The sequence below is a fragment of the Pseudoalteromonas lipolytica genome (assembly GCF_001306915.1).
GTDB classification, from domain to species: domain Bacteria; phylum Pseudomonadota; class Gammaproteobacteria; order Enterobacterales; family Alteromonadaceae; genus Pseudoalteromonas; species Pseudoalteromonas simplex.
This window is the reverse complement of the sequence record NZ_LJTC01000006.1, coordinates 1-115,343: the sequence shown is the minus strand read 5'-3', so window position 1 is coordinate 115,343 and position 115,343 is coordinate 1. Positions and strand designations below refer to the sequence as shown.

Annotated in this window: 110 protein-coding genes and 1 pseudogene (1 of these 111 running past the window's edge); 43 read left to right on the top strand and 68 right to left on the bottom strand. The window is 41.3% G+C overall.

Going from position 1 to position 115,343, the window contains the following annotated elements:
- Positions 1-1,103, top strand: partial view of a tyrosine--tRNA ligase gene (gene tyrS / locus AOG27_RS10550; protein ID WP_054552988.1) — the 3' portion only. 148 nt of this gene lie to the left of the window's left edge; the window shows 1,103 of its 1,251 coding nt (coding positions 149-1,251); the start codon falls outside the window, past its left edge; the stop codon is at positions 1,101-1,103.
- Positions 1,104-1,340: 237 nt separating this feature from the next.
- Here tyrS and AOG27_RS10545 read toward each other — a convergent pair whose 3' ends face one another.
- The 18 genes and pseudogenes from AOG27_RS10545 to lrp form a co-directional block, all read right to left on the bottom strand.
- On the bottom strand, positions 1,341-3,764 hold the full coding sequence (locus tag AOG27_RS10545; protein WP_054552987.1) for a PAS domain S-box protein: 2,424 nt from the start codon (positions 3,762-3,764) through the stop codon (positions 1,341-1,343).
- A gap of 395 nt (positions 3,765-4,159) precedes the next feature.
- Positions 4,160-4,573, bottom strand: coding sequence for a LexA family protein (locus tag AOG27_RS10540; protein ID WP_054552986.1), 414 nt, complete (start codon positions 4,571-4,573; stop codon positions 4,160-4,162).
- 388 nt (positions 4,574-4,961) lie between these two features.
- The gene (locus AOG27_RS10535) at positions 4,962-5,495 is read right to left on the bottom strand and encodes a hypothetical protein (protein WP_054552985.1); all 534 of its coding nucleotides are present in this window, start codon (positions 5,493-5,495) and stop codon (positions 4,962-4,964) included.
- A gap of 107 nt (positions 5,496-5,602) precedes the next feature.
- The gene (locus tag AOG27_RS10530) at positions 5,603-6,061 is read right to left on the bottom strand and encodes a hypothetical protein (RefSeq protein ID WP_054552984.1); all 459 of its coding nucleotides are present in this window, start codon (positions 6,059-6,061) and stop codon (positions 5,603-5,605) included.
- Between the two features lie 113 nt (positions 6,062-6,174).
- Positions 6,175-6,747, bottom strand: a complete 573-nt coding sequence (locus tag AOG27_RS10525; protein WP_054552983.1) for a hypothetical protein — start codon at positions 6,745-6,747, stop codon at positions 6,175-6,177.
- Positions 6,748-6,858: 111 nt separating this feature from the next.
- On the bottom strand, positions 6,859-7,431 hold the full coding sequence (locus tag AOG27_RS10520) for a hypothetical protein (RefSeq protein WP_054552982.1): 573 nt from the start codon (positions 7,429-7,431) through the stop codon (positions 6,859-6,861).
- A 66-nt stretch (positions 7,432-7,497) separates the two neighbouring features.
- Positions 7,498-8,187: a hypothetical protein gene (locus AOG27_RS10515; protein ID WP_054552981.1), complete on the bottom strand. Its 690-nt coding sequence runs from the start codon at positions 8,185-8,187 to the stop codon at positions 7,498-7,500.
- Positions 8,177-8,653, bottom strand: coding sequence for a hypothetical protein (locus AOG27_RS10510; RefSeq protein WP_054552980.1), 477 nt, complete (start codon positions 8,651-8,653; stop codon positions 8,177-8,179). The genes AOG27_RS10515 and AOG27_RS10510 overlap by 11 nt, the downstream gene beginning before the upstream one ends.
- A 493-nt stretch (positions 8,654-9,146) precedes the next feature.
- Positions 9,147-9,416, bottom strand: coding sequence for a hypothetical protein (locus tag AOG27_RS10500; RefSeq protein ID WP_054552978.1), 270 nt, complete (start codon positions 9,414-9,416; stop codon positions 9,147-9,149).
- A gap of 114 nt (positions 9,417-9,530) precedes the next feature.
- A complete protein-coding gene (locus AOG27_RS10495) occupies positions 9,531-9,971 on the bottom strand; it encodes a hypothetical protein (RefSeq protein ID WP_054552977.1) in 441 nt (146 codons plus the stop codon).
- 210 nt (positions 9,972-10,181) lie between these two features.
- A pseudogene (locus AOG27_RS10490) lies at positions 10,182-11,503 on the bottom strand (ABC1 kinase family protein).
- Positions 11,504-11,681: 178 nt separating this feature from the next.
- Complete coding sequence (locus AOG27_RS10485) at positions 11,682-13,226, bottom strand: arylsulfatase (protein WP_054552976.1); 1,545 nt, start codon at positions 13,224-13,226, stop codon at positions 11,682-11,684.
- Positions 13,227-13,401: 175 nt separating this feature from the next.
- Positions 13,402-14,706: a serine--tRNA ligase gene (serS, locus tag AOG27_RS10480; protein WP_054552975.1), complete on the bottom strand. Its 1,305-nt coding sequence runs from the start codon at positions 14,704-14,706 to the stop codon at positions 13,402-13,404.
- Between the two features lie 9 nt (positions 14,707-14,715).
- Positions 14,716-15,102 (bottom strand): fluoride efflux transporter CrcB, encoded by a 387-nt coding sequence (gene crcB, locus AOG27_RS10475; RefSeq protein ID WP_082389253.1) that lies wholly within the window; start codon positions 15,100-15,102, stop codon positions 14,716-14,718.
- Entirely contained in the window at positions 15,095-16,432 is a 1,338-nt protein-coding gene (locus AOG27_RS10470; RefSeq protein WP_054552974.1) for a replication-associated recombination protein A, read from the bottom strand. Before AOG27_RS10470 ends, crcB begins: the two co-directional genes overlap by 8 nt.
- 3 nt (positions 16,433-16,435) lie before the next feature.
- Positions 16,436-17,062 (bottom strand): outer membrane lipoprotein chaperone LolA, encoded by a 627-nt coding sequence (gene lolA / locus AOG27_RS10465; protein ID WP_054552973.1) that lies wholly within the window; start codon positions 17,060-17,062, stop codon positions 16,436-16,438.
- Entirely contained in the window at positions 17,062-19,554 is a 2,493-nt protein-coding gene (locus AOG27_RS10460; protein WP_054552972.1) for a DNA translocase FtsK, read from the bottom strand. Before AOG27_RS10460 ends, lolA begins: the two co-directional genes overlap by 1 nt.
- A gap of 141 nt (positions 19,555-19,695) precedes the next feature.
- On the bottom strand, positions 19,696-20,175 hold the full coding sequence (gene lrp / locus AOG27_RS10455; RefSeq protein ID WP_054552971.1) for a leucine-responsive transcriptional regulator Lrp: 480 nt from the start codon (positions 20,173-20,175) through the stop codon (positions 19,696-19,698).
- Positions 20,176-20,317: 142 nt separating this feature from the next.
- On the opposite strand from lrp, the gene ald reads away from it, so the two are divergent.
- Complete coding sequence (ald, locus tag AOG27_RS10450) at positions 20,318-21,439, top strand: alanine dehydrogenase (RefSeq protein ID WP_054552970.1); 1,122 nt, start codon at positions 20,318-20,320, stop codon at positions 21,437-21,439.
- Between the two features lie 101 nt (positions 21,440-21,540).
- Here ald and rluB read toward each other — a convergent pair whose 3' ends face one another.
- The 4 genes from rluB to AOG27_RS10430 all read right to left on the bottom strand — a co-directional run bounded on the left by rluB (position 21,541) and on the right by AOG27_RS10430 (position 24,290).
- Complete coding sequence (gene rluB / locus AOG27_RS10445) at positions 21,541-22,413, bottom strand: 23S rRNA pseudouridine(2605) synthase RluB (protein ID WP_054552969.1); 873 nt, start codon at positions 22,411-22,413, stop codon at positions 21,541-21,543.
- On the bottom strand, positions 22,410-23,000 hold the full coding sequence (scpB, locus tag AOG27_RS10440; protein ID WP_054552968.1) for an SMC-Scp complex subunit ScpB: 591 nt from the start codon (positions 22,998-23,000) through the stop codon (positions 22,410-22,412). The genes rluB and scpB overlap by 4 nt, the downstream gene beginning before the upstream one ends.
- A 130-nt stretch (positions 23,001-23,130) precedes the next feature.
- On the bottom strand, positions 23,131-23,652 hold the full coding sequence (locus tag AOG27_RS10435) for an EF-hand domain-containing protein (RefSeq protein WP_054552967.1): 522 nt from the start codon (positions 23,650-23,652) through the stop codon (positions 23,131-23,133).
- A 206-nt stretch (positions 23,653-23,858) separates the two neighbouring features.
- A complete protein-coding gene (locus AOG27_RS10430; protein ID WP_054552966.1) occupies positions 23,859-24,290 on the bottom strand; it encodes a hypothetical protein in 432 nt (143 codons plus the stop codon).
- A gap of 243 nt (positions 24,291-24,533) precedes the next feature.
- On the opposite strand from AOG27_RS10430, the gene xthA reads away from it, so the two are divergent.
- Genes xthA through AOG27_RS10415 form a run of 3 tightly spaced genes read left to right on the top strand, consistent with a single transcriptional unit; the run spans position 24,534 to position 26,784 of the window.
- Positions 24,534-25,343: an exodeoxyribonuclease III gene (gene xthA / locus AOG27_RS10425; RefSeq protein ID WP_054552965.1), complete on the top strand. Its 810-nt coding sequence runs from the start codon at positions 24,534-24,536 to the stop codon at positions 25,341-25,343.
- Positions 25,340-25,990 carry an energy-coupling factor ABC transporter permease gene (locus tag AOG27_RS10420; protein WP_152967138.1) on the top strand — a complete coding sequence of 217 codons (651 nt, stop codon included), beginning with the start codon at positions 25,340-25,342 and terminating at the stop codon, positions 25,988-25,990. The genes xthA and AOG27_RS10420 overlap by 4 nt, the downstream gene beginning before the upstream one ends.
- A complete protein-coding gene (locus AOG27_RS10415) occupies positions 25,987-26,784 on the top strand; it encodes a putative RNA methyltransferase (protein ID WP_054552964.1) in 798 nt (265 codons plus the stop codon). Before AOG27_RS10420 ends, AOG27_RS10415 begins: the two co-directional genes overlap by 4 nt.
- On the opposite strand, the gene yfbV is transcribed toward AOG27_RS10415, so the two are convergent.
- Positions 26,781-27,227, bottom strand: coding sequence for a terminus macrodomain insulation protein YfbV (yfbV, locus tag AOG27_RS10410; RefSeq protein WP_054552963.1), 447 nt, complete (start codon positions 27,225-27,227; stop codon positions 26,781-26,783). The genes AOG27_RS10415 and yfbV overlap by 4 nt on opposite strands.
- 290 nt (positions 27,228-27,517) lie before the next feature.
- Here yfbV and AOG27_RS10405 point away from each other — a divergent pair, with 290 nt between their 5' ends.
- The 7 genes from AOG27_RS10405 to AOG27_RS10375 all read left to right on the top strand — a co-directional run bounded on the left by AOG27_RS10405 (position 27,518) and on the right by AOG27_RS10375 (position 34,174).
- A complete protein-coding gene (locus tag AOG27_RS10405) occupies positions 27,518-28,732 on the top strand; it encodes an acetate kinase (RefSeq protein ID WP_054552962.1) in 1,215 nt (404 codons plus the stop codon).
- 4 nt (positions 28,733-28,736) lie between these two features.
- Positions 28,737-30,893 (top strand): phosphate acetyltransferase, encoded by a 2,157-nt coding sequence (gene pta / locus AOG27_RS10400; protein WP_054552961.1) that lies wholly within the window; start codon positions 28,737-28,739, stop codon positions 30,891-30,893.
- A gap of 209 nt (positions 30,894-31,102) precedes the next feature.
- On the top strand, positions 31,103-31,495 hold the full coding sequence (locus tag AOG27_RS10395) for an ACT domain-containing protein (RefSeq protein ID WP_054552960.1): 393 nt from the start codon (positions 31,103-31,105) through the stop codon (positions 31,493-31,495).
- A gap of 3 nt (positions 31,496-31,498) precedes the next feature.
- Positions 31,499-31,996, top strand: coding sequence for a PTS glucose transporter subunit IIA (locus AOG27_RS10390; protein WP_054552959.1), 498 nt, complete (start codon positions 31,499-31,501; stop codon positions 31,994-31,996).
- Positions 31,997-32,001: 5 nt separating this feature from the next.
- Positions 32,002-32,346, top strand: a complete 345-nt coding sequence (locus AOG27_RS10385) for an ArsC family reductase (RefSeq protein WP_054552958.1) — start codon at positions 32,002-32,004, stop codon at positions 32,344-32,346.
- On the top strand, positions 32,346-33,476 hold the full coding sequence (dapE, locus tag AOG27_RS10380; protein WP_054552957.1) for a succinyl-diaminopimelate desuccinylase: 1,131 nt from the start codon (positions 32,346-32,348) through the stop codon (positions 33,474-33,476). Before AOG27_RS10385 ends, dapE begins: the two co-directional genes overlap by 1 nt.
- The gene (locus AOG27_RS10375) at positions 33,473-34,174 is read left to right on the top strand and encodes a M15 family metallopeptidase (protein ID WP_054552956.1); all 702 of its coding nucleotides are present in this window, start codon (positions 33,473-33,475) and stop codon (positions 34,172-34,174) included. The genes dapE and AOG27_RS10375 overlap by 4 nt, the downstream gene beginning before the upstream one ends.
- On the opposite strand, the gene AOG27_RS10370 is transcribed toward AOG27_RS10375, so the two are convergent.
- The gene (locus AOG27_RS10370) at positions 34,155-35,027 is read right to left on the bottom strand and encodes a DMT family transporter (RefSeq protein ID WP_235523690.1); all 873 of its coding nucleotides are present in this window, start codon (positions 35,025-35,027) and stop codon (positions 34,155-34,157) included. The genes AOG27_RS10375 and AOG27_RS10370 overlap by 20 nt on opposite strands.
- A gap of 134 nt (positions 35,028-35,161) precedes the next feature.
- Here AOG27_RS10370 and AOG27_RS10365 point away from each other — a divergent pair, with 134 nt between their 5' ends.
- From AOG27_RS10365 to AOG27_RS10350, 4 genes are read left to right on the top strand one after another with little or no spacing between them, the layout of a single operon-like run.
- The gene (locus tag AOG27_RS10365; RefSeq protein WP_054552955.1) at positions 35,162-36,526 is read left to right on the top strand and encodes a COG3014 family protein; all 1,365 of its coding nucleotides are present in this window, start codon (positions 35,162-35,164) and stop codon (positions 36,524-36,526) included.
- Positions 36,527-36,534: 8 nt separating this feature from the next.
- Positions 36,535-36,960 (top strand): YcfL family protein, encoded by a 426-nt coding sequence (locus tag AOG27_RS10360; RefSeq protein WP_054552954.1) that lies wholly within the window; start codon positions 36,535-36,537, stop codon positions 36,958-36,960.
- A 10-nt stretch (positions 36,961-36,970) separates the two neighbouring features.
- Complete coding sequence (lpoB, locus tag AOG27_RS10355; protein ID WP_054552953.1) at positions 36,971-37,582, top strand: penicillin-binding protein activator LpoB; 612 nt, start codon at positions 36,971-36,973, stop codon at positions 37,580-37,582.
- Positions 37,583-37,594: 12 nt separating this feature from the next.
- On the top strand, positions 37,595-38,062 hold the full coding sequence (locus AOG27_RS10350; protein WP_054552952.1) for a glycine zipper 2TM domain-containing protein: 468 nt from the start codon (positions 37,595-37,597) through the stop codon (positions 38,060-38,062).
- 25 nt (positions 38,063-38,087) lie between these two features.
- On the opposite strand, the gene AOG27_RS10345 is transcribed toward AOG27_RS10350, so the two are convergent.
- Both AOG27_RS10345 and AOG27_RS10340 read right to left on the bottom strand, forming a co-directional pair.
- Positions 38,088-39,305, bottom strand: a complete 1,218-nt coding sequence (locus tag AOG27_RS10345) for a pyridoxal phosphate-dependent aminotransferase (RefSeq protein ID WP_054552951.1) — start codon at positions 39,303-39,305, stop codon at positions 38,088-38,090.
- Between the two features lie 93 nt (positions 39,306-39,398).
- Positions 39,399-39,743: an Hpt domain-containing protein gene (locus tag AOG27_RS10340; RefSeq protein ID WP_054552950.1), complete on the bottom strand. Its 345-nt coding sequence runs from the start codon at positions 39,741-39,743 to the stop codon at positions 39,399-39,401.
- 121 nt (positions 39,744-39,864) lie between these two features.
- Here AOG27_RS10340 and AOG27_RS10335 point away from each other — a divergent pair, with 121 nt between their 5' ends.
- Both AOG27_RS10335 and AOG27_RS10330 read left to right on the top strand, forming a co-directional pair.
- Positions 39,865-40,464, top strand: coding sequence for a tRNA-uridine aminocarboxypropyltransferase (locus AOG27_RS10335; RefSeq protein ID WP_054552949.1), 600 nt, complete (start codon positions 39,865-39,867; stop codon positions 40,462-40,464).
- Entirely contained in the window at positions 40,464-41,240 is a 777-nt protein-coding gene (locus AOG27_RS10330; RefSeq protein WP_054552948.1) for a CLCA_X family protein, read from the top strand. The genes AOG27_RS10335 and AOG27_RS10330 overlap by 1 nt, the downstream gene beginning before the upstream one ends.
- On the opposite strand, the gene AOG27_RS10325 is transcribed toward AOG27_RS10330, so the two are convergent.
- The 5 genes from AOG27_RS10325 to apbC all read right to left on the bottom strand — a co-directional run bounded on the left by AOG27_RS10325 (position 41,206) and on the right by apbC (position 51,224).
- Entirely contained in the window at positions 41,206-43,701 is a 2,496-nt protein-coding gene (locus AOG27_RS10325; protein ID WP_054552947.1) for an EAL domain-containing protein, read from the bottom strand. The two genes, AOG27_RS10330 and AOG27_RS10325, sit on opposite strands and share 35 nt — an antisense overlap.
- A gap of 132 nt (positions 43,702-43,833) precedes the next feature.
- Positions 43,834-44,421, bottom strand: coding sequence for a dCTP deaminase (dcd, locus tag AOG27_RS10320; protein WP_054552946.1), 588 nt, complete (start codon positions 44,419-44,421; stop codon positions 43,834-43,836).
- 228 nt (positions 44,422-44,649) lie between these two features.
- Entirely contained in the window at positions 44,650-47,601 is a 2,952-nt protein-coding gene (locus AOG27_RS10315) for a TonB-dependent receptor (protein WP_054552945.1), read from the bottom strand.
- 78 nt (positions 47,602-47,679) lie between these two features.
- On the bottom strand, positions 47,680-49,824 hold the full coding sequence (locus AOG27_RS10310) for a glycoside hydrolase family 16 protein (RefSeq protein ID WP_054552944.1): 2,145 nt from the start codon (positions 49,822-49,824) through the stop codon (positions 47,680-47,682).
- 320 nt (positions 49,825-50,144) lie between these two features.
- Positions 50,145-51,224, bottom strand: coding sequence for an iron-sulfur cluster carrier protein ApbC (apbC, locus tag AOG27_RS10305; RefSeq protein ID WP_054552943.1), 1,080 nt, complete (start codon positions 51,222-51,224; stop codon positions 50,145-50,147).
- 178 nt (positions 51,225-51,402) lie between these two features.
- Here apbC and metG point away from each other — a divergent pair, with 178 nt between their 5' ends.
- A complete protein-coding gene (gene metG, locus AOG27_RS10300; protein WP_054552942.1) occupies positions 51,403-53,427 on the top strand; it encodes a methionine--tRNA ligase in 2,025 nt (674 codons plus the stop codon).
- A 93-nt stretch (positions 53,428-53,520) separates the two neighbouring features.
- Here metG and AOG27_RS10295 read toward each other — a convergent pair whose 3' ends face one another.
- On the bottom strand, positions 53,521-54,336 hold the full coding sequence (locus AOG27_RS10295; RefSeq protein WP_054552941.1) for a hypothetical protein: 816 nt from the start codon (positions 54,334-54,336) through the stop codon (positions 53,521-53,523).
- 83 nt (positions 54,337-54,419) lie between these two features.
- Positions 54,420-55,079, bottom strand: coding sequence for a signal peptidase I (gene lepB, locus AOG27_RS10290; RefSeq protein WP_054552940.1), 660 nt, complete (start codon positions 55,077-55,079; stop codon positions 54,420-54,422).
- 186 nt (positions 55,080-55,265) lie between these two features.
- Between lepB and AOG27_RS10285 the strand changes: the two genes are divergently transcribed.
- Positions 55,266-55,724 carry a hypothetical protein gene (locus AOG27_RS10285; RefSeq protein ID WP_054552939.1) on the top strand — a complete coding sequence of 153 codons (459 nt, stop codon included), beginning with the start codon at positions 55,266-55,268 and terminating at the stop codon, positions 55,722-55,724.
- A complete protein-coding gene (locus AOG27_RS10280) occupies positions 55,725-55,931 on the top strand; it encodes a helix-turn-helix transcriptional regulator (RefSeq protein ID WP_054552938.1) in 207 nt (68 codons plus the stop codon).
- A 58-nt stretch (positions 55,932-55,989) separates the two neighbouring features.
- Here the strand turns inward: AOG27_RS10280 and AOG27_RS10275 are convergent, their stop codons facing one another.
- Genes AOG27_RS10275 through aceK form a run of 4 tightly spaced genes read right to left on the bottom strand, consistent with a single transcriptional unit; the run spans position 55,990 to position 59,547 of the window.
- On the bottom strand, positions 55,990-56,250 hold the full coding sequence (locus tag AOG27_RS10275; RefSeq protein WP_054552937.1) for a DUF2999 family protein: 261 nt from the start codon (positions 56,248-56,250) through the stop codon (positions 55,990-55,992).
- Positions 56,251-56,303: 53 nt separating this feature from the next.
- Positions 56,304-57,266 (bottom strand): zinc-binding dehydrogenase, encoded by a 963-nt coding sequence (locus AOG27_RS10270; RefSeq protein WP_054552936.1) that lies wholly within the window; start codon positions 57,264-57,266, stop codon positions 56,304-56,306.
- Positions 57,267-57,274: 8 nt separating this feature from the next.
- Positions 57,275-57,667, bottom strand: a complete 393-nt coding sequence (locus AOG27_RS10265) for a hypothetical protein (RefSeq protein WP_054552935.1) — start codon at positions 57,665-57,667, stop codon at positions 57,275-57,277.
- A gap of 50 nt (positions 57,668-57,717) precedes the next feature.
- Complete coding sequence (aceK, locus tag AOG27_RS10260; RefSeq protein WP_054552934.1) at positions 57,718-59,547, bottom strand: bifunctional isocitrate dehydrogenase kinase/phosphatase; 1,830 nt, start codon at positions 59,545-59,547, stop codon at positions 57,718-57,720.
- 105 nt (positions 59,548-59,652) lie between these two features.
- Between aceK and AOG27_RS10255 the strand changes: the two genes are divergently transcribed.
- Both AOG27_RS10255 and AOG27_RS10250 read left to right on the top strand, forming a co-directional pair.
- The gene (locus tag AOG27_RS10255; protein ID WP_054552933.1) at positions 59,653-60,600 is read left to right on the top strand and encodes a LysR family transcriptional regulator; all 948 of its coding nucleotides are present in this window, start codon (positions 59,653-59,655) and stop codon (positions 60,598-60,600) included.
- Positions 60,601-60,711: 111 nt separating this feature from the next.
- The gene (locus tag AOG27_RS10250) at positions 60,712-61,155 is read left to right on the top strand and encodes a hypothetical protein (RefSeq protein ID WP_054552932.1); all 444 of its coding nucleotides are present in this window, start codon (positions 60,712-60,714) and stop codon (positions 61,153-61,155) included.
- Here the strand turns inward: AOG27_RS10250 and icd are convergent.
- The 7 genes from icd to AOG27_RS21585 form a co-directional block, all read right to left on the bottom strand.
- Positions 61,152-62,426 carry an NADP-dependent isocitrate dehydrogenase gene (gene icd / locus AOG27_RS10245; protein ID WP_054552931.1) on the bottom strand — a complete coding sequence of 425 codons (1,275 nt, stop codon included), beginning with the start codon at positions 62,424-62,426 and terminating at the stop codon, positions 61,152-61,154. The two genes, AOG27_RS10250 and icd, sit on opposite strands and share 4 nt — an antisense overlap.
- 92 nt (positions 62,427-62,518) lie before the next feature.
- Positions 62,519-65,200: a 7TM diverse intracellular signaling domain-containing protein gene (locus tag AOG27_RS10240; protein WP_054552930.1), complete on the bottom strand. Its 2,682-nt coding sequence runs from the start codon at positions 65,198-65,200 to the stop codon at positions 62,519-62,521.
- 37 nt (positions 65,201-65,237) lie between these two features.
- Positions 65,238-67,502 (bottom strand): TonB-dependent receptor, encoded by a 2,265-nt coding sequence (locus AOG27_RS10235; protein WP_152967137.1) that lies wholly within the window; start codon positions 67,500-67,502, stop codon positions 65,238-65,240.
- Positions 67,503-67,644: 142 nt separating this feature from the next.
- Positions 67,645-69,876 (bottom strand): NAD(P)-binding protein, encoded by a 2,232-nt coding sequence (locus tag AOG27_RS10230; protein WP_054552929.1) that lies wholly within the window; start codon positions 69,874-69,876, stop codon positions 67,645-67,647.
- 2 nt (positions 69,877-69,878) lie between these two features.
- Positions 69,879-70,826: an acetoacetate decarboxylase gene (locus AOG27_RS10225; RefSeq protein WP_082389252.1), complete on the bottom strand. Its 948-nt coding sequence runs from the start codon at positions 70,824-70,826 to the stop codon at positions 69,879-69,881.
- Between the two features lie 45 nt (positions 70,827-70,871).
- Positions 70,872-71,483 carry a hypothetical protein gene (locus AOG27_RS10220; RefSeq protein ID WP_152967136.1) on the bottom strand — a complete coding sequence of 204 codons (612 nt, stop codon included), beginning with the start codon at positions 71,481-71,483 and terminating at the stop codon, positions 70,872-70,874.
- Positions 71,484-71,892: 409 nt separating this feature from the next.
- On the bottom strand, positions 71,893-72,039 hold the full coding sequence (locus tag AOG27_RS21585) for a hypothetical protein (RefSeq protein ID WP_200909093.1): 147 nt from the start codon (positions 72,037-72,039) through the stop codon (positions 71,893-71,895).
- Positions 72,040-72,092: 53 nt separating this feature from the next.
- On the opposite strand from AOG27_RS21585, the gene AOG27_RS10215 reads away from it, so the two are divergent.
- Positions 72,093-72,956, top strand: coding sequence for a TIGR02285 family protein (locus AOG27_RS10215; protein ID WP_054552926.1), 864 nt, complete (start codon positions 72,093-72,095; stop codon positions 72,954-72,956).
- Positions 72,957-73,017: 61 nt separating this feature from the next.
- On the opposite strand, the gene AOG27_RS10210 is transcribed toward AOG27_RS10215, so the two are convergent.
- From AOG27_RS10210 to rnm, 6 genes are all read right to left on the bottom strand, one after another.
- Entirely contained in the window at positions 73,018-73,596 is a 579-nt protein-coding gene (locus AOG27_RS10210; RefSeq protein WP_054552925.1) for a YceI family protein, read from the bottom strand.
- Position 73,597: 1 nt separating this feature from the next.
- Positions 73,598-74,152: a cytochrome b gene (locus tag AOG27_RS10205; protein ID WP_054552924.1), complete on the bottom strand. Its 555-nt coding sequence runs from the start codon at positions 74,150-74,152 to the stop codon at positions 73,598-73,600.
- A gap of 326 nt (positions 74,153-74,478) precedes the next feature.
- On the bottom strand, positions 74,479-75,330 hold the full coding sequence (locus AOG27_RS10200) for a GNAT family N-acetyltransferase (protein ID WP_054552923.1): 852 nt from the start codon (positions 75,328-75,330) through the stop codon (positions 74,479-74,481).
- 74 nt (positions 75,331-75,404) lie between these two features.
- Complete coding sequence (locus tag AOG27_RS10195; protein WP_054552922.1) at positions 75,405-76,241, bottom strand: segregation and condensation protein A; 837 nt, start codon at positions 76,239-76,241, stop codon at positions 75,405-75,407.
- An 8-nt stretch (positions 76,242-76,249) separates the two neighbouring features.
- Positions 76,250-76,870, bottom strand: a complete 621-nt coding sequence (locus AOG27_RS10190; RefSeq protein ID WP_054552921.1) for an L-threonylcarbamoyladenylate synthase — start codon at positions 76,868-76,870, stop codon at positions 76,250-76,252.
- Between the two features lie 9 nt (positions 76,871-76,879).
- On the bottom strand, positions 76,880-77,719 hold the full coding sequence (gene rnm, locus AOG27_RS10185) for an RNase RNM (protein WP_054552920.1): 840 nt from the start codon (positions 77,717-77,719) through the stop codon (positions 76,880-76,882).
- Positions 77,720-78,243: 524 nt separating this feature from the next.
- Between rnm and AOG27_RS10180 the strand changes: the two genes are divergently transcribed.
- The 6 genes from AOG27_RS10180 to trpA are packed head-to-tail and all read left to right on the top strand — an operon-like array spanning position 78,244 to position 84,804.
- Entirely contained in the window at positions 78,244-79,812 is a 1,569-nt protein-coding gene (locus AOG27_RS10180) for an anthranilate synthase component 1 (RefSeq protein ID WP_054552919.1), read from the top strand.
- Positions 79,812-80,417 carry an aminodeoxychorismate/anthranilate synthase component II gene (locus tag AOG27_RS10175; RefSeq protein WP_054552918.1) on the top strand — a complete coding sequence of 202 codons (606 nt, stop codon included), beginning with the start codon at positions 79,812-79,814 and terminating at the stop codon, positions 80,415-80,417. Before AOG27_RS10180 ends, AOG27_RS10175 begins: the two co-directional genes overlap by 1 nt.
- A gap of 9 nt (positions 80,418-80,426) precedes the next feature.
- Positions 80,427-81,446 carry an anthranilate phosphoribosyltransferase gene (gene trpD, locus AOG27_RS10170; RefSeq protein ID WP_054552917.1) on the top strand — a complete coding sequence of 340 codons (1,020 nt, stop codon included), beginning with the start codon at positions 80,427-80,429 and terminating at the stop codon, positions 81,444-81,446.
- Complete coding sequence (trpCF, locus tag AOG27_RS10165; protein WP_054552916.1) at positions 81,439-82,803, top strand: bifunctional indole-3-glycerol-phosphate synthase TrpC/phosphoribosylanthranilate isomerase TrpF; 1,365 nt, start codon at positions 81,439-81,441, stop codon at positions 82,801-82,803. Before trpD ends, trpCF begins: the two co-directional genes overlap by 8 nt.
- Before the next feature lie 7 nt (positions 82,804-82,810).
- Complete coding sequence (gene trpB / locus AOG27_RS10160; RefSeq protein ID WP_054553084.1) at positions 82,811-83,995, top strand: tryptophan synthase subunit beta; 1,185 nt, start codon at positions 82,811-82,813, stop codon at positions 83,993-83,995.
- A complete protein-coding gene (gene trpA, locus AOG27_RS10155) occupies positions 83,992-84,804 on the top strand; it encodes a tryptophan synthase subunit alpha (RefSeq protein ID WP_054552915.1) in 813 nt (270 codons plus the stop codon). Before trpB ends, trpA begins: the two co-directional genes overlap by 4 nt.
- A 60-nt stretch (positions 84,805-84,864) precedes the next feature.
- Here trpA and AOG27_RS10150 read toward each other — a convergent pair whose 3' ends face one another.
- A complete protein-coding gene (locus AOG27_RS10150) occupies positions 84,865-85,437 on the bottom strand; it encodes a type 1 glutamine amidotransferase domain-containing protein (protein WP_054552914.1) in 573 nt (190 codons plus the stop codon).
- A 137-nt stretch (positions 85,438-85,574) separates the two neighbouring features.
- A complete protein-coding gene (locus AOG27_RS10145) occupies positions 85,575-85,844 on the bottom strand; it encodes an HU family DNA-binding protein (protein WP_054552913.1) in 270 nt (89 codons plus the stop codon).
- A 194-nt stretch (positions 85,845-86,038) separates the two neighbouring features.
- On the opposite strand from AOG27_RS10145, the gene AOG27_RS10140 reads away from it, so the two are divergent.
- Both AOG27_RS10140 and AOG27_RS10135 read left to right on the top strand, forming a co-directional pair.
- Positions 86,039-86,626 carry an inner membrane-spanning protein YciB gene (locus tag AOG27_RS10140; protein WP_054552912.1) on the top strand — a complete coding sequence of 196 codons (588 nt, stop codon included), beginning with the start codon at positions 86,039-86,041 and terminating at the stop codon, positions 86,624-86,626.
- 58 nt (positions 86,627-86,684) lie between these two features.
- Positions 86,685-87,323: a type II CAAX prenyl endopeptidase Rce1 family protein gene (locus tag AOG27_RS10135; protein ID WP_054552911.1), complete on the top strand. Its 639-nt coding sequence runs from the start codon at positions 86,685-86,687 to the stop codon at positions 87,321-87,323.
- Positions 87,324-87,378: 55 nt separating this feature from the next.
- Here the strand turns inward: AOG27_RS10135 and AOG27_RS10130 are convergent, their stop codons facing one another.
- Positions 87,379-88,803 (bottom strand): sodium-dependent transporter, encoded by a 1,425-nt coding sequence (locus AOG27_RS10130; protein ID WP_054552910.1) that lies wholly within the window; start codon positions 88,801-88,803, stop codon positions 87,379-87,381.
- A gap of 176 nt (positions 88,804-88,979) precedes the next feature.
- Between AOG27_RS10130 and AOG27_RS10125 the strand changes: the two genes are divergently transcribed.
- From AOG27_RS10125 to AOG27_RS10105, 5 genes are all read left to right on the top strand, one after another.
- A complete protein-coding gene (locus tag AOG27_RS10125; protein WP_054552909.1) occupies positions 88,980-89,279 on the top strand; it encodes a YciI family protein in 300 nt (99 codons plus the stop codon).
- A gap of 151 nt (positions 89,280-89,430) precedes the next feature.
- Entirely contained in the window at positions 89,431-89,682 is a 252-nt protein-coding gene (locus AOG27_RS10120) for a PepSY domain-containing protein (RefSeq protein WP_054552908.1), read from the top strand.
- 2 nt (positions 89,683-89,684) lie between these two features.
- Positions 89,685-90,359: a response regulator transcription factor gene (locus AOG27_RS10115; protein WP_054552907.1), complete on the top strand. Its 675-nt coding sequence runs from the start codon at positions 89,685-89,687 to the stop codon at positions 90,357-90,359.
- Positions 90,353-91,690 (top strand): ATP-binding protein, encoded by a 1,338-nt coding sequence (locus AOG27_RS10110; RefSeq protein WP_054552906.1) that lies wholly within the window; start codon positions 90,353-90,355, stop codon positions 91,688-91,690. The genes AOG27_RS10115 and AOG27_RS10110 overlap by 7 nt, the downstream gene beginning before the upstream one ends.
- Positions 91,677-92,093: a hypothetical protein gene (locus tag AOG27_RS10105; protein ID WP_054552905.1), complete on the top strand. Its 417-nt coding sequence runs from the start codon at positions 91,677-91,679 to the stop codon at positions 92,091-92,093. The genes AOG27_RS10110 and AOG27_RS10105 overlap by 14 nt, the downstream gene beginning before the upstream one ends.
- A 210-nt stretch (positions 92,094-92,303) precedes the next feature.
- Here AOG27_RS10105 and AOG27_RS10100 read toward each other — a convergent pair whose 3' ends face one another.
- Positions 92,304-93,341, bottom strand: coding sequence for an AI-2E family transporter (locus tag AOG27_RS10100; RefSeq protein ID WP_054553083.1), 1,038 nt, complete (start codon positions 93,339-93,341; stop codon positions 92,304-92,306).
- A gap of 152 nt (positions 93,342-93,493) precedes the next feature.
- On the opposite strand from AOG27_RS10100, the gene AOG27_RS10095 reads away from it, so the two are divergent.
- From AOG27_RS10095 to AOG27_RS10085, 3 genes are all read left to right on the top strand, one after another.
- Positions 93,494-94,084, top strand: coding sequence for a hypothetical protein (locus AOG27_RS10095; RefSeq protein WP_054552904.1), 591 nt, complete (start codon positions 93,494-93,496; stop codon positions 94,082-94,084).
- A gap of 63 nt (positions 94,085-94,147) precedes the next feature.
- Positions 94,148-95,053, top strand: coding sequence for a M14 family metallopeptidase (locus AOG27_RS10090; RefSeq protein ID WP_054553082.1), 906 nt, complete (start codon positions 94,148-94,150; stop codon positions 95,051-95,053).
- A gap of 184 nt (positions 95,054-95,237) precedes the next feature.
- Positions 95,238-95,654 carry a hypothetical protein gene (locus AOG27_RS10085; RefSeq protein ID WP_054552903.1) on the top strand — a complete coding sequence of 139 codons (417 nt, stop codon included), beginning with the start codon at positions 95,238-95,240 and terminating at the stop codon, positions 95,652-95,654.
- A gap of 37 nt (positions 95,655-95,691) precedes the next feature.
- On the opposite strand, the gene ccoG is transcribed toward AOG27_RS10085, so the two are convergent.
- From ccoG to AOG27_RS10040, 9 genes are all read right to left on the bottom strand, one after another.
- Positions 95,692-97,074, bottom strand: a complete 1,383-nt coding sequence (gene ccoG, locus AOG27_RS10080; protein WP_054552902.1) for a cytochrome c oxidase accessory protein CcoG — start codon at positions 97,072-97,074, stop codon at positions 95,692-95,694.
- A 151-nt stretch (positions 97,075-97,225) separates the two neighbouring features.
- Entirely contained in the window at positions 97,226-98,632 is a 1,407-nt protein-coding gene (locus AOG27_RS10075; protein WP_054553081.1) for a sigma-54 interaction domain-containing protein, read from the bottom strand.
- 111 nt (positions 98,633-98,743) lie between these two features.
- Complete coding sequence (locus AOG27_RS10070) at positions 98,744-99,301, bottom strand: DUF1439 domain-containing protein (RefSeq protein WP_054552901.1); 558 nt, start codon at positions 99,299-99,301, stop codon at positions 98,744-98,746.
- Positions 99,302-99,355: 54 nt separating this feature from the next.
- Positions 99,356-102,037 carry a DUF349 domain-containing protein gene (locus tag AOG27_RS10065; protein WP_054552900.1) on the bottom strand — a complete coding sequence of 894 codons (2,682 nt, stop codon included), beginning with the start codon at positions 102,035-102,037 and terminating at the stop codon, positions 99,356-99,358.
- Positions 102,027-102,308, bottom strand: a complete 282-nt coding sequence (locus tag AOG27_RS10060; RefSeq protein WP_054552899.1) for a YeaC family protein — start codon at positions 102,306-102,308, stop codon at positions 102,027-102,029. Before AOG27_RS10060 ends, AOG27_RS10065 begins: the two co-directional genes overlap by 11 nt.
- A 1-nt stretch (position 102,309) precedes the next feature.
- Positions 102,310-102,636, bottom strand: a complete 327-nt coding sequence (locus AOG27_RS10055; RefSeq protein ID WP_054553080.1) for a hypothetical protein — start codon at positions 102,634-102,636, stop codon at positions 102,310-102,312.
- Between the two features lie 151 nt (positions 102,637-102,787).
- The gene (locus tag AOG27_RS10050) at positions 102,788-104,290 is read right to left on the bottom strand and encodes an alanine/glycine:cation symporter family protein (RefSeq protein WP_054552898.1); all 1,503 of its coding nucleotides are present in this window, start codon (positions 104,288-104,290) and stop codon (positions 102,788-102,790) included.
- A gap of 327 nt (positions 104,291-104,617) precedes the next feature.
- Entirely contained in the window at positions 104,618-105,745 is a 1,128-nt protein-coding gene (locus tag AOG27_RS10045) for a M14 family metallopeptidase (RefSeq protein WP_054552897.1), read from the bottom strand.
- Between the two features lie 202 nt (positions 105,746-105,947).
- Complete coding sequence (locus tag AOG27_RS10040) at positions 105,948-107,390, bottom strand: glyceraldehyde-3-phosphate dehydrogenase (RefSeq protein WP_054552896.1); 1,443 nt, start codon at positions 107,388-107,390, stop codon at positions 105,948-105,950.
- Between the two features lie 174 nt (positions 107,391-107,564).
- Here AOG27_RS10040 and AOG27_RS10035 point away from each other — a divergent pair, with 174 nt between their 5' ends.
- Entirely contained in the window at positions 107,565-108,371 is an 807-nt protein-coding gene (locus tag AOG27_RS10035; RefSeq protein ID WP_054552895.1) for a DUF2989 domain-containing protein, read from the top strand.
- Between the two features lie 64 nt (positions 108,372-108,435).
- Here AOG27_RS10035 and ihfA read toward each other — a convergent pair whose 3' ends face one another.
- The 5 genes from ihfA to AOG27_RS10010 all read right to left on the bottom strand — a co-directional run bounded on the left by ihfA (position 108,436) and on the right by AOG27_RS10010 (position 113,964).
- Complete coding sequence (gene ihfA, locus AOG27_RS10030; protein ID WP_002960690.1) at positions 108,436-108,735, bottom strand: integration host factor subunit alpha; 300 nt, start codon at positions 108,733-108,735, stop codon at positions 108,436-108,438.
- A 2-nt stretch (positions 108,736-108,737) separates the two neighbouring features.
- A complete protein-coding gene (gene pheT, locus AOG27_RS10025; protein ID WP_054552894.1) occupies positions 108,738-111,125 on the bottom strand; it encodes a phenylalanine--tRNA ligase subunit beta in 2,388 nt (795 codons plus the stop codon).
- Positions 111,126-111,140: 15 nt separating this feature from the next.
- On the bottom strand, positions 111,141-112,121 hold the full coding sequence (pheS, locus tag AOG27_RS10020; protein WP_054552893.1) for a phenylalanine--tRNA ligase subunit alpha: 981 nt from the start codon (positions 112,119-112,121) through the stop codon (positions 111,141-111,143).
- Between the two features lie 77 nt (positions 112,122-112,198).
- On the bottom strand, positions 112,199-112,909 hold the full coding sequence (gene hda, locus AOG27_RS10015) for a DnaA regulatory inactivator Hda (RefSeq protein WP_171038282.1): 711 nt from the start codon (positions 112,907-112,909) through the stop codon (positions 112,199-112,201).
- Entirely contained in the window at positions 112,909-113,964 is a 1,056-nt protein-coding gene (locus AOG27_RS10010; protein ID WP_054552892.1) for a DUF2066 domain-containing protein, read from the bottom strand. Before AOG27_RS10010 ends, hda begins: the two co-directional genes overlap by 1 nt.
- A gap of 595 nt (positions 113,965-114,559) precedes the next feature.
- Here AOG27_RS10010 and AOG27_RS21730 point away from each other — a divergent pair.
- Positions 114,560-115,006, top strand: coding sequence for an IS630 family transposase (locus tag AOG27_RS21730; RefSeq protein WP_082389249.1), 447 nt, complete (start codon positions 114,560-114,562; stop codon positions 115,004-115,006).
- A partial coding sequence (locus tag AOG27_RS21455; RefSeq protein WP_235523691.1) for a transposase occupies positions 114,966-115,343 on the top strand: 378 nt, incomplete at its 3' end. The genes AOG27_RS21730 and AOG27_RS21455, both read left to right, overlap by 41 nt.

Here is a 115,343-nt window from a genome sequence, read left to right as displayed (position 1 = left end):
CTCTAATTATGCTCAAGCGTTTTCAAGATGCTGGACATCAAGCATTAGCGCTTATTGGTGGCGCAACGGGTATGATTGGCGACCCTAGCTTCAAAGCTTTAGAGCGCAGTTTAAATACTGAAGAAACGGTAGCCATTTGGGTCAAAGATCTTACTACTCAAATTGAGCGGTTATTAGCACCTCATTTAAGCAAGCCAATGACCATAGTCAATAACGCAGACTGGATAAAAGACATTAATGTCATCGATTTTTTCCGTGATGTCGGTAAACATTTTTCTGTCAACAATATGATCAACCGTGAGTCAGTAAAACAACGGTTGCAAAGACCCGATCAGGGTATTTCATTTACAGAGTTTAGTTACTGCTTACTCCAATCCTTTGATTTTGCGGAACTTAATAGAAGTTATGGTTGTAATTTACAAATTGGTGGTAATGACCAATGGGGAAATATCGTCAGCGGTATTGATTTAACACGTCGCCAGAATGGTGAACAAGTGTTTGGTTTGACGTTACCTTTGATAACTAAATCTGACGGTACTAAATTTGGCAAAACAGAAGGAGGAGCCGTTTGGCTTGATCCACAAAAAACATCGCCATATATGTTTTACCAGTTCTGGTTGTCAACTGAGGATACAGATGTCTACAACCTTCTTCGGTACTACACATTCTTAACCTGTGAAGAAATTGATCAGATAGAGTTGCAGGACAAGTCAAATAACGGCAAACCTGAGGCACAAAAGATTCTGGCGCAAAATATGACTCGTTTTGTTCACGGAGAATCAGGGTTACGTAGTGCCGAGCGTATAACACAGGCATTATTCACAGGTGGCGTCGAGAAGCTGAGTTATAGTGAACTCCAACAATTAGAGCTAGATGGTCTTCCAAGCATTGAAAGCATTCTGCAAGACGTTATCGAATTGTTGCTCGAGTCAGGGTTAGCTAAATCAAAACGTATCGCCAGAGAGCTGATCGAAGGCAATGCGATTAGTGTAAATGGCGAAAAAATAACACCTGACAACTCCCAACTCGGATTTCCACTGTTTGATAAATACTGGTTAATTCAGCGCGGAAAGAAGCACTTTTGCTTAATCAAACGCAAATAAAGTAGAAAATGTAATGCGACTCAACTCATTCAAGTGAGGGTTGAACGCATTACTTTAAGTATTGCAGTGTTTCACTTAGCAAAAATTTATTAGACGGATCCTGAAAAGGAATGGGGCAAAGGCGAGTTATATTTATAACTCGTCGATGGACAAAGATGAGTTAATAATCCCCCTATCAACTAGAACTAACTCCCTTCTAAGTTACTAGCCATTGGGTATTTAATTAGTTGAACAAATTTATTTATCGATAAAATGCTTTAAGCTTCCATATAGTTGATTAATGTCGATAGGTTTGGCTATATGGGCAACAAAACCCTGTTGGATGTAGTTTTCAACATCATCTTTCATCACATTTGCGGTTAGGGCTATCACGGGTAATTTAGGAAATAGCTGCTTTAGCTGTTTTTGCGCTTCCACGCCATCCATTTCGGGCATGTGGATGTCCATCAGTACGATGTCATAACTTCCTTTTTTAACCTCATCTATCGCTAGTTGCCCATTTTCAACAATCGTTACTTTTGCTTTGGTAGACTTCAACATTGATTGTATCAACACCTGATTAATTGCATTATCTTCTGCAACCAGTATTTGTTTACTTGATAAATCAGGAGCGGATAAGGATTTTTTAGCCTTTTCTTTAGACACCATGTCTACTTCTTGAAGAGGGAGGATAACTGAGACTGTCGTCCCTTTATCTAGCTGACTTTGAACGTCTATTTCACCTCCCATCATTTTGATGAGATTAGTTGTAATTGACATACCAAGCCCCGTCCCACCGTACTTTCTTGTGGTTGAGGTATCAGCCTGAGCAAATCGCTCAAAAATCCTCTGAGCAGCCTCTTCAGTCATTCCTATACCCGAATCAATGACCTGAATATAAATTGCATCTTTGCCACTGTAAGGGCGGCTATCAATATTAACCTTTACACTTCCTTTTTCTGTGAACTTAACGGCATTTGAAGCGAGGTTCAGGATTATTTGCTTAACTCGAACTAAATCACCAAGCCAATAATCTTTATAACGCTCACCTTTATTGACAATAAACTGTATCTGCTTATTGCTAACTTGCCCATCCAAGTCATACTTCACTGATTCAAGCACTTCTGTGAGTGAAAACTGAATTTGCTCTAGTTGAAGGTTGTTCGATTCAATTTTTGAATAATCCAAAATATCATTAATGATAGTGAGCAGGCTTTGTGCAGAGAAAGATGCGTTACTCAGAACGGTTTTCAACTCCCTAGATAATTTTGCGTCTTGTAAAAGCTGCAAACCACCAAGGATAGCATTCATCGGAGTTCGAATTTCATGACTCATATTCGCCAGAAAGTCACTTTTGGCTTTCACAGCATTTTCAGCGGCAAGTTTCGCTTCATAAAGCACCTGAATAGCGTTAACTTTTTCTGTGACGTCGTAATTGACTCCGATAACTTTAACGGCTTTCCCATCAGTATCTCTTATTACTTCAGCGCTGGCCTTTATCACTTTAATATCACCATTTGGGTGTACAACTCGAAATTCAGGGTCATAAACTCCTTCACCACGAACAGCTGTTTCTAATGCACTCTTTGCAGAATCAATGTCGTCGGGATGAACACTATTTACCCATGCTTCATACGCACCTGAAAACTCAGATTCATTGATGCCATACAATTTGTACATCCACTCATCCCAATTGAGCTCACCCGTTCGTAAATTCCACTCCCATATGCCTATTTCCGCAGAGTCATTGGCAAGTTGCATTCGAAGCGCCAATGCATCTGCTTTTTCTTTCGCTTCTTGAATTTTTTGCTCGTTCTCTTTTTGTAGGGTCATATCTTGTACGACAGACCAAATCACCGTTTCATCATTTCTGTCGGTAATTTTTATACCAGACAGTAATACAGGGACGTTAGTGCCATTTTTGTGTATATATTCTTTAAGGTATGGGCCATAGTGACCATGCTCAGCTAAAGATTCGAGTTGAGCTTGCTCCTGCTTTTCATATGAGATTGGTGTGAGCTGCCAATAATCCATCTGGTTAAGCTCTTCAATACTGTACCCAGTGATTTTACTGAACTCTTGATTTACAAACTCAAAGCTTCCATCTGAAATGTTATTAATTGCAATCCCTACTGTGGCTAAGTCGACAAACTTTTCAAATTTCTCTTTTTCTTCGCTGTAAGCTCGCTTTAATCGACTGGCATCAGATTCTGCTATATCTAATTCATTTTGGGTATGGACAAGCTCGCTGATATCTCTACCTATAGCTAGTATAAGATTTTGTTCATCCAAGGCGATATAGGTTAATGAAACCAAACAGGGAAATGTAGTGCCGTCTAAACGAGTATGCGTCCATTGAAAAACCTGACTACCCTCAGTTATGGTATTGCCTATGTACTCACCTGCCATTTCGTCAGAGCGTCTGCCACATGGTTGGAATTCAGGTGACAAATCAGAAGGTGTTAGATTCAGGAAGTTACTACTGCTTTCTACTCCATGCATATCAATCGCGGATTGATTGCACTCAATAAACCTGCCTGTGCCTAGGTCTATTATTGACAATGCATCAGCCGAAATATCAAATAACTTTTTGTACTTATCCCGCTCAAGCTTAGCTTTATTTAGCTGCTCTCGGAGTTGTTTAACTTCCAATTCAAGCTCTTTTTCCCGAACAATAGTCATATTTTCCTTTATGCTCTTTTTAAATAGCGACAGCAGTAAGTATAGGAGTCTCTCCCTATATGTTAGAAACAATTTTCAATTCAAACCAGCCAATTAATGGTAGGGGTAATTATCGCCTGATTATTTGCTTCTATAATTCGCTCAAAACTCACCGATAGAATAATTACCTTAAAACATTTTAGTGCAAAAAAAGCGTTAGCGGAACGTCCGCTTTGTAGAATTACAACCTTAGCTTCGAAACATCATGACCGTCTCAAATTCGCTCAAAGCCGACCTTTAGAGTATTTATGTTAAACCATTTTGGGGCAAAAACGAGTTTTCTAGCCGTCTACTTTTTGCTCATAGCAAACCTTTTAGCATTTACTCATTTTAGGATATAAGTAATTAATAAAGATCTACATTTCTCTCATTTGAAATTCTGCACAAGGCTTATGAAGTCTGATACTTCTAGTAACAACCCCCTCTAAACAAAAATCATCCTCTGGTGCTACATACACTGGTTTAAATTCATCTGAAGCTGATAACAACAATCGATTGTCCTTATCGATGATCTTGCAAACAAAACACCCATTGTAACTTGCAACCACAATATCACCGTTGCTCACATCTACCGCCCTATCGACTAAAAGTAGATCTCCGTCATATATACCTACTCCTTGCATTGACTGCCCTGATGCCATGCCGATAAAGGTAGCATCAGGGTGTTTAATTAAAAGTTGATCCAGCGAAAGGCCAAGCTCTTTGTGCTGAGCAGCAGGCGATTCAAAACCTGTAATACCAGCTTCGATATAGATTGGAATAACGAACATAAGAAATAAAAAACACTGTGCATATAAACAGTATAGTGAAAATCTGAAGGATCCTAAATTGAAATATGAAATGATTTAGCTATAGGTTTTTGCACTTAGTTTCTCTAATGAATTGTCTTAATGACTTTAAAAGGTTTTACGGAAAAAAGCATTTGTAATAGGCTCTATAACTATCTGTTTTATAAGGTTATAAAATTCGCGAAAGTACTGAATTTCACCCTACAAAAACCCGTGCACCAGCTTTATTTTCTTTAAATATCATACTGTTATATAGGTATTGCGGAATATCATGGGGTGTCAGGGGTCGCAGGTTCAAATCCTGCTATGCCGACCATCTTTTCCTTATCCCTATCAAAAACTTACATACTATTCTTAGTTTCTACAAAATCTAAAACGTCAATAACGTTGAAAAGCTATACACTACTTTACCATCAACAGCCTCATGATCTTTAGCTACAAATTGTGCCGTCCAACCTTTGTTATCACTTGATGCTAAACCTGAAGAATGCAACTGACAAAAGAGTTGCTCTAAAAATAATGATTGGTAACTAATTAAGAGATCTTCCAACTCTGATTTACTTTTTGAAACAGGAATATTTATTTTTGCGTTGTAGATAGCGTTAATGGGTTTTGGTTTATAAGCATTGAATTTAGTATATAAATCAGGATTCTGATTGATAAATGAATCGAGTTCATCTCGCTCTGCTTGTTGCAAATGATAAACAAATGCTGAATCACAGCATTCTGTTGCAAAGGATCGCTTATAAGCGTCGTTTACAAAGCGTGAAGAGAAAACAACAGTTCTAGGTTTGTTAGTTTGACTTTGAATATCAAAATCATTGAGTTCTAGAATTCGATGAACTCTCCATATCCCTGAACCATAGCTTCTGACCCAATCTCCGACCTTAATATTATCGTCCATACTTTCCTTGATGCCTAACGCCGTGATAAACGGAACAAAGTAGCAGGCGGCAATTTAGAGCGTACACTGCCTGATGTTTTGTGTTCGATTTAATTACCTTGTTAAGGTTATAAAGCACCTTTTTTGATTGAGTGTGCTTCAAGTTCTTTTGCTATTAAATCTCGATCTATATCTTTAGGTAATAAAAATGTAATTTCACTATCATCTGTAAACTTAAAAACTATGCCGTCAACAATAAAAGTATACGAAGATATCAGCTCCCAAGGTATCGAAGTTATATTATCTGCTTTGATTCTAATAAGACCTTTGGGGCCCGAATCAATTTTCACTGGTGACAGCCACCTGATCGTATACATGCCCCAAGCTAAAATGAAACCTCCTACAGGCGCAATCCAAATAGTTTTAACCAGATGATTGATAAAGTCATCTTTAGTCAACAGACTTACAACTGCCAAAAAAACGAAAGCCAACGTCCAAATAAGGCAGCTGATTAACACCCCTTTTGAAATGAGGCTATATCTTTCTTGATTTTGGATTGATTTAACCCAAGGTTCAGTCCACTTCATTGTCTGATTGTAACCCTAACGCCGTATTGAGGGCGGATAAAGCTTGGCTAAAATTAGAAACGAAGGAGCGCAAGCCAAGCGTTTTGCGTTCTTTTGAGTAACTTGTTATATGACTATTTGCTGTCAAGCCAACATTTAGAAAATACTATGTTATTAGAGCTTGAAACAACAAGTTTATGGATATAATCCAAGCCATGGACAGGTTCTGGGTCTTTACCAATCATATAAACCGTATTAGATGAGGTAATCAATTTTTCATTAATACTTATCGATGCTTCATTGTTTAATAATAAGCCTTCGAATAGACCTTGGTAACCTGCCATTACATGAATTGCTTTATTTAATTCTTGCCCTTGCAATCCTTCAGTTGGTATCCAAAGACTTGAATGATCAACAAGTTTGTTTTTGGGTAATTCAGACAAGCTACGAATTATGAATGCTTTTGCATTTTTTAAATAAGGTTTATGAGTTGCCATATTTTTCTCAACAAAGTTTATTGCTTTTGAAACAGAGACAATAATTTTTGAGTTGTTAGTTTTATAGAAAATAGCAGGTAACTCGAATGATTCAGGATGGCTTAAATTGGATTTCAATTTAACTGAGTATTGGTTTGACTCACAAGGATCGGTTTCTGCTCTTACAATGCAGGAAACTAAAAACACTAATAAAACTAAAATTTTCTGCATACTTCCCTTGCCATATAAGCCCCAAGTAGGGGTTGATAAATGCTTGGCTAAACTTGTGTAACAAAGTGGAACTTAGCCAAGCTTTAGCAGTCCCACACTTACAACAGCTTGTTAAGTTTTACACTTCTTTCGAATTACATTTACGCCTTTATTTTCCAACTGTAAATTTGTAGCTTTGTCTAAAACTTGTAAACCGTTAATAGGTAAAACTTGATTATCGTTTGAGATAACTCCTACCTTAGTTGGACACTCAGACCAACTAACAGAATTAACCATTGAATACGTTTTACCTCTCTCAGGTGTAAATATATATTTTGATGTACATTCATAGCCATTAACGGGGTGTATTAAACCAAAAGCTACAAAAATAGGTTTTCCAGATGCTACTTTTACAGTTGCAGGGTTTCCTAACTTTAACTCTGTAGATACCTTAATATCTCCAGCGTAACCAAAGGTGCTATTTTCACCTTCGCGTGAACACAGCTCGTAAATAATTGCAGTATGGGGATAAGGAGCAAGCCCAAAACCATCTGTTTTTTCTTCAGTTTCCAGCTGTAAATAGGCAATATCAGAACCTATTGGTTCAATATATTCAAACGAGGCTCCTGAAAAACTAGCACCTTGTTCAGTGCTTGCACATCCTACAGTAATAATACAAAAAGTGGAGAGAATAAATTTTTTCATGTTGGGTCCTTTCTTTCCGTAAAACCTAACGCCCAATGAGCGCCAGCGTACTACTTCAGTTGCTTGTTAGGTGCACTTAGCATTTTTACATTGCATTAAATACTCTTGCTTCAACTGTGGTAACGCTTGCACACCATAACCTTGTAGCCAACTAGGGAAAGCTAACGCGCTATTTGTTGGCAATTCTACTTCTATCAGATTGCCTTCGGTGTTAATCAATTCTGCTCTAATAGCCCAATAATAACCGTTAGTACCCCAAGGGTACTGAACTAATTTAGTAATTTTAATAACAGTACCTTTTGATAAGGCCGAAATTATTGAGCGCTGTTTCTCAAAAGCTAACTTAGTAAATAGCTTGGTATCCCACTCTTCTTGAGCTGATTTATATGCCTGATAGTTGGTAGGTGTTTTAGAGTATTCGTTGCCCGAATCAAAAGCTTGTATTCCAGTACACCATTCTGTTGATTGGATAGACGCATTGATGTCCGCGCACCTTGCTTCGTATAAAAAGCCATCTTTAACTGTTTGGTAATAACTTCCTATCAAGGAAAGCGCTATTGGATCATTAGTTTTATCGTGTACAACGACGCTACAGCCAGAAAGTATTGATAGCAAAAAAAGAGCTAGAAATTTCAAATTCACCTCCTTTGTACCTAACGCCGCATAGAGGGCGGATAAAGCTTGGCTAAAATTATCGACGAAGGAGCGCAAGCCAAGCTTTTTGCGCCCACCCTTAATGCGATTGTTATATTGCATTGTAAACCATTGGCTCACAAGGCTTTGGTTTATATTCACAATACCGATATTCAATGGTTACAATTTCAGCGATAGCTTGCTCTTTATATACTTGAGTAAATAAACCATTCTTTAATACATAAAATAGCTCATTTTTATTAGCTGCTACTTTAAGTTGATTCCATTGACCAGCATCAACCAAGTTTGAATTGTGATTGAAGCGATATTGTATAGTTGCATCTTCGGCTAATGTAATTGAACTGTAGGCTCCAAAATATAGTTTACTATTAATGCCGTTAACTTTTACTTGTTGGTACGCACTCGGATCTTGGTAGGCAACAGGAGATATTAGATACACGATTGTACTTTCGGTACTAGGCAGAATAGGAAATTGATACTCAGCTGATTTGGATTTTAAAATTTCAGCAGGAATTCCAACGCAAGATATTAGTGCCGAAGCGACTAAAATAATGATTAGATTACGCATAGCTCCACTTGCAATATAACGCTTGCCGTTAACGGCACATAATAGCAGGCTAAAATTTACGACGAAGGAGCACAAGCCTGCTGTTTTGTGCTACGGTTTAACGGCCTTGCTAGGTGTATATTACACTCTGTTTTTAAATACTACGGGTGTGATCAACATAGCTATTAAGACTATAAAACCAGCTACAAACCCAATATTTTGAAGATAACTAACACCAGAAAAGAATAATATTATTGCTATAGCGAAAATGGCTATTTGAGAGAAACCTATAGCACGCCTCTTTCTAGCATTACCTTGCCCATGAAAAAGCCAAATCAAGGTGACAGGTATAGATACTAATATCAAAATAAGTAGTAGGTATAATGCCCCACCTCCTCCGTGTGTCACCTCAACCTCCTGTAAACATAACGTTTGATTAGCAGGCTAAAATTAGCGACGAAGGAGCGCAGCCTGCTGTTTTGCGTCCTTTGGTTTGGGCACTTGTTATGTGTTTTTATTCAGGTTTTAAACCTGACAACTTAACGCTTTCACCTTTTGAAATTGACTTTGCTTGGTCTAAAGTAAACTGAAACCAAAATTCAGTGCGATTCTCATCGAAATAACTAAAGCAAAACTCCACTTCATCAGCGTCAAAGCCACCAACAAACGATGGAGATTGAAACATATCGCTCGACTCTATTTCAAGCCATTGATGAGTTGAGTAGTCTTGGTTAACTATCTCAATACAAATAGATTTTAATTCATCTTCAATTGGTATATCCATCACTGACCTGTTAGAGCACAGAACGCCGACATAATGGGCGGATTAAGCTTGGGCTAAAATTAGCAAGGAACAGGCGCCAGTCGAGCTTTAGACGTCCCACACATAATTTACATGTTATATACCAATATGTACCAGAGCCGCATCTCGGAATTCTTGATAGTTGTCAGCATACTCCCAAATAGAAAATAAGTGCTCTCCATTTGAGTCGACTAAACAATACATTTGGCAATTAGCATATTCTTTCGAGTTTTTTAAATCACTCCAAGCATAGAATGATGATTGCCCGTTTTTACATAGAACAATTCCTTTAGAATCGAAGGTAAAACTAAACTTTAAACTCCGAAGGAAACGAACCAATAGAAAGAAATATTTGCCACAAAAATAAACCAAAGCGCTACATAAGAAAAATAAAAAAATTAAAGTTTGCCAATCACCATCCGCAATTCTATTGCTTGATAAGTAAATCATAGATAGAGGACCTAGCGCATAAACAGGCAAAAGTATGACTCCACAAATATAAGCCATTATTTGAACAGAGTTAGAATGTTGAACCATATTTCCCTTGGTATATAACAATTTTATAGTGCGCTCGTCCCGCATCTTTCTGCCGATGTTACGCGCATGTATTAATAAATCTATTTTTAACAAATAACGTAATGCATTGCCAATTCTAATTTTTTATTGATACTAAAGATATTCAGAAAAAGAAAATGCTCTCGTCGCTCATCTTGGGGCAGAAATGAGTTACCCAAAACTCCCTTTCAATTATTTATCACTCTGTACTTCAAACTCTTTAAAAATACTGTTCACATTCACTTTTGCGCCTAGCTTTGCAGCATTAAAAAGAGGCCTGCTAGTTTTCTGTGAACGAACAAGGCATCTACGGGTGGTGCGTGCCAATGCTCTGAGGCGGTGCTCATTTTTAGGCCGAGCTCTTTAATTCGTTTTGGTAAGTCGCTATTCGCAAAATCATACTCACCTTGGTGGCGCAGTGGCTCGCAGGCGAGTAGAAATATATCGACGACATTATCTATATATTCTTGAGCAAGCCCTTGTTGAAAATAGCCAATTTGCTGTGCAGCTGTTGCAACACCGGCTCTGTCGTTACTAATCGCTCCAGATAATAACTGTAAGTAACCATCACTAATATGCTGAGGTAGTTCGCGGGTGGCGCCAAAATCTAAAAGTATTAAGCGTTGATTGTCGATTTGATACTGATAATTGGCAAAGTTTGGATCAGTTTGAACTAGTTTAAAGCTAAATAATTCGCGTAAAAATAAGCTGAGTAGCTGTTCAACCGCTTTATTACGTAAAGCTTGCTCTTTACTTGCCAGTTCATCTAGCTCTTGCCCTTCAACAAAACTCATGACTAAAACTTGAGAAGAACTAAGCGAATCAACCACATTTGGAATAAGGTAATTGTCATCACCCTTTAAACACTCGCTGTAGCGTTTTAAAAAACTCGCTTCTAATTCGTAGTCAGCTTCGTTTATAAGCTGCTGTTTTGCTTCCTCGATAAGAGGCTGTATTTCTACCTCTTTAGGTAATAAGCCACTGAGCTTCAGAAGGTAAGCTAAGTTATCAACATCACTGGCAATGCCTTTTGCAATACCTGGGTATTGCACTTTAACTGCTAACTTTTCGCCCGATTCTCGGTAAGCAATATGCACTTGCCCAATTGATGCCGCAGCAAATGGTCTGAGCTCAAAATGCGATAATTGTTCTAGCCACGCATCGCCCCAATGCTCACGCATTACTTTAACTAGCTGCTTTTGTGGCATGGGTGTCGCTTCTGAACGTAGCCTTGCTAAAATTGCTGACAGCTCAGGAGTAAGTAATTCGCCACTATCCATGGATAACAGCTGCCCCAATTTCATTGCTGCTCCACGCAGATTTGCAAGCTGCTCTGCAAAGCGCTGAATATTTTTTGGCTTTAACAATAACTCTTGTCGTGATGTTTGCTTGCCAGTCGCCCATGCTTTTGTGCCTTCAAACAGCATATTACTCGCAACTTTACCTGCTAAAGAACCAAGCCGAGCCGCTCGTGCTAAGCGCGATGTTGGAACAGACTTTTGTTTATCACTCATATTACTTCACACTATTAACTTAATGCTTTGAATACGTTGGTTGTTCGAGTTTAGATCGACTTTAGCTTTACTATCACTTGTCTTCTAGCCAAAAGCAAAAAGCCGCATGGTTAGCTTATTTGCTTCCCGATGCGGCTATTTATTTAATTAACAAGCCAATAAATTGTTTTATTGAGAGTTACTGCTTTCCAGACATCAACTGTTCCATTAGCTGGCTAAAGTCGAAGCTTGCTGCTTTTTGCAGTGGTGGATACTCTGATAGCGATTTTATGTGTTCGCCAAGTAGATGTTGCACAGGCTCATTCAGCCATTGCTTAGCTTGCACTATGTCTGAGCGGTCGGTTAAACCATCAAAGCTTTCAAACGGATCCATACGTATGTTATAGAAAATTGGGAACTTTTGCTTTTCATAAGGAGCATAATAATTTTCGCTCGTTTCAAAGTGCAGCTTCCATTGCTTGTAGCGAATCGCTTTTATACTTGATTCGTAATAGTAGAAAAAGTGATCACGGGCGCTTTGGTCAGTTTTGCCAAGCCAGTAATTCAGGTTATTTACGCCGTCAATCGGTTGCTTATGCTCTTTCAGTGCTTTTTTCGCGATATTTGGTTCACCTGCTGCTGCAGCTAGCGTTGTGTAAATATCCATGTGCGATTGAATACCGTTTAATACTGTATTTGCAGGTACTTTACCTGGCCAGCGAACAATCATAGGCACACGTACACCACCTTCATAGGTCGTCATTTTCTCACCACGGAAAGGCGTTGTACCACCATGTAATCGAGCACTGTGCTCCGGGCCATTATCTGTAGAATAAACAACAATAGTGTTATCAAGCACACCCATATCATCTAGTGCAGCCATTAACTCGCCCACTTGTTGATCATGTTCAATCAGACCACTGCCGTATAAATCATGCTCTGTGGTGTATTCTTCTGCTAAATAACGGCTCTCATCACTTAAACGCGTGTACATATGCATTCGGCTTGGGTTAAACCAAACGAAGAAAGGTTTATCTGCTTTTTTCGCTCGTTTAATAAAGTCTATGCTTGCGTCCATAAACTCTTTATCAACGGTTTTCATACGCTCACGAGAGAGTTGGCCGGTATCTTCAATTTTTTGTTTACCCACTTTGCCAAAACGTGGATCAACAGTTTTGTCATCTACATTTGTGGCGTAAGTATGTAAAACGCCTCGCGTACCATATTTTTTGAAGAATTCAGGATCTTTCGGGTAATCACGTTGCTCAAACTCTTCTTGGGTATTTAAGTGATATAAATTCCCGAAAAACTCATCAAAGCCATGCACGGTTGGTAAGTGCTCGTTGCGATCACCTAAGTGATTTTTACCAAACTGCCCCGTTGCATAACCTTGCTCTTTTAAAACCTCAGCAAGGGTATAAGAACCCGCTTTTAAACCAAGCTCAGCGCCTGGTCGGCCCACCGTTGTCATGCCACTACGAATTGGATATTGACCTGTAATAAGTGCAGCGCGCCCTGCAGTACACGATGGTTGCGCGTAATGATCGGTAAACATTGCGCCTTCGTGGGCAAGTTTATCGATGTTTGGCGTTTTATAACCCATGGTACCAAGTCCATAAGCACTTACATTTTGCCAGCCAACATCATCGGGGAATATAATTAGAATATTGGGTTTGTCTTTAGCAAAAGCGACAGAGCTTGCTAAATATAAAGCAGCGGATGCTACGGCGAGTAGTCTTTTCATAACAGCAGTCCTTCGTGTATTTTAATAAAATACTATGTAGTTTAGTTTTTAAACTTGTAGTACTTTTTTTAGTCTACTAAAAATACTGTGTACCGCAATTATTATTAATGCTAGGCATAAAAAAACCGTATTTTCTGATCAAAATACGGTTTTTAAAACGTTATTAACTTAAACGTTATTTAATAACTTCTAAGCCACCCATGTAAGGGCGCAATACTTCTGGTACAACAATCGAGCCGTCAGCTTGTTGATAGTTCTCTAAGATTGCTACCAGTGTACGACCAACTGCTAAGCCTGAACCATTTAATGTATGAAGTAGCTCTGGCTTTTTCTCACCTTGACGACGGAAACGCGCTTGCATACGACGCGCTTGGAAATCAACCATGTTTGAACATGATGAGATTTCACGATAAGTGTTTTGTGCAGGTAACCATACTTCTAAATCATAAGTTTTTGCTGCACCAAAGCCCATATCACCCGTACATAAAATCACTTTACGGTATGGAAGTTCTAATGCTTGTAAGATTTGCTCAGCGTGACCTGTTAGCTCTTCTAGCGCTTGCATTGAATCTTCTGGTTTTACTAGTTGTACTAATTCAACTTTGTCGAATTGGTGCTGACGAATAAGACCACGTGTATCACGGCCATAGCTACCTGCTTCACTACGGAAACAAGGCGTATGCGCTGTTAAACGAATTGGTAAGTCGCTTTCGTCGTAAATTTCGTCACGAGCACTGTTCGTAAGCGGTACTTCAGCTGTAGGAATTAAGCTAAAACCTGGTTGTTGCTGACCGTCGTCATCCACTAAACCTAATGTGTGGAATAAGTCACCAGCAAACTTAGGTAATTGGCTAGTGCCGTATAAGCTTGCGCTATTAACTAGGTAAGGCACATACATTTCTGTATAGCCGTTTTGCTCTGTGTGCGTATCAAGCATGAACTGCGTTAGAGCACGGTGCATACGTGCAACTTGACCACGCATAACAGTGAAACGCGCGCCACTGATTTTAACGCCCATTTCAAAGTCTAGGCCGTTTACGTCTTGACCAACATCAACGTGATCTTTTACTTCAAAGTCGTATGACTTAGGCGTACCCCAGGTTGAAATTTCAACGTTTTGATCTTCGTCTTCACCTACAGGAACAGACTCATCAGGTAAGTTTGGAATAGCAAGTGCAATTTGCTTAAGCTCTTCAAGTACTGCGTCTTGCTCTGCTTTTACGCTGTCTAGTTGATCGCCAAGGTTACTTACTGAATCAAGCAGCTGTTGTGCTTTTTCGTGCTCGCCTTTCGCTTTTGCTTGGCCGATAGCTTTGGAACTTGCATTACGCTCGCTTTGAAGTTCTTGCGTTTTTACTTGTAATGTTTTGCGTTTTTCTTCAAGTGCAGTTACCGCTGCAGTATCAAGTTCGTAACCGCGTGATGCTAAACGTGCAGCCGCTTGTTCGATATCTTGACGTAAATATTTAGAATCTAACATGTTCGATTTTTAACCTTTTTGCATTACCAGCTGAAGGCCCAGCCAAGCCATAAATATACACACCACCACGTTTAAGGTGATATTGAGGGCCATTTTAAAAAAGTGACCTTGTTGCAAGAGCAACAACGAATCCATTGAGAATGTTGAAAAGGTGGTCAATGCACCTAAAAAGCCAATACCAATTAAGGTTTTAGCGGGGCTAACAGCGATTATTTCTTTTTCAATCAAGCCGTATAAAATGCCCATTAACAATGAACCAAGAATATTAACTGTCAACGTGCCAAAAGGGAATCCCCTACCGAGCAGTTTTAGCATGGTTTCGCTAAGAAAATAACGTAAACATGCCCCTGAAGCGCCACCCATTGCAATCATCATGTAAAGTTTCAAACTATTCATAACGTTTAATATCACTTTGCTCGTTGCGCTGGGTTAAATAGTCCAGCTTTTGTTTTATTTTTTGTTCAAGCCCGCGGTCGGTTGGGAAGTAATACTGGCGATCATTAATTGCCTCAGGGAAATACTTTTCGCCTGCTGCAAACGCACCTTCCTCATTGTGTGCATACCGATATTCAGCGCCATAACCTAAGTCTTTCATTAAGCTGGTTGGTGCATTACGTAGATGCTCTGGCACCGGATGGCTCGGCTCATTTTTAGCATCTTGCATTGCTTGATTAAACGCCATATACACAGCGTTACTTTTCGGGGCACTGGCTAAATAAATGGTGGCTTGTGCAATAGCGCGCTCACCTTCACTTGGGCCAACGCGTTGAAAAATATCCCACGCATTGAGTGCGACTTCCATTGCTCGCGGGTCGGCATTACCGATATCTTCTGTAGCAATCGCTAATAAACGCCGAGCTACATAAAGTGGGTCACCGCCGCCAGCTAAAATACGGCAATACCAATATAAAGCGCCATCAGGTGAACTACCTCGCACTGACTTATGAAACGCTGAAATCAAGTCGTAGAACTCATCGCCGCCTTTGTCGTACTTGGCTAAGTGAGTTGGTAAAACTTGGCTTAACACATGTTGATCAACAAGGTATTTGCCCTGCTGCTCAGTGGTTAAGTCAACCGCTTGTTCTAACAGGTTAAGCACTTTACGCGCATCGCCATCACTTGCTTGGCAAAGCGCTTGCTTAGCGTTATCGGCAATATCTATATTTTTTTGGCTGAGCTCTACGTCTTCACGTAAGGCGCGCTCAATTACGTTAAATAAATCAGTTTGCTCAAGTCCTTTTAAAACATATACACGAGCACGAGACAGTATCGCGTTATTAAGTGCAAATGATGGGTTTTCGGTGGTCGCGCCAACAAAAATAAAAGTACCGTCTTCAATATGCGGTAAAAATGCATCTTGCTGAGATTTATTAAAGCGATGCACTTCGTCTACGAATAATAAGGTGCGCTGCCCTCGCCCAGCAAGGTTTGCTTTTGCTTCGCTTACGGCCTCACGAATGTCTTTGACACCTGCTGTGACTGCCGACATTTGAATAAGGCTGGCATCGGCATGGTTTGCAATAATCTGCGCTAATGTGGTTTTACCAACGCCTGGCGGCCCCCACAAAATGAGGCTGTGGCATCTGCCTGCAAGAATGGCTTGGTAAAGAGGTTTATCGGGGCTTAAAAGGTGCTGCTGACCTATGTAGTCATTGAGTGTTTCGGGTCGCATGCGCGCCGCAAGTGGGCGCACATCAGGACCAAAATTAAATCCGAGATTACTCAAGCCTTAATCACCTTGGCTTTGGTCGTCAACTTCAACGCCTTCAGGAATGGTAAATTCAAAGGTTTGAGTTGCAAGTTCTTCGTTTACTTTAGCCTCTTTAAAGGTAAATAAAGACTGCTGACCTGAGGTGTCTAATACCGTTAGTGATGCGAGGCCTTGCTCTTTAGCATTAAAGCGAATGTCTAGCTTTTCAACTTGGCTCTCAACGCCTTTGTTTGGCGTGACACTAAAGCCAGCATCGGTTGCCACAACTTGGTATTTAGCCCACTGCTCTGGATCTTTTGAGGTCAGCAATACAAACGGTGTTGAATCAATCAGGCTGTGGGTATTCATAATCGTTACTTGCTCAGCAAAGCTGTCGAAGTAATACGTTTTATCGCCATTTGATACAAACAAGGTATCGTCTGGGCTTTGCTGTTGCCAACGGATCATCATAGGCTGCTGAAGGGCAATATTCCCCTCACCTTGCATGATAGCTTCGCCTTGCGAATCGGTAACCTGCTGTGAAAACTCTGCTTTAAAACTTTTAATCGCAGCCAGTTGCTGTTGCAACGCTTCGCTGTCGTCTGCAAAACTTTGACCGCTTAATAAACAACCCATAATTAGGGCTAGGTATTTAATTTTTTTCATTAATTTGCTCCACCATTTGGCACTAAGACTTCGCGGGCACCGTTATGTCCTGGTGCGCTAACAATGCCTGATGTTTCCATTTGTTCAACTAAGCGCGCTGCGCGGTTATAACCTACACGAAGCTTACGCTGTACACTCGATACCGACACTTTGCCGGTTTCAATTACAAATGATACTGCTTCATCGTAAAGCGGATCTGACTCTTCATCACCGTCTTCACTGGTTTCTCCTGGTAGTAAAATTTCTTCTGTGGCATCGCCACTTAAAATTTCATCAATATAATTTGGTTTGCCACGTTTTTTCCAATCGTCTACAACCGCATGTACTTCGTGGTCGTCAACAAACGCACCATGCACACGCACTGGCACACTGGTACCCGGCGGTAAGTAAAGCATGTCACCCATACCAAGTAAGTTTTCAGCACCTTGCTGATCTAAAATGGTACGCGAGTCAATTTTACTTGAAACTTGGAACGCCATACGGGTTGGAATATTCGCTTTAATCAAACCGGTAATTACGTCAACCGATGGGCGCTGTGTTGCTAGCACTAAGTGAATACCTGCAGCACGGGCTTTTTGCGCGATACGTGCAATCAGCTCTTCCACTTTTTTACCCACGATCATCATCATGTCGGCAAATTCGTCAATAACCACCACAATACTTGGCAGTTTATCTAGCTCTTCAGGGCCATCGGCCATGCCGTCGGTGTCTTTAAACAGTGGATCTAGAATCGGTTGACCCGCTTCTTTGGCATCCAACACTTTTTGGTTGTAACCTTTTAAGTTACGCACCCCAAGTGCCGACATCAGCTTATAACGACGTTCCATTTCGCCTACACACCAACGCAATGCATTGGCTGCTTCTTTCATGTCGGTCACAACTTCACATAATAAATGTGGGATGCCTTCGTACACAGAAAGTTCAAGCATTTTCGGGTCGATCATGATCATACGAACATCATCAGGGCCCGATTTGTACAGTAAGCTTAATATCATTACATTAACGCCCACTGACTTACCTGAACCTGTGGTACCCGCAACAAGTAAATGTGGCATTTTGCCAAGATCAGCACATACTGGCTCGCCAGCAATGTCTTTACCTAACACCATAGTCAGTGGTGATGGGTTTGATTCGAACTTAGGCGCGTTAATAACTTCACTTAAGCGCACAATTTCACGGTGTTTGTTAGGCAGCTCTAAACCAACATAAGTTTTACCCGGAATAACTTCTACCACACGTACGCTTACAGCAGACAGTGAACGTGCTAAATCTTTCGCTAGGCCAGTGATTTTAGCTACTTTAATACCCGGCGCTAAATCAAGCTCAAAGCGCGTTACAACCGGACCTGGGTACACACCCACAACCGCAGCTTGAATGTTAAAATCAAGTAATTTGGTTTCAACTAAACGCGAGATTCCATCAAGCTCTTCTTGAGATAATGGGTTTTTCGCTTTATCTGGGCGGTCTAATAAATCAAGAGACGGTAACGGGTTTGCAGGCGGCTGCTCTTCAAGCAGTGCTTCAAATTTTTCTTTTGCCGTTGGTGGTGGCTCATATGCAGGTTTTGGTTTAGGCATAGGGCGCGCAGGCGAAACAACCGTTGTAACAGGTTTTTCTGGCTCAACGACTGGGCTCTGATCAAGCGCATTCAGTGCCGATACGGTATCGAATGATTCATCATCAAGGGCACTGAAACCAATTTCTTGGTCAAGAATATCGTCTAGTTCATCAAAGCCTTTAAAGTCATCATCGGCTTTTTCAGCAGGCTTTTGCTTAGGCTTAGTAGGCTTTGGTTCTTCTTCATCTGCATCATTAAAGCTAATTGCTGGCTCGTTTTCTGGCTCTACAAAGTTAGCGTCTGGCTCTGTCGTGGCAATATCTTTAACAGCTTCTTTTTCACGATGTAACCAAGCAGAAAATTGCTCACGTAAAAAGTAAAATGCTTTCATTACCCACTTGCCGACAAAATCGACAAATTGCACCCACGAAATACCGGTTAATAGGGTTAAACCGGCAAAGAAAAAACACAGTAGTAAAATTGAGGTGCCAGTAAAATTAAAGGTTGGCATCATTGCTGTCGCAATAACATCCCCCACTACCCCACCAGATGAGAAGTTATAAATATCATCAAAATTAATACTGCTGATGGCAGTTGCTGAAGTAATAAACAGCGCAAAACCAATGACACGTAAGGCAAGCGTGGTGTAATCAAGCTGGAAAATACGGTGTGGTTGTTTAAATAATAAATAACCGAACAATTGAATAGCAACAGGCACTAAATAAGCAAGCCAGCCAAAAGTGAGTAATAGGATATCTGCAACCCAAGCTCCCGCTGTGCCGGTAATATTCTTAACATTAACAAATTCACCGGTTTGCGACCATGAAGGGTCCGCAGGATCAAAACTGATTAATGCACATAAAATAAATACTGCAGCAAAGGTGCTGATGATTAGCCCCGTTTCTAACAGTCTTTGAACACCATTTAGGCGCATAGCTCCCTATTCCTTATTATTCTTTACTGATCGATTAGCAGTGAAATACCTTAGCAGGAAATGCCGTTTGATGCACTTTATCTTAGCCTTGATGGACTGATAATGAACAAGTTTTTGTTACTCAATGTATATTTTAACAGTTTAGGCAATATATGGGCGAATAATGACCCCTTCTTCACCTTTTACTTCTTCCATTACCACATAAGTTCGGCTTTCACTGACATTTGGTAGTTTTAGTAGAATATCACCCAGTACATTTCGATATTCCGACATATCATTTACCCGCGTTTTTAATAAAAAGTCGAAATTACCCGACACGAGATGGCACTCAATTATTTCGTCGTGCTTTTTAACCGCAGCGTTAAATTCTTCAAAAACATCTGGTGAGGTTTTGGTGATAGTGACTTCTACATAAACCGACAAACCTTGGCCAAGCTTAGCAGGATCCACTACTGCTTTATATCCGAGTATATAGCCCTCTCTTTCGAGCTTTTTTACCCGTTCCAAACAAGGGGTGGCACTTAATCCTACACGCCTTGCCAGCTCTACGTTAGAGATCCGACCATCGAGCTGTAATTCCATTAAAATTTTACGGTCTATTCTGTCGAGTAATTGATGCATAAGCCAAACCAGAGTTTTGCACTGTTTAAAATATATTTTTAGATTATATCACTAGAATAACACTTAAAAAAGGTGAGACACACTGGCTGGTCATGAATATAATAGTCAAAAATTTTATCCCGTTCTATTAAGGCGAAAAACTATGATTATTGGTGTACCTAAAGAAATCAAAAACCATGAATACCGTGTAGGTATGGTTCCTGCGAGTGTTCGTGAACTAGTAAACCATGGCCACCAAGTGTTTGTTGAAACTGATGCTGGTATGGGCATTGGCTTCACTAACGAAGATTATGTTGCAGCTGGTGCTGAAATTTTACCTACAGCAGCAGACGTTTTTGCTAAAGCTGAAATGATCGTTAAAGTAAAAGAGCCACAAGCTGTTGAGCGTGCAATGTTACGCGAAGACCAAATTCTATTTACTTACCTTCACTTAGCACCGGATCTTCCACAAACTGAAGACCTAGTTAAAAGTGGCGCAGTGTGTATCGCTTACGAAACAGTAACTGATTCACGTGGCGGTTTACCTCTTCTTGCTCCTATGAGTGAAGTTGCTGGTCGTATGTCTATTCAAGCTGGTGCACAAGCGCTTGAAAAATCAAACCACGGCCGTGGTATGTTACTTGGTGGTGTACCAGGTGTTGAGCCAGCTAAAGTTGTTGTTATCGGCGGCGGCATGGTTGGTCGTAGCGCAGCGCAAATGGCTGTTGGCCTAGGTGCTGACGTTGTTGTTCTTGACCGTAACATCGACGTACTACGTGCATTAGACGCGCAGTTCGGTAATAAAGTTAAAGCTATCTACTCTACTGCTGACGCACTAGAAAAACACGTACTAGAAGCTGACCTTGTGATCGGTGGCGTACTAATCCCAGGTGCAGCAGCGCCTAAACTAGTAACAGCTGAGCACATCAAAGCAATGAAGCCTGGTTCTGCAATCGTTGACGTTGCAATCGACCAAGGTGGTTGTATCGCAACTTCTAAGGCGACAACTCACGCTGATCCTACTTACATTGTTGATGACGTTGTTCACTACTGTGTTGCTAACATGCCAGGTGCTGTTCCACGTACTTCTACGTTCGCACTTAATAATGCAACATTACCGTTCATCATCAACCTTGCTAACAAAGGTTATAAGAAAGCGCTTCTTGACGATGCAAACTTCTTAAAAGGCTTAAACGTGATCAAAGGCCAAGTTACTTATAAAGAAGTAGCTGAAGCTTTCAACATGGAATATGTTGACCCACGTACAGCAGTTGAAAATGCTTAATAAGAATTAGCATTGTGAAACAAAAAAAGCAGCGATATCGCTGCTTTTTTTATGCCTGTTTGCAAATAAATTAGTTTATCTGCAAACAATTATATTTCTGATTAACGACGCTTAGTTTGTTTAGCGCGTTGATTGTGCTTTTTAACCGCCTTACGGATTTGGTTAATTTTGGCACGTTTGTCTTTACGCTTTTCAGGAATAACCGACAGCTTAGTTTGCGTTTCGCGGCCTAGTTGTACTGTTTTGCGTAAATAGTTAACCGTGTCTAAATCAAGTTCAGCCCAACCACCTTGTGGCAAGCGCTTATCAAGCTCTAACTTACCGTAACGAATACGGATAAGACGCGATACTTCAACATCTTGTGATTGCCATAAACGACGTACTTCGCGATTACGACCTTCTGTTAAAGTGACATTGAACCAACGGTTGATACCTTCACCACCCATAGGTTTGATGTTTAAGAATTTTGCAGGACCATCTTCAAGCTCAACACCTTTTGTTAAAGTGCGTAGCGTTTCGTTAGTCACTTCACCAAACACACGAGCTGAGTACTCACGCTCTACTTCGTAGCTTGGGTGCATTAAACGGTTAGCAAGTTCACCATCGTTAGTAAACAGCATTAAACCTGCGGTATTAATATCTAATCGGCCAACTGCAATCCAGCGTTCGCCATCAACACGTGGTAAACGGTCAAATACCGTACGACGACCTTCTGGGTCTTTACGCGTACATAACTCACCTTCTGGTTTGTTATACATAAGCACACGACAAATACGGTCGGCTTTGTCTTCAATTTTTACTACGTGACCGTCAACACGAATTACATCGGCTGCTTCTACGCGGTCGCCTAAACGAGCCACTTTACCATTCACGCTCACGCGGTTGGCATCGATGTATTTTTCCATTTCACGACGTGAACCCACGCCAGCACGGGCTAATACTTTTTGTAACTTTTCAGTTTCTACATTACTCATTCAGATAGTTCTCTCACAGAAGGATCGCTCAATAGCTGGTTGATTTTACTCTCCTGAAGTTCAGGTAACGGCGGTAATTCATCTAAACCAGCTAATGAAAAATAATCTAAGAAAGCGGATGTTGTGGCATACAACGCTGGGCGCCCGGGCACCTCTTTATGGCCAACAACCCTAACCCACTCTCTTTCTAATAAGGTTTTAATTATTCCTGAGCCAACAGCAACCCCCCGTACTTGTTCAATTTCACCACGGGTAATAGGTTGTCTATAGGCAATCAAGGATAACGTTTCTAGTAGTGCTCGTGAGTATTTAGGTGCGCGCTCTTGCCATAAGTTTGCTAGCCAAGGCGCTAAACTAGCGCAGGCTTGAAACCTGTAACCGCTGCCTACTGCAACAAGCTTAATGCCTCGGGTTTGATAATGCGTTTGAATTTGTTCAATTGCATTATTAATGCGCGGCATAGATACGCTTAAATCAGCTAATACTGTCTCTTTTAAATGACGTTTAGACACAGGTTTTCCAGCAACAAAAATCGCGGCTTCTATGATTTCGACTAACTGTTCATCACTGATACGTTTTGTGGCCATCGCTACTAAAGGTCATTTTAAATCACTAACGCTCTATTATGACAGAAGTCGGCCAAGGTTGGAAAAATTATTGTAAAAAAGCCAGTGTAAAACACTGGCTTTGGGGGATATTTAAGAATGAATATTGAAATTAGCTATTTTTAACCATTTCAAGGGCATCATCTTCGGCAACGTCGCTGCCATATTTGCTAATGTAATTAACAAACTCAGTACGGCTTACACGCTTATCTTTGTTGCTATCCATATAGCCAAAGTGATTTGCGATATCGTCGTCATCGGCTTCTTCAATTGAAACATAACCATTTTTGTCGTTATCTAACGATTTAAAGTCATTTTCGATTGGGTCAAATTTAGCGATTTCAGCTTTAAATGCTGATTCAGATACCTCACTATCAGCTGCCACCTTGCCTGTATTTAATTGCATGTATGCATTAAATTCAGTACGGCTGATTTGCTCGTCCATATTGGTATCGATGTTTGAAAAATGCTCCCAAATTGCATCATCGTCAGCTTCTACCTTAGAGATATAGCCGTCATTGTCATTATCTAGACTGCCAAAATCGCTGTCGATTTTTGCTAAAGAGTTACTTGCAGAACATGCTGAAAGACTTAGTGCTGCTAAAATTGTAGATGCTAAAGTTAACTTTTTCATAAGACATTTCCTTGTAGTCGATTAGATTCAATTAGACTATTTCAAGTTGAATGCCAAAATGCCTTATTGACTAAAATCAAGCACTTACAATCTAGTTAAGTCACTGTTAAGCCTATGATTTAGCAAGCTTTTCATAGGTTGCTGTAATTTTTTCATAAAAAAAGCGCTCCGAAGAGCGCTTTTTACAAATAACTATACTGTCGCTATTAGATAGCTGCGTTTTGGTAACGCTTAACGAAGTCTGTTACTGCTTCGCCATTACATTTTAACGTGTTTAAGTTGCCAATTTTTTCACGCACAGGTGTTAAACCTTTTTTAAGTGCAGTGATGCAAAGTTGAGTTTCTTTTTGCTCATTTTTAGCAAACACTTCAATCGCTGCTTTTGCTACTTCTTGTGATTGTGCTTTTTTTGCAATTTCACGAATGTCAGTACCGTTACATAAAATGCTTTTTGAAAAACGTGACATTGAAATGCCATGCTTTGCTGCTTCTTTACGTGCAGCGGTAAACCCTTCGTTTGCACTTAAGCTACATAACTTCGATTCAATACTGTTATCAGCTGAAAAGTAGTGCGGGTTGCTTGCTAATGAGCCAAATGAGATACATGCAAGAGAAAGCATCACTAATTGTTTTTTCATGGTTTACCTTTAAATAGTACATAATATGAACGGGTGGTTTGCGCGCATTATATAAACAAAAATAAGCAGATCAACTGAATTATTTATTTAATTTAATAATTAATAGTGAGTTAACAATGTTTTTAAATTAAGCAGCAATTGATCAACATTTACCCAATTTGATTTTCGTAATTAGCTCATGAATAAGCCCTAGTTTGATGATAGAATTGCGCTAAACACTGAAACAAAAATAATAGGTGCACCATGAAGGTAATCTCATTTAACATTAACGGCCTGCGCGCTCGTTTACACCAATTGCAAGCCGTAATTGATAAACATCAACCAGATATTATTGGCTTACAAGAAATCAAAGTACATGATGAAGCCTTCCCTCTCGAAGACGTACAAAAAATGGGTTATCACGTTTATTTTCACGGTCAAAAAGCACATTACGGCGTGGCAATGTTATGTAAACAAGAGCCAAAATCAGTTGTTAAAGGCTTTGCAACCGATACCGACGAATCACAGCGTCGTATGATCAGTGTTACCGTGACACAAGAAAATGGTCGTGACCTAACGGTGATGAATGGCTACTTCCCACAAGGCGATAATATTGCCCACGAAACCAAATTCCCTTATAAGCGTCAGTTCTATAAAGATTTAATGACTCACTTAGAAGATAACCACACGCCAGAGCAAGATGTTATTGTGATGGGCGACATTAATATTTCACCGACCGATCTCGACATTGGTATTGGTGAACCAAACCGTAAGCGCTGGTTAAAAACAGGTAAGTGTTCTTTCCAACCTGAAGAGCGTGAATGGTTAAGCACTTTATTAAACTGGGGCTTTAAAGATACCTTCCGTGAACTTTACCCAGAAAAAACTGAGCAATACTCGTGGTTTGATTACCGCTCAAAAGGTTTTGATGACAACCGTGGTCTACGTATTGATGTGATCTTAGCAACTCCAGCTCTTGCTGAGCGTTGTGTTGAGTCTGGTATCGATTACGAATTGCGAGGTATCGAAAAACCATCTGATCATGCGCCAATTTGGTCAACATTTAACGCATGATAGACACATTGCAATGGCAGCTCCCTTTGTGGAGCTGTGTGGCTATAATACTCTGGCTCAGCTTTGATAAGCAAAGCGCATCACAATTATTGGCAACGCCAATAAGACAAGTTGGTGTGCTCGCATGTGCTTTAGTACTTGCGGTACTGTGGCGCATTAAAGCGGGGATATTGCCAGGCCTCGAATTGCATATTTTAGGGGTTACTGCAGTGACCCTAATTTTAGGTTGGCGACTGGCTATTTTTGCAAGTACCTTGGCGAGTTTGTTGTTAGTGCTGGTTGCACAATTGCCAATCAGTTTATTGCCTGTGCATTTGTTATTTACAGCGTTCATTCCAATTACGTTGAGCTATCTGTGCTTTGTAATTTGCTATACCTATTTACCAAGACACTTTTTTATTTATATCTTTTTATGCGCGTTTTTAACCGCTGCTGTTATCGCCTGTATTAAAATACTTACCAGCGGTGTGTTTTATTACTTGCTTGGTGATTACAGTTTTATTGAGATTTCAGAAAACTATCTGATTCTGTGTGCCATAATTTGGTTTCCTGAAGCAATGCTCAATGGCATGGCCATTACCTTGATGATCACCTATCGCCCTCATTGGGTTAAAACCTTTTATGATAAGGACTATTTAGACTCATGAGTCTTCACTATCACTGCCCGCTTTGCAAACTTGAACTTACTCTAACCGACAAAACTTACCGTTGTGACAACAACCACAGTTTTGATATCGCCAAAGAGGGTTATGTCAATTTACTTCCCGTGCAAAATAAAAAGTCGAAACAACCAGGCGATAACCTTGAAATGGTGCAGGCTCGCCGCGCTTTTTTAAGTGCCGGACACTATTTGTTTTTACAGCAGGCTTTAGCTGAGTTAGTGGCATCTCTCGAACCAAGTTCAGTGATTGATTTAGGCTGTGGTGAAGGTTTTTATACTCAAGCTATAGCTGCACAGTCGAGTGCCGATGTATATGGTGTTGATATATCTAAGCCCGCGGTCAAATACGCCGCTAAGCGTTACGAAAATGCGCATTTTAGTGTCGCGTCGATTAGCCAAGCCCCTTTTGCAGATGCGCAGGCTGATGTGCTTGTTAGTGTGTTTGCCCCTTTATTTGCACAAGAGCTTGCCCGCCTTGCCAAGCCGCAAGCTAGTTTAATTGTTGCAAGTCCTGGCCCTTGGCACCTTAAAGAGTTAAAAGCGTTTATTTATGCTGATGTAAAACCGCATACAGAGATAGAACCACCAGCAGGCTTCAGCAAAGCGTCGATAAACTTGTTAGAGCAACAGGTGCTGTTGTCTGTCGGTGAGATAAAACATTTAATTATGATGACGCCGTTTGCGTGGAAGTTTCGTCCAGAGCATTGGCAACAGATAGAGCAACAAGGCCCACAAAAAGTAACGTTATCGTTTTATGTGAGCCAGTTTATTCGCGATTAGAAGTGTTCTTTAGTGAAGGCTTTATCCATTTTTTCGAACATATCTTTTAATAATTGAGCTAAATCAGTATAGCGTGGTTTTTCAGTCGTTAATTGTGACTGATAACCATGCGCCTTCATTTTACTGTGCAGCTCGGTGTACCAACTTAGCATTGCTGGCTCTAAACGGGTTTCTGCACGGCGGCCTAGCCACAACAAACCTTGCAGCGGAAGTGATAAAAAGAAAAGCGCAATAGTGATAGCTTGTGGAAAATAATCACTACCTAAGTAATTCACTTGCATAAATACGGTCAGCATTGCCAATATTGGCATCACTGTAATTGCCAGATCAGTGGCCTTGATCACTCTAAATTCGGCAAACAATGGAGCGAGCTCTTGTCGCATCGGCCATTTTTTAGCGTACTGACGACCTGTTTGCACTTGTGACATGACACCTTTTTGCATCATCACTCCTAGGGTTTTCAACTTGTTTCACAACCGAGTGTAACACACTCCCGGATACAATCCCTGCAAAACCTGTCCTAGTTTTAATACCAAATTAATGGTTAGGAGACTAACGTTTAAAGTCTAAATGAGATAAAATGTTATCGGCTTAAGTCAACCAGACTTTAGTATAATTACAGCCTAGCTTTGTTAAGTGTAGCAACAAAATACTTATTTACTATACTGGCAAAGAATTCTAATTATCAAGCCTTAATATACACTGACTGATATCGTACTTTTAGGACCTAGCTATGTCGACGCCCCTTTGCTCACCACAACATGTTTTAGTACTGAACTGTGGTAGTTCAAGTTTAAAATTTGCCATTTTAGATGCCGCCACTTCTGACGAAGTTATTTCTGGTTTAGCTGAGCGCCTTGGCTCAGACACGCCTTCAATCAAATATAAATATAATGGTGAAAAACAACTTATTGAGCTTGCAAAGGGCCAAGCCCACGATGCAGCAATTGCTGAGCTTGTGAAGCTAGTTAATGAGCTAGGCCTTGCAGATAATTTAATTGCTGTGGGTCATCGTGTTGTGCACGGTGGTGAGCATTTCACTGAATCTGTACTTATTGACGATGATGTACTTGCAGCTATCGAAAAAACAGCCGCACTTGCTCCACTTCATAACCCAGCCAACTTATTAGGCATTCGTACTGCACAGCAAGCGTTCTCAGCGCTGCCACAAATTGCGGTGTTTGATACAGCATTTCATCAAACGATGCCAAGTATTGCGTACTTATACGCCCTGCCTTACTCGCTTTATAAAGAGCACGGCGTAAGACGTTATGGCTTCCATGGTACAAGCCATTATTATGTTGCAGGTGAAGCAGCAAAAATGCTCGGCAAAGAGCGCGACCAAACCAATGTGATCAGTGCGCATTTAGGTAATGGTTGTTCAGTGTGTGCGATTAAAGATGGTAAGAGCGTTGATACCAGTATGGGTTTAACACCGCTTGAAGGCTTAGTGATGGGCACGCGCAGTGGTAGCATCGACCCGGGTTTATTCACGTTTTTAACTCAGCAACTAAATTATTCAGTGCAAGAAATTGATGACTTACTTAATAAGCAAAGTGGCTTATTAGGTATTAGTGAACTATCAAATGACTGTCGCACTATTGAAGAAGCCGCTGTTGAAGGCCACCCGCAAGCGAACCTTGCACTCGATATTTTTTGCTACCGTTTAGCAAAACAAATCGCCGCATTCTTAGTACCTGTGCAGCGCCTTGATGCGCTTATTTTCACCGGTGGTATTGGTGAAAACTCAGATATCATTCGCGACAAAGTGATCACCCAATTGGGCTTTTTAGGCCTTGAGTGTGACGAAGCTGCAAACTTAGCGGCACGTTTTGGTAAAGAAGGCTTAATTTCAAAAGGCCAAACGCATGCTAAAGCGTTTGTGATCCCGACTAACGAAGAATGGGTTATTGCTAACGATGCAGCCCGCATTGCAAAGGAGGGTTAAGTAAATGGCACGTAGAATTATGTTGATCCCTATTTCGACTGGGGTTGGTTTAACATCTGTTTCTGTTGGTTTAGTGCGTGCACTTGAGCAAAAAGCGCTCAAAGTGAACTTTTTCAAGCCAATTGCACAGCCACGCTCTGGCGATACAGGCCCTGAAAAGTCCACGCAAATTGTCACCCATGGCTCGCCTATTAATCCACCAACACCATTTGAGCTTAGCTATGCAGAACAAATGATTGGTGATGGTAAAGGCGACGATTTACTAGAAGAAATCGTAGAGCGCTTTGAAAGCACTATTAAAGAAGACGAAATTGCTATTATCGAAGGTATGGTGCCGACACGCCGTCAGCCTTATGCAGGCCGTGTAAACCGTGAAATCGCGCAAACACTGGGTGCTGATATTGTTTTTGTTTTAACGCCTAGTAACGATAGCAACGACCAAATTGAAGACCGTTTAGAAATTGCCTCAGGCAACTATGGCGGTGTTAACCACCCTCGCGTGTTAGGTTGTATTTTCAATAAAGTTAATGCCCCTTTAGATGACGAAGGTCGTGCCCGTGCTGACCTTGTTGAGGCCCATGAGCCTGAGCAACTTGAAAACGAATTAAACCGTTTAGCATCACTGCCTATTTTCAGAAAACACCCATTTAAGTTATTAGGTTCAATCCCGTGGGATTTCGACCTAGTGGCGCCGCGTGTGCGTGATTTATGTGAATACCTAAAGGCTGAAGTTATTAACGAAGGCGACATGGCTCACCGTCGTTTACGTCGCGTTACTTTCTGTGCTCGCACTGTATCGAATATTTTAAGCCACTTTACCCCAGGTGCATTACTGGTCACTCCGGGCGATCGCTCTGATGTATTAGTTGCCGCTTGTTTATCGGCTATGAATGGCACCAAGCTTGGGGCTATTTTATTAACCGGTGGCTTTAAGCCGGAAGATCGCATCATGAAATTATGCGAACAAGCGATGGATACCGGCCTGCCAATTCTTGCTACAGAAGAAGATACGTGGCGCACGTCTTTATTACTGCACAACTTCAATATGGAAGTACCGTGTGATGATGATCAGCGTATTGATAAAGTAAAAGATCACAACGCCAGCCACATTGACTCTGACTGGTTAGACAGCTTGGCGCAAAGTGTTGGTCGTACTCGTAAAATGTCTCCGCCAGCGTTTCGTTTCTTACTAACAGACAAAGCCCGTCAAGCGAATAAAACCGTTGTTTTACCAGAAGGTAATGAGCCACGCACAATTAAAGCTGCGGCAATTTGTGGCCAACGTGGCATTGCAAAAACAATCTTACTTGGTGACAAAGAAGAGATTTTACGTATTGCTGAGCAACAAGGTGTTGAGCTTAACGATAACGTAACTATTGTTGAGCCAGCGGATGTGATCAACGATTACGTTGCGCCTATGGTTGAAATTCGTAAAAACAAAGGCCTAACAGAAGTGGTTGCCCAAGAGCAATTACTTGATAACGTGGTGCTCGGCACTATGATGCTTGAACAAGGTAAAGTAGATGGTCTAGTGTCGGGTGCGGTTAACACCACAGCGAATACGATTCGCCCACCGCTACAGTTAATTAAAACTGCACCGGGTTCATCGTTGGTATCGTCAGTGTTCTTTATGTTGTTACCTGATCAAGTTCTGGTTTATGGTGACTGTGCAATCAACCCAGACCCAACAGCAGAGCAACTGGCCGATATCGCGATTCAATCAGCTGATTCAGCGGCTGCGTTTGGTATTGAACCGCGTGTTGCAATGATAAGCTACAGTACGGGTACCTCGGGTTCAGGTGCTGATGTAGAAAAAGTGCGTGAAGCCACTAAACTTGCCCAGCAAAAGCGTCCTGATTTAGTGATTGATGGCCCGCTTCAGTACGACGCTGCAATTATGGAAAACGTAGCACTTAAGAAAGCACCAGACAGCCCGGTTGCAGGTAAAGCAACAGTGTTTGTATTCCCCGATTTAAATACCGGTAATACAACTTATAAAGCCGTACAACGTAGTGCTGATTTAATTAGTATTGGCCCTATGCTGCAAGGTATGCGTAAGCCGGTAAATGACTTGAGCCGAGGTGCATTAGTAGACGATATTGTTTACACCATTGCCCTTACAGCGATTCAAGCTAAGCAAGTTGAAAGCTTAGAAAATTAACCCTTCAAAATTTAGGCTAATTTATAAACCCTTTATAAATTAGCCTATTACCTTCTTTATACTGACCTATTCCCATATTTATCCACAGAATCTGTGGACAACCTCAACAGCGATATTGGGCAAAACCTCAGCAATCAAAATTATTGCGCTTTATCTTAACTTTGTTTACCTATACTATAAATTCAAAGGCTTCAAAGATAGGATCGCAGATGTCAAAACAAACGTTACAACTTCATAGTGAAGAACTTACCATTCATAGTTTAGATGTCGATGCGACGATTGATCCTGCCTTACTACAACAAGCTATTTTCTTTATTGCAAAAACGGCTGATGAGCTGTCTATTGTCTGCCCTAGTAGTTTCCAGCTCGACAGTCTGGACCAAGAAACCGACTGGCAAGCACTGGAAGTCATTGGCCCACTTGGTTTTTCATTAACAGGTATTATGGCGAATATTTCTGGCGTGTTAGCAAAAGCGTCGATTTCGATTTTTGCTTTATCAACTTACGATACCGATTATGTATTGGTGAAAAAGCAAAGTATGGCAAAAGCCATTACAGCTCTGAAAAAAGACGGTTACCATGTGCTAGGTGATGTTAAATAAGCCATGACTAACGAAGTTCAATACTTACCCGAACGCAGCCTCAGAAAAGCACGCTGCATGGCCATTAAAAGCCCATTTACTGGGCGTGTAAAAAGCATTAACGAGCATCCTGAGCCATTTTTTCGTTTTGCCACCCTTGGCCCAGGGATTAGTGTTGAACTAACTAGCCACAACATCATCGCGCCATTCGATGGAACCCTATTACAAGTTAAAAATGCCGGTAAAGAATACATTTTACAGGCAAAAAACGGTTTAAAAGTTTTATTAAACTTATCGTTTTCATCGGTTGAAGAACATATCAACCACACCAATATTGCTAAATTAAACGGCAGTAAAATTAGCCAAGGTGAACGATTAGCCTATTTTGATTTACGCGAGCTGAGCAGCCCTATGCTTGGCACACTGTGCGTTCTCAATAGCCAACACCTTGGACCCCTATATTATTCACTATCTCAGGTCACTGCTGGGGTAGACACATTACTCACTGTAACGAAAAAGTAGAATTTATGACTATCATGTACGGTATCAGCAATTGCGATACAATCAAAAAAGCCAAGAAATATTTAACTGATAACAATCAAGAATTTACTTTCCATGATTACCGTAAAGACGGCATTAGTGCTGAGCTAGTTAATGAGTTTGCAGCGCACATTGATTGGCAAGATTTAGTTAATAAACGCGGCACAACTTACCGTCAATTATCTGATGAGCAAAAGCAAAACCTAGATAAAGAAACTGCATTAGCATTACTGGTTGAGCAACCTGCGATGATCAAGCGCCCGGTACTTGTGCATAACGGCCAATACCACTTAGGTTTTAAAGCCGCTCAATACGATGAGATTTTTGCCTAATGACTCACCCTGTTATTGAACTTGCTCAAGCGCTTATTCAGCGTGAATCAGTAACGCCTGAAGATGCTGGTTGCCAAGCGTTAATGAACGAACGCCTTGAAAAACTTGGCTTTAATATTGAATCACTGTTTTTCACTGATACGCTAAATACTTGGGCTCGTAAGGGCGATGCGTCACCGCATTTTTGTTTTGCTGGTCACACAGATGTTGTACCAACAGGTCCTGAAAAAAATTGGCAGCACCCTCCTTTTTCTGCACAGGTAAAAGACGGTATGTTACATGGCCGCGGTGCAGCCGATATGAAAGGCTCTTTAGCTGCCATGGTGGTTGCCACCGAGCGTTTTGTCGCTAAACACCCTGATCATAAAGGGTCAATTTCGTTTTTAATTACGTCTGATGAAGAAGGCCCGTTTATCAACGGCACAACCCGTGTTATCGATACCCTTGAAGCACGAGGTGAGAAGATTGATTTATGCCTAGTTGGCGAACCATCTTCACGAGATGTACTAGGCGATGTGGTAAAAAATGGTCGTCGTGGTTCATTAACTGGCTTTTTAACTGTGAAAGGTGTGCAAGGCCATGTTGCTTACCCGCATTTAGCACAAAACCCAATTCATTTAGCTGCTCCTGCGTTAACTGAGCTAAGTCAAACCGAGTGGGATCAAGGTAACGAATTTTTCCCTGCAACCAGCTTTCAAGTTTCGAATATTAACGGTGGCACTGGTGCCGGTAATGTGATCCCAGGTGAGCTTGAAATTCAATTTAACTTTCGCTTTAGCACCGAAGTAACTCACCAACAGCTACAGCAACGAGTGGTTGATATTGTTGAGAAACACAACCTCAATTACGAGCTAAATTGGATTGTTAATGGACTACCGTTTTTAACCGACCATGGCCCGTTAGTTGATGCCACCGTGCACGCTATTAAGCAGGTAACTGGACGCGACACCGCACTTGAAACTACCGGCGGTACTTCTGATGGTCGCTTTATCGCACAAACGGGTGCCAAAGTCATTGAGCTTGGTCCGCGTAATGAAACCATTCATAAAGTAGATGAATGTGTTAGCACCGATGATTTAATTCAACTTGCTGATATTTACGAAGTGATTTTAGAGCAGCTGCTTACATGAACCAAACAGAGCTTAAGCAATGCGCCACTGGGTTGAGTAGCTCACATTTAGTTGAGCTACAAAATCATCGCTTGCATCGTAATATTGTCGATGATTTTTTAGCTCTGCAGCAAGGGGCAAAACAAGCAGGAATTGATCTGACAATTGCCTCAAGCTTTCGTGATTTTTATCGTCAAAGTGCAATTTGGAATGCTAAATTTCAGGGCCTTCGACCAGTTTACACCCTTGAGCAACAAACGGTAGATTTAAAAAGCCTAAGTGATACTGAAAAGTGCCACGCTATTATGCTTTACTCGGCACTCCCTGGGGCAAGTAGGCACCACTTTGGTACCGACCTCGACATTTACGATACCCGCCCTATTGACGATGATTACCAGCTGCAATTAACCCCTGATGAGTATTCGCCCACAGGGCCCTTTGCCAAGCTTGCTGCATGGCTTGACGATAACCTAGAAAAGTATGGTTTTTATCGCCCTTACCAAGAATACAAAGGTGGGGTTGCCCCTGAGCCTTGGCATATCAGCCACATTGGTGCAGCTGCTAAGATGATGCAGTATTTGTCAGTTGCAACATTACAACAATGTATTGATCAAAGTGAGCTTAGCGGCAAACAAGCGATACTAGCCGAACTAAACACCCTGTATGAACGCTACGTATTAAATGTTAATAAGCCCAAATCTAGACACTGCGCTTTTTAGCCATTAAAAACACCAGTACAGCGCCAAGAATTAAGGCACTGGCTACAACTAAACGCGCTGTTAATTGCTCATCTAAGACCACCACCCCAGCTAATGTGGCAAGCACGGGCACGGTTAGCTGTACCACACCTGCTTGGCTACTTTTAAGCCTAGGTAGTGCAATGTACCAAATGCTATAACCAAGCCCAGATGCAAGCGCTCCTGAAGCTATCGCCAAATAAACGCCAGTTGCTGTGATACCCTGCCAATCAACCACGGCTAGAAAGACTAAAATTGGCACAAGTATTAAACTTCTTAGAAAGTTAAAGCTGGTTGCTTGCAAAGGTGAGCTGCATGATTTTCCGCGAATACTGTAAACACCCCACGCCACACCACTTAACGCCATGAGCATTGCCGGCATGAAAGAAGGCACCGTGGCTGAGGGTAGCATTAAGTATATAAACCCCGCAAAAGCGACAAACAAAGCCCCCCACTGCACTTTACTGAGTGGTTCTTTATTTAAAACACTATGGCCTATCATGGTTAACTGTACTGCTGAAAATAAGATAAGTGCGCCTGTGCCAGTGTTTAAATCAACATAGGCAACTGAAAAGCACAGCGCGTAAAAAAATAAACTAAGCGCACTGATATTGCTACCTTTGTCGGTTAAAGGTTGTGCTGATTGTGATTTTGATCTCAATAGAGTTGTTTGCCATAAAAGTATACCAAGCAACATAAACGCCCCACTCGCTAAGCGAATGACGGTAAAACTTAACGGATCAATATCACCACTTTGCAATGCCATTCGGCACAGCAAAGAGTTAGCTGCAAACGCACAAAGTGCAATAAAGGTATACAGTACAGTGCTTAACAAATGCGGTGTTCCTTTAACATAAAAAATAAAAAGACCAGAAAGTTGTCTATTAACTTACGATTTTTTACATAATTTATCATATAAGGTTAAGCCGCGTATGCTAATCTGAGTACATTGTTTAAAAGGAGTGTTCAGTGCATCGACGTTTATTTATTGGAGCTGCTTTACTGTTATCTGGTTGCAGTACCATAGGTATTACTGATCTATTCCAAGATTATGCGACGCAGCTAAGACCTGTGCGCCAAGCTGTTTCTCAAAATAACATAGCAAGTGCTCAGCAGCTTTTGCCAAGTAACAGCCGAGGCCATAGTAACTATTTGTTAAATCAGCTTGAAACGGCCCGTCTTGAGTTTTTGGCTAAACAAAATTCTCAGGCCAATGAGACCTTTGAAGCTGTTTATCAAAATATGGAAAAAAAGCGTCAAGCAGCCAAAGTACAGCTAAGTGCAGGCCTTGAGCAAACAAATTCATTATTAACCAATGACTCAGTGATTGGTTATGAGCCAGCAGCCTATGAAATGACCATGCTGCATAGCTACAAAGCACTGAGTTATGTATTTGATAAACAACTTGAATCTGCATTAGTTGAAGTTAGACGCGCTAATAAAGTGCAAGAAGATGCACTAAAAGATAATCAAGCCGCACTTGATGAACAAGCGGAAAACTCCGCTGAAGGCTACCCTGATATGGCCGAGTTAATTGGTAATGTCAAAAATGGCTTTCAAAATGCTTTTACGTTTTATTTATCGGCCCTACTTTATGAGGCAGATAAACAATTTGATGATGCCTATATCGACTATAAGAAAGCGCTCGAAATAAACAGTGAGAATAGCTACTTACAGCAAGCAGTGTTACGCCTTGCCAAAAAACAAGGTTTTGATCAGGACTTTGAAGAATTTAGCAAACGCTTTGGCAAATTAAAGCAAGCTCAAGCAAACACAGGCCAAGTAATTGTAATTGCAGAGCAAGGTTTAATACCAGCAAGGCAAGAGTTTAATTTACGGTTACCTATTTATACTTCGCGTGGCGATGCACGCTTTTATAGTGTTGCCATGCCAGTTTATCGCGCTGCGCCCTATGCGGCCAGTGATAAAACAGTGACTCTCGATGGCGAAAATTTGCCACTGACGCCCATTGTTAGGCTCGAAGCGCTAGCGGCGAAGACATTAAAGGATCAAAGTGCTGGCAGAATAACCCGACAAGTAATGCGTCTGGTAGCAAAAGAAAAGGTACGTGCAGAGTTAGCAAGAAGTGGCGGCGATGTTGGTAACATTTTAGCCAACATTTATAACGTTGCATCTGAGCAAGCTGATACACGAAGCTGGTTGACTTTACCAAGCCAACTTAGCATTGCTCAGCACCCAATGCCCACAGGTCAGCACACTTTAACTGTGCCAGGGCATGGCGAAATAACTTTTACGGTTGGTAAGCAAGGGTTAACCTTGATTTTTCTAACTTCCATAAATAACTACTACGACACACACGTTGTACAACTCTAGGAGCAATGATGAAATACTTAGTGCCACTATTAACCATTTTACTTGTTGCGGCTTGCTCCTCACGCCCTACCACTTCTGGCATTGGGGTTGAGCAGGCATCACAACAGTATAACCAACAACTGATTGTTAATAACCCTGAACTTGGCAAGAAATTAGCCATTACAGATGTAAAAACACGCCAAACGAACGGCTTAACTGATGTGGTTGTGACACTGGCAAGCCAGTATAAAAAATCTCAATATTTACAATACCAATTTACTTGGTATGACGCTGATGGCTTTGTTATTCGCGGCAACCACTCACCTTGGCAACCCATTACTTTATTTGGATTTGCTAAAACTCAATTACCGGGCCTAGCCCCGACAGCAAATGCTGTCACCTTCTCGCTTGCAGTGCGTGAAGTGTCAACAGAAGCACAAGAATTTGAAGATTAAGGATACTACAATGAAATTACTTTCTGTTAAGTCGGCTGCGGCCGTTGCAATGACAAGCGCTTTGTTACTATCTGGCTGTGCTAATAAGGCCGTTGTTAGCTATGGTGATGCGCAAGCTGTTGAAACCACAGACATAAATTTTGGTTCAACAGATCTACAAAAAGTAGCCAGCCAAATGACAGACTCGTTACTTGCTTCACCTGTGGTTGGCACCATGACAGCAAATACTCGCCCTATCGTGTTTGTTGAGCGTATTAAAAACAAAACGAGCGAGCATATTGATACTGAATCAATCACCGATTCAATCTCAACACAGTTATTACGCAGTGGTAAGTTCCGCTTTGTTGATATGACCCGTGTTGAAGCTGTGCGCGAACAACTTAATTTCCAAAACGTCGATCCACTAGTTGATCCAAATACCGCTATTGCCTTTGGCCAGCAAGTTGGTGCGCAATATATGTTATACGGCAACTTATCGAGCATTGTTAAATCAAATGCTGACAAGGCTGATGTGTATTACAAATTCACTATGCGTTTAATGGATTTAAAAAGCGGCTTAGTTGAGTGGGCTGATGAAACTGAAATCCGTAAAACACGTGAGAAATCAACTTTTGGCTGGTAGCCAGGAGGGTTTATGAAATACCTAGTAGCAATCTTAGCAAGCTGTTTATTACTGAGCTCGCCTAGTTATGCTGAATACCAGCGTAACAAAGCAGTACCAGTACAACAGGTGTTGTTTGGCTCAGTACAGTCAGTACGAACCATTACTGAACAAGAACTGGTCAAAGATAAAACCAACGGTTGGGAAACCTTTGGCGGTGCACTTATTGGCGGTGTAATCGGTAATCAGTTTGGTGGCGGTAGTGGCCGTACTGTAGCAACCATTTTAGGTTCGATGATTGGTGGCTCTGTTGCTCACAACCGTCAACAAAACAGTCGCGTTATACAATATCAGCTCGTTGAATTGATGATCAAAGTAGAAAGCGGCGAACAGTTTATGGTTGTGCAAGACAAAGATAACCAAATGCTGTTTAACCAAGGTGATAAAGTACGTTTGGTGTACCTCACCGATAACACGGTGCGTGTTGATAAAGCGTATTAAAAAAGCGAGCCTCGGCTCGCTTTCTTTAGCTTTGTCGATAATCAGCGAAAAATCGCTGCATCTTACTCATGGCTTCTGTTAAATCATCTTTGTTTGGTAAAAACACCAATCTAAAATGATCAGGATCAGGCCAGTTAAAAGCGCGACCATGCACTAATAAGATTTTCTCCGCTTTGAGTAAATCTAAAATCATGCGCTCATCATCTTTAATATTAAAGTGCGCCGTATCCACTTTCGCAAATGCGTAAAGCGCCCCTTTAGGCTTTTTACAGCTAATACCATCAATTGCATTTAAACCACGCCATGCAATATCACGCTGAACGTAAAGCCGACCACCTGGGTTTATCAGGTTATCGATTGACTGCACACCACCTAAAGCTTGTTGAATAGCATATTGTGCTGGTACATTGGCACATAAGCGCATTGATGCCAGCATATCTAGGCCACGGCTTAAGTCGTCCATCATGCTAGTGCGACCGCTTAGCACCATCCAGCCCATTCGCAATCCCGCAGCGCGGTACGTTTTTGCTAGGCCATTAAAGGTGATAATTGGTACATCATCACACAGTGCGCCAATTGAGCTGTGGCTGACACCGTCGTACAAGATTTTCTCGTAAATTTCATCGCTCAGTAACAACAACTTGTGCTCGCGAGCAATATTGATAAGTTCCATCAACAGATCATCGCTATACACCGCACCGGTTGGGTTATTCGGATTTATAAGCACCAACGCTTTAGTCTTTGACGTGATCTTCGATTTAATATCAGCAATATCAGGGAACCAATCTTGTTCTTCATCACATAGATAATGCACAGGGTTACCCCCTGCTAATTTAACCGATGCAGTCCATAGCGGATAATCCGGTGCAGGAATAAGCACTTCGTCGTCATTATCAAGTAATGCTTGTGTGGTCATTTGAATTAATTCGCTGACCCCATTGCCAATATAAATATTATCGACATCAAGATTAAATAAACCGCGTTGCTGATAGTGTTGATAGACAGCCACACGGGCTGAGTAGAGGCCTTTAGAGTCACAGTAGCCTTGGGCTGAATATAAGTTACGAATGATATCTTTGTGCATATCTTCAGGCATATCAAAGCCAAAGGCAGCTGGATTACCAATGTTTAGCTTTAATACTTTTTGCCCTTCGTCTTCCATTTTTCGAGCTTGTGCAAGCACAGGCCCACGTATGTCATAACAGACACCGTCTAGTTTGTGACTCTTTTTGATTTGTGACATGGTTACCTCTACTAATTAGCCTTAAGACTACCCCAGTAAAGGGGTACCATGCCAGAGGATTTTTGCGGTTATAACTGAAATAAATTCAAGTTTTTAGCGAGTAGCGAACCAAGCTTGTAATTTTTCTACAGAGCCAGAAACTTGCTGATCGATACTTGCACTGTTTTGCTGTGCTATATCAGCATTCCCTTCATTGAGTGCATGCTCAATTGATTGAGCGAGCTCAGATAGACTTTGGGCTCCAAATTGGGCAGCATTTGATTTTAAGCTATGAGCATGACGCGCTGCAGCTTCGTTGTCTGAACCAAGATTAGCGTGCACTTCAGAGCCTAACCTTTGAAACTCGCTACAACAAAAAGAAAGCGTGTCAGCAAATTGATCACCCAGTAGCGACTCCATTCCTTCAAGCGCACTTTCATCGATAGTGATAGTCGTCATCTTTATCCCTTAATAAAACCAAATATTTAAATCGCAATTTTAGCTGTCTGCTTTAAAAATGCAAAATTACAGCTCTAGCTCATGTATACTTAAGAGACTTCAAATGTATACAAGAGTATCTATGGCTAGAGAATTATGCTCACATTGTGGCTTTTCAATTAAAACCTGTTTATGTGATTCAATAAGCATAATCAATAATAAACTAAAAATCATTATATTACGCCACCCAAGTGAGGAAAAAGTCACTAAAAATACGGCCAATTTACTGAATTTAGGTTTAGAAAATTGCCAGATCATCGCTGGTGAGTCTGAGCAAGACTTTTTACAGCTTGCAACATTGCCAAAAGCAACAACAGCGGTTCTTTACCCTACTGAGGATGCCTTAAGTCTAGATGAGCACACTGCCACTACAGATGCTTTCAAACAGTCTTTAAATCATTTAATCGTAGTTGATGGTACATGGAAAAAAGCCTACAAAATGCTGCAATTAACCCCTAGCCTCCGTGCATTTCAAACGGTGAGTTTTAAGCACATACCACAAAACAAATACGTCATCCGTAAAGCACCTCGAGCAGATAGTTTATCAACTTTAGAAGCTGTAGCTCATAGCCTTAAATTAATTGAAGGCATTGATGTAACACCACTATACAGATTATTAGCAGCACTGGTCGATAAGCAAACCCAGCATATGCCGGATGATGTTAAGGCACGCTATCTCTAATGCGTGTATCAAAACGACTAAGCGCAGGTTTTCATCGCCAAGGACCCGATTATCGCTTTGATGATCAGATCGATTTTGACGATATTCGCGACACCTTTGGTTTTCGCACTATGGTGGTTGGTAATTGGGTTAATAAGCAAGAACGGCTATTAGCGGCGAATTTAATTTACGATGCTTTAGCCGATCTTGCGCAAATACTGACTTTACCGCCAACGGCAATTGGCCTTAGAGGGAAACTCAATTTTGCTTTTGGTCATGGTGGACAAAAAGGTGTGCAGGCTCATTATAATGCTCACAGCCAAACCCTTGCGCTGGCTAAAAATGCAGGTGGTGGCGCACTCGCCCATGAATGGTTTCATGCTTTTGACCATCATATTTGTCAGCACTTATTTAGCGGCAGAAAGAGCATGCAATTCTGTTCGGCGCTGTGGCTCGAACAGTCACCAGACTTGAGTCATCCACTTAATCAACGCTTAAATGAGTTTTATCATCAGGTATTTTTAGATAACTCTGGTAAAAATCCAAATGAATTCGTAAAACAATCTATCGCTTTTGATAAGCAAGTAAAGCAACTTTATATGAGTATGCCTGAGGAACTAGCTGCCCGCTGTTTTGAAAAGTGTATTAGCGTCCACCCTAACATCAAAAATAGCTTTTTAGTGAGTGGCTTATCGAAAAGTGGCTTAATCTACCCGGATGAGCAGCATACGATGAATTGTTTTGAAGCCTTGCTTAAATATTTTAATCAGCTAGGTTCGCTGTTGCATCAAGATTAAGGTCAAGTTTTTGTACCTCGCTTATCCAGTCTAAATAATCATCTGCAGCAAGGGGTTTTGAAAAATAATATCCCTGTCCAAACTGGCAACCATAGCTTTGTAACATAGCGAGGCTTTGCTCATCTTCAATACCCTCAGCAACAACATGTGCACCTAAAGTAGTGGCGATATCACAGGTTGCCTTACAGATACTTTGATCATTAACCGAAAACGGCAGATTTAACACAAATTGTTTATCTATTTTGACTTCATCAAAACCAAGTTGGCTTAAATAGGCAAGTGATGAGTAGCCTGTACCGAAATCATCAATAGCGAGTTTTAGACCTATTAAACGGTAATCATCAAGCGTGGCTTTAATTTTTTTACTTTCTTCTAAGGTCGCTGATTCAGTGAGCTCTAACATCACTGATTCAGCCGCCACATTTTGCTCATTTAAAATGGTAATTAGCAGCACAGGTAAATTTTTATTTAATAAATCCTTTGCAGAAATATTGATGGAAATAACATGATCGGGTATCAGTTTGCAAAACTTCGCTTGCCATTCAACTCCCTTTTCAACGACCCACTCTGTTAGCTGATTGATCACCCCTGCTGACTCTGCAATTGGAATAAATATCTCAGGACTAACAATACCAAAAATTGGATGTGTCCAGCGCAGTAATGCTTCACAGCCAACTACTTTGCCCGTTTTCAAACATATCTGCGGTTGAAAGTGCAAACTTAGCTGATTTTCATCAATCGCAATTTTAAGCGCTGCCGCAATGGATAACCTTTGTTCAGAAAGCCGCGCACTTTCTGAGTCGAACATACGCCAACGTTCACCTTGTAGGCGCTTTTCAGTCATTGCTTGTATTGCACATTGCAATATTTGTTTCGCGGTATTGCCATGCATCGGGTAATAAGCAACACCAATATCAACACGGTCGACTAAGTTAATTTCTTCATGAGTAAGGCCCTCTTCAAACACACCATGGATCATGCAGGCAAATTGCTCAATATGACTTAATTCTAGTTCGCCCAAGATCAAACACCCAAATGTACTATCGTCAATATGAGCAAGCCATGTGCTTCTGGTGGCTTGAACTTCCAACTTTAATGTATTCATGGTCTGCATCTGAATGTTTAATATACTTAGATTTTCATTGATACAAATATTAGCTTGCTCAAACCCAAAGGTAGAACGTGCATTTGAGAGTACATGAGGTTTAAATAATAAAACTGAAAAATGTTGCTTTTGCGACACTTTTTTCATCATTTGCGCGAGTAAAAATTGTTTATTTGGTAGCTTCGTATCCGCATCGTGCAGCATCGAATAACTAAATGCTGAAATTTGCTGACGGTCTTTTAATAACAGTACGGAGCAGATCGCCAATGATGTGAGCAATAAAATGGTGTTATGAATTCCATGGTAGCCAATACCAAATCCATTCCATAAAAACAGACTTAACACCTGAATAACAATAATTAGAAGCATAAAAATACGCAGATGAGTACGATTACCCTTACGCTTAATCAAACTATAAAATATTACACAGGCAAAGCACAAAAAGCCCAAACAGCTGACTATAAATAACCACTGACGATTAAAATGAGGCAATAGTGATGACAATAAAGCTGCACTGAATAAACACAGCATCATTGCTTGCCAGGCCTTTTTAAACTTTGCTGTATAGGTATGGATCGCTAAAAAATGATATAAAAAATAGCTCACAAAACATAATGCGAACTCATTAACAGGCCATTTAGATTCCCAATTAAAACCACCAATTAGATAATTTATTAATCCGTTATCGATTAAAAACCCAATGGTGACCAATATAAAATAGGCATTTAGGACTAAGTATTTTGTTCGCTGGGATACAAAAAAGTAAACACCACAAACAAACATACACAAAATCAGCCCCCCTAAAATCGCACCGTAACTCAAAATAGTTTGATGTAAGTCAACTTCAAAACTTTTTGCTGTTTCGACACCTAGTTCTAATGTTAGCGATCTTTTGTGCACAAAGTTAACTAGCGCCCAGCGAGCTCCTTGGCTGTGCTCTATTAACCAATGAGGTCGCACATTCGATAAACTTTCTAGAGAAGCAAGCCGCTGATCATTGGTGGACTGATAATTTTCATCTAACAGATAAAACTTTGCCCACGTTAAGTTAGGCTCACTAAGATAAACAACATAGTTTTTATTTTCAGGCAATTGCTGTAAATCGATAATTAACCAATAGGAGGTTTGTGCTGCGAGGCGAACCGTATTGTTTTCTAAAGCATTTAAAGGCTCAGCATTTTGCAGTGATACTTCGAGGGTCTGACTAAGTTTGGCTAAAGGCTGTTCTGAATCAAGTACCCATACCGGTAAGTTATTGCTTGCAGCATTAATACTGGCACTATGAAGCAATACGCAGCCCAGTAAAACGAGCAAAATTTTTATAACCTGATGGATCAGCTTGCCAATAAAGTGCATTTTAGCTCCGTGCTTTAAACACCAGCTAAAAGTATGGGATGAATACGCTTAAATTGCCAATTTATGAGAATGCAAATAAGTAAAAAGTTGAACAAATAATGATATGTGGCCCAAAGACCACATGTTGAAGGATTATTTATTATCGTCACTAATGCGGCTTGCTACTGCCGTATTTTGATCTTTATATTTAGCATCTTTACGTGTGTTATAAGGGCTCTGTGCTGGGCTTGTCATGGTTTCAAAACTCATGGCACCAATTTTCATCATTGGACGAAGCGCAAGTGGCAGCTTGCCTGAGTTATAAAACTCTAAAACGATATTACCCGACCAACCTGGATCAATACGATGCGCTGTTACATGTACCATCAAACCAAGGCGTGCTAACGACGAGCGACCATCTAACCAACCAACAATATCTGCTGGTAAAGTAACTTTTTCATGAGTAATAGCCAATGCTAATTCACCTGGATGAAGGAAAAAAGCTTCTTCTTCATCAAGCACAATTTCATCACTCATGATTGATTCCATTGCCTTATTAAGCTGATCTTTAGGGCCACTTAAATCAACATACGCAGCAGTATGATCTTGGAAAACACGAAACTTATTGCCCAAACGCAGGTCAACCGTGACACCCGAGATCATTTCATTACTTGGTGCTGGCTCTATAACAATGCGGCCTTCGTCAATATATTGCTGAATATGGGTATCTGATAATCTCATTTATTATTCTACCTAAACAACTTAAACATTTGATTTAAAGTTGGAAAAAACGATAACTTTAACAAAAAACACAAACCTTTTGCGTCTACGAAAAGCTAATTATAGTGGACTTAGTGAGGCATATATTACACAAATCAACTGTGCGTTGCTTCAATAATTATTAATTAATTAAAATAGATAATAAAAAGCCGCTCAACGAGCGGCTTTTGTTCCTTTTGAGATCACATATTAAAAGCTATAACGGGCACCGATTGTGTAACGTGGTCCATATTGACGAGCAAATAAGAACTGCTCTTCGTAACGGCCATAGCCACGCTCAGTTTCGTTGTTAAGGTTTATACCTTCAAAGAAAACAGTCGTGTTTTCGTTAATGTCGTAGTTAACACTCAAGTCCCACTGACCATATGTATCGCCAAATTGTGGCGGCGCATCAGATGAGCCTTGTGCTTGACCAACACCAATTAAGTAAGAGTCACGCCATGCGTAAGTCACTTTCACAGATAAACCATCTTTATCGTAAAAAGCTTGGAAGTTAGCTGAGTCACTTAAGCCAGATAAAGGAGCTTGTTGAGTCAAACTTGCTACATCAAATTCAACATCACCATCAACAAACGTAGCATTAACCCCTAAACCAAAGCCGCTTTCACCAAATAAGTGTTGAACAGCTAGTTCAAAGCCATCAACCGATTTACTATCCGTGTTTTGTGGTTGAGAAATATTCCATACCATCAGTGGATCAGAACTCGTTGGTTCAATAGCACCATCCACATTACCATAACCTAATGCCAGCATTTCATTGAACACAGCGTCACTTGTAGCTTGCTCACCACGAGCTTCTACAGATGCCACAGCTTCAATGTAACGAGGACCATTTAAGATATCGTATAAACCATCAATGGTTGTTTCAGTTATTTGCGTTTGAATAAAGTTATCTACGTCTTTTTTGAAGTAACCAACCGACGCGTAGCTACCTTCGCCGTAGTAATATTCAAGTGATAAATCGAGGTTAGTTGATTCAAATGGCAACAGATCAGTATTACCTTGGCTACCTGTACGCGAACCTGGTTTCGGGCTACCCGTTAAGCTACGGCCACCAGCCAAATTACCCAGCGGCGCACGTGCCATGGTTTTACCCCATGAAACACGACCAACAAGCTCGTCTGTAATTTCAACTTTTACGTCGATGTTCGGCAACCAGATATCATAGTTACCTTCTTCTTGATAAAAGTTATCTGTACCGCCAGTTTCGTACTGCATGATCCACTCAGATGCACTCACCCAGTTAACTTGGCTTTCAACACGTTGACGAACCGTACTGGTCACATCCGTTTCTTCATAACGAAGACCTGCGTTAATCTGTACGAAGTAATCAGATAATTCAAACTCCCATAAGCTGTTCACATAGAAGCTTTGCGTTTTCTCTTCTACGTAGCTTTCACTGTCGATACCATCAAAGAATGGATCAATTGAGTATTGATTATCGCCCAATAAGTCTTCATTCAAATAAGCAAGTTGACGCGCTAACGCTTCTTCAAAGCTATAGGTGTAATAGTAATTTGGTTCAAGGGCACTACCACCACCAGAGAATTGATCTAGCATGTCGCCTGTATCATTATAAGTGAACATGCCATCAGGGAAGATTTCGGTGAATGATGGGTTAAAACCAGGGCCGCCACGTAAGCCACTCCATGCAGTAAAACCGCCCATAGTTTGCTTAGTATTGGCAGCACCGAATTTCACTTTAACAAGTGGAATTTCAAAGCTTTCATTAAACCAGGTTGCATGAAGCTGAGCTTGCTCAACATTAGACTCACCAGGCGAGTAAATAAACTGACTGAAGTTTGAATCAATCTCACTTGGATCAAGCACCGTTGTGCCATTGTTCCAGTTAACGTAGGCATGCGGAACTTCACCAGTGCGATAATCATATACTTTGCTCTGTAACTGATCTGAGCCAAGAATGATTTGACCATCAGAACCTAAGCCATCATCTGCGCCGTTATCTGTTTCGTTTTTCGAATCGTGATAATCGAACTCAACTTCCCACTGGTCGTTAATTTGCCACTCTAGGTTTAAACCAATTGAACGTGCTTTAACTTCAGTAGTGCCACGGCTTGCTGTAAATGAACCATCATTACCACTGATATCGGCATAAATCGCTGTACCATTTTCATCAAGCTCATAGCTGTTAATGTTACTGCCAAACTCATTCCAAATACCCCAACCCACGGTATTCACACCGGTGATTGCACGACTCGCCGTGTAATCAACCGTTGCAGTGAAGCTTTCAATTGGCGAGTACTGTAAAGTTACTTGGCCATTAGTGCGCTCACGTTCAACATCAGCAATGCTGTAGTTCATGTCTTTCGGAAAGAAATGATTACCGACACGGTTGCCTTCACTATCGACTGCACGAGGGTCAATGTAGTCAGCTTCATCAAGGGTCGGTAAATCAACATTGGCTTGCCAACCTTGAATATTGGCGTTTTGCTGTTGAAAATCACGTTCTTGATGTGAGAATGATGCCGCAAAACCAAATGTATCATCAACATAAGTATTGCTGTACATTGCAGAAAACTCTGGGGTTACATCATCACCGGCCTCATTAGATGAATCGTGAATAGCCTTAATAGACGAGCTAAATTTCTCGCCAGGGCTATTTAATGGGCGCGTAGTAATAATATTTACCGTAGCACCTAGACCACCACTTGGTACATCTGCTTGCCCTGATTTCGCTACTTCAAGTGCACTGACACCGTCAGCGGCAATATTCTCAAGGGCGTAAGAACGGGTGTAACCCGTGCCTGGCATTTGACGGCCATTCAGCATTACGAGGTTAAACTCAGGACCAAAACCACGTACCGTAATTTCGCTACCTTCGCCGTTAGAACGACTCACTGATACACCGGTAATACGTTGTAATGATTCAGCTAAGTTAGTATCTGGGAATTTACCCATCTCTTCTGCTGAAATCGCATCTACAACACCTGTTGCATCACGTTTCATATCCATGGCGCGGATCATACTGCCACGAATACCTTTAATTTCGATAACTTCAATATCGTTATCAGCTTTCTCTTGTTCATCTTGTGCATAAGCAGACATAGTGCCCAGCCCTGCAGTTAAGATCATCGCAACTGACGCTGCAAGAGGTGTTTTAATAAATTTTGTGCTTTTCATGATTTACCTGCTTTTGCAATATGTTGTCATGGATACTGGGTGCCATATTCAGCACCCATCACTTGTTGCCAATGTTAATTACGGGTTTGAAATAACTGCATTATCAATACGGAACACAGCTCCCTCACCTTGACTCCACGCAGGAAATACCATGATGACATCAATTGAACTTATGTCTAAACCGGCTTGTAACAATGAATTGACCGTAAAAGTATAGGTTTGCCACTCACCTGCAACAGGGTCAACACCTTCTATGCTGGTATTAAGGTTAACTTCAACTGCAGTACCACCATTATCAGGGCCACCACTAGATTCTACTTTAACAAACCAAGCTGCATCCGGTGTTGATGATAAAGAGGTGATCTTCATCTCAAATTGCAATACACCCTCATCAATTAAAGATGATGCATCAAATTGACTGCCACTGCCGCCTGATGTAGTACGGTTGTTAAAGCCAACAACGGTTGGTTTTGGTCCAATCGAAAATTCAGCAGTCAAACCATGTTGCTCATCATCGACGGCCTCAATAGGTGCTAAATCACCACAACAGTTCCAAAGTGGCCAATCAAGATTCATCTCGTCAGCAAAAAGAGTTAATGTTGCAGGAGGTGCATCATTTGTGATCTCTACATTATCCACACGATAAACAGCACCATCACCTTGACCCCACGCAGGGAAAATCATGATCACATCAATCAGCGATACATTTAAACCCGCATCAGCTAATGTTTGCAGTGGGAAGGTATAAGTTTGCCATTCACCAGCAACTGGGCTAACACCTTCAGTGCTAGCACTTAGGTTTAGTTCAACGGCTGTCTTGCCTTCATCACTTTCAATTTTGAAAAGCCAAGGTGCATCTGGAGTAGAAGGTAATGAAGTCACTTGCATATCAAAACGCACAAAACCATCTTCTAACATAGCGCTGGCGTCATAAGGAGACGCTTCACCATTTTCATCGGTAATAAAGAGATCACGGCTAATAAAGCCATTTACTGTAGGTTTTGCACCTACAACAAACTCAACTACATTACCACGCTCTGCATCTTCAACAAGCGCAGGTGTTGATTCACCGCAACAATCCCATGCAGGCCAGTTAGGGTTAAAACTGCTATCAAAAATAGTAAGCGGCGTTACCGTGCCATCACTTGGTGGTGTTGGAGCAGGTGCTTTGCCTTGCACAAGTGCATCGTCTAAGTTGTCGTAACCCGGGCGCACGGTTTCACAACCTTTACCTGTATCAGGGTCTTGCGCACACTCATAAACACGAACATAGTCTACTTCAAAAGTTTGACCATTTTCGAATACAGTTGCATCAATACCGGTTGCATTAACGTTTTCAGGCCAATCACCACCCACTGCGAAGTTCAGGATTAAATAAAATTCTTGATCGTAAGGAGATGCATCCCAGAAAGTTGTTAACTCTCCGGTTGTTTGATCAAAGTACTCTGAATACCAGCCTCTGTGCTTAAGTGCAATCTCATTGCCCTTCGCATCATAAAGCACTTCTGATTGGCGCTGTGTAGCATATAAATAATCATCTACGTACCAACGAATTTCCCCCTCTTGCCACTCGATAGCATAAGTATGAAAGTCATCTGCCGGATTAGAATCTTGCGCGAAGGTATACGCTTTACCACTGCTATCATTATTTGGCCACTCTTGGCCGTAATGTAACGTGCCGTAGATATTTGACTCTACACCGTCATCGGTTGGTACTTTTAAATTAACCGACTCAACAATGTCGATTTCTCCTGAACGAGGCCATCCACCATAAACTTCATCGGTAGGCATCATCCAAAACGCAGGCCAAGAACCTTGCCCACTAGGCAGCTTTGCTCGTACTTCAAAGCGACCATATTTAAAATCAGCTTTGTAACGAGTATTAATACGCGCAGAGGTATAAGGCTTATCAGCCCCTTCTTCCGCAAGCAATGCAACGATATTAAGAATACCGTCTGCAATAAAGGCGTTTTCTTCACTGTCGGTATAACATTGTTTTTCGTTATTACCGCCACCCGCACAGTTTATTTCGAAACTCCATTTTTTGTCATCGATAGCATCGCCATCAAAATTATCTTCCCAAACCATCACCCAGTCTGAAACAGGCTCAGTTGGGTTGACAGTATCAATTTTCGTATCTGTGGCAGAGCCGCCGCAGCCAGCTAATGTCGCTACTGAAAGCGCCATTGTAAGTTGTGTTAAGTGTGTTTTGAATCTGTTCATTGCATTGAACCCTAACATTATGTGTTTGTTAGTACTCAACTGATTTATATGAATATTATTCTAACCAGTCAATTGTAAGCGCTTACATTTAAAGACAAATAAAAAGCCCCGTAAATGTAAGCGCTTTCATTAGACTATGATAAGGTTATTAAAACGTCAATAAAATATTAACATTTGTGGCGATTTTGTTTTTTGGACATGTTTAACGAAAATGTAGGCTACATAAGGCTAAAAGAGGGGTTTAAGAGCAAAGTTAATGATAAAGAACCACCCAAGATTTTGTTAATAAGAAAAACCCATTAACAAAATCTTTGCAACAATCAATCTTCAGTAATGACTATTTCAACTGCGCTTGTGTGCGCCTGTTGATAATACAAGCTACTGGCAAGTACACGGGCAGCGGTTTTGTAGGTTTCGCTTATTTGAGCCGCGTTGTCTTTGGCAATTAAATCGCCCTGCTCCGAGCTTTCACGAATTTCAATGGCCAGTGGAATATTTGCCAGCACAGGCACACCATGACGATGTGCTAATTTTACGGCACCATCTTTACCAAATACATGATTAGGCTCACCACAATGACCACATAAGAAGTAGCTCATGTTTTCAATTAAGCCAAGCACAGGCACGTTCACTTTATTGAACATGGCAATGCCCTTTTGTGCATCGGCTAGGGCTAAATCTTGAGGCGTGGTGATGATCACCGCACCACTGGCTGGCACTTTTTGGCTCATGGTTAATTGAATATCACCCGTGCCTGGAGGCATATCAACGATGAGATAATCAAGCTCTCCCCAAGCGGTCTCGTTCATTAATTGATTAAGTGCACCTGATGCCATTGGTCCGCGCCAAACGGTTGCATCATCGCTTGGTACTAAAAAGCCAATCGATTGCGCTTTGAGGTTATGCGCCTCAAAAGGAAGTAAGTTTTTATTATCGGCTGTTTTAGGCTCAGCCCCTTGTAGGCCCAGAAGCAGTGGAATAGACGGGCCATAAATATCGGCATCGAGAATACCCACTTTGGCACCTTCTTGCTCTAAAGCTGAGGCAAGATTCACCGCTGTGGTTGACTTTCCAACGCCCCCCTTTCCTGAAGCAACGAGCACAATATGTTTGATTTGCTTAAAACTAAATGTGCTTGGTAATTTCACTTTAGCGCTAATTGACACAGGCACTGATAGTTTATCGGCGACAAATTTTTCAATGTCGTTGATTTCGCCCAAGCCTGCAAAAGGGAGGTTTAATTTGACTTGCCAGCTTTTATCGCTGTTTTGATTAAGCTCTTCGAGCCAATCTTGCTCAATACCAATGGCAAATGCGCTACTACGATAAGCGGCTAAGGCAGCAATGATAGGTGCTTTTTCAGCCGATTTACTTGAGAATAGTTTTGACAGTCCAAACATAGCAATAAATTAGCGTTTCTTTGATGAAAAGTGCTGCGGAATTATGTAACATTCAAGGCATTAAAACCAGACAATTAGATAATATCATTGCTTTAGGTTGCATATAAGCAACTCACAATGAATTAAATAATGATATTCGAGCATATTTGCATCGAACTAATCTCAACTCGGAATGATTATGGCACAGCGAAAGATCCTGATTACTAGCGCATTACCTTATGCCAATGGCCCGACTCACTTAGGTCATTTACTAGAATATATCCAAACTGATATTTGGGCGCGTTTCCAAAAACAACAAGGTCATGAAACCTATTACGTTTGCGCGGATGATGCTCACGGCACACCAATTATGCTTAATGCGCAAAAGCAAGGGATCTCGCCAGAAGAGATGGTTAAAAACGTGAGTGTTGAACGTCAACGTGACTTTGCTGATTTCAACATTGAGTTTGATAACTATCACAGCACGCACAGTGAAGAAAACCGTCATTTCAGCGAGTTAATCTACAACCGTTTAAATGAAGCAGGTCACATTAAAAAGCATACTATTTCTCAACTTTTCGACCCAGAGAAAGGTATCTTCTTACCTGATCGCTTTGTAACAGGTACTTGCCCAACGTGTAAGTCAGAAGATCAAAACGGTGACAGCTGTGATTCTTGTGGTGCAACTTACAGCCCAACTGAGCTTATTAACCCACGCTCTGTAATGTCGGGTGCTGAGCCAATTTTAAAAGATTCTGAGCATTACTTCTTCGACCTACCTGCTTTTGAAGACATGCTTAAAGAGTGGTTACACTCAGGCACGATTCAACAAGAAATGGCGAACAAGCTTGATGAATGGTTTGCAGATGGCCTACAGCAGTGGGATATCAGCCGTGACGCACCTTACTTTGGTTTTGAAATCCCAGGTGCACCGGGTAAATATTTCTACGTGTGGCTCGATGCACCAATCGGCTACATGGCAAGCTTTAAAAACCTGTGTGATAAAAAAGGGATTGATTTTGATGCATTCTGGCGCGAAGACTCAGATGCAGAGCTTTACCACTTCATTGGTAAAGATATCATCTATTTCCACAGCTTATTCTGGCCTGCAATGTTAGATGGCGCAAAATTCAGAAAGCCAACAAATGTATTTGCCCATGGTTTTGTAACTGTGAATGGCGCGAAGATGTCTAAATCAAAAGGCACTTTTGTTAAGGCGCGCACTTACCTTGATAACCTAGATCCTGAGTATCTTCGTTATTACTACGCAGCAAAACTAAACAACGGCATTACTGACCTTGATTTAAACCTTGAAGACTTTGCACTACGTGTAAACTCAGACTTAGTAGGTAAAGTGGTTAATATTGCAAGTCGTTGTGCAAGCTTCATCACCAAGAAGTTTGACGGCAAGCTTAGCGACACCGTAATGGACGAAGCGCTATTAGGTGAGTTCCAAGCGGCTTCTGCAAGCATTGCAAATCACTACGAAAACCGTGATTACAGCCGTGCAATTCGTGAAATCATGGCCCTTGCTGATAAAGCAAACCAATTCATCGACGCTAAAGCGCCATGGGTGTTAATTAAAGACGAAACAAAACAACAAGAAGCACACGATGTATGCTCACTTGGTTTAAATATGTTCCGTGTACTTATCACCTACTTAAAACCTGTTCTACCTGGTATGGCTGCAAACGTTGAAGCCTTCTTAAACGACGGTTTAACATGGCAAGGCGCGCAAACAGCGCTGGTTGGTCACGCAATTAATAAGTTCAAACCGTTAATGCAACGTGTTGAAATGGATAAAGTAAACAAAATGATTGAAGAGTCAAAAGAAAGTCTAGTTGCTGAAAAAGACAAGATTGATCCAAACAGCCCACTAGCAAAAGAACCTATCAGCCCAGAAATCGAATTTGATGATTTTGCTAAAGTTGATTTACGCGTAGCAAAAATTGCTAAAGCAGAACACGTTGAAGGCGCAGATAAGCTATTAAAACTAACCTTAGATTTAGGTGGCGAAACGCGCCAAGTATTCGCAGGCATTAAATCTGCGTATGCACCAGAAGACATCGAAGGCAAGCTAACTGTAATGGTAGCAAACCTTAAGCCTCGTAAGATGCGTTTTGGTATGTCTGAGGGCATGGTATTAGCTGCAGGCCCTGGCGGTAAAGAAATTTATATTCTTAACCCTGATGAAGGCTCAGAGCCTGGCATGCGTGTAATGTAATTACACAATTGCTAGTTAATATAAAGAACCGTTGTGTTTCAGACACAACGGTTTTTTTGTATTTAATGAATGCTTTAGATTAATGTTGTTAGCTTAAGAGCTGGGGCATGCAGGATATTCAGTCAGTACTTGAGTAATTATTTGCCCAAACTGCTGGTGTTGCTGTTCGGTAATCGCAAAAGCAGCATTGTAAGCTAGGGTATCTGCAAGCTCACCTGTTATAACTTCATAAAAAGTCATCGCGGTCAGTAAGTGCCCTGCATCTGAAGCATGATTTCCATCTGCACTGTAAAAATTAAGCCCAGGTAATGCGGCGATTGCTTTGTCCCAAACTAAGCCGATTGGTGCAACACAGCTTGCCTCTTTTTCGCTAATCGACAAATGCAATTGATAAACAAGCTCCCCTTCTTTGCTATCACCTCTTTGCGGATGCTCAGGAAACAAAATAGGTGTAATTTCCAGCTCTTTTGCACTGGCAATTAATCGCTCAGCCTCATTTGTAGAATAATTAACAGAGCCAGACTGAGAATACTTTTGACCTTGAAAAATAGCATGGCTCCAATTGGCTTGCTGTAGCTTTTCAACATTGCCCGATGTGTTCACTATTTCATCTAAAAAGCGACCACTGACGGTAAGCGTTGAAACTTGAGCGTTGGTTAACTCACTGGAAATAAGCTGTTCAAGCAAATCCCCTAATCTAGCACTATGGCTATTGCCATAAATAATAATTTTATAGTCAGCACTACCACTGTTATCGACAAGCTCAACACCTGTATCCGGGGTTGAGCTGTTAGTGTCATCAACTTTTGTAGATTCGTTTTTTGAGCTCGAACCACATGCAACCAGACTGATCGAAAAGACGAGTAATAAATAGCATCTAATTAATTTCGCACACTTATCATTTATCATACTTTACCTTTTGGCTTATTATTTTTATGTCGTTAATATTGAAACATAAAATTCTAAATTGCCAATTTTTGTACGATTTTTATCTAGGGTGCTAAGTATAAATCATGTAAAAGCCGTTCTTTTCGAGGTAAGTAATAGTCATCATAATCGAGTGACACTATAACTCTTTTAGCTTTACCTAATAACTCACTGCGAGGCACTAGCCCAATCACTCGCGAGTCTGCACTGTGGTCTCGGTTATCACCCATCGCTAGATACATATCCTTTGGAATAACGACAGGGGCAAAATGCTGCATCACCGAGGGCGTTTTTGATACCTGAATAGCGTGCTGAACACCGGCAAGATTTTCAATGAGTGTTTGCTGCTGTTGCTTGTCATCAGCTAATAAATAATCAAGCGCTTTACCGTTAATGATCAATTTATTATCGACTAAAGTCACTGTATCTCCCGGCACGCCAATAACACGCTTTATCAAACGGTTATTTGCAGCCTTAGAATCAAATACAATAATATCGCCGGCTTTTGGCTCATCAGTACGCATTAGCGAAATATGACTAAATGGTACACGCAGATCATAAGCCATTTTATCCGTTAAAATACGGTCCCCTTCAACGATGGTCGGATTCATAGAACCTGTTGGCACTTCATACCAATCAGCCACTGCACTTCTAAACACACTCATCAAGCAGATAAATAAAATCAATGAGCGGTTATTTTTCCATACCTTTAAAAGCCAGTTCATATTCGTTCCTTATTTATTGTTTGTGTCATTAGGAGTCTGAGCGGTACAAATTAGTTCTTAACTAAATGTAACGAAATGCGTCAATGATAAAAATACCATACATGATGTTAAAAATATTTGACACAGCAAGCAATGAGTAGTTTACTTAACACCAAGTCAAATATTTTTTACATAGGGTGGAAGAAAATGAGCTACAAAGAAATGACAATTTGGGGCACCTTGGTGGTAACCATAGGCCTGTTAAGCTATTACCTGTTAGGTATTAATTCACTACAAGCCGCGGGTGCTCTAAGCCAAGAGACCATGGTGTCTTATTTGTATAGGGTTGCCGTAGTTGCGGTGATCCTAGAGATAATTATGCAATCTGTACTTGCTGGTATTAAACACAAAGAAGCAGACTTAGGGGATGATGAGCGTGATAAGCTCATTGACCTAAAAAGCACCAAGCTTGGTCACTGGTTTTGCTCTGCAACTATCTTAATATGTGTATTTTTAGCGACGCAAATTGAGCGCGTATCTGGACGCATGCTGTTACCTGAGGTCTCAGATCTATATAATATTATGCACTTTCTTATTATTGGTTTTTTAGTCAGTGAAATTATTACTATAGCCAGCAAAGCGTATTTATATCGAAGAGACAGCTAGATGACAAAACAGCTCAGTAATACCATTCGGGAACTTCGATTTCATCACAATGAAATGACTCAGCAAGCATTGGCAGAGGCTGTTGGAGTTTCAAGGCAAACCATAGTAGCGATTGAAAAAGGTAAATACTCACCGTCGCTCGAGGTGGCTTTTAAGATTGCTCAATTGTTTGATAAAAAACTGGACGATGTGTTTTCGTATCAATAGGACCAACAAAAAAGGTTAGCCAAATAGCTAACCTTTTTTAAATTCGTATCATTTAATTTTATGACTGCTGATTTTTGAACTGCGCTTTGGCTTGCTCAACTTCATCATCACTGATACCCACTGATTTAGCCGCTTCTTTAATAAGGTGTGGCTGTGTCATCACTAATGCCATCAATTGTTGAAGCTTTTCTGGTGGGATACCTAACTGTTGGACCAGACCCATTGCCATCATTGGGTTTTCCATAAACGCTTGAAACAGCTCACGCACTTTCTCGTCACTTACATTGTGCTCTTTGAGCATTGCAATAATAGGGTTCATATTAACCTTTACTTTTAACTACTAATAAAACCAATAATATGGGCAAATTGATGTTATTCAACTAACATCACCACTTTTCCCGAGTTTTCGTTGTTATCTAAAATACGGTGAGCCTCATTCGCTTCTTGCCAATTTAAGGTTTTATAGATATTGCAATCGAACAGCCCGTTGGCCAAGTCATCATAAAAACGCGAAATAAACTGCTCTTTTAAATCACGTTTAAATTCAATTGAACGGTTACGCAAGGTTGATGCATGAAAGGAAATACGTTTGCTAAGCAGCCTTGCAAAGTCAACCTCAGCAAAGCGCGCATCTAAAAAGGCTAACATCACAATTTGGCAATCTATTGCTGCAACGGCAGCATTTTTATTTAAATAGCGTCCTGAGACAGGATCAACAATGGTATTGGCCTGTAAATTATTGGCTTTGAAGTACTCTACAAAATCAGTGGTTTTATAATTAATGGTGTGGTCTGCGCCAAGCTGTTTGGCATGTTCGCACTTTTCATCGCTACCTGCAGTTATCACTACTTGAGCACCCGCGCGTTTTGCCATTTGAATTGCCGCCCCACCGACACCACTGGCTCCCGCATGGATCAGTGCCGTTTGCCCCGCTTTGAGCTGACCAAATTGAAATAAGGCAGAAAAAGCCGTTAAATAAACTTCGCTGATAGCAGCGCCCTCTGCCATTGTCATTTCATCTGGTAACGGCATTACTTGCGCAGCATCAACGGCAACATACTCGCTGTAAGCACCGCCCGCGCATAAAGTAAAAACACGTTTATTCAGCCAGTCACCGGATACTGCACTACCTTGCTCAACAATGGTACCGGCGCATTCTAGCCCTAAAATTTCACTGTCACCTTTGGGCGCAGGATATTTACCTTGTCGCTGTAAACAATCTGCCCGATTAACGCCAATTGCTGCAACAGCAATAAGAACTTCGTTATCTTTTAGTACTGGTTTTTCTGTTTGCGCAAAATGTAACTGTGAATCTTCGTGCTTAATATAACGCATATCACCTTCTATTTAATTCGTTGCCAGATCTCAGCTTCGACTAACTTACCATTTTCATACAAGGTGTGATGCCACAAGTCACCTTCTAGTTTGTAATCAAATGCCATGGTCTTACCAAGTAGTGAAGGTACATTACCATAGGAAAAAGTTTCGATAAATTGCTGGTCTTGCAAAACATATTTGCCGCCACCAGCATAATGAAAGTTGCCTTGCTTTTGAGTGATATAGCTAAAATGACTAGGTGTAATCAGTTTAACTGAGGATATTTCTGGCGCTTTTGCCGTCACATAGCCGTCATTGGTTGCATATTTGCCTTCAACAAATTGCCAGCTACCTAATAACGGATTGGCGCTTACCATAGACGAAATAAATAAACTCGATAATAACAGTGTGTTTTTCATAGTGCGTTCCTTAGCTTTTTTGAACAGCATACGCTAATACTATGTTCCTATTAAACAGTTATAGATTGAGATTTTTTCATTTGAGCTCTCATCGACGAAAAGCGCCAAGACTGCTTATAAGGATAAACATCAAGCAATTGCCCATCGTTTATCGCAGTTTGTAATTGCTGCCACATCGTGGCGGTGAAAATATCTTGATGCGCAGCATTGAAATGATCAAACGCCCGCTTATTGGCGCTAAAAAATACTTTAAACTGGCTCGGAAATACGTCGTTTTCGGCAATATCAAAGTAGCTTTCGCTGCTTAGCTCATCTAATGAATCCTCGGTTTTTGGCAGCTCTCTAAATTGACACTCTGTCATCGGGCAAATTTCATCGTAGTCGTAGAACACTACTCTTCCCCAACGGGTTACACCAAAGTTTTTCATCAGCATATCACCGGGAAAGATATTGGCCCCCGCAAGCTCTTTTATTGCTTTACCGTAATCAACCATTACTTGCTGCAGTTTTCGCTCATCACAGTCGTTGATATACAAATTAAGCGGTGTCATTTTGCGCTCTACATACACATGGCGCAAAATAAGTGCATTACCCGAAATCACAAGGCTGTCACCAATTTGCTGCTGCATTATTTGTATAAGCTCATCACTAAATCGGCTTAAATCAAACGCTAAATAACGAAATTCATGGGTATCGACTAGCCGGCCTACTCGGTCGGCTTGTTTCACAAAGTCGTACTTGGCCATTACTTGTTGTTTGGTGGCCGTTTTTGGCGCACTAAATTTATCCTTTATTACCTTGTAGACATAATCTGAGCCTGGGGTGGTAAATACCAGCATCACCATGCCCGGCGTCCCCGGCGCAAGTGTGTATTTATCGTCAACGGGGCTATTACGGGTGGTATCAACTTTGTAACGATAAAACTCGGTTTTCGCGTGTTTGATAAAGCCTATGGCATTAAACAGCTCAAAACGTTGCTTATGAGGCATTAAAACACTGAGGTAATCAACATATCGGGCGGGTTGGTCAGTGTCGACCATAAAATAAGTACGCGCAAAGCCAAACAACAAGCTGAGTTGATCAGCTCCCATCATCACAGCATCAATGTGCAACCCTTTTTCACTGTTTAATAGCGCAATAGCAAATGGCATGTTATCGCCATTTTTAGCAATACAACGACCTATGATGTAGCAGGCTTTATTTCTGAAAAACAATGAATTGGCGTATTCAATATAGCCATCGTTGAGAGCAAGCAGCTCATAAACTTGTGGGCATTGTTGTTTCGCTCCAGCAATCAAGGTGCGCTGTAACATGGCTACATCATCAGCAAAGTTAGCGTATTGTGAGCGAAACACATGGCGCTTTACCAAGCTACTAATCGCACTTTCAAAGCCATTTTGCAGAGAAATGCGGCTAACCAGTGAATCAAAGGGCCTTGGCCCCAGTTGATAGCGCGCTTTTAGCACAAACAAGTGCACATTGCGGATTTTTCGTGAGTCCCAAATTGCACCGAAGGTTGAATTAAAAAAGGTATGAGCAATGGGCTGGTTTTCGTGATTTTGCACCATTTCTGCGTATATTTGTTTGGCTAGTAACCAAAGCGCTGGGTCGTCTACTTCGCTATAAGCAATAATTTTTACCGCTTGGCTTACCTTTTTTACTTGCCCTTCGTAAACCTGCAGTCGCGATTTCATAGCTCCTTGAACTTGATGCCACTGGCGCTGTTCAAAACGACTTTGAGCGCCGAGAGTTATATTTAAAAACTCTGCAAACATAGCCTCAAAGCCAGCATACACCGCACGGGCAAGCTTAGTCGCTACGACCTGATTTAACTGTTCGCTGTGTGATTTAACAGCCAAATGTGAACTCTGCTGTGGCATTATTTTTATCGCTTATGCTGATTATTTTAGTCGCCTTGTTTACACACAATAGCAAGCGCGCTTTAATTTAGGTAATTAATAAAGATAATAAATAAGATTGATCAAATGAATATTAGGCACGTCGACCTCAACCTATTAGTGTATTTAAATGTTCTCATTGACGAACAAAGTGTGTCTAAAGCCGCCAATAAGCTAGCTTTGACTCAACCTGCAATGAGTAATGCCCTTAAACGTTTGCGTGATTTATTTGATGATCCATTGTTAGTGAGAGCCGCTGGCACAATGACGCCAACAGCAAAAGCGCTCAGCCTTAAGCCAGAGATAGAATCACTGTTAAAAATGGCCGAAGAAATTACTCAGCCAAGTGAAGTATTCGACCCGAGTACCGCGAATATAACGTTTCGGATCATGGCAAACGACTATCTTGAATCAACGCTTATTGCGCCGTTTATCACCCAGCAGCTTGCAAAAAATCCGGGGCTTAATTTTGATATTTTGAGCCCAAGTGATGTTAACCTTCAAGATATGGAAAAAGGCACCATTGACCTTGCCATTAATCGCTTTAACGGCCTGCCCCGCTCATTCCACCAAGCCAGTGTATGGCGAGACAATTACTGCTGCTTAACACACCCAGACAACGCTTACTTACAACAACAAAACCTTGAAGGCTACCTTGCACAAGAACACATTTGGGTAAATCGGGCTGGTTGGGGCGTAGAAGCCGCAGTAACAAATAAATCAGGCAGCCAAAAACTCGGCTGGGTCGATGAGGCATTATGGCAATTAGAACAAACCCGCAATATTCGCGTATTCACCCGCCATTACATGGTTGCGAGCCTCCTTTGCCAATCACCTCAACTCATAGCCACATTGCCCCGCCGCCAAGCCATGTTGCTTGCAAAACACACTGATTTGGTAATAAGTCCAGTGCCATTTCAAATCGTGCCTATTGAAGTAAAAATGTTATGGAGCCCTTTGCTACATCACGCAAACCCGCATCAGTGGCTGCGTAGAGAGCTACTTGCCTTTGCCAGTACTGTGGCTGATCGCTAAAAACAGCATAATATTGATAAAATCAATATCAGTTATTGAAAACAACAATTTCATTAATAATGAGTGAAGGGCTAGAGTGAAGTTAAGCACATAAACAAAGAGAAAATGATTATGAAAACTTCAGCGCAATTCACTCAACAGGACGGCCTTTACATCAATGGTCAATTACACTCATTCATCGAGCAACAGCTTTGTAAAAAAAGCGATTTAGCTTGCGAAGAAATTTACCAAACACTGGCAACCATGGTTGATGAGTTTGGTTGCCAATGTCGTAAAACCAAACATCAAGATGATGATGTTCTGCAAGCAGATACACTGTTAAAAGCATATAGCACAGTACGTACTCACCCGCATTGCCATGTTGATGCACAAACAACAACTGCAGTGCTCGATGAATACTGTTGCCAAGTACCAGCTATTTTAGTGGTTGCGTTAATGGATACATTAACAGGCATGACAAGCAATGAGCCAGGTGCAGAGCACATTTATCAACGTGCAGCACAGTTAACAGGTAAACCATGTGTCTACGCAGTTAAAAGCGCCAATGCTGCTTAATATGGTTCATTATTTGAGTTACTTATTCGCGCGATGATGCTTTTTGCAAAATCACTGCAACTAAGCATCGTCGCATCGGCTACTAAGTTGGCCAAATCAAACGTCATTTCATTTGCTGTAAGCGTCTCTTCTAGGGCTTTCTCTATTTTATTCGCCGCTTCGTGCCAACCCATAAAGCGTAGCATCATGACCGCACTTAAAATACTGCTTGTTGGATTTGCACTGTCTTCCCCGGCGATGCGATTAAATGTACCATGAGTCGGTTCAAAGAAGGCCACTTCATTATTTGAGTTTGCCGCAGGCATAATACCTACCCCACCAACTTGTGCGGTTAGCATATCAGCTAAGTAATCGCCGTTTTGATTGGTTGTTACCACCACATCAAATTGCTCTGGGGTGAGTAGCGCTTGTTGAAGCATATTATCAGCAATCACTTCTTTAATGATTAAATCATCTTGATTGTCTCGTTTGATCACCAACCAACGACCATTTTCATGTGCTGCAGCGTTAAACTCTTGCTCTGCAAGGGCAAATGCCCAGCGTTTAAAGGCGCCATCGGTAAATTTAAGTACATTGCCTTTGTGCACCACCGTCAGTGATTCACTGTGCTCTTTAAGGGCAAAGTTGAGTGCGTAACGCATTAGTCGCTCTGCCGCCTCTTTCGAGCTATTTTTTATGCCAATGCCACATTGGTTATCAAAACGAAGTCGGGTGACCCCCATTTCTTGGCACAGAAAATCAAGCATACGTTCGTTGTCAATACTGCCAGCCTGCCACTCAATGCCCGAGTAAACGTCTTCTGAGCTGTCACGTATTACTGTGATTTGGGTTTTTTCAGGCTCTTTTAAGGGCGATGGTAAATGCGGATAACTGCGAATAGGCCGCATGTTAACGAATAAATCCATCTCATGACGAAGAGCCACATTTAAAGAGCGAAAACCACCGCCAAGGGGGGTTGTTAGCGGCCCTTTTATGGCAATTTTATACTGTCTAACGGCATGTAGGGTTTCTTGCGGGAACCAGTCGCCGTCGTATAATGCTGCCGCTTTTTCGCCATTGAACACTTCCATCCAATGTATTTGTTTATCACCTTGATAAGCATGACTCACCGCAGCATCGACAATATCTCGCATCACCGGGCTAATATCTTGACCCACACCATCGCCTTCAATGTAAGCAATAACCGGGTTATCAGGAATATGCCATTGGCCCTTACTATCAATCGTAATTTGCGCGCCGCTCGAGGGGACTGAAATATGTTGATACTGCATTATGCCTTCCCAGCAAAGAGTTTTAACAATATTAATATCAAGAAATGGCTAATTTGTCTGTGCTTACAAATAAATAGCCGCTATTCAAACAATCAATGGGTTACCTTGGTAAATTCATTTTCCATCGCATTAAATAATGAGCCAATTAACTGGGTATCCAAGGTTACAGTATCCTCTTTTAAGGCCGTATCGACAGCCACTGCTTTTACATACAGCATTTCACACTCAAACATATTAGCTGCACCTTTGAGCATATGCACATTTTTGCTGAACCCTTCTAAATCCATTTTTTTATATTGTTCTAGCATTTCTTTGTACTGTGTCTCTAACCCTTTTATATAATCATTTTTTAATGCCTGAAACTCTTTTTCAGGCAACTTTATATCTGCTAACTCATCGCATTCTAAATAACTGGCAATTTTATGACTAAAGGCATTTCTATCGATTGGTTTTGCAATCAAATCATTAAAGCCCTGCTTCATATAACGCGTCACTTCATGCTTCATAGTATTCGCTGTTAGCGCAATGATAGGCACGCTTACTCCGGTTGCTTGCATCATTTTTAAAGCTTCTTGGCCGTCCATAATCGGCATTTGAATATCGAGCAAAATAAGGTCAAAGCTGTCTTCGAGGGTTGCTTGTACTGCGTCTTTACCATTTTCAACGGTGGTCACTGTCAGCCCCATACGCTCTAATATTCGCGCAATTAAACGTCGGTTGTCTGGGTGGTCTTCGGCAAGTAATACCCTGCCCTTTAGGTTCTCTGGCGCATCAAGCTTACTAAACGGTGAGGTTTCAACAAGTTTCACTTCGCTCATATCATTGAGCCAACGAGTGTTGTCTGTGGTGTACACCGACATAGTGAAAATAAACTCACTGCCAGAGCCGACATTACTTTTAACGCTGATATCCCCATCCAATTTCTGCGCAAGGCTCTTTGAAATATTAAGACCAAGCCCAGTACCACCATATTGCCTAGAAATACTCGAATCAGCTTGATAAAAAGCACTAAATAACAACTGCTGCTCTTTTTCAGTCATACCAATGCCAGTATCTTTTACACTAATTGACAACTTATCGTTGTGACAGCTCACAGTTAAGGTTATACGCCCCACTTGCGTGAACTTAAGGGCATTGGTTGTTAAGTTTAATAAGATTTGCCTTAATCGACTCGGATCGGTAATCAAGTAGTCTGGTAATGGGAACTGATAATCGACACTGAACTTTAAGCCCTTATCGCGAATTTGCTTGCCAATGAGCGACTCTATATTGGCAATCGTGGCAAACAAGTCTGTTTCGACTAAATCAATTTCGAGCTTGTTAGCTTCAATCTTCGACATATCGAGGATATCGTTAATTAATCCAAGAACATGACGACTATTTTGCAAAATAACCCCAATTCCATGGTTGCGCTCATGGGGCTTAATGTCGCCGAGCATAATGCCATCTGCATAACCAATGATTGACGTCATTGGGGTGCGAATTTCATGACTGATATTCGCTAAGAAACGGCTTTTAGCCTCATTTGCATCGCGAAGCTCTGAGGCGAGTTCTTCAAGCTCCAACGTTCTTAAATGGACTTTTTCTTCTAGATTTTTGTTGAGCTCTACGTTGTCATCGTGAAGCAGTCTAAACTTATCGGCCACAGCAAACGCCAGCAACATAGCGTCCATAGCGGTGCCTATCAAACCCAATAAATATAAATTAATGGAGGTTGCTGGTAGCAAGCCTAAATTCGTTAAATTACCCACCATATTCGGTAGCATCATGGCTATGTAAGCAAGCACAAAATATCGCGCTGGCTTAAAGCCAATAAGCATACAGCGAATACCTATGTATAAGCCTAAACATAAAGCAACGCCCGTCACTAACGTTGACCAATAAAAACCAAAGCTTGGCCATAAAATACAAAACGGTATACCCAAGGTCGCGATCACACCCACCATCAATGATAATTGCGCCAGTTTTGGAAATGTCTCTTTGAGTTTAAGCAAGTTGTTGTAAAACAGAATATTGGTTAATGGCGTGAGCGCAAAGCCAAGCCAATGAAGGTGAGGATTATAGTAACCAAATAGCTGATCCGAAATATGGAAAAAGTGGCTCCAAGCAAACACCCAAGATGCAGTAAATAATGCATAGTAAAGATGTGTCACATCACGGGAAACCAAATAAATTAATAAGTTATATAAGCCAAGCGCAATACCCACCCCAAAGCAGAGCATCATGACCATATTTTCAACGGTTATATTCTGAAAATAATCTTGGTATGGCGTTAATACTAGCTTTGCAGGGGTATAAAAGTAGTCACTTTCAAAATAGGTAATAAGCGTATAGCGCTTGCCTTTCTCAAGAGACAAACGATTACCATAGTGGAATGCAAACTGATTTGGCTCTTTACCACCCGTTACAAAGTGCTGTATGGGGGCTGTTGGATCAGTGATATCGTAAATGCGGCTTTCTATTTTTGAAACCAAGGTGTTATACGGATAAAGCACTAAATCTTCAATATCACTTTGATTTTCAATTTCAACAATTAACCAATAACTACCACCAACCGAGCTTATTCGAGATTGTGGCTTTTTGCTGGCTCGCCAAGTATCAATTTCAGCCACTGATTGCGGGAACATATTATCGTTCGCCGTAAACACATCACCGACATCATGAAGATTTTGATCAGCCACAGCATCGGTGTAGACAAACGTCTCTTGTGCATTAGCCGAAACACTTAATAACAACAAAAACAGCAGAGTACTAAAATACAGCTTAAACCGCATTCACAAAACCCCTGTACCAGTGTGGAGATGGCAACGACTAGAATTGCAGTGAAACATCAAAGCCATAGCGACGCCCTTCCCCTTTAAAGTCTTCAAGCATGCCTAGGAACGAGCTTAAATCGAACTTTAACTGACTGTATTCAGTATCAAATAAATTTTTGCCCCATAAAGTAAATGACCAATTTTCAACATCGTATTTTAGATGCGCATTAACAATGCTAAAACCGTCTTGGCGGGCATATGGGTTCATGTTCTGGTCAAAATAAAACTCAGACTGATAATCGTAAATAATGTTGGCCGATAACGGATACGACGCCAAGCTGGTGTCGTATTTTAACCCCGCTGATACATTCCATTTAGAAGTAAATGGTAGTTGGTTATCGGTAATACTATTACCAAGTGGATCAACGTATTCTTCAAATTCAGCATGAGGGATATAGCCTACTGAAAGTAGCATGGCTAATTGTTTAGTTGCTTGGTAATTAATTTCAGTTTCAAGGCCGTAAATAGTTGAATCAGCCACATTTTCAAGTAATTGCACTGGGGGCATTTGCGGTGTTTCTGACGCTTGGTTCATAAACACTTGTTGGTCGTTATAATCATAATAAAACGCCGCCCAATTCATTCTAAGTTGCTTCCCAGGCCAGAACGACTTTAAGCCAATTTCATGGGCATTTAAGCGCTCTTTGCCATAGTTTGCCAAGATTGCTTGTTCTTCGGATGACAAAAAGCCGCCATTGTAGCCACCACTTTTACTACCATTAGCAAAACGATAATAAAGATTGCTTGTATCTGAATAGCGATAATTAACGGCAAATTGCCCGGTAAAACCGTTATCCGATTGCTCATCGGTAACACGATAAAATGGTACCAGTACCCCATCTAAGTCGTTTACATCAACCACCGCATTCAAGGTGGCGATTGAGTCATACTCAAGTGACTCATAGTCATATCTAAGACCGGCTGTAATCATCCATTTATCTGCGACAGGCACTTCAATTTGGCTAAATACAGCCAAATTTTGCATCTTGATTTCGTTATCGTAGATAAAGGTCGCGGTTAAATTTGTCGGTAAAACACCCCGGAAATCACGCAAAATATCATTTAAATTATCTTGCTCAATTGTCTCATCGGCAAAATAAATACCACTGGTGAGTGTGTAATCAGCAAGTTCGTTTAATAACCTGAATTCTTGGCTGAATAGTTGGGTATCTAACCCTAATACCCCTTCGCACAAACGAGCTGGGGAGCCATCGCAGTTAAAAGCGTGGCTTCTTTCTAAATCGTTAAAGCTCGACAGTGAAGTAAATGTACTTTGCTCGTTTAAATGCCAATTCAGTTCAGCAATAAAACCGTAGCCATCGGATTTATGAGGTGAGTCGTTATTGACGCTCACCGCAAAGAATTCATCACTGCCATCATTAAAACCAAAGTTATCAAAACAGCGTGTTGAGCCCGCATCTGCTGGTGAACACAGCTCACCCGTTAAAGGGTTTGCGACAATACCAATACTACCAACTGGCTGGGCAATACCATCCCAATCTTCAATATGCGCTTGCAGGTAAAGATCAACCTCATCCCACTCAGACAAAAAAGACACACGGGCATTTTTTTGCTCCATGCCTGCTGTTGGCGAGTCTGCATAAGTGTTTTTTGTTGAGTATTCGTAGTCTTGATAGTTAACCGCAATTCGTAATGCACTGGAACCTGATAGTTGCTGGTTCCACATACCATCAACGCTGGTGGCATTATTGTTGGCAACGCCTAATGTCAACGAGCCATAGCTATCAAACTCAGGGCGATTTGAGCGTATAAGTATTGCACCACCGGTAGAATTACGACCAAACAAGGTACCCTGCGGGCCGCGTAAAATATCGAGCTGTTCAATATCGTACAAGTTAACAATTTGATTATTAGCAGACCCCACCGCAACGCCATCAAGATACATAGCAACAGGTGAGGTATTCGCCGTATTGTAATCAAGTAACCCCACCCCACGGATACTCACAGCGGGAGGCGTCCCTTCTGCGGCGTTTTGGGTGATTTTAACATTTGGCGCAAACAAGCCAATTTCAGTTGAATCTTTAAAATGCTGAGCTTTTAAAATTTCGCCATCCACTTGGCTTACCGCTACACTCACATCTTCAATTGCTTGCGGACGCTTTTGTGCATAAACGCTAATAACTTCCATGTCTTTTTCAGTCTCAGCTCCTTGTGCAAAAGCGCTTGCCATTACACATGCTGCCAAGCAGGTGCTCGACATCATCATAAATTTAGGATCATTCAGAAAGGGTCGCTTCATTGGCTTTTAGACCTTAAAAGAGGGAAACTTGTTAAATTGTTGTAATTTAGTGGTAAGTATAGACCAAACAATAGATTAAAGTCGCATATAAATCATGAAAATTCATGACTTATACGCATACTTATTTATAACTTTGCTCACCCTAACTTTTTTCGAATGCATGCTCTCCGCTAATTTCGCTTGGCCAACCACATATTGCCCGCGCTGTTTGCATACCGGCCATTACAGCAGCCTCAACACAGCCAGCATTAACACCGGTTTTTATCCAATCGCCAGTGATGCGCAAATTGACAAACTGACTGCCATCAGTAGCTAGGCGGTATTTACTTGTATCAACCACAGATAAGACGTAGCGCTCACTGGGATCAACATTAACGCGCCAGTATTGTTGCTCGAGAGCAGGTAAAATGCTGTGCGGATCACTGTAAAAAACCTGCCAATCAAATTTGTTATCAATATAGGCTTGAGGCCAAAGTGGCCGCATATCTGCACTAAACAAATTATGCATATTTGATTTTACTTCGGCTTTCATTTGCTCTGGGAATTGATGAGCACTGGCAGGTGGATAGTTTTCGCAGCTAAATGCACTGCAAAAATAGGCAATGTTCACGGGCGCATTTTCACTTGGCCAACCTTCTTTATCGAGCAAGTTGCCCATTGCCGCCCAGGTATCAAACGGCTCAACAAAGCCACTTAAAATAGGTCCTTCATGAGCGGCATTGGTTTGCGTAAAGCCAAGTTGTTGGTCGGTTTTATTCAACCATACTTGGCAAGCCTGAGTCGCTACACTTTGTACTTTTGTAGCTTGTTGAGAGAGCGCGTAATCTACAGCTAAAAGTTCAGGGGCCACGTGTTCAAGTGAGGCAACCGATACACCTAAAATAAGTGTGTCAAAATCAATACCATGGCGAAGCGTCACTGTTGGCAATGGGGTACCAAAGTGCTCTTGATACACCTCAGGCCAATTACTCCAAAATGACTCTAAATTGATTTGATATTCTTGTAATAAGTGCGCTTGTTCAGAGCTGATTTGCTCATACAGAGGCTCACTTGGCCAGCATGGTAGCTGCTTAACATCGATGAGCGGATCATAGTCTTGGCCAACTAAACTCACCTGTTGGCAAAGCTCAATTTTACTTACCAGCTGTTCACCTTGGTCAGTTTGCCCTGCAGCTAAGTTAGTTAACTGATGGAAAAACTTAAACTTAACGCCGCGCTGCTTTAAAAGTTCATAAATTGGCCCAAAAATGACATCGCCCATCCCAGCTTGCATTTTCCACATCACGCCGCCTTTATAGCAAAGACCTATACGTAACATGGCAAGGGCGGCAACGCCTGCTTCAACATTGGGTTTATTAAAGTCACCTTTAGGGTATGCGAACACCAAATCATAAAAGCCACGCACTGGCGCTGAATCGACACTGTAAGTTTTGTTAGCACCATTTTTTTCGAGCCACTGACGAAAGTCGAAGCAATTAATGACACCAAAACCGTCGCGATATACTTTGTCTTTAATCAATCCGGTGAGCATTGCAATCGCAAGATCGGCACAAATATAAAGTCTGCGCAGCTCTGGGTTGTCATCGAGCAAATCAATAACTTGGTCTTTAAACCAACGTTTTAACTTTCTGACGATGTACCAAATCACCAATCGATCGGCCTGTTTATCTGTATGAGTGGCCTGCTTTTCGGTGAACTGCAGCAAATGAGTTATCAATGTTCGTGGGTTCGAGGCAATTTCAGTTGCGCCTGCTTCAATATCATCAATAAACTGCTTTGCGCCATTTAAATGGGTATCAATGTCTGCTTTGATTTTTTGGTACATGTGTTTGAGTAACGATTGATCCCGTGACTTTTTTGTCACTAAAGTGGTTTTAGCATCTTGCTGCTGACAAACATGCTCAATGCCTTCGGTCCATTTTTTTAGCCATGCTAATGTCATGGTGACAAAGTCCCACACTGTTATATCTAGGCTGCCATCAGCGGGGTTCCCTTCAACGGTAGGAAAATCTATCGGCCAAGTTTGCCATTCGTTATCAATAAATTCTTGTAAAGCAATAAAACTGTGTGGTTTAAATGCCTGCTGCCAAGTAGCCAATGAACAACTAGCAGGTCGATTGAGTGAGTTATACACCCCTTCTAAGGTGCGAAAGCTATTCACGTAGGCGCCAAACCAAACATGCAAACCATGCTCTTCTATTCGCTGTCCAAAATGGGCGTTTCGGCCACTCGCCCCTTTACCGCCAAGGCGCCAACCCTGTTGATAAACGGTAATCTCGCGCTGGCTTTGCCAATTAGCTTGCTCGGTTAAATACACTGCCGCAGTCATCGCTGCAACACCGCCACCGACAATGGTGATTTTTTCTTTTTCCATGGTTACCCCTGTACTGGTAACAGTTGTGTTGCGCCAAGCTGATCAAAGTCCATATTGACGTAAAAAGGTAAATGAACCGCTTGTTTGCCAAGTGCAATGCCAAACATGTCATTCAGAGGAAAGCTCGCAAGAGCTTTTACATCCAAACTAAAATCATTGTGTAAAAGTTTTAATTGGTGAATTTTTTTGATTAACGATGGTGAGTGAACCACGCTTTGATAAACGGCTTTATCTCCTTGGCCATCGGGAAATTGTTTAAACAAAATCTGATCCATCTGCGGATGAATAAACCCGTCTAACAATTGTTTAAGAAGCGATAAATCAATGCCTTTAATTTGCGCATCAAAGAAATCGGTAACGTGTTTAGAAAAATGCGATAAGTTATCGAGTAGGTTTTCCTTGGTACTTGCCTGTGTTTGCTCAATGGTTAATAGCTCATGCACTGCTAATTTAGAGTCTGGGTTAAACACATCAAAACATTCTAAAGAAATACTAAAGGCGCCCGCATCACTCACAGTCGCAGGCATCTGATATTCACACAGGTATTTATTGTAGCCCCAGGCTTCTCGGCCATTAATCAAAGCATAAATGTTATTGACGCTAATAAATGCCGGATACCAATATAAATGACTAATATCTCCACCTTGCATTTTTGCTACTGGGAGCCAAATAATAATATCAGTTTCTTGCATCCAGCCATGCTCTGAAAACGGTGGCGTTAACGAAGAAATTTTTTCGATATCAGTGAAGGTAAGTAAACACGTGCTCCCTAACACATTAAACGAGGTTGATTCGGTTGCTAATAAATTTAAAGTTGCATCAACATACTGCTGCATTTTTTGCTCACACCCAGCAACAAAAAATCCGTACATTTGCGCATTGATCATTCGACAAGGTGGTTTAGCAACCGGGTTAGATAAGAAGTGGCTGTAATTTGATTGGTCCGTCATAGTCATTACTTATATTATTGTTTAGTAATGACTATAGACTAGTTTTTAATGGTTGGTGGCAACTTCTAGATGACAACTTTCTTTTAACAGTTGTTCTGTAAATTGCTGATAGCCAAGCTGATTAAAATTTTCAGATAATGGATTCATAAAACCATGTCCAAAGTCGGCTATTTCACAGCTCACCTTCGCTTTACTTTTTAATGTTGCAATCACAGGATTTATATCAAAATGTTCTTCACTGTGAGGAAAAATAAATCGGCAAGGAACTTTGGCTTCAAGCTCGAGATGATGCCTGACTTGGGATGGATAAAAGGCAATAATTTTTTTAATGAATGAATTTTTTAACTCTGCTTGAGCTCGCCAAACAGCCGCTGCGCCTGCACTAAATGCAATAATCGTGGTTGGCTGACGAATAGCGGCCATTTTGACATGCACCCGTTCAAAATAACTATCATGACCGCAATGAGTAATAAAATGCTGGTATTGAAACTGCTCATTTATAGGGAGCTGAATTTCTCCTTGGTAAGGGTCGCAAAGACTCACCTTACCGCGAAGCTGCTGGGCAAGCAGCGATAAATGCGCTGTTTTACCAAATATATCTGACACCAAAAGGTAATTCATATGCATACTTCTTATTGTTATTTTGTGCCTAATCACAATACGCCCGTTTCTATTAAACATCCAGAAATTATTTTTGATGTTTAAAAAATAAACCTTGCGCTTAGTTAATTCTTACAGTAATCTACTTGTCTGGTTTTTAGAAACCACGCGGTTAACCCCTTACCTTGATCCAGTAATTCCCGCATATTCGTATAAATACTTGCAACTCGTTTGCTAAATGACATTTTGATGAATTTTCAAATCATCACCAAACTGTCACAAACTTAGTCAACACTGTTAGCAAGACAACAAATGTCGGTCTGTATTTTTTAAATGCCTATTAAAGCTCTACAGACACAGACAAAAGAAAGAGTGAGTTTTATTATGTCATATAAATACAACGGATCTTTGATCCAGATCGCACACCCAGTGCAATCAATCTCGGTAAATAAACAGCGTGTAATTTTTAGTGACACGCAAGGCTTAAAAAACGCCATCTTCCAAAAGGCAAGTGATGCACGCCAATTTGTGAAGTGGCTAAAAGCCAACTAAACCCTACCGATAAACGCCAGCCAATACGCTGGCGTTTTAGTTTTTCATCACCAGCCTGCATATAGCTAAATTCCTGCTACACTTATATTTTAAGCCCACAAATAGGTAGTAAAAATGCGTTTTACGTGCTCTATTTTACTATTACTTTTCTGCCTCCCCGTTGCTGCAACTAAGCAACCGAAGTCAATCGAATGGATCATGGTTGATTTTGCTCCCTACTACATCATGAATGACAAATATGAAGGAACTGGTCGTGACGAAAGTGTGATCAAATTACTAGAGCAATTTCTGCCAGAGGTTTCATTTAAACGCACCCTATTGCCAGCCAGTCGCGCCGTGCATGAACTATCAAACCCACACAACAATTACTGTATGCTGTCGTTATATCAAAGCGAGCACCGTAAGCAGCATATTCAGTTTACAGAGCACACTTCAACAGTGGGTTTATCACCCTCCATTGCCATACGTAAAGAGTTAGCCACAAAACTTAAGTTAGACGTGACAAAACCCGTGTCTTTAAAGTCGTTATTAAACGAAAAACACTTGGCATTAGGGGTATCAATGAGCCGCTCGTTTGGCGCCGATATAGATAGCGTGATTAACGAAAGCCATGACGCTAATATTATCTCACGCCCCGGCAGAGATACACTCGCAAGCTTAACTTATATGCTGCATAAGAAGCGCATTGATATATTACTTGGCTACCCTAGCGAACATTACTATTTGGCGCACTCAATGGGCTTTAAAGATGAATTGACCCAACTGACACTCACCGAAGCACCGGCATTAAGCGTTGGTTATATAGGTTGTACAAATAACAAACAAGGCAAAGAAACGGTAAAACTACTAGATGAAACCCTTGAAAAAATAGCTCACACAAACGCTTTTCATGATGTTTTAGTTCGCTGGCTACCTGATAATTTACAGCCCATTTTAGAAAAAAGGTTAAAAGATAGAAACGAAAGTGCCGCTCATTGAGCGGCACTTTTAATTTCCTAATCCACATAGTTATGCGAATTGGCAGTCGTATTAATGGTGCTTACTTACGCACACCTTCAATGAATAAACCGATATCAACATGCGTAGAAGCAGGGCCTAGATTGTAGTCGATACCATAGTCAGCTAGTTTAAGGCTTGTTTCACCTTCAAAACCAACACGGTATCCACCCCATGGATCTTTACCTTCACCAATTTTATCAATTTCAAAAGTAATGGTTTTAGTCACACCATTTAAGGTGAATTCACCTGTTACATCTGCTTCATCACCGTCTTCATCAAACTTGATTGAGGTGCTTTTGAATGTTGCCGTTGGGTATTTATCAACATTTAAGAAGTCTTTTCCGCGTAAGTGCTTGTCACGCTCAGCATGGTTTGAGTCGATGCTTTTAGTATCTATCGTTACATTGATTTTAGATGCATTAGGCGCTTTATCGTCATAACTAAAATCACCTGAAAAAGTATTAAAACGACCATGTAACCAGCTGTAACCTAAATGCTTAATTTTAAAAGTTACAAATGCGTGCGCACCATCTGTATCAATAACATAGTCAGCTGCATTTGCGTTAGCTGTTGAGAAAAGTGCAGCACTTAGTGCTGTGCCTAATAGTAATTTTTTCATATTAATCATCCTTCAATGGTTTGATCATTCTAATTAAGGTTTTATCTTTATCGATAAAATGATGTTTTAGTGCCCCTAAAGCATGTAAAACAACCACAGCTATTAGCCCATACGCGGCATAAAAGTGAATTTTACCTGCAATATCTTCTTGGTTCGCGACCGACTCTGGTAATGCCGGCACAGCGAATAAATTAAATACTTCAATTGCACGGCCATCAGCCGTAGAAATTAAATAGCCAGATGTCACAATGACGATTAAAGCTAAATAAATTAGTTTATGAACTGAGTGAGCAACTCGATTCATTGCTTTTGAGCTACCTGCAACAGGCTCAGGCTGAGTACCTAACAAACGCCAACCAAATCGAAACAGCAATAATGCCGCTAAGGTAATACCAACGCTTTTATGCAGGTCCAAAGAACCTTTGTACCAAGCGTCGTAATAGGTTAGCTCAACCATATATACGCCTAAGCCAAACAAACCAAACACCCCAAGTGCCATTAACCAGTGCACTAAGATGGCCACCCAGCCATAACTTGACTTTGAATTCTTTAACATACTCATTTCCCATGAGAATCGTGAAACTAGGTACAGCTTAGCTTAGGATTTATATAATGAAAATAGCGTAAAACGAACAGATTCTGTGCGTATATGCACACCCAGGCAAAGGAGAAAGGTGAAAGTAGCAAGGGGAAAGTGGAAAGGAAAAAGACAGAAGGTGCTAGGTGCTAGGTGCTAGGTGCTAGGTGCTAGGTGCTAGGTGCTAGGTGCTAGGTGCTAGGTGCTAGCAATATTATGAATACTCGTTGATAAAAGCATCTAATTCTTAACGTGATAAATTTTGAGTTTTACGCACAACCGTTTAATCACTCAACCCAATAAACTCAGCCGATTTCAAAAGAAGTGACGCCAAAAATACGGTTTAATGGCAAGTTCGGACATTCACCCGTGTACATTCTGGCGGTTTCAAATGACACCTGCATGTTGTATTTCTGTGCCAAAGCAACAGCAGCTTGATTGATTTCGGGCGTATCAAGGAAAATAGCGTCGGATGCACTCGCTTTAGATTTTAAAGCAAGGAACAAAGATTCAGCCAATTCTGGTGAGTCGGCAAATAGAGGGCCAATTTTAAAGCCGTTCTGGCATTTGCGAATAACGCCGTATCCTGCCAATTCCCCATTTTGCATTACGCCAAACGCATCGCATTGGGGTTGGCTTAACCAGGCTTTAGTAAAGTTTGCTCTATTTACTGGGAAAAAAGCCTGTTCGTATGCGTCAATAATTTCGAATGGCACAGTCTTAAGATCAACAATGTCTGCATTTTGCGGTGAATTACCACCGCCTACTCCTGCAAAACGGATATTGCGATAAGCCAGATTAAAACCAGACTTTTTATAGTTCTCTTGCTGCTCCACCACACCATCAAGGCCAATATTCAACCCTTCAAGGCGCTTTAACGCGGCATTCCAAATTTGCATTCCGTAGCCTTTGCCTCGGTAATCAGGTTTAACAATGTAAAAGCCGATAAAGCCAAATGCATCGTGATAATTAATGGCAGAAATTGTAGCAATAGGTTCATCGTCTAGAAAACCAACTAGAAATCCTTCAGGATCAGCAGCAAAATAACACTCTGCATCATTAAGGCCCGGATTCCAGCCTTCTGCTGCAGCCCAATCAATCATGAGTTCGACTTCCTTCTTGGTCATGGTTTTGATTGTAAAATGTTTACTTTGCATCTGCTTTCCTTATATTTTTCAGTCTACTCTGACAGCTAACTTAAAACTTACTGCTTAAAACCATTAACTTCTAGTTATTCGCTTTCTTCCACCAAACCAACATAAATCTGGCTATTGGCATCTACCTGAAAGCAGCTGATCAGGTTTTCTTTCACCAGCTCTAACATGGCGATAAAGCTTACTACAACGCCACTTCTGCCCTCTTCTACCGTAAAAAGAGTGCTAAAAGGCAGCTGTGATTGAGCCTCTGAGAGTTTATCTAAGATTAAGCTCATCCGTTCACGGGTCGATAAGGCTTCTGCGGTAATATGATGGTGTTCAAATGTTTTAGCTCGGGCCATAACGTCGCTTAGCGCAACTAACAAGTCTTTCATGTCAACGTCAGGTAACAGTACCTCACGCTCACTGAATTCTGGCACCAGTGCTTCGGCAACAAAGATATCGCGGCCTTCGCGAGGGATTTCATCAAGATTTTCTGCGGCTTTTTTAAATTGTTCGTATTCTTGTAAACGTCTTACAAGCTCAGCTCGTGGGTCTTCTTCCTCTTCAAGCTCTTCATGTTTTGGTAATAATAATCGTGATTTAATTTGTGCTAATAGCGCCGCCATCACAAGGTATTCACCTGCCAGCTCAAGCTGAAACTCGCTCATCATTTCAACATAACTCACGTATTGCTCTGTAATACTAAAAATAGAGAGCTCTAGTACATCGAGTTTATGTTTTTTGATTAAATACAGAAGTAAATCGAGAGGACCTTCAAAAGTTTCTAAAATGATCTCTAATGCATCGGGGGGAATATATAAATCTTCAGGTTTATCAACCACCGCTTTACCATGCAAAAAAGCCAGTGGCAGCTTTTGCTGTACTGGCTCTTGTAAATTATCTGGCGCGTCAAGCTCTGGGCTAGTCAATGAAGTCTCTACTCAAATGGTTTAGTATCACCACAACCCACACGTAAGATTTCGATATCATCATCCGACAAGTCAATTACTGTGGTTGCCTGTTCAGGAAGATAACCACCATTAATAATTAAATCAACTTGCTTTTCAATGCGATCGCGAATTTCATCAGGATCTGCCTCGGTATATTGCTCACCCGGTAAAATTAAAGAACATGACATTAACGGTTCACCTAATTCAGCCAATAAAGCACAGGTGATTGGGTGTTCGATAACACGAATACCAATGGTTTTTTTCTTTTCGTTTAATAAACGCTTTGGTACTTCTTTAGTGCCTTTAAAGATGAACGTATAAGGCCCAGGGGTGTTATTTTTAATCAATCTGAATAACTGATTATCGACGCGAGCATAGGTAGATAGTTCCGATAAGTCACGGCAGACCAAAGTAAAGTTATGGTGTTTTTCAATACCACGAATACGTTCGATGCGCTCTTTTGCTTGCTTATTACCAATGCTACAGCCAAGTGCGTAACCCGAATCGGTTGGGTATACAATAACACCGCCTTGCTTAATAATATCAACCGCTTGGCTGATTAAGCGTGGTTGCGGATTATCTGGATGAATATGAAAAAACTGACTCATTACACGCTCCTATTGCCCTTCCCATGCTTGCCAAACCCCTTGGCAATCTTTTGGTAAGTATAAATTTTTACCCAACTCCAACCAACTGGTCGGAAAATGAAAATCTGACCCTTGTGACGCAAGTAAGCCATATTCACGGCAAAGTTCACCTAAAAACTGGCGTTCACTGGGTGCTTGCTGTGGTTGTGCAACTTCCATCGCATCGCCACCGGCATCTTTAAATTCAATAATTAATTTCCGTAGCCACTTATTCGACATTTGATAACGCCCAGGGTGTGCTAGAACGGCAACCCCACCGGCTTGATGAATGGCAGCAATTGCAGTTTGCATATCGCACCAACTACTTGGTACATAACCTGTTTTTCCTCGCCCTAAGTATTTCTTAAATACCCCAGGAAAGTTTTTAGCTACACCACGTTCAATCAGTGCACGGGCAAAATGCGCCCGTGTGATTTGGGCGTTTTCGGCAAATGTTTTTGCTTGGTCGTAAATGCCTTCAAAACCATTTTTAGCAAGGCGACGACCTATCTCTAAAGCGCGCTCTTCACGCTTGCCTTGTTGCGCTTGTAATAATGACAACAGTGCGTCATTTTCGTCATCAACATTTAAGCCAACTATATGAATTTCAAAACTTTCCCATTTTGTTGATACTTCAACGCCAGCAATTAATTTAAGCGGTAAATTATCATCTGCAATGACTTGGCGAGCTGGTTTTATCGCACTTAACGTGTCGTGATCGGTAATTGCAAACACATCTATGTTTTTCTCAACCGCGCGGTGTAACAATTGCTCGACTGATAGCTGACCATCTGAGTATGTGGTGTGGCTATGTAAATCGTATTTTATCAAAGGGAAAGACTGCTTTACGTAAGTTCTTGAATCAATGATGTGAGTATAACAAAAATTTACTGCGAGGGCGTGATTATCTTATATAGCTGTGTGTTTTACCCTCATAAATGGGCAATTGCGATGGGTAAATGCCGAAATCGTACTAACTATGTAAATTAATACTTGACAGTATCCGCTTAGGTACGCTTTACTGTATGCACTTTCTGACACGTTAAATAAGCAATAACAATGAACAAAACAATTCAAATCACAATTTGGTGGTGGCACTCGTAACTAGCGGGTGACGAATTGTCGTGTTTAACGATTTCAAAACCCGCTCAAGTAGCGGGTTTTTTTATATCTAAATTTTAAGGTTTTATAATGAATTACATAGCAACTCTTACACATCATTGGTGGTGGCGCCTGGCTTAGCGGGACGGTAAGGGTCTATCTAATTTATAGGCATCTTTATACGAACCCCGCCAAGCATCGCTTCGCGGGGTTTTGTTTTTTAAAGAGTTTTTGGGAATGAGGGAGAATGAGGTTTGATTTTTAGTCATATAACAACGACACCGGGTGAAGTAACCAGTATCACTCAAGTGCGCGATTACATCAGTAGCCCACTTGCGTTATACAGTTTACTCGATAAGCCTAATTCACTGCTGTTAGAGTCTGCTGAAATTGATTCTAAAGACAGTGTAAAAAGTCTAATTTTGGTTGACTCAGCGCTACGTATTGTTTGCCAAGGCAAACAGGTCACACTCACTGCACAGTCAAATAACGGCAAACAATTACTGCCTTATTTACAAACTCATGTGCAAAACTGCTCTGCAGAGCTTGTAGAAGACACATTAACGTTAACCTACAACGAGGTAGCAAGCGACATTGATGAAGCCAGTAAATTAGTAGCAGATAACGCATTTAGTGCGCTACGTAGCTGTATTAATAGTATTAAAAGCACCACAGATAACCCATTTTCTGTGTTCTTAGGCGGTGTATTTGCCTACGATATGGTTGCTAATTTCGAAACCCTTTCTGATGTGCCTGACGGCGAAAACAGCTGCCCAGATTATGTTTTCTACCTCGCAGAAACGTTAGTTGTCATCGACCATCAAGCAAAAACAACCGAGCTAATTGGCAACGTATTTAACGGCCCTGAAGTCCATGCAAACTGCTTTGAGGTTGGTCAACAGTTAGAGCGTTTAAATGCCGTATGTGACAATGCACAAAGCTACCAAGGGCAAAAACAAACAGGCTCAAACCCAATTTCTGTTGATGTTAGCGACGAGCAATACTGCGAACATGTCATCAAGTTAAAAAACAACATCGTTGATGGCGATATTTTCCAAGTTGTTCCATCACGTACTTTTTCTCTCGCCTGCCCTGACTCACTTCATGCTTACAGCCAATTAAAACAACAAAACCCAAGCCCATATATGTTTTATATGCGCGATGAAGAGTTTGTGTTATTCGGCGCATCACCCGAGTCAGCCCTCAAATATTGCGCTGAGAGTAAACAAGTTGAGGTATACCCTATTGCCGGCACTCGCCCTCGTGGCAAGTTTGCTAACGGGCAAATTAATCCAGACCTAGACAGCCGCATTGAGCTTGAACTTCGCAACGACCAAAAAGAGCGTGCCGAGCACCTGATGCTAGTTGATTTAGCGCGAAATGATGTTGCCCGTATTAGCGTACCAGGCACACGTCACGCTAAAGAGTTATTAAAAGTAGACCGCTACTCACAAGTGATGCATTTAGTTTCACGCGTTGTGGGTACTTTAAAACCTGAGCTCGATGCGCTACATGCTTACCAAGCTTGTATGAACATGGGCACCTTAGTGGGTGCACCTAAAGTACGCGCTGCTGAGTTAGTTCGTAAAACCGAACAAAAACGCCGCGGCAGCTATGGTGGTGCTGTGGGTTATTTAACAGGCGATGGCGCCATGGATAGCTGTATTGTTATTCGCTCTGCCTTTGTTAAAAACGGCACAGCCTATGTGCAAGCAGGTGCAGGTGTGGTGTTTGATTCAGATCCACAATCAGAAGCCAATGAAACCCGCGCTAAAGCACAAGCTGTGATCACTGCGATTCAATCGACTTACAAGGCACAATAATGACGACAACATCAGCCTATAAAATCTACTTTTTAGATAACTTTGATTCATTTAGTTATAACTTAGTCGATGAACTTTCTATGTTAGGGTGCCAGTTAGTGGTATACCGTAATAACATCAGTGCACAAAGCATCTTCGACAAAATGTGCCAAGAGACAGTGCCTGTATTATTAGTGCTATCACCTGGCCCTGGCGCGCCATCTGATGCGGGTTGTTTAATGGAACTCATTGAACTGTGTAAAGGTCGCTTCCCGATGCTGGGTATCTGTTTAGGGCAGCAAGCACTAACACAAAGCTACGGTGGGGTTATTGGTCATGCAGGTGAAACTGTGCATGGCAAGTCATCAATTATTTCGTTGACTGAGCACCCAGTATTCGCGGGTATGGGCGATAAAATGCCGGTTGCTCGTTATCATTCATTAATGGCAACCAAAGTCCCTGATGACGTTGAAGTAATTGCTTGTTATGAAAATATTCCGATGGCAATTTACCATCAACAAGATAATGCCCTTGGCTATCAGTTTCATCCTGAATCAATTTTAACGCCAAATGGCGCATTGCTATTACAGCAAAGCATTGAATTTTTAACCGCACGCGTGCAGTAGAGGAATAACATGGAAGCAACAACTCAAACCCAGTTAAACCAATTATTAGCAAAGCAAGATTTATCATTTTCGCAAGCAACTGCATTATTTGATGCCATCATGAATGGCCAGCTTAATGATATTGAATTAACGGCTGCACTTATCGCCCTAAAACTAAAAGGCGAAACAAGTGATGAAATCGCCGGTGCGGCGGCATCAATGCGCGCCAATGCAGTGCCATTTCAAACCAGCAAAACCTTACTTGCTGATAGCTGTGGTACCGGTGGCGATGGCTCAAACACAATTAATATTAGTACCACGGCTGCTATTGTTGCTGCCGCTGCGGGCATCAACATGGTCAAACATGGTAATCGCAGTGTGTCGAGTAACTCGGGCTCTGCAGATTTACTTAAAGCCTTGGGTATCAATATCGATATGAGCCCTGAGCAAGCTGCCCATTGTTTAGAGAATACCGGCTTTACATTTTTATTTGCGCCGCATTATCACAGTGGTGTACGCCATGCGATGGGCGTGCGTACGGCCCTTAAAAGCCGCACAATTTTTAATATCCTAGGGCCACTGGCCAATCCTGCTGCCCCTGAGGTGCAATTGCTTGGTGTTTATGACCCTTCGCTGTGTTTACCAATGGCCGAAACCCTAAAAACCCTTGGCACAAAACGCGCTATGGTGGTTCACGGTGCAGGCACTGACGAAATTGCCTTACATGGAACAACCAAAGTGGTTGAACTTAATAACGGTGAACTGAGTGAATACACGCTAACAGCGAGCGATTTTGGTCTTGCAAACTATTCACTTGAACAACTAGCAGGCCAAGGCCCAGAATATAACGCAAAAGCAAGCTTAGCGATTTTACAAGGTCAAGGTGAAATGGCGCATAACGCAGCCATTATAGCCAACGTTGCCGCTCTTCTTTATTTAACCGATAAAGCAGGTGATTTAAAAGCAGCCGCAGATCAAGTAAGCAATTTATTAGCATCAGGCAAAGCGATGGACACATTGAACGCAATTATTGAGGTAAGTCATGGCTAACGTGTTAGACAAAATTGTTGCCGACAAACGCATTGAATTAGAACAAAGAAAAGCACAGCGCCCGCTTGAATCCTTCATTAGCGATGTTGTGCCAACCAAGCGAGACTTTGAAGGCGCATTAGCAGCAACCGGTACGCAGTTTATTTTAGAATGTAAAAAGGCCTCACCGTCAAAAGGACTTATTCGCGAACCATTCAATTTAGACGAAATTACATCGGTTTATAAAAAGTACGCAACCTGTATGAGCGTGCTAACGGATGAAAAATATTTCCAAGGTAGTTATCAGTACCTTGAATACGTGCGCAGCCAAGTGGAACAGCCGCTTATTTGTAAAGATTTCTTTATTGATGAGTACCAAGTTTATTTAGCACGCTTATCTGGTGGTGATGCCATTTTATTAATGCTCTCAGTTCTTGATGACGAGCAATATTTAGCGCTTCATAAAGTGGCTGACTCTTTAAACATGTCGGTACTTACTGAAGTCAGTAATGAGCAAGAAGTCAGTCGTGCACTTACACTTAATGCCAGCCTAATTGGTATTAATAACCGCGACCTTCGTGATTTAAGTACTGATCTTGCAACAACTGAGCGTTTACGTCAGCTTATCCCAAATGACAAAGTAGTGATTTCAGAATCGGGCATTTATACCCATAAAGATGTAAAACGTCTTGCACCATTGTGCGATGGCTTTTTAATTGGCAGCTCACTGATGGCTGAGCGCGACTTAGAAGCCGCATGCCGTAAAGTCATTTTAGGTGAGAACAAAGTGTGTGGTTTAACCCGTTCACAAGATGCGATGGCAGCCTACGCCAGTGGTGCTGTGTATGGTGGCTTAATTTTTTATCCTAAGTCACCGCGCTATGTCGATATCGACTGTGCCAAGCAAGTTACGCAAAGTGCCCCGCTCGCGTATGTGGGTGTGTTTGTCAATGCACCTCTAGAACAAGTGGTCGATTATGCACAAAGCTTAAAATTAGCTGCAGTGCAATTACATGGTGACGAGAATAGCGAGTATATTCAAAGTCTCAGAAAGCAATTACCGCTTGGCTGTGAAATTTGGAAAGCCCAAGCCGTTAAAGGCGAATTACCCAAACCGCTTGAAGGGGTTGACCGCCATTTATACGACACTTACAGCAAAAGCCAAAAAGGCGGCACAGGCGAAGCATTTGATTGGTCAGTGCTAGAGACGGCAACCGTGCCGTTTATGTTAGCCGGGGGTTTAAACCCAGAAAATATTCACGCAGCGCTTTATCGCGGTGCTAATGGCCTTGACCTAAATTCTGGCGTTGAAGCGTCAGCGGGTAAAAAGTGCCAAACAAAATTACAAAATGCGTTTTCGCATATCAGAAATTATTGAGGTTAGAATGCAAAATCCAGCTTATTTCGGTGAATTCGGTGGTATGTTTGTACCACAGCTGCTTGTGCCAGCACTCAAGCAACTAGAAGCAGAGTTTAATAAATCACAAAAAGATCCAGCTTTTCAGGCTGAGTTTGAAAAACTGTTAAATGAATACGCAGGTCGCCCTACGCCATTAACTCTGACACGTAACTTAGTTAAAAATCCTAAGGTAAAACTGTATTTAAAGCGTGAAGATTTACTGCACGGCGGTGCGCACAAAACCAACCAAGTACTTGGTCAAGCACTTCTGACCAAACGCATGGGTAAAAAAGAAGTGATTGCAGAAACAGGTGCCGGCCAACACGGTGTTGCAACGGCCCTAGCCTGTGCCCTACTTGGCTTAAAATGCCGTATTTACATGGGCGCAAAAGACGTTGAACGTCAGCAACCAAATGTATTTCGTATGAAATTAATGGGCGCAGAGGTTATTCCTGTCACAGCAGGCTCTGGTACCTTAAAAGATGCCGTAAACGAAGCACTGCGTGACTGGTCAGCAAATTACAAAGATGCTCACTATTTACTAGGCACTGCAGCAGGCCCTCACCCATTCCCAACCATGGTGCGTGAGTTCCAAAAAATGATTGGTGAAGAAGCAAAACAACAAGTGCTTAAAGCTGAAGGTCGCTTACCGGATGCAGTGCTTGCTTGCGTGGGTGGTGGCTCTAACGCCATTGGTATGTTCACAGACTTTATTGATGAGCCAAGCGTAAAACTCATTGGTGTAGAGCCAGCTGGTAAAGGCTTAGATACCCATCAACACGGTGCTACGCTATGTAAGGGCACTAAAGGCATTTTACACGGTACCTATACCTATATTATGCAAAATGATGATGGTCAAATTGAAGAGTCTTACTCTGTTTCAGCAGGTCTTGATTACCCAGCTGTTGGTCCACAACATGCTTATCTTCATGAGACAGGCCGTGCAGAATATGTTGGCATTACTGATACTGAAGCACTTGAGGCATTCCAACTACTGGCTAAGAACGAAGGCATTATTCCAGCGCTTGAATCAAGCCATGCCCTCGCATATGCCCTTAAATATGCCGAGCAACAAACCGAAGACACTATTTTAGTGGTTAACCTAAGCGGCCGAGGCGATAAAGATTTGGCTCACGTACACAGTGTTTTATCAGAAGGAGGCGCACTATGAGCCAGACTAACCGTTACGGACAACTGTTCGCCACATTAAATGAAACAAACCAAGGTGCTTTTGTACCCTTCGTTACGATTGGTGATCCTAATAAAGCACTGAGTGTAGAGATCATCAAAAGCTTAATTGATGGTGGCGCTGATGCCCTTGAGCTGGGTATTCCATTTTCTGATCCGATTGCAGATGGCCCAGTGATCCAAGCTGCTAACATTCGTGCACTTGATGAAAACATCAATACCCAAGATTGCTTTGATATCATTAAACAAGTGCGTGAGTACAATGCCGATATTCCGATTGGCCTGTTATTGTATTCAAACCTAGTATTTAAGCGTGGCATCGAAAAGTTTTATCAAGATGCTAAAGAAGCCGGTGTTGATTCTATTTTAGTGGCTGACGTGCCGCTACATGAATCAAAGCTATTTCGCCAAACAGCAATGAAAAATGGCATCGACCCAATTTTTATTGCTACACCGAATGCTGATGATGACACGTTACGAGAGTGTGCGTCATATGGCCGTGGTTACACATACCTTCTTTCACGCGCAGGTGTGACAGGCACAGAAACCAAGGCACAAATGCCAGCAGATTCATTAGTTAAAAAACTAAAAGATTACCATGCTGCACCGGCATTATTAGGCTTTGGTGTATCAACACCGGAAGATGTTAAATCAGCACTTGAGTCAGGGGCCGCTGGTGCGATTTCAGGCTCTGCGGTTGTTAAAATTATCGAGGCAAACCTTGATGATCAAGCAGCAATGCTAACTGGTTTAAAAGAGTTTGTAGCTAGTATGAAAGCAGCTACAAAGTAACTTATTGTATTGCTTAAAAAAGGGCCATAAAGGCCCTTTTTTGTGCTTAACAATTTATGATTAATGATGGCGATGCTCGCCCTCTTTAATTTCTTCTATGAATTTTCGATTAAAAGCCTCTAAGTCGGCTGGGCTTCGGCTTGTAACTATGCCCTCATCAACACACACCTCTTGATCAACCCAATTAGCTCCTGCATTGATTAAATCAGTTTTAATACTTGGGTATGAGGTTACTTTGCGATCACGTAGTTTATTAATTTCGGCTAATAGCCATGGGCCGTGGCAAATCGCGGCGATGGGCTTGTTTTTACCGGCACTGAAAAAGCCATCAACAAAGGCTTTTGCTTCGCTATCTTGACGTAACGTATCTGGGTTGAATAAGCCACCAGGCAGAAGTAACGCGTCATACTCTGCAGAGTCTGCTTCGCTGACTACACGGTCAACACTGACTCGCTCACCCCATTGGTTTTCATCCCATGCGGTGATATCGCCACGCTCAAGTGACACAACTTCGACAAGTGCACCCGCTTCTAATAATGCGCTTCGTGGTGACAATAGCTCGCTTTGCTCAAAACCATTGGTTGCAAGAATAGCAATCTTTTTACCATTCAGTTGGCTATTTAAATTTGACATGTTATCTCCTTATTTAGGTAAACCTAAATGATTAACAGCATACAACATGCCAAACTTAATAGATTGAAAATATTGAATAAATTTTCAGGTGTTCTATTTATGCTCTGTAAATACTACAACAGCTTTGCAAATCCTGCTTATAAACCGTCTTTGAGTGCTTTTGCTGGTTTAAAAACTGGCTTATTAGCGCCTTCAATTTCAATTTCTTCACCGGTTTGCGGGTTGCGCCCTTTGCGTGCTGGGTAATAACTCAGAGCAAACGTACCAAAACCATTAATTTGCACTTGGTCACCCTCAGAAAGAGACTTTTCGATAGCATTTAAGATGCTGGTTAAGGCAGCTTGTGTGTCTTTTTTTGTTAATTCACTGTGGGCAGCCATTTGCGATACTAACGCGGCTTTATTCATAAAAAGTGCTCCAAAATACGCCGCTTAATCATCTGAGGTTAAGCGGAAAAAGATAAGGTAAAACAACCTAAACGCAGGTTTAGGCCAGATTGGCTCGGGAGGCTAAGCTTTCAGGGCTGTTAAGTCAACCTTGTATCTTGCACGATAACTTGATACAACCCAGTATCTTTTTAAATTAGAGCATTTATAAATTTATGCATGCGATTATTGAATACATCCCGCTGATTTTATTTTTTGCGGTTTTCAAGTTAGTTGATATTTATTGGGCAACAGCCTTGCTGATGCTAACCACCTTAATTCAAGTTGCTTACTGTTATTTTAAAGATGGTAAAGTGCCGACCCGTCACTGGGTTTTTTTTGCTATAGCGGTGGTGTTAGGTACCCTCACCTTAGTGTTCCACGACGAGCAGTTCGTAAAATGGAAAGCCACCATTGTGTATGCCATTTTCAGTGTTACTTTGTTAGTAAGCCGCTATATTCTTGGCAAAAACCTAGTGAAAAAAGCACTTAGCTCGATTTTAGAAAATGCCTCTGAGAGTAAACAAGAAATCAACGTACCTGAAGCGCTCTGGAATAAGCTTAACCTATTTTGGGTTGCGGTGACTGCAGGTATCTCGGCGCTGAATATCTACATTGCCTATAACTTCTCGCTCGATTTTTGGGTTAACTTTAAAGTGTTTGGCTTAATGGGCATTACCTTTGTTTGCGTGTTAGCAACGATCATCACCCTGTTCAAATACTTACCAGAAGATGACGAAGAGAAAGATCCAAAGCAATCTTAATGTCATAAATCTGTCGTCTTAGCTTGTTAGCGTAAGCAAAAAACACGCTGAGACGACATTGAACGCTAACCAATACCGCTGGCTTGAATTTACCCTCATATTTGTTTCTCTGCCGCTATTAGGCTTTTTTCTTCGTGCCTATCTCGCTAACTGGCTTATTCCTGCCCTTATTATTTTAATGGCCGTGTGCGGCATGCTGCTTTTATCTGATCCCCATTTTAAACGCTTTCGTTTAACAAGCCTTGGGCAATTTAGTGCGGTAAAACGTCGCTTATTTAGTTTCTTTTTTTTAGGGGCGCTATTCTCTGGAATGTTTTACGGGATCATGAATCAAGAAAACTGGTTTTCACTGCCACGAAACTCATTTAACGATTGGCTAATGTTGTTATTGCTCTACCCTATTTTATCGGTGATGCCGCAAGAGCTTATTTTTAGAACCTATTTTTTCCATCGCTACAAACGCATTATGCCAAGTAAAACGGTGCGTATTATTGTCAGCGCATCGGTGTTTGCGTTGGCGCATATTGTCTATGCAAATGTATTGGCCGTATTGTTGGCATTTTTAGGGGGGCTGCTTTTTTCTTACACCTATGCGCAAAGCCGCTCGACCTTCGTGTGTGTAATTGAACACAGCTTATGGGGACTTTGGATGTTTACCCTTGGCTTGGGTGATGTGCTCGATGCGGGGGCCTTTTAATTTAATAGGCATAAAAAAGCCGCGCAAAGTGCGCGGCTAAGTATTGAACTGGTCTTTAAAATCCGAAAATACTAAATGCAAAAAACTTAGTCGCCACCGTATTTACAAAGATTAGTAATAAAATGGCAGGGATAAACGTTGATAGTGAGAAGTTCACATACTTCTCTGTGAAGCTGCCAATATAGCCTTCACAGCCTTGGCTTAACTCTGCCGACAAGTTTGCTTTTTTCCAACGATACATAACGAATAAACACACCATTAAACCGTTAAGCGGTAAAATTGTGTCGTAAAACACATCATAAACAATATCAAATAAGCTCTTATCTGCACCGCCATAGCTAACAAACTTTGTAAGCGAGTCAACCATACCAAATGACATTGTACACAGCACAGTTAAAACACCTGTAGATAAAGTTAAGATAGCCAGTGCTTTTTTACGGCTAATACCTTTGCGGTCGCTTAAAGTCGCTGTTGGCACCTCTACAATTGATACAAGTGACGTAATTGCAGCAAAAAAGACAAGTAAGAAGAATACAAACGCAACAATTGATGCACCCACGTAGCCAATATCAGCTTGTAACGCTAATAAAATTTTTGGTAGGTAGACAAAAATCATCGATACTGACGAATCTGATAAATTACTAGGGTCAGTATCTGGGTTAAAACTGAAAATAGCTGGAAGCACCATTAGACCAGCAATGAATGCCACCATCGAGTCAGTGACTGCAACCATTTTTGCACTACCAACAATGTCATCTTTCTTAGAAATATACGATGCATAGGTCATTAAGATACCCATACCCAGTGACAACGAGAAAAACGCTTGAGCTAATGCACCATTTAATACGCTGGCATCCATTTTTGAAAAGTCAGGAACAACATAGTACTTAACACCGGCCATTGCGTTATCAAGAGTTAGTACGTATACAACCAACGCGGTGAGTAGTACAAATAAAGCTGGCATCATAAACTTAGCCGCTTTTTCAATACCTTCTTTAACACCACCCACTAAAATCAAGTTAACGATGATGGCAACCACGGCCATATAACCAAACACGGTGTAGCTATTGATAAAGGTGCCAAAATTATCCGGCTGCGCCAAGGCATCTAGATTACCAAAAGCGGTTTGCGATAAATAACCGAAAATCCATACCGTGATCACCATGTAAAAAACAGCAATCATAAATGGCGTTAATACAGCTAAAAAGCCAGCAAAGTTCCATTTTGGATCATTACCCGCTAAAAATTTGTATGAACCTAGTGGATCTTTTTGCGCTTTACGACCCATGGCCATTTCAGCCATCATCACTGGCAAACAGATAAAAATGACAAACAATGCATAGACTAAAAGGAAAGCACCACCGCCGTTTTTTGTGGCTGAAACAGGAAAACCTACTAAGTTTCCGATACCTACAGCAGAACCGGCTGCCGCTAAAATAAAACCGAGGCGGGAGCTAAAATGCTCACGTTTTTCGCTCATTTAAAAACCTTATTATTATTTTCTCAACCCAGCGACTCTACCAGTGTTACACCGCGTATTTCAAGCTTTATAAGTTAAAGTTATATGGGTTTGTGTAAAGATTATTACGCGAATAATCTCTCGTCTATTGCTAAGAATATGCTACTATTTTTTAAAAATAACATTGAGAACACACCATGCTGTATATGATTTATTCAACGGATGTTGAAAATAGTTTAGAAGCTCGCAAATCTGCACGTCCTGCTCACTTAGCACGCCTTCAAGAATTAGACGATCAAAACCGTTTATTTACGGCAGGCCCATTGCCAGCCATTGATAGTGAAGATCCGGCTGACGCTGGTTTTACTGGTTCATTAGTGGTTGCTGAGTTTGAGTCGTTAGAAGCAGCACGTGAATGGGCTGCAAACGATCCGTATATTGCGGCGGGTGTTTACGACAACTCAGTCGTAAAACCATTTAAAAAAGTATTTGGTTAACCTCTGAACTTAACTGAATCAATAATTCAGTGTTTGTTCACGGCTTATTAACTAAGATTTGGCTATTGAATTACAGAATTTAACGTAATTACTTGAATTTTAGTTAATTGGTTAATTAAACTAAATGGGTCTGGTTTAGGAGTTCCCCGTCATGCGCATATTATTAGCCTTCAGTTTTAGTCTTTTATTTGCATTATCAAGCTTTCATGCTGATGCCAATAAGAAACAAGCCCAAGAGGTGACTAAAAAGCAGGCTGTGACGATCGCCAAAAAGTCTGAAGACGGCCGAACCCTAAAAATCACAGAGCAAGATAAAGTATTTACCGTAAGAATTTTAAAAACGAACGGCCACGTGGTTGATGTCCATGTGAACAAAAAGACTGGCGAAGTGAAAAAGGATTAAGAATGCGAATTTTAGTTATTGAAGATGATTTACACTTAGCAGATAACCTTCGTAATGCCCTAGAAAAAGAGCGTTACAGCGTTGACCTTTGTCACGATGGTGAAGCTGGTTTATTCCATATTACCGAATACCCGCTAGATATGGCGGTAGTCGATTTAGGCTTACCTAAAGTTGATGGTATTGAACTAATTACCAAAGCACGTGCACAAGGTATTACCATTCCTATTTTGATTTTAACGGCACGTGACCGTTGGCAAGATAAAGTAGAAGGCTTAGATGCAGGTGCAGATGACTACCTAACTAAACCTTTCCACGTTGAAGAGCTAATTGCCCGCTGTAATGCGCTTATCCGCCGTAGCGCCGGTAAAGCAAACCCAGAAATGACAGCTGGCCCTATTAAAATTCATACTCGCTCACAGCAAGTATGGGTTAACGATAAAGAACTTAGCTTAACGGCATACGAATACAAAGTTTTAGAATACCTAATGGTTAATCCACAAAAGGTAATTTCTAAATCTGAACTAACTGAGCACATTTACGACCAAGACTTTGACCTTGATTCAAACGTAATCGAAGTTTTCGTATTGCGTTTACGTAAGAAGCTTGACCCTGATGGTACCCTTAACCCAGTAGAAACATTACGCGGCCGTGGTTATAGGCTTAAAAGTCAGTGGTAGCATCGCAAATACCGCTTAAAGTAAGGCAAGGATTTATCCTTGTCTTTGTTTTATTAGTCGCCCTACCAATTCTGTTTTTCTCAATTGGTAAGGCTTACTACGCCTCTTTGGTCGAAGCGACCGAAAAAACCCTCGAAGCTCACTTATATTCATTAATTTCTGAAGTTGATTTCACTGAACGTGGCATAGTTATGCCTAGCACCATCTTAACGCCAGAGCTAAATCGATTAAACTCAGATACCTACGCGATGGTTTATCGCGGTGACTTACCAGTTTGGTATTCTGAATCGGCGACCAATATCAACTTTATTCCTGATAACTTTGAAGCCCCAGCTGGCTCTGCGGATTTTCGTCGGGTTGAATACAACAATACCGTGTACTGGCAGTTAACCCTTACCGTTATTTTAGAAAACATTGATCAATCTGAGCATGCACGTTTTATCCTATTAAAGCGTAATGATGCCCTACTGAGGTTGATGGATGGCTTTAAGCAGACACTCGTAAATTGGATGTATGTCATGGGAGTGTCCATTGCTGCACTCATGGCGATTGGTTTTGTTTGGAGTGCAAGACCACTGCAACGACTCGATAAAGAAATTAAAGCCATTGAGTCGGGTGATAACCAACAAATTAAAGGTCTTTACCCGGTTGAACTACAAACTATTAAAGCCGATTTAAACTTATTGCTTGAATCGCAGCAACGCCAAAAAGAGCGTTACCGTGCTTCGTTAAGCGACCTTGCTCATGCATTAAAAACGCCTTTGGCAGTGCTTAAATCAAGCCCTTTAGCCAATGATGCAGATGCACAAGAGCAGCTAGACCGAATTAATGTGATGATCGAACACCAGTTAAAGCGCGCTGCAACAGGTGCGTCTGACACATGGAAGAAACAAACTCATATCAAGCCTGTTATTGACTCAATTATAAGCGCGATGAGCAAGGTTTATCGCGACAAAGATATTATATTTACCTCAGAGGTTAGTGAAAAAGACTATTTCTTGGGTGATAAAACAGATTTGATGGAACTACTTGGTAATTTAATCGATAATGCCTGTAAAGCTTGCCGTTCACAGGTCGATATAAAGGTTAAGCAGAACAAAAAGTTAACCCTCAGTATAAGTGATGATGGCCCAGGTGTCCCTGAGCACAAGCGTGAATCATTACTGACTCGCGGTACCAGACTCGATACCTATGAAAGTGGCCACGGTGTCGGCATGGCTATCGTGTCGGATTTAGTCAACTCGTATAATGGCACCTTAACCATTAAAGATGCAGAGAAACTAGCCGGTGCTGAGTTTATATTAGAGTTTAATTACCATGATAAAAAATAAAACATCAACACTCGTTAAGGGCAGCTTTCTAGCTTTAATTGCGAGTGCATCGCATGCTCAAGCAGAGCAAACGTGTGAGCTTGCTAGCAACAATACCGATGACACCAAACGCTATATTCAATGTCTTGATCAAGTTATCGCCGATCTGCAGCGTGACCAAAAGATGTGGATTAATAAGCTCACTATGGATCTTGAGAAAATCAAAGAGGATAGCGGTAACAGCCAATTGCTACCGATTTTTAATCGCAGCATCAAGAACCAAGAGCGTTATTTAGAAGACAGCTGTCGTTGGCGTTATCTACAAAAAATGCCAAATAGTACGAAAGCCGCTATTGCCTACAAGCAATGTGAAATTGAGATCCTAAAAAACCATGTGCAGGTTTTACAGCGACCTCTAAAGTAATAGCAACTCACAGATTTTCATGGACAAAAAGGCGCTTAAGCGCCTTTTTATACCAATTCGCTTAATTAAGTGGTCTAATTTGAGGCAAGAAAACCTCGTTGATAGCAAGGCAAAAATTTCGTTATTTAGTTGTTCTAAATCAGAAATTTTTAACGCAGATAGCGACAGGTTTAATCCCTCAAAATGATTAAGTATTATTGCGGATTGGTATTACTCTTCAAGTTTTAGCTCTTCTCCATTGCCAAGCAAGGTAGCTAACCATCGCCCTTCTTGACTAGTCTCTAAGGCTATTTTAACTATCATGGTTAATGGGACTGACAACAACATGCCCACGGTCCCCATCAGCCAGCCCCAGAATATTAACGATAAAAACACCACCAGCGTCGATAAACCCAACCCTTTACCCATAAAGCGCGGTTCAACAATGTTACCCATTACGGTGTTAATAACCAAATATCCGCCAGCAATAAACCCTGCAACCAGTGGGCCTTGAGTTATCAAAGCAAGTAACACAGGAGGCACCGCAGCAATGATAGAGCCTATGTTTGGAATGTAATTAAGCATAAACGCCACTACACCCCAAAGTACAAAGTAATCAACATCAAGTGCCCACAGCATAAAGCCTGCAAGCATACCTGTGCCTAAGCTAACCAGCGTTTTAATAGCCAGATAAGAATTAATTGAATCTAAAAAGCGATCAACCTGCTGCATTTTCATTTCAGGATCGTCCAGTGCTAAATGCACTTTTTTACTCAGCATAGGTCCTTCAAACAACATGAACACCACGGTTAGGATGATCAAAAACAAGTTAGCCATCACGCCACCGAGGCCTGTGAGCATGTTGGTTGCAACATCAATCATTTTGCCCGGATCGAATAAAGAAATAATCTGCTCTTTATCAATCAGGATGTTATAACTCGCTGCAACATTGACCACCCAGACAAATTCTTCTTTTAGTTGTGCTTTGTACTCAGGCAGCTTTTCAGAGAAATCGGTCATCGATTGCCCAACCAACCCGGCAAGGCTTATCCCTACACCGACAATCATCAACATCACAAATACAACAGCAATGCCTTTAGGGATACCGTATTTGGCAAAGAAACGAATTAAGGGATTACAAATAATGGCAATAAAGGCTGCCAATACAAATGGGATAACAATCACACTTGCAGCTTTAATACCAGCTAAAACAACGACTAAAGCAGCAAATATCACTAAACTTTTATTTACACCAGTCAGGCTCGACAAAATAAAATCCTTGTTAGTTTTTTTATCAGTGTAAGTGAAATACGTCGCAAAATAAATCACAAAGCTGCTGGCACAATTAATGCTGTTTATACGTGCATAATTTGAACAATTTATGATACATATAACTAAGCGTGCTTTAAAAGGAGCTTTATATGGCACATTTATCCGAACAAGAACTCACTTTTTTCAACCGTTTATTCGAGGCAGAACGGACTGATAGCGATCCAACCGACACAAAAATGTCTATTAGGCTCAATTTGCCTGATAAATTAAACGGCTTACTTACCAATGCCAAACTGACACTGCTTGCTGAAGTGGGGATTTATCAATTGTGGTTTCCGCTTGAATTTACCAAGGACGAGAATGGCCAACTGATCCCTGTACTTAGCGCACCAGAAGTAATAGACACCAAAGGCATCGAACGCAGCTGGCGTACGCCTGATCTCGAAATTCACACAGAGCAATTTCAGATACTGTCTTTATCAAGCACAGGCGTGTTACTCAAGCCAAAGCGTCAAACTCCTATTCTCAATAAAGAAATACTGTTGGCATTTAATTTACCGAGTGAAGAACAGGTTATTCTTAGCATAAAGCCAATAAGAACGACCAGCAAAGGAATTGCCGGAAAAATAGTGAAAGTGTGCCAAGGTGAAGATGCACTTCGTAATTACTTATTTGAGACCCATAAGCACCATCATGCAAAGCTGTACGAGCAAGGTAACTTTACTACTGAGCTTATCTAGTTGCAGCAGCTTAACAGCTTAGATAAGCTTGGCGTTTTGCAGCAAGTCACAACAAGGTATTTTATGAGTTACCCTATAGGAACCCCTGGTAGGCCGTGGAACAAAGAAGATAAGAAAGCATGGTTTGAATTACAGTCAGTAAAGCGTAGCTATTTAGATGATGTTGTATCGCAACTAGACTCTTTATCAAGCGATTTCAATATTGAGCAATATGGCGCATTAAGTTACGACAGCGACAAATACCCTCTTTACATTTTAAAGAGCAAACAATGGCAAGCTGATAAACCTGTTGTGCTGGTTACCGGTGGTGTTCATGGTTATGAAACAAGTGGCGTGCATGGTGCTTTAGCGTTTGCTAAGAGAAGTGCCAAAGACTACTTTGCTGATTTTAATATTTTAGTGGCTCCGTGTATCAGCCCTTGGGGATATGAAACGATTAACCGCTGGAATCCAAATGCCACGGATCCAAATCGCTCTTTCTATGCAGATAGCCCCGCTGAAGAGTCTGCAGCAATTATGCAATATTTAGCCGATAACACTATTGCACCTTATGTGCATATTGACCTACATGAAACGACAGACACTGATAATAGTGAGTTTCGCCCTGCTCTAGCTGCTCGTGATGCAACGACCCACGATAACTGGAATATCCCAGATGGCTTTTATCTTGTCGCTGATAGTGAGCGTCCGCATGATGCATTTCAGGCAGCGATTATAAAATCAGTTGAAAAAGTAACCCACATCGCACCAAGTGATGAAAATAACCAATTAATTGGCGTACCACAAACTCAATTTGGTGTAATTAATTACCAAGCGAAAAAGCTTGGTTTATGTATGGGTTTAACTGATGCAGAATTTGTCACAACAACAGAGGTTTACCCTGATAGTCCACAAGCAAATGATGACATTTGTATTGATGCACAAGTAGCCTCAATTAGCGGTGCTCTAAATTACATTGTTAACAAATAGTTAGCTATATTTTAAAAAGGGAGTGGATTATTTATTCACTACTATGCGAATAATTAGATAGGATTCACATAAAAATAAAATTAATGAAAAAGTTATGTTTTTTGAAATTTGTATACTAAATAACTAGACACATACATAGAATTGTATAAAATTCGCGCTCTTTTTAAGTTCAAAAGGAAGCAAATTGGAATTTAAGAATCACTATGGCAGTGTCAGGATTATTACTGAAGGTCCAATTGTTATTGGGCAGTTTTCTGGCAATATTAACGCTCGTTTAGTCAATGACTTTGCAATCAATTTAAAAAAGCATATTACTGCTTTCGCTGGAAAGCCGTGGGCGTATATTAGTCATTCTACCCATTTACTTGCTACCACCCCTGATGCAGAACGCGGTTTTACTCAATTATTCCGTGCCCTGCAAGGCACTAACTGTATAGCAACCGCTTATATGTTTAGCTCGTCTATTGTGCTTAATCAAATGAAACGCATCATTGCACAAGCACAATCTCCAATTCAAATAATGGACTGTTTATTTGATGATTTAGACAGCGCTAAAGCTTATGTGCTAAAGCAGCTCGAATTTGCAGAAATGGCTTGTTAAAAACAAGCCATTTTCGTTTCTAGAGCCGTGATTGAGGTTAATCTCGGTAAAACTTAGTTTCTTTAGTTATTGCGATATCAGCATCTTCTAATGCTTGAATGTGAAAACTAATAGGCGTTACTTTTGACTTTAACTCGTAGCCATCAGCAACCACAGTGACAGGCACACGTTTCATCTGACCTGCTTCAACAGTTATCTTTTCAGGCACCTGTAAGCTTGCTTCTGCAATACCACTTATACCGATTGAATAGCTCAAGCTATGCTGTGTTTTGTTGATAATTGATAAGGTATATGGGTTTTCTACTAAACCTTCAAAATTAACACGGTACAAGGCATTACGGTCACGAATGACAGAAGCCTCAATAGGTGTACGCATTGCCATCCACACAACCATGCCCACGACAAACAGCGCCGTTAAACCGCCATAGCCAAGCAGTTTTAATCTAAATGGGTTGGTCGTTTTGCCTTCCATTTGTTTTTCTGAGGCGTATTTGATCAGTCCTTTTTGATAGTTGAATTTTTCCATAGTGCTATCACATGCATCGATACATAAGCCACAGTTTATGCATTCATACTGCAAGCCATTACGAATATCGATACCCGCTGGGCATACTTCAACACATAGGTTACAGTCTACGCAGTCACCTAAGCCTAATTCTTTAGGGTCGGCTTTACGCTTACGCGCACCACGAGACTCCCCTCGCGCTTGATCATAGGTAACAACTAACGTGTCTTTATCAAACATCACAGATTGAAAACGTGAATATGGGCACGCCACTGTACACATTTTTTCACGTAAGAATCCCGCATTACCATAGGTACAAAAAGCGAACAGGAATACCCAAAAGCTGACGATCCCAGACATTTCTAGAGTAAATAAGCTCATGTATAAAGACTTAGCGGGGATGAAATAAGCCATAAATGACATCGATGTAAGCAAAGAGATCACCAGCCAAGCTGCATGCTTAGTGATTTTCTTTTGCCATTTACTCACTGACCATTCAGCTTTATCAAGTTTAATACGCTGATTACGGTTACCTTCAACTTTGTGTTCGATCCAAGTAAACATCAGCATCCAAATTGTTTGAGGGCAAGTGTAACCACACCAAACACGCCCTAACCAATTAGTGACGAAAAACAATGCAAACGCCCCTGTCATAAATAACATAGCTAAGATCATAAAATCTTGTGGTAACAGCGTTAAACCAAACAGGGTAAATTTTTGGCTGGCTACATCGAGTAATACGGCTTGGCGGCCATCATAGGGGATCCACGGAATGGCGATGAACGTCAGCATCAGCACCCAGCCTAAGTAACGGCGGATACGTTGGAAATACCCCTTTTGCTCACGAATATAAATTGGCCCTTCTTGGTTGTAGGGCTTGATGATTAAGTCTTGCTCTTTAATATCAAATTTCATTTTGCTACTTACTTTTGTGTCGGTAATAACCTGACAGAGCAACAATCAGGCCAAGAAAAATTAAAAATAAGTTATTGATATTAAATGATTAAATTTATATTTGAACGCTCAAAAGCACGATATATCGCGAATGATCGCGATATATCACGAACTAACGCTTTATCGCTAGCTTTTTCATCTTTGATCTAAGGGTACTTTCAGGCAGTCCCAGCAAGGTTGCAGCACCATTTTCACCTGATATTTGCCCGTTACAGCGTTTTAGCACCTCACAAATATGCTGCTTTTGCACCGCATCAAGGGAAACCACCTGCTCATTTGATTGCTCGTTACTCAAAGGTGCTGAAAGCTGCAGTACAGTTTGCTTAGACAGAATTGCTTCACGTTCTAGAATATTTTGTAGCTCACGAATATTACCTGGCCAATCATAATTCGCCAGTTTGGTGAGTGTTGCTTTGCTAAGCCCTTTTAACTGTTTACCTAAGCGCTTGTTCAGCTGCGTAATAATATTTGCTGCGAGGAGTGGAATATCTTCTTTTCTCTCACGAAGCGCAGGCACACGAATAGGAAACACATTTAAGCGATAATACAAGTCCATTCGAAAGCTGCCCTGCTCAACCATTTGCCACAAGTTACGATTTGTTGCAGCTAACACTCGGATATCGACTTTTAAAGTTTGACTGCCCCCGACGCGCTCAAACTCTTGCTCTTGTAGTACCCGCAGTAATTTACTTTGCGCCTCTAATGGCAGCTCTGCCACTTCATCTAAAAATAAAGTGCCTTTATCAGCCAGTTCAAAACGCCCTTTTCTGCGTTCATTAGCGCCAGTAAACGCCCCTTTCTCATGACCAAATAACTCAGACTCAATTAAGTTGGCTGAAAACGCCGCACAGTTCACTTTTATGAAAGGTTGCTCCGCACGATTGCTCAAGCGGTGAAGGTTTCGTGCCACCAGCTCTTTACCCGTGCCGTTTTCACCTAAAATCAAAACCGTACTATTGGTTTGGCTTACCAAGGTAATTTGCTCGAGCATACTTTGAAATGAATGACTTTGCCCAACTAAGCCAGAGTCTTGCCAATCTTCGTTTAACTCTGAAATAAGGTAAGCATTTTCAGCTTGTAGCTGCTCAGATAAGTGCTGAACTTGTGCTAAGGCATCACGTAACGCCACTTCTGTTTGCTGTTGTTTGGATACATCGCGAAAAATCGCGACTGCCCCAATCAAGGCACCATTTTTATACACTGGTGTTGATGTATATTCAACAGCAAAATAACTACCATCTTTACGCCAGAATACTTCATCGTTTACATGACGGTGTTTGCCATCGAACATGGTGCAATATATTTGGCATTCATCTGCGGGGTATGGTGAGCCATCTTTACGAGTATGATGATGATATTGATGTATTTTTTTACCAAGGAGTTCGTCTGCTTTCCAGCCTGTCATGCGCTCAGCGGCAGGGTTAACAAAAACTGCATTACCCGATAAATCGAAGCCATAAATACCTTCACCTACGGCATTTAGCAGCAATGTGGGGTCGTTTAAAAATTCCTTGATCATAGCCATCACTCAATTCGCGAAATATCACGAGCAATTATGGCAAGGTTAAACATGCTTAACAAGCAATTACAAAAAAAGCGGCTAGAAGCCGCTTTAAAATATCAAATAGTTTTACAGTGTGGGCACTAAAATAATTTCACCCTGAGATACTTTCATATCTAATGGTAATTTGCTCAATAGTGCGACTTTAGGGTCGTTCATATTTAGCTTATAGACAGGGTTAACCGCTAAAAAGCCGTTAATCACTTGCATTGCTTCGTCGTCTAATAAGTTTAAGCTGCCCTTGAAACCCGCGGTGTCGATTGTTGTATCAACCAGTTTTACATTACGTAAAAAGACCGCTTTTTTCTCGCTGTCATAAAATGGGCTACCTTCGATTTGTAGCTTTAAGCGTACTGGATACTTAAGCGCAAACGCTTTGATGACGGCACTAGAATCGGCCCCTAAAACCACCACATCACGTTTATCTGGGCCAACATTGACACTCAGGTCGTTTACCGCAAAATCAACTGGTAAGCCCATCAGCTTAATCTGTTCACTTAGTTTTGGTAATTGATTAGCAAGGGCTGCTTCAATTTCAGAATTGGTAAACGAGTAAACAGACATCCCTTGATCTGTCGTTTTACATGCCCCTAAAAATAAACAGGTAAGTAGTAATAAAATTCTCATTGTTTTCCTCAAAAACACACGGAAAAAAACCGCTTTAAAAAGCGGTTTTATTCGTTAAATTGCAAATATTGCTTTAAGCCTTGCTAGTGTGTCAGCTGAAACTGAACCCTCACTGACTGCAAGTAATTGCTTTAAGTAATAATAAACATCTGCCTGTTCGCCACGGTGTTTATCATCTAACATCGCAACTTGCTCTGTCATACGTAACTGACTATCAGCCGATTCTACGCCTGCCAGAATTTCGATACGGGTTAACAGCTGCGCAGCGTTTAGCTTAGTTGTTAATGAAGCTTGAAACTGCGAAGGCAGTTCGCTGTTGCTTTCAAGAGCAGCAAATAAAGCCGTTAATTTAGACTGCTCTGCTTGCTTACTAATTAGCGCTGATTTTTCACTAATCGCTGCCTCTAACTGAGTCACGCGTGCCGATAACGCTTTTGAGTATTCAAGCTCTGCTAGCTTCGCTGTTAAATCTTTAAGCTGTGCAAGATGCACCACGGTCTCAAGTGCAGACTCAAGCTCACTTAACTGCTGTGCGGCAACTTCGTCATTTTGTTGCTGTACTTGCTTTTGCTGTTCAAACTCGGCACTGCGCTTAGCAAAAGTCTCGTCATTAACTCGTCTGAATTGCTGCCACAAGGTGTTTTCTGCTTTCATTCCTGCAAAGCCAATAGTCTGCCAAGTTTGTTGAAGCGCTTTTAGATCTTGGCACGCAGCAGCTAAATCATCACTTTGTGATAACTGTGTTGCTTGCTCAACAAGTGCTGCTTTTTGTTCAGCATTTGCTTTATGAAATGCAGCAAGTTGACCTTGTACTTGTGATTGTGCAGCTTTAAATTGCGTTTGTAGTTCACGGTATGTTTTAGGATCGACATTACCTGCAGAACGCCACGCTTTTGCGGTACGGTTGAACTTGCTTTCAAACTGCTTCCAATCAAACTCATCAGAAGAGCTATCAAGCTCTGTTAACTGCTGCATTTGCGAGATTATTTCAACGCGCTGTGCTTTAGCTTGCTCACGTTGTTGCTCTTGCTCTGCGAAATACTCACGACACGGCGCAAACAGTAATTCAATTTGTTGATCGAATAACTCGCCTTGTTGCTTTTCTGCATCAGTATCTAAACGCCCTAACTCATTCCAACGACGACGTAACTGTTTAACATGCTCTGCACGTTGTTTAGGGTCAGTACACTCGGTTGCAACAAGTTCATTTACTTCAACGAGTAGCGCATCACGCTTTGGTGCCGATGCGTATTTTTGCCAATCTTTTGCTTCTGCTAGTTGCGCTTCTAAATCAGCTTTAAGGCTATTTAATGGCTGTTTGTAATAGTCTGTAAGTGTTGCGTATAGCTCTTCAAAACCTTTAAACACACCAAAGGCAACATTAAAGCGACCTTGCTCAATTAAGCGTTTTACATCACGAGCTTTACGCTTAGCTGTTTGTTGATTTTTCTCAAACTTATTCGTCAGCGGTGCCATCGCTTGCTGCCAACTGTTTACTGTTTCAGCTAAATTTGCTTTAAAGCGACCTTGTAAACGACTAGGAATACTTGCCAGCTTTTTGCGTGCTAATTTTTGCTGTTGCTCAAACTGCTGTTTAAGACCGTCAAACTCGCTTTCGTCTTCAGTTGTCGCAACGATATTTAATTGATCAAATGTCTCTTTAAACTCAGCAATAGCACTAACCAGTTGCGGTAACTGCTCAACTTGGTTAAATAAATTTGTTAAATGTTGTTTTACATCACGCACAGTTTGGTTATCAGCTAAGTCCGCCTCTGCTAATGCATCTTTTGCCTCTGCAACTTTTGCCTCGAGCCAATCTTGTTGAATTTGCTCTGGCGTTTCTAAGCCTAATTGCAATGCATTTTCAATTTCTTCGCCAATTGCTTCAAGGCTTGCAAGTGCCAATACCTGACGTTGTTGCTCAGCTAACGCTTGCTGCGCTGCTTCATGCTCTTTACTTAAAACTGCAATGTGCGATTCAAGCTTTTGCGTAATCGCTGAATATTTCTTATCTAACGTGCTTACTTGCTCATCGCTCAGCCATTTTAGTTCGATAGCTTGCCACTGCTGTAATAACTCAGCATGTTGCATCGACACTAACTGAAAGTCATTTTTATCACGAAGCGCATTAAGCTTTGCTAATACCACACGTGTATCAGCTTCTACTTTGGCAGGCATTTCTATCGCTAAGCGTTCATTGTCAAGATGAGTCGCCAGTTGGGTATGCGCCTTACCTTTTGCATGCTTTAATAGTGATTTAGCAAGTTGATGATTAATCACAAGCTCAACAAGTTGCAATTGCAGCTCTTCACGGCCTTCTTTAAAAGCTTTATCAATTAAGCTTGGGTTTGCTAAACGCTTAAGTAACTTAACGCGAACTTGAAGTTCTTTTTCTGCAAAGGCGAGTTTCTCAAGAGTTTTGACAGGTGCGTAACGCTCAATAAACTCATTTTTGATATTTGCATCTAGTTGGCTGTCGGTATTTAAAACCGCTTGATTGATATGCTGCTCAGCAAGGTCTTTCAGTGCTTGGTCTTGCTTGTATGCTTGCCACCATAAAACGATATCGTTCACTTTGTTTAATGCTTTTTTGCGGATTTCAGCTGAGCTGTCTTCAAGGGCAATGCTATTTAAGATGCTAAGGTCACGCTCTGTATCAAGACGTTCAACCGCAGCTAAACGGACTTGGTTTTTAGGGTGCTTCCATTTTGGAGTAAACAGGTGTTTAAAGATCATTTTCACTAAACCTAGCTATTTCATTTTCTGATGCGAATTCTTTTTGCAATTGAGCTTTGCTCTTTTGCACCATTTCACCATTTGCGCCAATGGTAAACTGCTCATTGCTTTGCGAAACTTTAGCCTGATAAAGCATCACGAGTTGAACGGTTTGTTGTTTTTGCTCCTCAGTCAAAGGAGTGCCGTCTGGCCACTTACCCGTAGAGGCACCATACTGAAGACGTTCAAATACTTCTGGGGTGATATTTTTAACGATGTGATCAATATTCATGTTACTTTTTCTTTTTTAAAACAACTAAATAGATGCGGCTTACAAGATACCACACAAAACCTACTGCCATTGCCGATGTATAGGCATACCACTCAAGAGACTTTGCTTCGGGGTGCATAAAGTAATAACAGAAAAAGCCCCCTAAAAATAAAATCAGTGCGAGGAAAGACTGATTCATAAACTTTTGTTGTCTACGAATGCGCGTTTCTTTTTGCATTTGCTGCAATTGCTCATTGCTTAGATCGGTGACTTGGCATTCACAATGCGGGCATTGCTTATGTTTGTCAGATATTGATTTTGCACACTGCGGGCAACTAATAATCGCCATATCTTTCTCCATACTACGCATAAAAAAGGCGCCTTTAGGCGCCCTTTATTGTACTTGTTTTATGAGTCGATGTCTTTTTTGAATTTCATTCATTTATGAAGATTCGAAAACCTGCACAACTAAATTCACCGTAAAAACTCAAAAAAACGATTTATTGTTTCTGTTTCGCCTTTTCAGCTAGACGCTTTTCCCAGAAAGTCGCATTTTTAATGCCTAATTTAACTGGATCAAAAGTGATTTCACCACCGGCTTTCTTTTGATCTTCGTAATCACGTAGACAGTTAAGTGCAGGTTTTGCGACAAAGAAAATAGCCAAAATACCCACAATATTGATCCAGGCCATTAAGCCTACGCCAATGTCACCAATATTCCAGATGTAACCTGAGTTGTTTACCATACCGTAAGCCACCATAAACATGATGACAAACTTCACAACAACCAACGGAATATTGCCTTTGAAATAACGGTTTAAATAAGCAACGTTCGTTTCAGCAATATAGTAATAAGCAAGAATTGTAGTAAATGCGAAGAAGAATAAAGCAATACCAACGAATGCTTCACCAAAGCCACCAAATACGCTAAATAATGCCATTTGTGTAAAAGCAGCAGAGCCTACTTCAGTTGCAGCATCAACGTTTTGCACAATGAATTGACCTGCAGGTAACTCACCCACAATGTTGTATTGTTTAGTGATTAGAATCATTAACGCTGTTGCTGTACAAACAAAAATGGTATCAACATAAACAGAAAATGCTTGCACTAAGCCTTGTTGAGCTGGGTGATCTACCTCGGCAGCTGATGCTGCATGCGGACCCGTACCTTGCCCTGCTTCGTTTGAGTAAATACCACGTTTAACACCCCAACCAATAGCAGCACCAAAGCCTGCTTGCGCGGTGAATGCATCAGATAAGATCATTGAGAAGATACCTGGCACTTTATCTAGGTTTAAGAACACCACGATTAACGCTAACACGATGTAACCTAGCGCCATAAATGGCACCACAATTTGTGTGAAGTTTGCGATACGTTTAATGCCACCAAAGATGATAAATGCAAGCACAATTAAGATGATTGCAAGAGCAACCAACTTAAAGCTACCTACTTCACCAAAGCTGGTGCTAACCAATGTGCCTTCACCAAAAACTTGTGTGAATGCATTACCTACCGCATTCGCTTGAACGCCCGGAAGGAATACACCACAAGCAATAATCGCCGATACTGCAAATAATACGGCTAACCACTTTTGCTGTAAGCAGCGGTCGAAGTAATATGCTGGGCCACCGCGATATTGACCGTCTTCTTCTGATTTATAAATCTGACCAAGTGTTGACTCGGCATACGCAGTACTTGCACCAAGAAACGCAACTATCCACATCCAGAAAATCGCACCCGGACCACCAAAGCCGATTGCTGCAGCAACCCCGGCAATATTACCTACACCTACACGGCCTGATAACGAAACCGCTAGCGCTTGAAACGAAGAAATACCCGTATCTGAATTATTAGAGCTAAGTAATAATTTACACATTTCTTTAAAATGTCTAACTTGTGCGAATCGGGTTAAAACGGAATAAAACAGACCTGCGCCTAGACATAAATAAATGAGTGCATCACTCCAAATTATGTCGTTAACGGCGCTTACTAAAGCTTCCATGGATATCCTCTATGATTATATTTTTTATTGTTAGTTACGATACTCAGCGTGAGCTTGTGAGAATGCGCGACTCGATAACTGTGAGAAATAAAAATGAAATTTTGTTACTTCACAGCTGAATATATTGGATATTAACTTAAACCAACCAAGTTTGTTAACAGTTAATTTTCAATATGATAAATGTACCTACTAAATTAACATTCGATGCATCCTGCTCTGCACCGCTGCTTTTTTAACTTTCATACCAATTTGTTTAATTAAGTATTTTTGCAAATTGGTATCAGATACAATTACGGGCATCAGTTTTGCTGATGCCCGTAAGGGTCGTTATCTTAATTTATCAACCACGTTAACAATAGCCGCTAACGTATCTTGACCAAATTGATACGAGCGACGATCTGACCAGCCATAATCTGGATCTGGTAAATCATCGTTATCTTTAAATGGCATCTCTACCGTGTACGCTAATGCATTAAATTCATGCGCGACAGCAGAAGAACCGACAGTTAAGTTAGCCTGGCCCGGCTCATCTTTTGGATAACCATGTTCGTCTTGGAACTCAGGCGTCACAGTTAAAAGCGCAGCTTTAAAGCTATCTTCTAACTCTTTTAAGCGATCATCGTAGCCCGGGATACCTTCACTACCCGCAACAAAGTTATAAGGAATTGCTTCGTCACCATGAATATCTAAGTGCATATCAAGGCCAGTTTCTCGCATTTTGTTAAGCACTAAGAAAACTTCAGGGCTATTTTCCATGCTCGGTGTTTGCCATTCACGGTTCAAGTTAACGCCTTTAGCGTTAGTACGTAGGTGACCACGCACACTGCCATCTGGGTTCATATTTGGCACGATGTAGAATACCGCTTTAGATAATAGTGCCGCTGCATGTGGGTCTTCATCATCAAGTAATTTATGAAGTAAACCTTCAACGTACCACTCAGCCATAGTTTCGCCTGGGTGCTGGCGCGCCGTGATCCAGATTTTTTTCTTCTCACTGCTAGGAATACCCACACGTAAAACACTCATGTCACGGCCATCAAGGGTTTCGCCTAATGTTTCTAATTCACAGGCATGTTGGCTTTGTGCCCATGCTAGTAAATCTAAGTGACGGTCATAGCTGTATGGCGCAAAGTAAGCAAAGTACATGCTGCCGCACTCAGGCTCTACTTCAAATGATAGTGTGCCGTTTGCGTACTCAGATGGGACACGGAACCAAGTTTGACGGTCGTATGATGCAACCGCATGGTAACCTTCCCAGCCATCAGGGTATGCTGAGTTCTCTAGGTTATTAATGTGTAATTTATGGTTTTGAAACGCAGTTGTTTCAAGACGAAAGTGAAACCACTGGAAAAAATCAGACTGATTGTCTTTATTGATTTCTAATTGAATATTCAGTGGATCAACGGCTTCAATAACCTTGATATTACCACTGTCAAAATTGCTGGTGATTTTCATTCTATAAACCTATTGGTTAAAAATAATTCTTAGCTATTCGCTTGTTAGTTCAGAATTAAGTCAACGCTCTGTAGTTAGAACGTTTTGTTAGTAATATGGTGTAGACCCTTAACAGCCTATCACATGCTGAAAATTTGCAAAAACTTTCACGACTAAAAAAGCCAGCATAATGCTGGCTTCTAGATTCTTTATAACTTAGGTATTAGCGAGGTAAGCTTGGGAAAGTTACTTCAGCCATATCACGCATACAACGTACTACCTGACAGCTATAACCGAACTCGTTATCGTACCAAACGTAAAGTACAACGCGGTTGTCATCTACGATTGTCGCTTGTGAATCAACAACACCTGCGTAACGGCTACCTACTAAGTCAGTCGATACGATTTCAGTAGACGCTGTGTAATCGATTTGATCACGAAGGTCTGAATGAAGTGCTGTTTCACGTAAGAACGCATTTAGTTCTTCAACAGTTGTACCTTTTTCAAGGTTTAAGTTCAAGATAGCCATTGATACGTTTGGCGTAGGAACGCGGATAGCGTTACCAGTTAGTTTACCTTCAAGCTCAGGTAAAGCTTTAGAAACCGCTTTTGCAGCACCTGTTGAAGTGATAACCATGTTAAGTGCAGCAGCACGGCCACGACGCTCAGCTTTGTGGTAGTTATCAATTAAGTTTTGGTCATTGGTGTACGAGTGAACAGTTTCAACGTGACCATTTTTGATACCAAACTTATCGTTAAGCGCTTTTAACGTTGGCGTAATAGCATTGGTCGTACAGCTTGCTGCACAGACAATTTTATCTTCAGGTTTGATATCTTGGTTGTTAACACCGTACACGATGTTCTTGATGTTACCTTTAGCTGGTGCAGTTAATAATACTTTTGCTGCGCCTTTCGCTTCTAAGTGCTGACCAAGGCCTGCTTCGTCTTTCCAAATACCTGTGTTATCAACAATAAGCGCATTCTCAATGCCGTAAGCTGTGTAATCAACTTCGCTTGGTGAGTTAGCATAGATAACTTGGATGTAGCTACCGTTAGCTTTAATTGCATTGCGCTCTTTGTCAATTGTAATTGAGCCATTGAATGGACCGTGGATAGAATCACGACGAAGTAAGCTTGCACGCTTTTCTAGGTCACCATCTTTACCACCACGTACAACGATTGCACGTAAACGTAGGTCTGCATAAGGACCTGACTTCTCGATTAAAAGACGCGCTAATAAACGACCGATACGACCGAAACCGTATAACACAACATCACGTGGTTCTTTACGCTCTGAGTTTGCGATTTCTGCTAATTCGTCAGTTAAGTACTCTTCAACTGAGCGACCTTTCGCAGCATCGTTAAACAAATAACCATACGCTAGTTTACCAATATCGATACGTGCTGAGTTTAAGTCCATTTTGCTAATTGCTTCTAAGAAAGGGAAGCTTTCACGTAAACGTAGTTTTGTACCTTCAAACTGAGCAACTGTTTTGTGTGCTTTGATGATATCGATTGTACTGGCATTAACGAGAGGACGGCCATATACAGCGATTTCGATACCACGATTACGGTAAAGTCTACCAATGATAGGTTGCATACTTTCTGCGTAATCTTGACGTTCTTGCCAGCTGCTTGTGTATTCTAACTCGTGAGATGAGGTCATTTTTTTTACCTAATTAAACAATTTTGAACGGATAGCCTTAAAAAATGTGTTGTGATTTGAGAGCAACACATCTCAGGCAGGGGTATTCTAATTTAAACTCGAACGATTCTCCACTGTTACAGAACAAATCATTGCGCTAGAATAAAGTAGTACAAATTAAGTAGAGGTTAAGGAATGTTATTAAGAGCAAGCGTGTTGCTTGGTTTATTGGCATTAGCAGGCTGTGAAGATCCGCTTACACTGGCGAAAGTGTGCGACGAAACACCTGGCTTCTGCAGTGATTTAAATAAAGACAGTCACTGTAAAGAGCAACGTGCCGAGGTCATCATTCAACGTTATGTTGAATATAAGTCGCCAACAGACGAAAACAAATATCAATTATTAAAAGACTTTGAGAAATACGATCAATGTGTATCGCTTGCGGCCAAGATTGAGCATATAAAACTAAAAGAAAAAACCACCTCTCGCGTTGAAGGTCATTTAACAAGCATTAAAGAAATGACACGTATTTTTCAAGATACCAAAAATACGAACCACCCTGGTTTGTTGTATTACCATTGGTCACGTAATAACGACCAATCAGCGTTAACTAAACTACTCGCCCTTGAAGAAAAACAAGATAAACGGGTGACCGAAGATGCTGAAATGCAGTTTTTCTTGGCAAGCTACTACGTGAAGTTTGATGATGAAAAAACCATTGATTTGCTATACAAAACGCTCGAGTTAAATAAAGCAGGTGAAACACCGAATCCAGAGATCTACCCGACTCTGGTCAGCTTATTTTACAAACACGAAAAGTATAAGCACGCATACACTTTTGCACGCGTGGCACAATTATCAGGGTATGAAAATGTCGATATTTTACCTATCGAACATCAACTTGCTGCCGCAGGCAAAAGCCTAGACAGCTTAGATGATTTAGCACAAAAAACCTACGACAGTATCCAAGAAGGAAGCTTCGTATCACCACGCGGGTTTTGATAATTCCAACTCGCTAATGTGCAGTGCTCAGACAAATAAAAAAGGCAGCTAACGCTGCCTTTTCTTATTTTGCTTTGCTTGTGCCAACTTCTACACGAGTTTTTAGCTTTTGACCTGGTCTAAAAGTCACAACTCGGCGCGCCGAAATAGGAATATCTTCACCTGTTTTCGGATTGCGGCCTGGACGTTCTTTCTTATCTCGAAGATCAAAGTTACCAAATCCAGAGAGCTTAACCTGCTCGCCTTTTTCTAGCGCTGAGCGGATTTCTTCAAAAAACGCTTCAACTAAATCTTTGGCATCTTTTTTATTGATCCCGAGTTTTTCAAATAGGTGTTCAGCTATGTCGGCTTTAGTAAGCGCCATATCTAGTCCCTCAACGATGCGTTAAATTGTTCGGCCAGTGCGGCCACCACATTATCAACTACTTGATTGATATCTTTCTCTTCGAGCGTTCTATCAACCGCTTGCAGTGTTAGAGCAATCGCCAAACTCTTATAATTTGGCTCAATACCTTTGCCCTTATACACATCGAATAAGTTTAGGTCAACCAATTGATTTCCGCCAACTTTTTCTATGACATTTAAAATATCGCCAGATTTTACGTGATCTTCCACTAAAATCGCGATATCACGGCGGTTTGACGGGAATTTCGACACTGCCACGGCTTCTGGTAATTTTCTTTTTTCTAGTGCAGACATTTCGATTTCAAACACAAATGCTGTGTTGTTGATATCTAGTGACTTTTGCGCTTGTGGGTGCACTGCACCAAAGAAACCTACTTTCTTACCATCAACATAAATAACGGCTGATTGGCCTGGGTGTAAGCCATCAGACTGCTCTGCTTTTATCTCAAAACGTGATGAATCGTTACTAATAGCTAAAAGTGCTTCAACATCACCTTTTAAATCATAGAAATCAACGCTACGCTTCTCTTGAACCCAATGTTCACCGTGTGCAAGACCTGAGATTACACCACCGATAACAGCAACTTGGTTTACACCGTTTTCAGCATTTTCGTCACGTAAGAATTTTAAGCCGTGCTCAAATAAACGTACACGTGGTTGCTGACGGTTTTGATTATAAACTAGAGACGCTAATAGACCCGGCATCAAGCTCACGCGCATTGCCGACATTTCAACCGAAATTGGGTGTGGCAATACAAGCGCATCACTTTGCGGGTGTAAAATTGCTTGTGCTTTTGGATCAACGAAGCTGTAAGTAATTGCTTCTTGGTAACCACGTGTTACAAGCGTATTGCGGAATTTAGTTACCGCAACATGCGACTCGTCATGGTTAGTCATTTTTAATTTAGCAGTTGGTGCAACGTTAGGAATACTGTTATAGCCGTATACACGCGCAACTTCTTCAATTAAATCTTCTTCGATACGAATATCAAAGCGATAGCTAGGTACGTCAGCACTCCATACACCATCAACAACTTTAACGTCTAAACCTAAACGCGTTAGGATGTCAGTTACTTTTGCATCATCAATGTGGTGGCCAATTACACGGTCTAAACGCTCACGACGTAAACGTACTTCTGTTACTTTTGGTAATTTGTCAGTTGCAACTGCTTCAACAACTGGGCCTGCTTCACCGCCAACAATTTCAAGAAGTAATGCTGTCGCTCGTTCCATCGCATCTTTTTGCAGTGCAAAATCGACACCACGCTCGTAACGGTGTGACGCATCTGTGTGTAAACCGTAGCTACGTGCTTGACCCGCAATAGCGACAGGGTTAAAGAATGCACTTTCTAATAAAATATCTGAAGTTGCTTCAGTTACACCTGACTTTTCACCACCAAAAATACCTGCAATAGCAAGCGCTTTATTGTGATCAGCAATCACAAGCGTTGACTCGTTTAGTTTTGCAGTGTTGCCATCTAACAGAACTAACTCTTCACCCGCGTTTGCGCTACGTACTTTAATACCACCTTCAATCGCATTTAAATCAAATGCGTGCATTGGGTGGCCTAGCTCTAATAACACGTAGTTTGTTACATCAACAACAGGGTCAATTGAGCGAATACCACTGCGACGCAGTTTTTCTACCATCCAAAGTGGTGTTTCTGCATCAAGGTTAATACCTTTAATTACACGCCCTAAATAACTAGGACACGCTTCATCATTCACAAGCTCAATCGATACTTTGTCATCAATCGTTGCAGCAACTGGTGCGATTTCAAGTGTGTTTACATCAACACTGTTAAGTACACCAACTTCGCGCGCTAGGCCTTTGATACCTAGGCAATCACCACGGTTAGGTGTTAAGTCAACATCAATAATGTTGTCGTCTAGGCTTAAGTACTCACGTAAATCAGTACCGATTGGTGCATCACTTGGTAATTCCATGATGCCATCACCTTCTTCGCTGATACCTAACTCAACGAATGCGCACAGCATACCGTGTGAAGGTTGACCACGAAGTTTGGCTTTTTTGATTTTGAAGTCGCCTGGTAATACAGCGCCAACAGTCGCAACAGCGACTTTTAAACCTTGACGACAGTTAGGTGCACCACACACGATATCAAGTAGCTCATCACCACCTACGTTTACTTTAGTTACACGTAACTTATCAGCGTCTGGGTGTTGACCACACTCAACCACTTCACCAACAACAACGCCTGTGAACTCAGCTGCTGCAGGCTCAACACCGTCAACTTCAAGTCCAGCCATTGATAACTGTTCCGAAAGAGCCTGTGTGTCGATTGCTGGGTTAACCCACTCTCTTAACCACTTTTCACTAAATTTCATTTTATATCTTCACTCTTAACGGAACTGGTTTAGGAATTTTAAATCGTTTTCGAAAAATGCACGTAAGTCGTTTACGCCGTAACGCAACATCGTCAAGCGCTCAACCCCCATACCGAATGCAAAGCCTGTGTATTTTTCTGGATCAATACCCACTGATTTAAGAACGTTAGGGTGAACCATGCCACAGCCTAATACCTCTAACCACTTGCCGTTTTTACCCATAACATCAACCTCAGCTGATGGCTCGGTAAATGGGAAGTAAGAAGGACGGAAACGAATTTCCATATCTTCTTCAAAGAAGTTACGTAAGAAGTCGTGCAGAATACCTTTTAACTCAGTGAAGCTTACATCTGTATCAACCATTAAGCCTTCCACTTGGTGGAACATTGGCGTGTGTGTTTGGTCGTAATCGTTACGATAAACACGACCTGGAGAAATGATACGTAGTGGTGGCTGCTCTGTTTCCATGGTACGGATTTGTACACCACTTGTTTGTGTACGTAACACAAGCTTAGGGTTGAAATAGAAAGTATCGTGATCAGCACGCGCTGGGTGGTGCTCAGGAATATTTAGCGCATCAAAGTTATGAAAATCATCTTCAACTTCAGGACCTGATTTAACCGCAAAACCTAACTCACCAAAAAAGCTTTCAATACGTTCAATAGTACGAGTTACTGGGTGTAAGCCACCTGTTGGCATAACACGACCCGGTAAAGTTACGTCGATCGTTTCTGCCGCTAGCTTCTCTTCAAGAGCCTTACTTGCTAGTAACTCACGCTTTTCGTTAATGGCTGTTTGTACTTCTTGTTTTGCTTGGTTAATCACTTGACCCGCTTCTTTACGCTCTTCAGGGGCAATCTTGCCTAGCGTTTTAAGTAAGCTGGTGATTTCACCTTTTTTACCAAGGTAATTAACCCTGATATCTTCTAGTTGCGCGATTTCATTCGCACTGGCAACTGCCTCAAGTGCTTGCGCTAAAATATTTTCTAAGTTCATTGAGTACCTGGTCTTTCACAGAAGGATTTTTGTAATAGCTAATGATAACTGAAAGCAAGGACTAGATTCTAGCCCTACTAAAGCTTTAACGTTGATTTTATAAAAGGAATTGTTAATTTTCTTTGTGCAGCCATTGAGGCGTGGTCAAGTTTATCTAAAACGTCTAATAACGCACGCATATCACGGCTTAATCGCGTTAATAAAAAGCGCGCGCATTCATCCGTCAATTCAAGGCCACGCATGTGAGCACGGCGTACGAGCGCTTCGGCTTTGTCATCATCGCTCATTGAACGAATTTGTAACGTTGTGCCCCACTTCAAACGCGAAACTAAATCCGGTAGGTTGATATGTAGCATGTCAGGTAATAAATCAGCTGTGACCACAAGGTATTTGCCCGGCTCATTAAAGCGATTGAAAAAGTTAAATAATCCTTTCTCCCATGCATCGTTGCCTGCTACCAAGTGCACGTCATCAATACATAACACGTCAAGGTTTTCGAGACCTTCAAGTACCACAGGGCCGTAGTCAATCACTTCACGCATCGAAAGTAACATGGTTGACAAACCGCGCTCTTGAGCGTGAATACAGGTCGCATACAACAGGTGCGATTTACCTGAATCGCCCAAACCGCATAAATAAGTATATTGAAATTTGTTACTAAGCTTTGTGAACGCATCTTTAAGGTGACTCACTTCAAGCGAGTTTTCGCCACCAAAATAAGAAGTAAATGTTTCATCATCAGGCAAAGTAACAGGTAATGCCATTTGCATTGGTTCTTGCACTGCGATTAAAGCCCCTGCCACTGATATTCAAGCTCATCTTTATTGACTACTTGATAGAAATCACGCGGGTCCTGATACGCTTTAAAGGCACTATCAAGTTCTAACGCTTTTCTAAAATCATTCATGCTGCCAGTGTGATTAACAGTAAATTGAACGCTATCAGGTGTACGCACAGATATTACGGCACGATTAACAACACTTAAGCTCTCTAAACGGCGTTTAGCAAATTCAATATCTACAAAGTTATTGATACCTTTAAGATAGAAAGTTGCTGTAGCAAGTTGGCCAATCATCGTTGGATCTATTGCGTATTCTGCTGCTAAGCCACCCGCTAAACTATCAATCATATCTGCAACAATTTGCTGCTTATCACCCATCAAACGATTAGTATCGAATAATTCAGCATTAGTGAAACGCCAATCAAGGATCCAGGTTTCTGAATCAGCTTGTTGATACATTCTTGCAGTAATACTGCGCTCAGCACTATAACGGCTTGAAGCTCGCTCTACAGGCTCAGAGAAATTACCCCACACTTCTGGTATCCCAACAATAGCGCGATCTTGTAAATCAAGTAGTGGCACAACCACAGGTAAACCACGACGACTTGCTTTGTCGTATATAAGCTGTTCAAGCTGTGGGTATGATTCTTGAGTAACCAATTCACGGCGCCAGTTATCTTCAATACCTAGCCAGATCGCCACTAAAGGACGACGTGTCCCCCAAAGTGGCAAGCCAAGATCTTTGATTAATGCATTAATCTTATTGGCTTCGAACTTAACGACCAGATTTAAACTGCCATCTGCTTTTTCATCATATTCAAATTTGAGCATGTAATCGGAAATGTCGCGGGTGCGTTGTTTAGCAACCGGGTTTTGATCTGCACTTGTGTCCCCACTTACTTTCACCAACACATTTAGCAGCGCTTCACGGCTTGCTGCCAAACGAGCATCACGTGATTTGTCTGCAACTTTAAGAGTATCTTGATATAAATTAGTCACCTCAACAGCAAAGGTTGAAGCACTCGAAAAAAATAATAATAAACAAATAAGTAATCTAGACACAGGCCATTAGTTCTTGCTTTTAAACTGATTTGATCCTAAATCAAAGCCATAAACAAAGCAAAGTTAATTTAATGAACGGCAGCTGAGCGAGTTCGTGAATTACAAGAGTAAAGTTAACGAGGGGAAAGTTGAAGGAGTAAAGGTTTGGAAGTCTGGCGTAGGTTGGGTAGAGCGAAGCGTAACCCAACAGCGTGGTAATTCGTCATGCAGAATGAAGAGGTAAAGCTCATTAATAAAAGACGAATTAGCGCGAGGTGAAATAAGCCGTTTAGAGATCGCCAACCAGTTAGACCAGTAGAGATTTTAAGAATTTTTAACCATGGGTTATGAAGAGGGTCATATGGATTATGTTGGGTTTCGCTCCGCTCTACCCAACCTACCTGGGGAATGAACAGGGTGAGCTTAGAATGACTCTGTACTAAACAACCCAACAGTTCGACTTTACCCTTGCTAACTTGTAACTCGCTAATACCATTCCGCTTAAATATCTGATCTAATATAGGCTATATAAAATCACCGGCTAATAACATTGAATTCAAACATATCTGAACAGCTTTTAGCGCTTTCTCGAAAAGAACCAAACGCACGAAAACGCATGCGATTGCTYGCAGTGTCTTTATTTTATGAGGGTAATAGCCGAACCGATATTGCAAAACGTCTAAACACTGCAAGAAGTAGTGTGAATAAATGGGTTTCTAGTTACCTAGAGTATGGGCTTGATGGTTTAGACAATAAGCCTATTCAAGGACGTCCATCAAGGCTGCAACAGCGGCAACTTGAACAACTGTCTGAATTTATAAAGCGCACGAACAYAGAACTTCGCGGTGGGCGCCTTACCGGTGAAGACATTGTGCATTACATTCACACTGAATTTGGTGTTCATTACCACTTAAATCATGTCTATAAAATTCTAAAGCAACTTGGCTTTAGTTGGATCACAAGCCGCTCTAAACACCCAAAACAATCATTACAGAGCCAAGAKGCTTTTAAAAAACTTCCAGCTGGAAACGATCCTTCACACACCAGGACACCTTCCTCTTGATCGGATCGACGTATGGTTTCAGGACGAAGCACGATTTGGCCAGCAAAATCCGACTACGCGCATTTGGGCTGAAACAGGCACTCGGCCAMGGATTGTAAAACAACAGCAATTTGACTATGGATACTTATTTGGCGCGGTATGTCCAGCCACAGGCCAAACAGAAGCGTTAGTTAGCCCATTCGTAAATAAAGAAGCAATGACGCAGCATATGCGCCAGATATCACACGCGACACCTGTTGGAAGACACGCTGTCGTGATAATAGATGGCGCAGGCTGGCACACATACGATACAGCTGCAGAATTTAAAAACCTAACCCTGATAAAGCTCCCACCTTAT

What these genes read in the sequence shown, in the direction of transcription:
- AOG27_RS10225 (WP_082389252.1), bottom strand. Translation starts at nt 70,826, where the DNA reads ATGACGGACCAATCAAATTACAGCCACTTCTTATCTAACCCGGTTGCT.
- lpoB (WP_054552953.1), top strand. Translation starts at nt 36,971, where the DNA reads ATGAAATTACTTTCTGTTAAGTCGGCTGCGGCCGTTGCAATGACAAGC.
- AOG27_RS10385 (WP_054552958.1), top strand. Translation starts at nt 32,002, where the DNA reads ATGACTATCATGTACGGTATCAGCAATTGCGATACAATCAAAAAAGCC.
- dcd (WP_054552946.1), bottom strand. Translation starts at nt 44,421, where the DNA reads ATGAGATTATCAGATACCCATATTCAGCAATATATTGACGAAGGCCGC.
- AOG27_RS10390 (WP_054552959.1), top strand. Translation starts at nt 31,499, where the DNA reads ATGACTAACGAAGTTCAATACTTACCCGAACGCAGCCTCAGAAAAGCA.
- scpB (WP_054552968.1), bottom strand. Translation starts at nt 23,000, where the DNA reads ATGGCCACAAAACGTATCAGTGATGAACAGTTAGTCGAAATCATAGAA.
- AOG27_RS10350 (WP_054552952.1), top strand. Translation starts at nt 37,595, where the DNA reads ATGAAATACCTAGTAGCAATCTTAGCAAGCTGTTTATTACTGAGCTCG.
- AOG27_RS10420 (WP_152967138.1), top strand. Translation starts at nt 25,340, where the DNA reads ATGATAGACACATTGCAATGGCAGCTCCCTTTGTGGAGCTGTGTGGCT.
- AOG27_RS10515 (WP_054552981.1), bottom strand. Translation starts at nt 8,187, where the DNA reads ATGCAATATAACAATCGCATTAAGGGTGGGCGCAAAAAGCTTGGCTTG.
- AOG27_RS10325 (WP_054552947.1), bottom strand. Translation starts at nt 43,701, where the DNA reads ATGCACTTTATTGGCAAGCTGATCCATCAGGTTATAAAAATTTTGCTC.
- AOG27_RS10060 (WP_054552899.1), bottom strand. Translation starts at nt 102,308, where the DNA reads ATGAATATTGATCACATCGTTAAAAATATCACCCCAGAAGTATTTGAA.
- AOG27_RS10405 (WP_054552962.1), top strand. Translation starts at nt 27,518, where the DNA reads ATGTCGACGCCCCTTTGCTCACCACAACATGTTTTAGTACTGAACTGT.
- AOG27_RS10150 (WP_054552914.1), bottom strand. Translation starts at nt 85,437, where the DNA reads ATGTCAAATTTAAATAGCCAACTGAATGGTAAAAAGATTGCTATTCTT.
- AOG27_RS10125 (WP_054552909.1), top strand. Translation starts at nt 88,980, where the DNA reads ATGCTGTATATGATTTATTCAACGGATGTTGAAAATAGTTTAGAAGCT.
- AOG27_RS10145 (WP_054552913.1), bottom strand. Translation starts at nt 85,844, where the DNA reads ATGAATAAAGCCGCGTTAGTATCGCAAATGGCTGCCCACAGTGAATTA.
- serS (WP_054552975.1), bottom strand. Translation starts at nt 14,706, where the DNA reads ATGTTAGATTCTAAATATTTACGTCAAGATATCGAACAAGCGGCTGCA.
- AOG27_RS10130 (WP_054552910.1), bottom strand. Translation starts at nt 88,803, where the DNA reads ATGAGCGAAAAACGTGAGCATTTTAGCTCCCGCCTCGGTTTTATTTTA.
- AOG27_RS10040 (WP_054552896.1), bottom strand. Translation starts at nt 107,390, where the DNA reads ATGACCTCATCTCACGAGTTAGAATACACAAGCAGCTGGCAAGAACGT.
- aceK (WP_054552934.1), bottom strand. Translation starts at nt 59,547, where the DNA reads ATGCCACAGCAGAGTTCACATTTGGCTGTTAAATCACACAGCGAACAG.
- AOG27_RS10360 (WP_054552954.1), top strand. Translation starts at nt 36,535, where the DNA reads ATGAAATACTTAGTGCCACTATTAACCATTTTACTTGTTGCGGCTTGC.
- AOG27_RS10510 (WP_054552980.1), bottom strand. Translation starts at nt 8,653, where the DNA reads ATGCGTAATCTAATCATTATTTTAGTCGCTTCGGCACTAATATCTTGC.
- yfbV (WP_054552963.1), bottom strand. Translation starts at nt 27,227, where the DNA reads ATGCAAAAAGGTGTCATGTCACAAGTGCAAACAGGTCGTCAGTACGCT.
- AOG27_RS10250 (WP_054552932.1), top strand. Translation starts at nt 60,712, where the DNA reads ATGAAAACTTCAGCGCAATTCACTCAACAGGACGGCCTTTACATCAAT.
- AOG27_RS10070 (WP_054552901.1), bottom strand. Translation starts at nt 99,301, where the DNA reads ATGAGAATTTTATTACTACTTACCTGTTTATTTTTAGGGGCATGTAAA.
- ald (WP_054552970.1), top strand. Translation starts at nt 20,318, where the DNA reads ATGATTATTGGTGTACCTAAAGAAATCAAAAACCATGAATACCGTGTA.
- AOG27_RS10270 (WP_054552936.1), bottom strand. Translation starts at nt 57,266, where the DNA reads ATGCGTTATATTAAGCACGAAGATTCACAGTTACATTTTGCGCAAACA.
- AOG27_RS10065 (WP_054552900.1), bottom strand. Translation starts at nt 102,037, where the DNA reads ATGATCTTTAAACACCTGTTTACTCCAAAATGGAAGCACCCTAAAAAC.
- AOG27_RS10190 (WP_054552921.1), bottom strand. Translation starts at nt 76,870, where the DNA reads ATGAGTCAGTTTTTTCATATTCATCCAGATAATCCGCAACCACGCTTA.
- AOG27_RS10345 (WP_054552951.1), bottom strand. Translation starts at nt 39,305, where the DNA reads ATGTCACAAATCAAAAAGAGTCACAAACTAGACGGTGTCTGTTATGAC.
- AOG27_RS10215 (WP_054552926.1), top strand. Translation starts at nt 72,093, where the DNA reads ATGCGTTTTACGTGCTCTATTTTACTATTACTTTTCTGCCTCCCCGTT.
- AOG27_RS10485 (WP_054552976.1), bottom strand. Translation starts at nt 13,226, where the DNA reads ATGAAAAGACTACTCGCCGTAGCATCCGCTGCTTTATATTTAGCAAGC.
- AOG27_RS10280 (WP_054552938.1), top strand. Translation starts at nt 55,725, where the DNA reads ATGACAAAACAGCTCAGTAATACCATTCGGGAACTTCGATTTCATCAC.
- AOG27_RS10430 (WP_054552966.1), bottom strand. Translation starts at nt 24,290, where the DNA reads ATGAAAAAACAATTAGTGATGCTTTCTCTTGCATGTATCTCATTTGGC.
- lepB (WP_054552940.1), bottom strand. Translation starts at nt 55,079, where the DNA reads ATGAACTGGCTTTTAAAGGTATGGAAAAATAACCGCTCATTGATTTTA.
- AOG27_RS10255 (WP_054552933.1), top strand. Translation starts at nt 59,653, where the DNA reads ATGAATATTAGGCACGTCGACCTCAACCTATTAGTGTATTTAAATGTT.
- AOG27_RS10120 (WP_054552908.1), top strand. Translation starts at nt 89,431, where the DNA reads ATGCGCATATTATTAGCCTTCAGTTTTAGTCTTTTATTTGCATTATCA.
- AOG27_RS10330 (WP_054552948.1), top strand. Translation starts at nt 40,464, where the DNA reads ATGCGTGTATCAAAACGACTAAGCGCAGGTTTTCATCGCCAAGGACCC.
- trpCF (WP_054552916.1), top strand. Translation starts at nt 81,439, where the DNA reads ATGGCTAACGTGTTAGACAAAATTGTTGCCGACAAACGCATTGAATTA.
- AOG27_RS10105 (WP_054552905.1), top strand. Translation starts at nt 91,677, where the DNA reads ATGATAAAAAATAAAACATCAACACTCGTTAAGGGCAGCTTTCTAGCT.
- AOG27_RS10275 (WP_054552937.1), bottom strand. Translation starts at nt 56,250, where the DNA reads ATGAACCCTATTATTGCAATGCTCAAAGAGCACAATGTAAGTGACGAG.
- apbC (WP_054552943.1), bottom strand. Translation starts at nt 51,224, where the DNA reads ATGTTTGGACTGTCAAAACTATTCTCAAGTAAATCGGCTGAAAAAGCA.
- AOG27_RS10205 (WP_054552924.1), bottom strand. Translation starts at nt 74,152, where the DNA reads ATGTTAAAGAATTCAAAGTCAAGTTATGGCTGGGTGGCCATCTTAGTG.
- AOG27_RS10210 (WP_054552925.1), bottom strand. Translation starts at nt 73,596, where the DNA reads ATGAAAAAATTACTATTAGGCACAGCACTAAGTGCTGCACTTTTCTCA.
- AOG27_RS10495 (WP_054552977.1), bottom strand. Translation starts at nt 9,971, where the DNA reads ATGGTTCAACATTCTAACTCTGTTCAAATAATGGCTTATATTTGTGGA.
- AOG27_RS10435 (WP_054552967.1), bottom strand. Translation starts at nt 23,652, where the DNA reads ATGAAAAAGTTAACTTTAGCATCTACAATTTTAGCAGCACTAAGTCTT.
- AOG27_RS10535 (WP_054552985.1), bottom strand. Translation starts at nt 5,495, where the DNA reads ATGGACGATAATATTAAGGTCGGAGATTGGGTCAGAAGCTATGGTTCA.
- pheT (WP_054552894.1), bottom strand. Translation starts at nt 111,125, where the DNA reads ATGAAATTTAGTGAAAAGTGGTTAAGAGAGTGGGTTAACCCAGCAATC.
- AOG27_RS10395 (WP_054552960.1), top strand. Translation starts at nt 31,103, where the DNA reads ATGTCAAAACAAACGTTACAACTTCATAGTGAAGAACTTACCATTCAT.
- AOG27_RS10530 (WP_054552984.1), bottom strand. Translation starts at nt 6,061, where the DNA reads ATGAAGTGGACTGAACCTTGGGTTAAATCAATCCAAAATCAAGAAAGA.
- AOG27_RS10055 (WP_054553080.1), bottom strand. Translation starts at nt 102,636, where the DNA reads ATGGCGATTATTAGTTGCCCGCAGTGTGCAAAATCAATATCTGACAAA.
- trpA (WP_054552915.1), top strand. Translation starts at nt 83,992, where the DNA reads ATGAGCCAGACTAACCGTTACGGACAACTGTTCGCCACATTAAATGAA.
- AOG27_RS10520 (WP_054552982.1), bottom strand. Translation starts at nt 7,431, where the DNA reads ATGAAAAAATTTATTCTCTCCACTTTTTGTATTATTACTGTAGGATGT.
- AOG27_RS10230 (WP_054552929.1), bottom strand. Translation starts at nt 69,876, where the DNA reads ATGGAAAAAGAAAAAATCACCATTGTCGGTGGCGGTGTTGCAGCGATG.
- AOG27_RS10095 (WP_054552904.1), top strand. Translation starts at nt 93,494, where the DNA reads ATGGCACATTTATCCGAACAAGAACTCACTTTTTTCAACCGTTTATTC.
- pheS (WP_054552893.1), bottom strand. Translation starts at nt 112,121, where the DNA reads ATGAACTTAGAAAATATTTTAGCGCAAGCACTTGAGGCAGTTGCCAGT.
- AOG27_RS10340 (WP_054552950.1), bottom strand. Translation starts at nt 39,743, where the DNA reads ATGACGACTATCACTATCGATGAAAGTGCGCTTGAAGGAATGGAGTCG.
- dapE (WP_054552957.1), top strand. Translation starts at nt 32,346, where the DNA reads ATGACTCACCCTGTTATTGAACTTGCTCAAGCGCTTATTCAGCGTGAA.
- AOG27_RS10090 (WP_054553082.1), top strand. Translation starts at nt 94,148, where the DNA reads ATGAGTTACCCTATAGGAACCCCTGGTAGGCCGTGGAACAAAGAAGAT.
- AOG27_RS10525 (WP_054552983.1), bottom strand. Translation starts at nt 6,747, where the DNA reads ATGCAGAAAATTTTAGTTTTATTAGTGTTTTTAGTTTCCTGCATTGTA.
- ihfA (WP_002960690.1), bottom strand. Translation starts at nt 108,735, where the DNA reads ATGGCGCTTACTAAAGCCGACATAGCTGAACACCTATTTGAAAAACTC.
- AOG27_RS10285 (WP_054552939.1), top strand. Translation starts at nt 55,266, where the DNA reads ATGAGCTACAAAGAAATGACAATTTGGGGCACCTTGGTGGTAACCATA.
- AOG27_RS10240 (WP_054552930.1), bottom strand. Translation starts at nt 65,200, where the DNA reads ATGCGGTTTAAGCTGTATTTTAGTACTCTGCTGTTTTTGTTGTTATTA.
- icd (WP_054552931.1), bottom strand. Translation starts at nt 62,426, where the DNA reads ATGCAGTATCAACATATTTCAGTCCCCTCGAGCGGCGCGCAAATTACG.
- trpB (WP_054553084.1), top strand. Translation starts at nt 82,811, where the DNA reads ATGCAAAATCCAGCTTATTTCGGTGAATTCGGTGGTATGTTTGTACCA.
- xthA (WP_054552965.1), top strand. Translation starts at nt 24,534, where the DNA reads ATGAAGGTAATCTCATTTAACATTAACGGCCTGCGCGCTCGTTTACAC.
- AOG27_RS10140 (WP_054552912.1), top strand. Translation starts at nt 86,039, where the DNA reads ATGCATGCGATTATTGAATACATCCCGCTGATTTTATTTTTTGCGGTT.
- AOG27_RS10500 (WP_054552978.1), bottom strand. Translation starts at nt 9,416, where the DNA reads ATGGATATACCAATTGAAGATGAATTAAAATCTATTTGTATTGAGATA.
- AOG27_RS21585 (WP_200909093.1), bottom strand. Translation starts at nt 72,039, where the DNA reads ATGCAGGCTGGTGATGAAAAACTAAAACGCCAGCGTATTGGCTGGCGT.
- AOG27_RS10075 (WP_054553081.1), bottom strand. Translation starts at nt 98,632, where the DNA reads ATGATCAAGGAATTTTTAAACGACCCCACATTGCTGCTAAATGCCGTA.
- AOG27_RS10335 (WP_054552949.1), top strand. Translation starts at nt 39,865, where the DNA reads ATGGCTAGAGAATTATGCTCACATTGTGGCTTTTCAATTAAAACCTGT.
- AOG27_RS10375 (WP_054552956.1), top strand. Translation starts at nt 33,473, where the DNA reads ATGAACCAAACAGAGCTTAAGCAATGCGCCACTGGGTTGAGTAGCTCA.
- AOG27_RS10460 (WP_054552972.1), bottom strand. Translation starts at nt 19,554, where the DNA reads ATGCGCCTAAATGGTGTTCAAAGACTGTTAGAAACGGGGCTAATCATC.
- AOG27_RS10050 (WP_054552898.1), bottom strand. Translation starts at nt 104,290, where the DNA reads ATGGAAGCTTTAGTAAGCGCCGTTAACGACATAATTTGGAGTGATGCA.
- lolA (WP_054552973.1), bottom strand. Translation starts at nt 17,062, where the DNA reads ATGAAAAAAATTAAATACCTAGCCCTAATTATGGGTTGTTTATTAAGC.
- ccoG (WP_054552902.1), bottom strand. Translation starts at nt 97,074, where the DNA reads ATGAAATTTGATATTAAAGAGCAAGACTTAATCATCAAGCCCTACAAC.
- lrp (WP_054552971.1), bottom strand. Translation starts at nt 20,175, where the DNA reads ATGCATCAATTACTCGACAGAATAGACCGTAAAATTTTAATGGAATTA.
- AOG27_RS10115 (WP_054552907.1), top strand. Translation starts at nt 89,685, where the DNA reads ATGCGAATTTTAGTTATTGAAGATGATTTACACTTAGCAGATAACCTT.
- AOG27_RS10265 (WP_054552935.1), bottom strand. Translation starts at nt 57,667, where the DNA reads ATGAAAAACACACTGTTATTATCGAGTTTATTTATTTCGTCTATGGTA.
- AOG27_RS10315 (WP_054552945.1), bottom strand. Translation starts at nt 47,601, where the DNA reads ATGAAAAGCACAAAATTTATTAAAACACCTCTTGCAGCGTCAGTTGCG.
- crcB (WP_082389253.1), bottom strand. Translation starts at nt 15,102, where the DNA reads ATGAATAGTTTGAAACTTTACATGATGATTGCAATGGGTGGCGCTTCA.
- pta (WP_054552961.1), top strand. Translation starts at nt 28,737, where the DNA reads ATGGCACGTAGAATTATGTTGATCCCTATTTCGACTGGGGTTGGTTTA.
- AOG27_RS10200 (WP_054552923.1), bottom strand. Translation starts at nt 75,330, where the DNA reads ATGCAAAGTAAACATTTTACAATCAAAACCATGACCAAGAAGGAAGTC.
- AOG27_RS10175 (WP_054552918.1), top strand. Translation starts at nt 79,812, where the DNA reads ATGACGACAACATCAGCCTATAAAATCTACTTTTTAGATAACTTTGAT.
- metG (WP_054552942.1), top strand. Translation starts at nt 51,403, where the DNA reads ATGGCACAGCGAAAGATCCTGATTACTAGCGCATTACCTTATGCCAAT.
- trpD (WP_054552917.1), top strand. Translation starts at nt 80,427, where the DNA reads ATGGAAGCAACAACTCAAACCCAGTTAAACCAATTATTAGCAAAGCAA.
- AOG27_RS10540 (WP_054552986.1), bottom strand. Translation starts at nt 4,573, where the DNA reads ATGTTCGTTATTCCAATCTATATCGAAGCTGGTATTACAGGTTTTGAA.
- rluB (WP_054552969.1), bottom strand. Translation starts at nt 22,413, where the DNA reads ATGAGTAATGTAGAAACTGAAAAGTTACAAAAAGTATTAGCCCGTGCT.
- AOG27_RS10415 (WP_054552964.1), top strand. Translation starts at nt 25,987, where the DNA reads ATGAGTCTTCACTATCACTGCCCGCTTTGCAAACTTGAACTTACTCTA.
- AOG27_RS10035 (WP_054552895.1), top strand. Translation starts at nt 107,565, where the DNA reads ATGTTATTAAGAGCAAGCGTGTTGCTTGGTTTATTGGCATTAGCAGGC.
- AOG27_RS10235 (WP_152967137.1), bottom strand. Translation starts at nt 67,502, where the DNA reads ATGAAGCGACCCTTTCTGAATGATCCTAAATTTATGATGATGTCGAGC.
- AOG27_RS10310 (WP_054552944.1), bottom strand. Translation starts at nt 49,824, where the DNA reads ATGAACAGATTCAAAACACACTTAACACAACTTACAATGGCGCTTTCA.
- AOG27_RS10545 (WP_054552987.1), bottom strand. Translation starts at nt 3,764, where the DNA reads ATGACTATTGTTCGGGAAAAAGAGCTTGAATTGGAAGTTAAACAACTC.
- AOG27_RS10295 (WP_054552941.1), bottom strand. Translation starts at nt 54,336, where the DNA reads ATGATAAATGATAAGTGTGCGAAATTAATTAGATGCTATTTATTACTC.
- AOG27_RS10045 (WP_054552897.1), bottom strand. Translation starts at nt 105,745, where the DNA reads ATGAAAATCACCAGCAATTTTGACAGTGGTAATATCAAGGTTATTGAA.